Below are 110,989 nucleotides of genomic sequence, written 5' to 3' on the forward strand. Positions count from 1 at the left end.
GTTTGCGCGAACCTGTCGGCACACAAGCGGCAGGCGCGGATTTCCTGACGTAACGCGTTCATCTGATCCTGAAGGCCCCTGCCCATCCGGTCTGTTGTTGGCTGCCAAAACAGATAATAACGACCTGACGCGGCACCAAGTGACCGATAACCTTTGCTGCACCCAATCAGACATTCATGCGCGCAACCGGACCGCATTGATCATTTGTTTCATAATTCGACATAATGTAGCCAACATGGGACGGTAAAAAATACCCTTTCTGGCCGCCCGCAAGTGCGACAACACGAACGAAACGAGCAGCAGACCCCGAATGCTAGAATTCGACAACGTCAGCAAATCCTTCTGGACCGGAACGCGCCGCAAGGTGATTCTGGATCGGGTCTCGTTTCGGGTCGAACTGGGTACCTCACTGGGCGTTCTGGCCCCGAACGGAACCGGAAAAACCACGTTGATCAACATGATGGCCGGCCTGGAGAAACCCGACGAAGGCGTGGTCCGTCGCGAATGCCGGGTTTCTTTCCCCATGGGGTTCACCGGTGGCGTGTCGGGAAAACTGTCAGCGCTTGAGAACGCGCGCTACATCGCCAAGATCTACGGTATGGACCCCGACTATATCGAGGCCTACTGCAAATGGCTCTGCGGTCTGGGCGAATATTTCGACCAGCCCCTTGCCACTTACTCCTCTGGGATGAGGGCGCGTTTCACCTTTTCTTTGATGCTGGCGCTGGACTTTGACATGTATCTCATCGACGAAGGGATGCCGGCGACGACAGATGTCGAATTCAACGAAAAGGCAGGGGCGATCCTGAAGGAAAGGTTGCGCACGACGACTTTGGTGATCGTATCGCACAGCCCGTCCGTGTTGGAGAAATTCGCCCAGAAAGCGGCCGTACTTCTGGACGGGCAATTGTATATGTTTGACTCCTTGGAAGAGGCAAAGCAGCTTTATGACTACGAAACCCAAGGTTAGAAAATACAACTGGCGCCGCAGACGCCAGTCGGAAAGTTCGGCCGAGGCGCGATCGGACGCCATCTCGCGTATTCGCAACGCGACGCAGGGCCCCGAGGCCGCCGGCGAAGCGCAGCCCGGCACGCAGCTGGATGACATCAAGCGCGAAGGCCTGACGGGCCGTCAATTGCGTATCGCACGACGTCTGGCGCAGAAACACGGTCTGGCCGCGACGTCGGACTATGACGCGGTGCGATTGCTGCGCAAAAAGGGCATCGACCCCTTCCAGCGCACCAATCTTCTGGACCTTGCCGCCGCAAGGCCATCGGACGAGGGTGACAAACCCAAGGACAGGATCAACGTTCAACTGCCGCAGGCCATGGGTGCCGAGAAAACAAACCTGCCCGGGCCCGAGCTCAGCCCGGCTGAGCGGCGCAATTTTGAAATTGGCCAAATCCAAAAAGACATCGCCCGTCGTCGCAAGCGTAAATTGTTTGGACTGTTTGCGCGTCTGGCGGCCTTTGTGTTCCTGCCGACCTTCATTGTCGGCCTCTATTTCTACCGCATCGCCACGCCGATGTATGCCAGCGATTCCGAATTCCTGATCCTGCAAGCGGATGGCGGACCGGGCAATATCGGCGGTCTTCTTGCCGGTACGCAATTCGCCACCACGCAGGATTCGATCTCGGTTCAGTCCTTTCTGGAATCGAAAGAAGCTTTGCTGTTGCTGGACCGCGATGCCGGGTTTTCTGATGTCTTCAAGCAGGAATGGATCGACCCTATTCAAAGACTGGCACCGGACGCCTCGCTTGAAGACGCCTATAAGCTGTTCAAACGCATGATCACCATCGGCTATGACCCGACCGAAGGGGTCATTCGGATGGAGGTTGCCGCCCCCGACGCGCAGACATCGACCGAATTTTCCGAGCGCCTGATCTCTTATGCCGAAGACAGGGTGAATGCCTTGTCCGGAAAAAAACGTGAAGACCAGATGCGCGACGCGCTGCAAAGTTTCGAAGCGGCGCAGGAAGCGCGCAGGCAGGCTCAGGAAGAGTTGATCGAGCTTCAGCTTCAGGGTGCGGTTCTTGACCCCGAAAACGTCATTGCCAGCCTGCGTGCCCGCATCAACGAAATCGAAATACTGGTTCAGGACAAAGAGCTTGAGCTCGCCGCGCTTCAGGACAACCTGCGCCCGAACAAGGCAAAGGTTGATGGCGTCAAGGCAGATATCGCCCGCCTGGAAAAAGTTCTGAGAGAACTGAATGCCGAGATGCAGGATGCCTCGGACGGCGAAAACTCGCTGGCGCGGCTGAGCGTGCGTATCCAGATCGCGCAGGCGGACCTGGCGGCGCGTGACATGATGCTGCAAACGGCAATGCAGCAAATGGAAGCGACCCGGTCCGAAGCCAACCGGCAGGTGCGCTATCTGACCGTCTCGGTCAACCCCGTTCCCAGTCAGGAACCCAGTTATCCGCGCAAGTTCGAAAATACGATTTTGGCATTCCTGTTGTTTGCTGGTATCTACCTGATGATCTCGCTTACCGCGTCGGTCCTTCGTGAACAGGTATCCTCATAAAACTCATGAAACATGTTAAAATCTCCGACCTGACAGTCGGCAACGACCTTCCGCTGACCATCATAGCTGGGCCATGTCAGCTTGAAACGGCAGACCATGCGCAGATGATCGCGGGCAAAATGAAAGAAGCCTGCGACGCAGCCGGGGCGCAATACGTCTTCAAGGCGTCTTATGACAAGGCGAACCGAACATCCCTGTCGGGCAAGCGTGGCATGGGCATCGATGCGGGGCTGAACGTACTGGATGACATCCGCAAAACGATGGGTATCCCGGTTCTGACCGATGTTCATACCGAAGCGCAATGCGCCATCGCCGCCGAGGCGGTGGACGTTCTGCAAATTCCGGCATTCCTGTGCCGTCAGACCGACATGCTGCTGGCGGCCGGGAACACCGGCAAAGCGGTCAATGTGAAAAAGGGGCAATTCCTTGCACCTTGGGAAATGACCAACATCGTCGACAAAATCGAAAGCACCGGAAATCAGAATATCCTGCTGACCGAACGTGGCACCTCATTTGGCTACAACACGCTGGTTGCCGATATGCGTGCGCTGCCCCAAATGGCGAAGACCGGGTATCCGGTGGTGATGGACGCCACCCATTCCGTGCAGCAACCCGGAGGCAAGGGCGGGTCTTCGGGCGGACAACGCGAATTTGCACCCGTGATGGCCCGCGCCGCGGTTTCTCTGGGTGTTGGGGCCGTGTTCATTGAAACCCATCAGGATCCGGACTCGGCCCCATCGGACGGGCCAAATATGATCCCGCTCGACCAGATGCCCCTACTTGTTGACACATTGATGCGATTTGATGCGCTTGCTAAAGCGAATCCGATACAGATTTAAAGATTGAGATTTCTTATGATCAAACCCCTCACCGAGGTAACACCCAACAGCTGGAACTTTCTGCGCGACGCGATGATCACGCCCACCGGGTTCCGTGAATACGATGCCCGTTGGAAATATCCTGAAGAGATCAACCTGCCCGGCATGACCGCGCTTGGGCTGGGGCTTGGCACGCAGATGCACAGACGCGGGATCGAGCCTGTGATCGCAGTCGGCAACGACTATCGAGATTATTCATTGGCGATCAAGAATGCCCTGATGCTGGGCCTGATGCAGGCTGGTATCCGTGTCAAAGACATCGGCCCTGCGCTCAGCCCAATGGCCTATTTTGCGCAGTTCCATCTGGATGTGCCCGCAGTGGCCATGGTTACCGCCAGCCACAACCCGAACGGCTGGACCGGGGTCAAAATGGGTTTTGACCGCCCGCTGACCCATGGTCCGGATGAGATGTCGGAACTGCGTGACATCGTTCTGAACGGCGAGGGGGTCGCGCGCGAAGGCGGCTCGTACGAGTTCGTCGATGGCGTCAAAGAGGCCTATATCGACGACTTGGTCGGGGATTTCAAAATGTCCCGCCCGCTGAAAGTGGTCTGCGCAACAGGCAACGGCACGGCTTCGGCCTTTGCGCCCGAGATTTTCGAGCGGATCGGGGTTGAGGTCGTGCCCAGCCATAACCAGCTGGACTTTACCTTCCCCAACTACAACCCGAACCCGGAAGCTATGGAGATGCTGCACGACATGGCCGCCACGGTGAAATCCAGCGGTGCCGACCTGGCGCTGGGGTTTGACGGTGACGGAGACCGCTGCGGCGTCGTCGATGATGAGGGCGAGGAGATCTTTGCCGACAAGGTTGGCGTGATCATGGCGCGTGATCTGGCCAAGCTTCACCCCGGATCGACCTTTGTTGCGGATGTGAAATCCACCGGTCTGTTTGCCAGCGACCCCGAGTTGCAGGCCCTGGGCGTCAAAGCCGATTACTGGAAGACCGGCCACAGCCACATGAAGCGCCGCGTCAAGGAAATCGGGGCACTGGCAGGGTTCGAAAAATCAGGCCACTACTTTTTGGCCGAACCGATCGGGCGTGGATACGACTGTGGAATGCGTGTCGCAGTCGAAATCTGCAAACTGATGGACCGCAACCCGGGCAAGAGCATGTCGGACCTGCGCAAGGCCCTGCCCAAGACCTGGTCTACCCCCACGATGTCACCACACGCCGCCGATACCGAGAAATATGATATTCTTCAGCGGCTGGTCGACAAGCTGGTCGCCAAGGGAGATGCGGGCGAAACACTCGCTGGCCGCGCAATCAAAGAAGTGGTCACGGTGAACGGCGCACGCGTGATTCTGGACAACGGAAGCTGGGGCCTGGTGCGGGCTTCGTCCAATACCCCCAATCTGGTCGTCGTCTGTGAAAGCAGCGAAAGCGAGGCTGAGATGCGCGCCATCTTCGCGGACATTGACGCCGTCATCCGAACCGAGCCCGGTGTCGGCGATTACGACCAAACCATCTGAACACAACTGCTTGGGGCATATCCCGATGCCCCAAGCACGATGGTTGCTCAGTCGCCGCCGAATAATTTGAGCAGACCTTTTTTTGCCTCTTCTTCAAGTTTATTCTTGATGGCGTCTTCGATCTGATCACTGTCGGTGATCGTCGTATCCAATTCGTTGCCGACCTTTTCAAGAACCTTCTGTTTTGCGTCGTCTTCCAGTTCCTTGACCTTCACATCCGCGGCCGCCTCGATCACCTTGGTCAGGTCCGGCTTGATCGTCGGATCGCTCCAGGGGCCTTTGATGCGAACGGGAACCGATATCCCCTGCCCGGAATTGGCGCGCAGCGCCACAGGCGTGAACAGATAGTCGATGTTGCGGGCCCCCAGATCCACGGTGCCAGTGCCATCTGCGCGGAAATTCTTCAGTGACATGAGCAGATCGTTGTTCGTCAACACGCCCTGGTCGATGGCGAAACTGGCCGTCAGGCTGTTGAACACGGTGGTTCCGCCTGATCCGGTGCCCTGCCCCATCAATCGGTCCAGATCGAGCCCGGAAATCACTCCGGGACCGACATCCAGGTTTCCTTTGCCGCTAAGGGACCGCATGATCTGATCCTCGGACTGGCCGACGCCCAGAAACTCAAACGCTCCCGCAGCGGTTCCCGACAGGCGTTTGACCCCGGCCATCGTGGTCAGTGCCTGTTTCAGATCGATCCCGGTGGCGGTCACGTTGCCGCCGACCGACAGGCCGTTGCGGTTGTTGGCCACCACCTGACCGTGCAACTGACCCGCAAACAGCGTGGCCGGGTGCATTTCCAGAACGGCCCGCGACCGATCCAGCGACAGGGTCAGATCGCTTTTGCCGAACGTCATCCCGGGCACGGCGATCGAGTTCGCCGTCAGCCGGATCTTACTGTTCGCCAATGCCAGAGCAGACGCGTCGATAGGGTCCTTCGACCACCCCTCAGGTGCAGGAGCGTTTGCCTGAGACGTGCCGCCTGAGGCAGAAGCGGTTTCGGAAATCCGCGACAGATCCAAATCACCGGCTTCCAGACGGGCCACGATACGCGGCGGGTCCGAAATGGTGATATCCGCCTCGCCCACGAACCGGTTGTCATCCAATTGCGCAACCATGTTCCGCATGGAAATCCGCCCGTCCTGCGTATACGTCATATGCGCTGAAATGTCCGCAGTCTTGCCCAATCCGGGCGGTACGGATGTGCCAGCCTGACCGAAGGCGGCAAGCATCCTTTCGGTGTTCCGCGTTACGACCTTGGTGGTTCCATCCATTTCACCCGCAAGATTGACGCGCCCGTCAAATCCGATCTCTCCGCCCGGGGCCGTCAAAGCCAGTTCCAGATCAGTCACTGACCCGGCGGCAAATGCCGGTAAGTCCGGGATTTTCAGGTCAACCTGAACCGCCCCTCCAGGCACTGGCATGGCGGCCTCCATCACCAACGGGGCCGCCACCTCGGGCCAGCTTGCAGATAGCGTCACGCCCGAGAAATCCATCTGCGTCGAACCATTTTCCACGTAAATCAGCCGTGCATTTGTCAGCTCCAGCTGATCCAGCGTGACCTGCCCCGAGGGCTCAGCGGGTGTGGGCCCCCCGGTCGCGACCGCAGTTGTCGCGGTTGTCGGGGCGCTCAACTCCCAATTGCCGCGCCCATCTGATCGTTCCAACCGCAGCACGGGATTGTCTGCAAAAACTCGTTTGATCCGCAGATCCCCATTCAACAGCCCGGCAGCGTCCACTCCGACGGCCAGGCTATCCGCGCTGAGCATCGGCTCCGGTCCGGCCCAGCTTGCGTTGCCGAAATGCACCGGTCCGGTTTCCATCCCGACCACCGGCCAGAAGGAAATGCGCACATCACCGGTCAGCGTCAGATCACGCCCGGTCTGGGCCTTGACCTGCTCGGCCAGAATCGCGGCAAGCTTTTCCCCCGGCATCAGCAACAGTGCGCCAATGATCAACGCGATCACGGCGACAACGATAAACAGGATGCGCATCAGCCATTTCATTTTCTGCTCTCCGCCTTTTGGCTTGTCATTGCCGTGATCATTCAAATCACGCATCACATTTGCAAGGGCAAGCTTTCCCGATTATATGCCGCGCATGACGACAAACCCGCCGAACCTCCGCCCCGACCTGGCACCTTCTGCCCGGATCACCGAGACACCCCAATCGAACCAGCCGACCATCGGCATGGTGTCGTTGGGCTGCCCGAAGGCGTTGGTCGACAGTGAACGCATTCTGACCCGGCTACGTGCCGAAGGATACGGCATTTCGCCAGATTATGCCGGGGCCGATGCTGTCATCGTGAACACCTGCGGGTTCCTCGACAGCGCCAAAGCGGAATCGCTGGACGCGATCGGAGAGGCGCTGGTGGAAAACGGCAAAGTCATCGTGACCGGCTGTCTGGGGGCCGAGCCGGATTACATTCGCGAACATCACCCCCGCATCATGGCTGTCACCGGCCCACACCAATACGAGCAGGTGCTGGATGCGGTGCATGCCGCCGTGCCCCCCGATCCTGATCCTTTCGTGGACCTGTTGCCCGCCAGCAGCGTGCAGTTGACGCCGCGCCATTACAGCTATCTGAAAATTTCCGAAGGCTGCAACCACAAGTGCAAGTTCTGCATCATCCCCGACATGCGCGGAAAACTGGCCAGCCGCCCGGCGCATGCGGTTCTGCGCGAGGCGGAAAAGCTGGTGCAAAACGGCGTGCGTGAGCTGCTGGTGATTTCGCAGGACACCTCGGCCTATGGCTTGGACCGGAAATACGACATCAACCCGTGGAAAGATGTTGAAGTGCGCAGCCATATCACCGATCTGGCGCGCGAGTTGGGGCAGCTCGATGCCTGGGTTCGCCTGCATTACGTTTATCCCTACCCGCATGTGCGGGACCTGATTCCGCTGATGGCGGATGCCGGGTGCAACGTGCTGCCTTATCTGGATATCCCGTTTCAACACGCCCACCCGGATGTGCTGAAACGCATGGCCCGCCCGGCCGCGTCGGCCAGAACGCTGGATGAAATCAAGGCCTGGCGCGCGATCTGCCCGGATATCACCCTGCGGTCGACCTTTATCGTCGGCTATCCGGGTGAGACGGAGTCGGAATTCCAGACCCTTCTGGACTGGATGGACGAGGCTCAACTGGATCGGGTCGGGTGTTTTCAGTATGAAAACGTCGATGGCGCGCGGTCAAATGACCTGCCCGATCACGTTCCGGCCGAAATCAAGCAGGAACGATGGGATCGCTTCATGGAAAAGGCACAGGCGATCTCGGAGGCCAAGTTGCGGGCAAAGGTCGGACAGACGCTTGAGGTGATTGTGGACGAGGTCGATGACGAGGCCGCCACCTGCCGCACCAAAGCAGACGCGCCTGAGATCGACGGCAACCTGTTCATCGATGAGGGGTTTGAAAACCTCAGGCCCGGTGACATCGTCACGGTCGAAGTGGACGAGGCCGGAGAATACGACTTGTGGGGCAAGCCTGTCTAAGGTCTGACACCGCGTCGAGCACACGGCATATGGGCAAAGCGTGAACCGAGTTTATTGGCCGAACACGCGGTCAGACCCGATCTTGGACTGAAAGCCAATCATGGAGGTTTTCATGTCTCGTATCTTCAAGCCTGGCCTGAACTACGTGGTTTTCCTGATGGTCGCGCATTTCGTGGCCACCCCCGGTTACGCCCAGCCTACACAGGTCGGCTCTGCCGGATTCATTACGGTTGGCGGCAAACATCTAAGCTTTCACAAAAACGGCCGTCACAAGATAAACCGGTATTACGTGGCCCCGAAGGCCAATTCATATGCCAAGCGGCCCAAGGCGCATATCAAAAAGCCGGCCCCGGTTTATCGATACACCGCTCCCAAACGGCGTGTCCTCGGGCATATCCCCTATGGCTCGGTCAAGCGACAGAAATTCAAGTCATTCAAGTTCAAGCATACCTACGGCCTCAAAAGGCACTAAACAGGGTTCGCGCAACGCGAAGAACGCAACCTGTCCGATAGCTGTGAAAACGCAGGCAAGAAAAAACCGCCACAACTGGTGACGGTTTTTCCCGAAAGCGTACAGGCGGTCCGGGTCCGGGCCGCCTGCGAATGGCTTACTGAGTGATTGGGTCACAGACCGTCTGGCCAGCCTCGGTTGTGGCCAATTGATAACCACCCGGACAGCTGGGTGTGCCGGCTTTGTCATAGCTGGGCTGAACGTAAACAGGTGTCGGTTCTTCCTGCTGCGCACAGGCAGTCAGGATCAGTGCAAATGCGCCAACGGCAGCGAGTTTCAGTTTCATGTCCGTCAATCCTTTATTACTTTTCTGATATTGCCCAGCTTTTCGGGGCCAGGTTAAGAATACGGGCTGAACGACAATCTGGCAACTGAATCGATCACGTCTTCGTGAGTCACAGCGAATCCATGCCAATCCAATGACGCAATGATGTTCTTTGAGGCGTGAAACCTATCCTTCTGACTCCGGCGCCCTAAATTGTTGCAGCGAATTCAGCCAAAGACGGAGAAGCCACATGTCAAACGCACCCATCATTGCCCGAAAATCGCCCTTTCCGGTCGAGGTCGTCGAAGGGAAAACCTATTTCTGGTGCGCCTGCGGCAAATCCAGCCGCCAGCCGTTTTGCGACGGATCGCACAAAGGCACCGGGTCAGAGCCCGTGAAATATACGGCGGAAAGCAGCAAAAAGGTCTTCTTTTGCGGGTGCAAACACAGCACGAAGCCGCCTTTGTGCGACGGAACGCACAACGGGCTTTGATCAGGTTTTCAACCCATTCAATATCTCGGCATTGGAGCAAAAATCCGGGGCAGTGGTCGCTGTGCTCTGTTGCCGGGCAAGCCAAAACTCGCATTGCACATCACATCCGGCAGCGCGGCACCGTGTGACAAGTTCAGCGTATTTTTCGGGTGAAAGACGTCCTTCGGCCATCGCTTCGGTCATTGAAATGCCCATGCAGCGCGACACCGAGCGTGTAAGCCAAAAGTGCTTTTCGATTTCCCCTAACGCGACCTGAGACATCAAGCGTTCTCCACCTGCTTGGTTTTGAGGGCGGCAAAGTATTTGCGATTCGGGCATGTCGACGGCGCCTGTTCAACCTGCTCGCGCCGTTCCAACCATTCCGGGCAGTCCTTGGCCCAGGAACAGCCGCGACACTGCTGCACGATTTCAGCCCATTCTTCCTGTTTCAGATGACCTTTCCGATAGGCCGCGGCCAAGTCGGTTCCGGTTGCTTGCCCCATACGCAACACCAAGCGCAGATGGGTCATGATTTCGCCCAGATGTGTCATGGCAGACCTTTGTGTCAAGGCAGGAGATTGTGAAGCAATTCCTGATTTCGGCAGTATTCGGGTGTCCGCCGAGCAGATCCGGGATCGTTCAGCAAACTCTTGCAGTGATCCGGGTTCGGGCAGTCGGTACAGCGCAAAACAGCATCAGAGATCTGGTCCACGGAAACGGAACCATCAATGGCGGCTTCCTCAAGATCAATGTCCAGCATTCTGGCCATATCGTCCACCAATCCGGCATGCAGCCGCAGGGTCTCGTGGGTGGGCATGCTGTTTCCTTTCGCTTTCACGCTGTGTCCAAAGGGTAGCGCATCCGCGAAGGCAAACATTGACTCAGGTCAAGATTGGACGCCGATGTGATCCAGATAGGCCCGCGTGGCATCCTGAACACGGCGAAAGCGATCCCCGCCCAGTTTCTTGCCGCCATACCAGCGCGTCACGATAATTACGTGATTTTTCAGCCCGGCGCGTTCGATCATCCGAAGGATCACCATGCCCGCGCCGCTTTCCCCATCATCAGCTTTTAACGCGCCGGTCGGCAAGGCCGCGGCCCAGGTGTTGTGGGTGGCCTTGGCATAGCTCTTGTCGGATTTCAAATCGTTCAAAACGGCGTCGATTTCAGCCCGCGTCGTGACCTGCGCCCCAGACACCGCGTATTTCGAGCCGCGATCCGTCAGGACGACACCCAGGCATGTGAGCCGGCTCATTGGGACAAACCCAATTGCTCTGCTGTTTCCCGCACGATCTGCACACGTTGTGCATTTGGTGGGTGGGTTCCCAAAAACCTGTCACCGGGATCCGGGATGCGATCAAAGAACCTTGCTCCGACCAACGGATTGTATCCCGCATTATACGTGATGATGGTTCCCAACTGGTCTGCCTCCAGCTCAAAGTCTTTCACATAAGCCTGAACGCCGACCTGCGCGCCCAGCTTTTGCGCCTCTTCAATGGCGGCGGCGTCCCCGCCGCGCAACTCTGCCACCCGCCCGAACTCAGCCGCGCTGGCGCTGGCGATTTCACTCTGCCTGGCGATGTGCCCCAACACGTGGTGGGCTGCTTCATGCCCCATGACAAACGCCAGTTCATCCGCGTTCTGGGTGGATTCGATCATCGAGCGGGTGAAAATGATCACCGGCTGCTTGTTCTCATCCAGCGTCTGGAATGCATTGACCGAAGCCTGAGGGTTCAAGTCGACAAGAATCCGAAAGTCGCAATTCTGCCCGGTCGTCTGTTTCAGACACTGTCTGCGGGCTTCCGCCCCAACGGCCCGACTGACCTCTCGGAAGGTTTGCACCATCGGTTCGGCCTCTGGCTCATCCCCCCGCCATTCCTCGGCGGGTTGGACGCGCAAGGCCCCCTCTCCACATGCAGCAAGCAGCAGGGACAGCAAAAAAACAAACCATCTGTGCATGTCATATCCTTTGAGACCGAATGGCCGTGATTTCAACATAGTACGCCCGTGCCGGCGAAACCACACCGCCGGTTCAACGAACGGCTTGCATTGCGCCCCGGCGGCTTGCACTCTGGCCTCATGTTTACGATTGAGCATGAATTCGACTCGACGGTCATTACGCTTGTGGACGAAGGTGAACAACCTTTGCAGGAAGATGTGGTGATCAACAATTTCGCGGAATGCGTCACGCTGGAACAACTTGATCCCCGCACCGATCAAATACAGAAGATCACGTTGTCGCCCGAGCAGGTGCGGGATCTGGCGGCCGCGCTGGATCTGCCCGAAGGTGTTTATCAAATTCGCGAAACCGGGCCTCAGGGGTCATAGGAAAACAGCTTGATCCGTGCGGCTTGCCCCTGCTTCAGCATCAGGGTCGAGGGCGCGACGCCAAGACATTCTGCAAGCAGCAACTGCACGGCCCTGTTGGCCTTGCCGTTTTCCGGCGGGGCCGTAACTGATACCTTGATCTGACCGTCTTCGACGCTCACCCGATCGCGGGCCGCCTTGGGCGTCACCTTCAGTTTGAAAACGGCCCCGGCCTGCGCCATCGCGCTGAGATCCGGCAGATCGCGCAGTTTGGGTTTCGCCATTGTCTCCTCTTTTTTTCTCAAAGTCTTGCACGAAGCACGTCGTAATGAAATTGATCCACGCAATCCATTGGCGTGCCCTTGAAACGGGCAGAATACCGACCAAGATACAGAGTCGTGATGTAAAGGAAGTTAACATATGTCCCTGAAAAACCCCGCCGCTCTGGAGTTTTTGCAGTCGCGCCGGTCCCGGCCGGCCAAGACACTGGTTGCTCCGGCCCCAACCCGGGAGGAGTTGCTGCCATTGCTGACGGCCGCCGCCCGCAGCCCCGATCACGGCAAACTGGAGCCCTGGCGATTCATCGTTCTGGAAAAGGGCGCGATGCCACGTCTGGCGACCCTGACCGAGGCCTGCGGGAAAAGGCTGAACAAAAGCCCGGAAGACATCGCCAAGGCGCGCAGCCAGTTCGATATGGGGCATCTGGCCGTCGCGGTCATCGAGGTTCGCAAGCAATCCGAAAAGATCCCGGCCATCGAACAATCCTACTCTGCTGGCGCGGTCTGTCTGGCGCTGCTGAATGCCGCGCTGGCTGCGGGCTGGGGCGCCAATTGGCTGTCGGGCTGGCAAACACATGATCGCGCGTTCTGTGTCGATGCTTTCGGGCTTGCCGAAAACGAACGCGTGGCCGGGTTGATTCATATCGCCACCGAGGGCGCGACCCCGCCGGAACGCCCCCGGCCCGATGTGGCCGCGTTGACAGAGTGGGTTTCGGAATGATCATCCTGAACGCCTTTTTCAGCGCACTTGGCCAGACCGGAGATCCCAAGTTCCGTGCCGTTTTGCTGCGCGGCGTGGGGTTGACCATTCTGCTGCTGGTTCTCGCCTGTGCAGGTGCGATCTGGTTGATCAACTGGTTGTCGGGCAGCGAAATCTCATTGCCGTTCGTGGGGGCTGTCCCGTGGCTGAACGACGTTCTGAACTATTCCGGTATCGTGCTCGTTCTGATCCTGCCCGTTTTTCTGATGGTGCCGGTCGCGTCGGCCATCACCTCGATCTTTCTGGACGAGGTGGCACAGGCGGTTGAGGACAAGCATTTTCCGGCGTTGCCGCCCGCACGGCGCATCCCGGCCTCAGAGGCGCTTATGGACGGTCTCAGCTTCCTTGGCGTTCTGATTGTGGCAAACCTGCTGGCGCTGATCCTCTATGCGATTTTCACCCCGCTTGCGCCTTTCATCTTCTGGGCGATGAACGGATTTTTGCTGGGGCGTGAATACTTTACCCTTGCCGCGATGCGAAGGATCGGGCGCGATGGCGCGCGCAAGCTGCGGGCCAAACATTCAACGACGATCTGGGTGGCGGGCACATTGATGGCCATTCCGCTTTCAGTGCCGCTGGTGAACCTAGTGATCCCGATCCTCGGGGCCGCCACGTTCACCCATATCTATCACGCCTTGTCAGGCCAAAAGGCCTGACGGGGATTACCTTGGCTCCAACTGGTTCAGCCAGTCGAAATCCCGCACCGAGATCACGCCCGACAGGATGATTCCGGCGATGATCGCCCACAGAACCACAGAGATACCGGTGGTGATCCACATCTTTCTTTTCATGTGATGCACTTCCGGCGCGCCCGCATGCGTGCCGGGAACGATGTCACCCAGATCGCCCTGGGTTTTGATGCGAATGGGCAGCACCACCAACAACGTCATGAACCAGATGACGGCGAACAACACCAGCGCGGCAGTAATGGTCATTTCAGGCCCTCCGGGGCTGGGGGTTATACCTGCTCCAGCTCGACCAGGCAGCCGTTGAAATCCTTGGGGTGCAGAAACAGAACCGGTTTACCATGCGCACCGATCTTGGGCTCACCTGATCCCAGAACACGGGCTCCGGTCGCTTTCAGATGATCACGGGCCGCGATGATATCCTCGACCTCGTAACATACATGGTGGATGCCGCCGGCCGGGTTCTTTTCCAAAAACCCGTTGATCGGGCTGTCGTCACCCAGCGGATACAGAAGTTCGATCTTGGTGTTGGGCAGTTCGATGAACACGACCGTGACACCATGATCCGGCTCGTCCTGCGGCGCGCCGACTTTGGCGCCCAACGCGTTGCGGTATTGCTCGGACGCCGCCTCAAGATCCGGTACGGCAATGGCGACGTGGTTCAGACGTCCAATCATGTCTCACTCCTGCTGTCCTGCGTTGCATGGGTTATGGGGGCTGATCCGCCAAAGGACAAGTGCGCCAAATCGCGCGTTAACGTCGTGTTAGCCAGAAGTTCCTAGCGTGAAGCATCTGCTGCATAGGAGAGCTGCCATGGACGATTCGGGCCTACTTGCCACCACCACCGCCGCGCCCACCGCGACTCGACCCTTGCTGGGTCAGACCATATTGGTTGTCGAAGACAGCCGGTACGCTTGCGATGCCATCCGCCTGATGTGCCTACACAGCGGCGCGCGCATTCGCCGTGCGGATTGCCTGAAATCGGCCCGAAGGCACCTACAGATCTATCGGCCTTCGGTCATCCTGGTCGATATGGGCCTGCCGGACGGTTCCGGCGCCGAACTGATCGCCGAATTGGCCGAGGCCACGCCCCGTATCAGTGTCATCATGGGCCTTTCGGGCGATGACGGCAGCGAAGACATGGCTCTGGCGGCCGGCGCGGATGGGTTTTTGTCCAAGCCGCTAAAATCAATGTCACATTTTCAAAAATCCATTCTGGAACGCCTGCCAGAGGACCGGCGGCCCAGCGGGCTTCATGCCGTACGCGATGAAATCATTCGCCCGGACCCTTTGGCTTATCAGGACGACATGGCCCATATCGCCGATGTGCTCGCAGGTCCCAACGATCACAGTACATTGGACTACGCCGCACAGTTCCTGCACGGCGTCGCGCGCGAGGCAAATGACAGGCCCTTGGCGGAAGCAGCGCGAAAGCTGGCATTTTCACGCGCGAACGGGACGCCGATCATGGCGCAGGCGGCGCAGGTTGCCGGGATGGTGCAGAACCGACTGGAACAGCGAGAGGCAATTTGAAATGGTGACAGCGTATTTCATCACTGCAACCCTTTTGTGCATCTGGCTGTACCGCCAAACACGGCAGGCCGCGCGTTCCATCCGCGTCAACCGAACCGATCTGAAAGACCCGCTGGACTGACACACGCTGCCTGCGTGAAAAATCCGCCCGCGATACGCGGGCGGTTTTTTTACTGGTCCTGAGGGATAATGCGAAGACCCAGCTCCATCAACTGATCCGAGGTCGGGTCCGAAGGTGCGTCCATCATCAGATCTTCGGCGCGCTGGTTCATCGGGAACATCATGACTTCGCGGATATTGGCCTCATCTGCCAGCAGCATCACGATCCGGTCGATACCAGCCGCGCATCCACCGTGTGGCGGGGCGCCGTAGTGAAAGGCATTGAACAGGGCACCAAAGCGGGATTTTACTTCATCCTCGCCATAGCCTGCCAGTTCAAAGGCCTTCAGCATGATTTCCGGCTTGTGGTTCCGGATCGCGCCTGAAACCAGCTCGTACCCGTTGCACGCCAGATCATACTGGTAGCCGCGCACATCCAGCGGGTTGCCCTGCAACGCGTCCATACCGCCCTGCGGCATCGAGAACGGGTTGTGTTCGAAGTCGATCGCGCCGGTTTCTTCGTCTTGCTCATAGATCGGGAAATCCACGATCCAGGCAAAGGCAAAACGGTCTTTTTCGGTCAGGTTCAATTCCTCACCGATCACGTCACGCGCCTTACCGGCAACCTTTTCAAAGGCTTTTGGCTTGCCGCCCAGGAAGAAGGCTGCATCGCCGACACCCAGACCCAGTTGCTGACGGATTGCCTCGGTGCGCTCGGGGCCGATGTTCTTGGCCAGCGGTCCCGCAGCCTCCATCCCCTCACCCTGATCGCGCCAGAAGATATAGCCCATGCCCGGCAGGCCCTCTTTCTGGGCAAAGGCGTTCATGCGGTCGCAGAACTTGCGGCTGCCGCCGCCCGGCGCGGGGATCGCGCGGATCTCGGTGCCTTCCTGTTCGAGCAGCTTGGCGAAGATCGCGAAACCGGAACCGCGGAAATGCTCGGACACCACCTGCATCTTGATGGGGTTCCGCAGGTCCGGCTTGTCGGTGCCATACCACAGCGCCGCGTCCTTGTAGGAAATTTGCGGCCAGTCCTGATCAACCTTGCGACCGCCGCCGAATTCTTCGAACACGCCGGTCAGAACAGGTTGAATGACGTCGAACACGTCCTGCTGCTCGACAAAGGACATCTCGAGATCCAGCTGGTAGAAGTCGGTGGGCGACCTGTCAGCCCGTGGATCTTCATCTCGGAAACAGGGCGCAATCTGGAAATACTTGTCGAAGCCCGACACCATGATCAGCTGCTTGAACTGCTGCGGGGCTTGCGGCAACGCATAGAATTTGCCCGGATGCAGGCGCGAAGGCACCAGGAAGTCGCGCGCGCCTTCGGGCGACGAGGCGGTGATGATCGGCGTCTGATACTCGCGAAAGCCCTGATCCCACATCCGTTTGCGCATGGACGCAACCACGTCCGAGCGCAGGGTCATGTTCCGTTGCATCGCCTCGCGGCGCAGGTCCAGATAGCGATAGCGCAGGCGGGTTTCCTCGGGGTATTCCTGATCGCCGAAGACCATCAGCGGCAATTCGTCGGCGGCCCCCAGAACTTCCAGTTCGCGTACGTAAACCTCGATCTCGCCGGTAGGCAGTTTCGGGTTCACCAGGTCCGGGTCACGGGCTTTGACGGTGCCGTCGATACGGATGCACCATTCGGACCGCACCTTTTCCAGCTCGGCAAAGGCGGCGCTGTCGCCGTCGCACAGGATCTGGGTTACGCCGAAATGGTCGCGAAGATCGATGAACAGCACGCCCCCATGATCTCGAACCCGATGCACCCAACCGGACAGGCGAACGGTTTCTCCAACATTGGCGGCGGTCAAGGCGGCGCAGGTGTGGCTGCGATAGGCGTGCATGGAATATCCCTTCGGGCGCAGAATTCGTCGCGCCGATACACCCTGTCAGCCCCGGAAAGTCAAGGCGGGTTGCCCCTTCAAAACGGCCTTTGCACATTGCCCGAGTAGAAATATACGCCTAGCCCCACCGCAAAAATGATATTGCCCGCAATTGCGTGCAGCAACACCGCATAGAAGAATGACCCACGCTGCCGGTAGGCCCATGTGAACAGCAGGCCGCCGGCGAATGTCATCAGCGCGACGATCCAGCTCCAGTACATCAGGTGCGCGAACGAGAATATGGCCGCGTTCAGCAGATTGGCCGCACGCCCATCCGGCAGGATCGCGTGATAGCGGCGAAAGAACAGAGGGCGGAACAGCAGCTCTTGCGGCAGCGCTGACAAAAGTGGGTAGCCGACCCAGATGAAGGCCAGCATTTCGGGGCGGTGCACAAGCAGGAAGAACGCGGCATCCGGGCGCGTGATCTGAATCAGACCAACACAAAAGGCAGTCACGATGGCAGAGAACAAAGCCACCTCGCGCAGGGTCCAGTTGGCCCAGTCATAACGAAGTTCGGCCCATTGAAACCCGGGCGTCCGGTGCAATAGCACGATACCAAGCCCGGTCAGCGCAAACAGCGCCGGAAACATCCAGTTCGGAGGGAAAAGAACAGCGATCAGCAGCGGCAAGCCAATATAGAACAGGCCAAATTCCAGCCGCAGCCGTCGCAATGCAACCGGCGGTCCGATCATCATGCTGTTTTTTGTCACCCGTCTATCAGCTCCACCTCGATCAGTCCGCGCAGTGAATTTCCGATCCGCACAGTTTGCGCATTTTTCAGGTCGGTCAAGGTCAGCACGGCTTCGGTGACTGCTTTGTTTTCCAGCAGTTCTTCGCGCAGTATCCCCGGCAAGAGCCCACAGGACAAAGCGGGCGTCAGAACCCGGCCATCAGGCATTTCCATAAACAGGTTCGTGATGGTGCCTTCACAAAGCTCATCCAGTTCATTCAGAAACAACAGTTCGTCCACCCCTTCGGGCAGCGCTGCGCGCGCGGAATCATAGAGCGCACGGCGCGTGGTCTTGTGACGCAACCACAGGTCATTCGAAGCCAGACGTTGATCTGACAGAGCGACGCGCCAGGTTCTGGGATTGTCCACCAGTTCGCCGGTCGACAGATCGAACGAGCCCGACACATCCAGCGTAAGGCGGCAACGCAGCGGGGTGTCACAAGCAGCGCCATTCAGTCGGGCGGTCGCTTCATCGGGGTTGAAAGGAATCTCGAACACCCGCGCAGTACGGGCCATTCGTGCAAGATGGCGGTCCAGCCTGACAAAGCCCTGATCCGGGCGGAAGGCCAGTGTTTCAATCAGGCTGAAATCAGGTTCAGCTGGCGGGCGAAGCGGGCTTTCCATAACGCCTCCTCATACTCTGACGGGGCGGTGCTGTCCCAAACGACACCGCCGCCTACGTTCAGAGTGGCCTGATCATCCTCAAGCATCAAGGTGCGGATGGCCACGTTGAACTCGGACCGACCATCCGGCGCGGCCCAACCAATCGTTCCGCAATAGATGTCGCGCGCCCATGGCTCCAGTTCCGCCAGAATTTCCATCGCGCGGATCTTGGGGGCTCCGGTGATCGACCCGCAGGGAAACAGTGCTGTCAGTATTTCACCCAACCCCACGCATTTGTGCAGCTGCGCCCGCACCAGCGAGACCATCTGATGTACGGTGGCATAGGTTTCCACCCGGAACAGGTCAGGCACATGAACGGATCCGGGCAGCGCGACGCGGCTGATATCGTTGCGCAGCAAATCAACAATCATCAGGTTCTCGGCCCGATTCTTTTCGTCCGCGCTCAGAAAAGCCCGGTGGCGCGCATCCTCATCCGGGTCTTCACTGCGCGGTTGCGTGCCCTTCATCGGCCGGGTTTCGATCCGCCCACCCTCATCGGTGCGGAAAAACAACTCCGGCGAGCGGCTGAGCAGATCGGGCAGCCCATCCTGTTGCACCAGTGCTCCGTGGCCCACCGGCTGCCCCGCCGCCAGCGCGGCATAGAGCGTTTCGCTGTTGCCCGAGACGGTCAGATCAATCGGAAAGGTCAGGTTGGCCTGATAGATGTCGCCGGCACCAATGGCGTCATGCACGGCGCTGAAGGCCTTGCCATATCGCGCTTCATCCCATCGCGGCCGGAATGCGCCCACTTCGCCCGCAGGCGACGGAAGGGCGACCCGATCCGGTGCATCATAGACCCCAAAGCACAACAAAGGCAGGCGTCGTTCTTCCGGCAAAAGACCATTGAGCCGGGGTTCAAGCGCATAGCCCAGCTCGTAACTGGCATACCCTGCCAGCCAGGCACCAGCTGCGCGCGCCTCGTCCAATGCCGCCAGAGCCTGGGGCACGTCCTCCGCCACATCCGCGCGGATCACCTGAGACGGACGCTGAAACCGGGTTCCTCGCCCGGCCGGTCCCTGATCGAAACGAATACGCACTTGCATCCTCATTTGCCGTGAGGGGCCATATAGAGAATACTCTGCCAAGTGAAAGAGGGGAAAGCGGCAATTTCGCCCCTGTTTCCGATACCTCTTGCACCTTTTTGCGCGGTCCCTATAACGCAGGACAATTTGGGCGCTGGGGCGGTGCCCTGACTCGCGGACAATCGAAGGAACAAGGCCATGCCGAGAAGAACCGACATCCAGTCGATCATGATCATTGGGGCGGGCCCCATTGTTATCGGTCAGGCCTGTGAATTCGACTATTCCGGTGCTCAGGCCTGCAAGGCCCTGCGAGAGGAAGGATACCGGGTCATTCTGGTGAACTCGAACCCGGCGACGATCATGACCGACCCCGGTCTAGCCGACGCCACCTATATCGAGCCGATCACACCCGAAGTGGTCGCCAAGATCATCGAGAAAGAACGCCCTGACGCCCTGTTGCCCACCATGGGCGGACAGACCGGCCTGAACACCTCGCTGGCACTGGAAGAAATGGGTGTGCTGGAAAAATTCGGCGTCGAGATGATCGGCGCCAAGCGCGATGCCATCGAAATGGCCGAAGACCGCGCCCTGTTCCGCGAGGCGATGGACCGGCTGGGCATCGAAAACCCCAAGGCCGAGATCGTTACCGCCCCCAAGGACGAGAGCGGCAAGAAAGACCTGGACGCCGGTGTGGCGCTGGCCCTTGAAACCCTTGAAACCGTGGGGCTTCCTGCAATCATCCGCCCGGCCTTTACACTGGGCGGCACCGGTGGCGGCGTGGCGTATAACCGTGAGGATTACATCCATATTTGCCGCTCGGGTATGGATGCCTCGCCCGTGGGTCAGATCCTGATCGACGAAAGCCTTCTGGGCTGGAAAGAATACGAAATGGAGGTGGTGCGCGACACTGCCGACAACGCCATCATCGTATGTTCCATCGAAAACGTCGATCCGATGGGCGTGCATACGGGTGACTCGATCACCGTGGCCCCTGCCCTTACGCTAACCGACAAAGAATACCAGATCATGCGCAATCACTCGATTGCCGTGCTGCGTGAAATCGGTGTCGAAACCGGCGGCTCAAACGTGCAATGGGCGATCAACCCGGTCGATGGCCGCATGGTCGTGATCGAGATGAACCCGCGCGTGTCGCGCTCGTCGGCGCTGGCATCCAAGGCCACCGGTTTCCCGATCGCGAAGATCGCTGCGAAACTGGCCGTGGGTTACACGCTGGATGAGCTGGACAACGACATCACCAAAGTCACCCCGGCCTCGTTCGAGCCGACCATCGACTATGTCGTGACAAAAATTCCGAAATTCGCCTTCGAGAAATTCCCCGGTTCCGAACCCTATCTGACCACCGCGATGAAGTCGGTGGGCGAGGCGATGTCGATTGGCCGTACGATCCACGAATCGATGCAAAAGGCACTGGCCTCGATGGAATCGGGCCTGACCGGCTTTGATGAGGTCGAAATCCCCGGCCTGAACGTGGGCCTCTGGGACGAGGCCGACGACAAGGCCGCCGTGATCAAGGCGATCAGCCAGCAGACACCTGACCGCCTGCGCACCATTGCGCAAGCGATGCGCCATGGCCTGAGCGATGACGAGATTTTCGGCGTCACCAAGTTCGACCCTTGGTTCCTGGCCCGTATCCGCGAGATCGTCGAGGCCGAACGTCAGCTCCGCAAGGACGGCCTGCCCGTCACCGAGGACGGCATCCGCAAGCTGAAAATGCTGGGATTCACCGATGCGCGTCTGGGCAAGCTGACGGGCCGTGATGAAGACAACGTCCGCCGAGCGCGCCGCAATCTGGGCGTTTCAGCGGTGTTCAAACGCATCGACACCTGCGCCGCCGAGTTCGAGGCGCAGACGCCTTACATGTATTCAACCTACGAAGCTCCGATGATGGGCGAGGTCGAATGCGAAGCGCGCCCGAGCGACAGGAAGAAGGTCGTCATTCTTGGCGGCGGCCCAAACCGCATCGGTCAGGGCATCGAGTTCGACTATTGCTGCTGCCACGCCTGCTTCGCGCTGACCGAAGCGGGTTATGAAACCATCATGATCAACTGCAACCCCGAGACGGTTTCGACCGATTATGACACTTCCGATCGCTTGTATTTCGAGCCGCTGACCTTTGAACACGTCATGGAAATCCTGACGAAGGAACAGGAAAACGGCACGCTGCACGGCGTCATTGTTCAGTTCGGTGGACAGACACCGCTGAAACTGGCCAACGCGCTTGAGGCCGAGGGCATCCCGATCCTGGGTACCACGCCCGACGCGATTGACCTGGCCGAAGACCGCGAGCGTTTTCAGGCGCTGGTCAATGAACTAGGGCTGAAACAGCCCAAGAACGGCATCGCCTCGACCGACACGCAGGCGTTGGAAATCGCTGAGGAAATCGGCTTCCCGCTGGTGATCCGCCCGTCCTACGTTCTGGGTGGCCGCGCGATGGAGATCGTGCGCGACATGGACCAGCTGAAACGCTACATCAACGAGGCCGTGGTGGTCTCGGGCGACAGCCCCGTTCTGCTGGACAGCTATCTGGCTGGCGCGGTCGAGCTGGACGTGGACGCGCTGTGCGACGGCACCGATGTGCATGTGGCAGGCATCATGCAGCATATCGAAGAGGCCGGCGTGCACTCGGGCGATAGCGCCTGTTCGCTGCCGCCCTATTCGCTGTCGAAAGAGATCATCGCGCAGATCAAGGATCAGGCGTTCAAGCTGGCCAAGGCGCTGAACGTTGTCGGCCTGATGAATGTTCAGTTCGCGATCAAGGATGACGAGATCTACCTGATCGAGGTCAACCCGCGCGCTTCGCGCACCGTGCCGTTCGTGGCAAAGGCCACCGACAGTGCGATTGCGTCCATCGCCGCGCGTGTCATGGCAGGCGAAAAGCTGGCGAGCTTCCCGCAGCGTCCGCCCTACAAGACCGTGGACGACACCAAGATCGCAGATCAGATGACGCTGGCCGACCCGGACATGCCATGGTTCTCGGTGAAAGAGGCGGTCCTGCCCTTCGCCCGTTTTCCGGGCGTCGATACCATCCTGGGCCCGGAAATGCGCTCGACCGGCGAGGTCATGGGCTGGGACCGCGATTTCCCGCGCGCCTTCCTCAAGGCGCAGATGGGCGCGGGCATGGTGCTGCCGACTTCGGGCCAGGCCTTCATTTCGATCAAGGATGCCGACAAGGGCGCGGCGATGCTCGAGGCCGCACAAGTTCTGGTCGAACAAGGCTTCACGCTGGTCGCCACCCGCGGCACCCAAAGCTGGCTGGCGGAACAGGGTGTGCCATGCGACGTGGTCAACAAGGTCTATGAAGGCCGCCCAGACGTGGTCGACATGCTGAAAGACGGTCAGGTTCAACTGCTGATGAACACCACCGAAGGCGCGCAGGCGGTCGAGGACAGCAAGGCCATCCGGTCCATCGCGCTTTATGACAAGATCCCGTATTACACCACTGCCGCCGCAAGCCATGCTGCCGCTCTGGCGATCAAGGCGCAGGCCGAAGGGGATGTCGAGGTGAAATCCCTTCAGGGATAACCCGCCTGAGCCACAATTGGCTCATCAATGAACGAAAAGATGCGCGCCCGTTGACCTGAACTCAACGGGCGCGCATTTCGTTCAGGCATAAGGAGAATGAAACAATGCGCACATTTCTGGTTCTCGTAATCTTCACTGCACTGGCCGCCTGTGACGTGCCGTTTGTTCCTTTGATCTAACCTGATTGGACCCAGCTTTTCAGCTGGACCCACAAGAGGCCAGTGTTCAGGCTGCCAGCGCCTCGCGTTTTTCATCGCGCGCAAAGAAGAGCAGGTAGAACACCGGCGCGGCGACCATTGTCAGGACGGTCGCAAAAGCCAGCCCGCCCATGATCGTCACCGCCATCGAGACGAAGAACGCATCGGTCAGCAGCGGCGCCATGCCCAGAATGGTCGTGATCGCAGCCAGCATCACAGGGCGCAAACGCGAGACGGAGGCTTCGACGATGGATTCGCGCAGGGGTTTGCCCGTGGCGCGAACCAGGTCGATCTCTTCCACCAGCACGATGCCGTTCTTGATCAGCATGCCCGACAGGCTGAGCAGGCCCAGAAGGGCTGTAAAGGTGAAGGGCAGCCCAGTTCCCAACAGGCCGATGACGACGCCGTTGACCGACATCGGAACCAGCAGCCAGATGATGATCGGCTGACGGATCGCGTTGAACAGCAGGACCGAGATCAGCACCATGATCAGCAGGCTCAGCGGCAATTGTTTACCCAGGCTTTCCTGCGCGTCGCGCGAGTTTTCGAACTCACCGCCCCACTCCATCTTGTAGCCCGGTGGCAGTTCGATGGCCTCGATGGCGTCCCGAACTTCGGCGTGTACCTGAGCCGCCGTCAGGTCGGGCGGGATGTCCGCGCCGACAGTGATGGTCAGAACACGATCGCGGCGATGAACCAGCGTATTGAGGGATTTGTACTCGAATCCATCGACCATCTGTTCGATTGGTACAAATTTCCCGGATTGGTCCGAATACACCACCTGATCGACGATGGAATAATCTCCGTCCGCCGGACGACGCAGGATGATGGGGATCAGGCGGTCACGTTCCCGCAGCACACCGCCCGTGATGCCATCGGTCGAAAATTGCAGCGTGGCCGCAATATCTTCGCGCGTGACGCCCGCGGTCTGGGCCCGTTCCGTGGCATAGATCGGCTGCACCGCCAGTTCCTGTTCGCGCCAGTCATGATGAACGAGCAGGGCGTTGGGCGACGCCGCCGCCATGCGCTGCACGGCCTCGTCCGCAAGTTGTCGCAGTACCACCGGATCGCTGCCCGAGAACCGGGCCTGAATCGGATCACCGCCACCGGGGCCAAACACCAGGCGCTTGGTTCCGAACTCGCCTTCGGGGAACTGGACCGACCCGAACGCTTCCAGATCCGCTTGCAAGGCCGGGATGTCATCCAGACTTTCCGTACGGATGATCATGTGACCATAGCTCGGGTTCGGTTTCTCTGCCGAATAGGTCAGCATGAACCGGGTTGCCCCCTGACCGACGAATGTCGTGACCGAAACCACGTCATCGCGTTGGGTCAGCCAATCTTCGAAAACCGCCATGTCCTGTGCCGTGCGGGCAATCGGCGTGCCCTGAGGCAGCTTGTAATGCACAAAGAACAAAGGCGTGTTCGAGTTGGGGAAGAACTGTTGTTTCATCAACCCGAACCCGGCATAGCACGCAACGGTTACGCCGATGAGACCCGCAACAACCAGCCACCGGAAACGGAGCGCAAACCGCAGGATCGCGCCATATGTGCGGAACAGGATGCCCCCGTAGGCGTCGATCTCACCCTCCTTGCCCTGCTTGAAGAAATAGTGCCCCAGCAAAGGCGTGACCGTGATGGCAAGTATCCAGCTGAGCAGCAGCGAAATGCCGATCACCGCAAACAGGGAAAACAGAAACTCGCCCGTCGCATCCGGGCTGAGCCCGATCCCGGCAAAGGCCATGATGCCGATCACGGTGGCTCCAAGCAGGGGAATCTGGGTTTTTGACGCCACATCTTCAGCCGCATCGCGCGATGGTTTTCCTCGCAACATCGCGATCTGCATCCCTTCGGCCACCACGATGGCATTGTCCACAAGCATACCCATGGCAATGATCAGCGCACCCAGGGAAATCCGTTCCATCTCGATCGAGAACAGTGACATGAACAGAAGCGTGCCGACCACGGTCAGCAACAGGGTCGAACCGACGACGATGGCCGCGCGCCAGCCCATGAAGATGCCCAGCACGGCGACCACGATGGCCACTGACATGGCCAGATTCACCAGAAAGTCGTTCGAGGCCTGCTCGACCACCACATGTTGCTGATAGATCGGCAGAATATCGACACCGAAGGGGATATTCGCATCCAGCTCGGCGAATTTGGCGTCAGCCCGCTTGCCGACCTCGACGATGTTTTCCGTCGCCAGACCGGCGATGCCGAGGGTAAAGGCTTCGGTCCCGTTGTAGCGGATCATGATGTCCGGATCGTTCTGACGGGCGCGATAGACATCGGACATGTCGAACAGGTTGATCACCTGCCCTTGCGAGCCGACAGACAGGCCCGCAATGGCCGAGACACTGTCCGAACCCTCGGCCGTCAGAATGGTGGTACGGGCATCTTCAGACCGCAAAGACCCCGAGGAATTCACCGAATCCGCGTTGGCTATGGCTTCGTTGATCGCTTGCAGCGGGACGTTCTGATTCACCGAGATCGCCAGATCGGGCTCTACAAAAATCGCCTCGTCCGGCAGGCCCTGAACCTCGACATCGGCGACGCCGTCCACGGTCAGCAGTTCGCGACGCAGAAACGTTGCCAGTTCATGCTTTTCGGCGTCCGAAAACCCTTCGGCGGTCACCGCATAGAACAGGCCGAACACATCACCGAACCCGTCATTCACATAGGGTTGGCTGACACCCGACGGAAGCCCGCGGGCGGCATCGCGCACCTTGGCCCGCAGGCGGGTCCAGATATCGGGCAGTTCGGTCCCGTCGTAGGTCGACTTGATTTCTACTTCGATCAGCGATTGTCCGGGTTGGTTGACCGAGGTGATGACGTCCACCTCGCCCATCTGCTGGATCGCGGATTCAAGGGGTTCGGACACTTCAAGCGCCACCTGTTCCGCCGTGGCACCGGGATATTGCGTGGCGATGACCGCGTTCTTGATGGTGAAAGCCGGGTCTTCCAAACGACCAAGCGACGTGAATCCCCAGATGCCACCGAAGAGGGCAATGAGGATGATCAGCCATGTGTAAAGCGGTCGATCAATCGAGGCGCGCGCGATGTTCATCTGTCTGCCCCTCAGTTCGCGAAGCCGGTGAACCGGCGCACGGGCTGACCGTCTGTCAGCACAGCACCGCCAGCCACAACAACTTCGTCACCGTCAGACAAGCCCTTCAACACCCGAACATCGCCCGACTGCGTGGGTTCGATTGTCACCGGAACGCGGCGGACCGTGCCTTCATCCGCGCCAGCGGGAGAGAACACCATGACGCTCAGCTCACCTGTTGCATCCGCGATGACGGCCGTCGCCGGCACGATGATACCTGTGCGCTCGTCCTGGACCTTTACGTTGACGGTGACGGACGAGCCGGGAAGAATTTGCAGCCCCTCGGGCGGCGTCAGGCCGAACTGAATGCGGAAGGTCTGCCCGACGCTGGAAGTTTCAGCGTCGAATTCCCGGATTTCCAGCGGGAAAACTTCGTCACTTACGGGGAATTTGGCGGTGATGGTGATGTCGTCGTTCTGGCCCGAGCGTTGAAACAGGATCTCGGGCACATCCACCTCGATGCGCAATTCGGACATGTCGTGGATGCGGACGATCGGCGTGCCGGCCGATACGGTGGTGAAAGCCTCGACCGCGCGGCTGGAGACCAGCGCGTCAAATGGTGCGGTCAAAGTCGCGTGTTCCAGTTCGTATTCGGCATCGCGCAGTGCGATCGCGGCCAGTTGCGCTTCGGTCTCTGCGTCATCGACCGCCACCTGGCTGGCCGTGGTGCCCCGCAAACGCGACAGGCGTGCGACGGTTCGGTCAGCCTGTTCCTTTTGCAGCTGCGCCCGTTCGAGCCGCAGTTCGAACGGCTCCTGATCCAGTCGCGCAATCAGGCCGCCTTTGGGGATGACAAACCCTTCGTTGACCGGCATTTCGACGATCTGACCGGCGACCTGAAAGGCAAGATCGACCGTCTGCCGCGCTGCAACACGACCGAAGAACTGGCGGGTGAAGCCGGGCGTTGTTTCGTGCACCTGCATCAGCTTGACCGGTTTCGGAGTATCTTGAGCGGCAATCGGAGTTGCCAGAACGGCCAGTGCAAGGCCCAGAGAGGTCAGGAGTTTCATTTCTTCAGTCCCTCGGGAATTCCCGTTTTCAAAACGTTGTCACGGATTTTGCGCGCCAGTCGCGCGAATTCGGCTGTTTCTTCGTCGTTCAGGCCCGAGGCCCTGTGAAACAGGTCTCCGGCCTCGGCCACCAGCATGTTGCGGGCTTCTTCACCACGCTCGGTCAGCACCAGCAACCAGGCGCGGCGGTCTTCCGGGTCACGCTCGCGCGTGAGATAGCCGGCTTTTTCCAGCGAATCCGCGGTGGCGGTGATTGTGGACGGCACACTCAGCATATCCGCAGCCAGAACCCCCATGCGTTTCGGCTGATCCAGCTTGATCAGCATATGGCATTCGGGGTGGCTCAGGTCGGTTTCGATGCTGTCGAATGTCTCTTCCAGTTTCCAGTACAGGGCATATACCCCCATGATCGCCTGAATCTCGGGGCTGAGGCGGCCAAGCCTGGTGCTGATATCGTCGGGCATCGGGGATCTCCGCGCGTTTGGAGGGGTCATATACTTCAGTTTCTGAACTATTCAAGATATGAAGCTACGGCTTTGCGCACATTCCCTTAGGTCAACATACCTTGATCAAATCACACCATGATTGCATTTTGGGCAAATCCGAAACATTCAGGGCTCGCCATGTATACCCCCGCCATCACCGGTACCGGTGTCTTTACGCCTCAGAACGTCATCACCAATGCCGAGCTTGTCGAAGCATTCAACGCTTATGCCGACAAACAGAACGCCAAGAATGCCGAAGCCATCGCCGCCGGACAGATGGAGCCGATGCAGCATTCATCGGAAGAGTTCATCGTCAAGGCATCGGGGATCGAAAACCGCTACGTGATGGACAAGAGCGGCGTGCTGGACCCGGACGTGATGCATCCACTGCTGCGGCAGCGCAGCGATGATGAACCCGGCATCATGACCGAAATGGCGGTGGATGCCTGCAACAAGGCGCTGGCACAGGCGGGGCGCACGGCGGCGGATGTTGATCTGGTAATCTGCGCGGCTTCGAACCACGAGCGCGCCTATCCGGCGATTGCGATCGAAATCCAGCAGGAACTGGGGATCAACGGGTTCGGCTTTGACATGAACGTCGCCTGTTCGTCAGCCACGTTCGGCATTCAGGCCGCGGCGGACATGGTGCGGTCGGGATCGGTGCGGGCGGCGTTGGTGGTGAACCCCGAAATCTGCTCGGGCCATCTGGAGTGGCGCGACCGCGATTGCCATTTCATCTTTGGCGATGTGGCGACGGCAACTCTGATCGAACGGATCGAAGATGCACAAGGGCCGCATTTCGAAATCCTATCGACACGCTGCGCCACTGCGTTTTCCAACAATATCCGCAACAACAACGGCTTTCTGCGCCGCTCGCGCCCAGACGGGCTGACTGACCGGCGCGACATGCAGTTCATGCAGAACGGTCGGAAAGTATTCAAGGAAGTACTGCCGATGGTCAGCAAGCATATCAGCGACCACATGGATGCCGAAGGGGTCGGAAACTCTGATCTGAAACGCCTGTGGCTGCATCAGGCCAACAAGACGATGAACGACTTCATCGGCAAGAAAGTTCTGGGCCGCGAACCCGAGCCGGGCGAGCAACCCAACATCCTTCAGGATTATGCCAACACGTCATCTGCGGGGTCGATCATCGCGTTTTCGAAGTATTCCGACGACTTGCAGGAGGGTGATCTGGGCCTGATCTGTTCTTTCGGCGCCGGGTATTCGGTCGGGTCGGTGATCGTGAAGCGCCACGCCTGACGGTTGATCTTGTCTGGCCTAGCCTGCCCCAGTCACTTGGAAGATCTGAAAGGCTGCACCTTCCGCAGTTTGTATCCGTCTGAGATAGGCCGGGATTTCACCCGCAATCAATCGCGGTTGCAAACCACGACCCTGTGACGCCCAGGACCAGAATTCGGCACGCGGCGCGGACATACAGAGCATGACGTAATCCACGTCCAGCTCGGTCAGACGTGATCCGACCTGGTCGGCGTCCGATCGGAACAGTTCGATCTGCGCCAGAATTCCAGCCTGATTCCGGTGATAATTGCCCGCCAGAACGGAATGGTCGGTATGGCGCAGCACGTTTGCGGCAAAGTCGAAATCAACAAGGACCCTGCCGGCTGGAAGATCACGCAGGGCCGCATAGGCTTCGGGCGTTTTGCAGGATGCCCCCGAACTCTGCTGTGACTGTCGGGCCGGCATCGCGGATGCGGCAAGGGACGGCCCGGCAAAACGCCCCAGCTGCTCATCGATGCTGGCGCCGGTTTTCGGCGAGATGCAGAGGATGAAAGCAACCATCGCAAACCCTGACAACGCGCGGCGACTGCTTGCATAAGAGCTGTACAGGACACGCAGGATCTGCGCCTGGACAGCCACCAGCGAAACACCCAGGAATGTCATCATTCTGGACTGATAGAGGAACACCACCAGGCCGGTCACGATCAGGGCCAGAAACAGAGCGTATTCCAGTCTGAAAGGCGATCTGACTGCAAAGATCAGGGCGGCTGCCATGCACAGGATCGACATCGCGATCAGGGCCAGCGCTTCGCCCCGGTGCAGTTGCAGAATGACGTTGATCTTCTGAGCTTCCGCCACCTGGCTCAGCCAATAGTCGCGCATGTCCTGAGGCAGGGCTTCGATCGGGTTGCTGAGACAATGCGGGGCGAAGCCGTAAGCGCAGGCCAATGTCACCACTCCAATTGCAACACATGCGCCGATGCGGCCCCAAAGTGACCAGCCAGACCCGATCCATGCCGCAATGCAAAGCCCTGCCGCGGCAACGCTCGCCGGCAATGCCACGCTGAGAGTCAGGGCGTCACAACTTGGGAACAGAAAGGCCTCGTGTCCCGTTGTTGCCAGGCTGGTCAGCACAAGCGTCAGGACCAGCCCGATACCAAACGCCATGGTCCGGCGACGGGTCGGTTCGCCGTTTACGATCCAGTCAATGGCAAAAAACACGGCGACAAGTGCGATCTGCAATATCGATTCGGTGCCTATCGACACCGAAAGCGCCAGGCAGACACCCAGCAGCCATCCGGCATATGGTTTGTCCCTGCGCAAAGCAAACAGCATCAGGGCCGTGACGAACAGAAGAATCTGAGCATTGTGGTGATCAAACGAAAAATAGTCGAACTTCCGCGAGTGTTCGAGCGCCAACACACCCACAACCAGCGCCGAAACAGCGCCTTCCCGCGCGCCCAAAACGCTGCCCGTCACCGCAAAGGCCCACAGGGTCAGACCCGCCAAAAGTGAGGGCCAGACGAATGCCGTCACCTGAAGGGCCATATCGGGCGGCAAAACCAACCCGAATGTTCCGTAGAGCAAAGCAATCGGCGCGTCGATCAATCGGGACCAATGCATCAGCGTACCGCCCTCGGGGCCCAACCGATACTGATGGCTGTCGAACCAGCCCTGGCCCTGCAACAGATCCTGCACGACCACCCAGCGCATCACGTCGTCAGAGCCTTCCTGATGACCACTTAGGGCCAGTAACACCAGAAGTGCCGCATAGGCGCATACAAAAAAACGCAGAACCACCCGGTCTGCGAAAATACTGTATGTTCCCTGCGATTTCTGCATGGTCCACTGCCCTTGACGTTCTTGCCCGCGACGGACCTTACAGGACAGACGTGACTGAATTGAGGCAACAGGCACAGTCAGCGTTTGTGTCTTTTCGAGCATGAAAAGAGGTAGGCCGCACAGGCGAAAACTGGCCAGTCACGGGTGCAACGGTTCCCGACCCCGGCTAGCTGACGCTTTCTTCTTCCAGATGCAGCTTCATCTCGATCAGAACCTGTTGCAGCAAACTGGTTTCTTTCAGCAGCCGTTTGGCTTCGTTGACGGTGATGATTCCGTCTTCGATTGCGGCCTGATACTCGGTCATCAACATCGCAAACCGCTGGCTGAGCGCAATGACATCCGAATTGACACCACCGGTGCGGGGGGTGGAGGTGTTGCGGTCGCTATAGGACAAGGTGATGTTCTTCAGGTCCGCCAAAGCCGACGTCACATGCGGATACGTCGCCGCGTTCTCAAGGCGGGCCACCGCGTCCACAGGCATGAACCGGTCCTCGTGTTCAGCATTGTCGGAATAGTATCGCCCCAAAGTGGCCTTGGATTTCCCTGTAATTTCACACGCGGCTTCGATTCCAACATCCTTGACCAGCGCTTCTGTGTGTTTTTTCAGATAGGCCCCGATATCTGCCATTGTTTTACCTTTGTTACCTGCAAACGCCTGCCCGATGTCCAAACGGGGGAAAGCGTGGGTAAATTTCCCATAACCAAGTCATAATTGAAATGTCATACATTGGCTATCCCTCAGATATGCGGGGGATTTTGTGAGTGAGTGGCGGCAGTTCAAGCCGGTAATGAGTGATTGCAGGGTGATATTGTTAAACCTTGCTGCGTTTTGGCCACATGTTGGCCGACGGCGTCGCTGTTGCAGATGTGGGGGTTCCATCCCCTAGAGCGTAGCTCGGCCTCTGCGAACGCAACGGCGACGTCGCTCCATCAAAACGATTGATATCTTGTTCCTTTTCCCCAAGCGTTTTAGACCCGCGTCATGGCAAAGCTGTATTTCAACTATTCAACCATGAACGCAGGGAAATCGACTGTGTTGCTGCAAGCCTCGCACAACTACCGCGAGCGTGGGATGAAGACATACCTGATGACCGCGGCCATTGACGGAAGGGCGGGTGCCGGACGGATCGCATCACGCATCGGTATCTCGGAGGAGGCCGATACCTTTACGCCCGGCGACGATGTCTTTGCGATGATCCGAAATCGTTTGAACGAAGGTCCCGTAACCTGCGTGTTCATCGACGAGGCCCAGTTCCTGTCCGAAGCGCAGGTCTGGCAATTGGCGCGCGCCGTCGACGATCTGGACGTACCGGTACTGGCCTACGGGCTGCGGGTGGATTTTCAGGGCAAGCTGTTTCCCGGATCAGCCGCGCTGCTGGCCCTGGCCGATGAGATGCGTGAAGTCCGCACCATATGCAAATGCGGACGCAAGGCCACGATGGTGATACGTCAGGACGAAAACGGCAACGCCATCACCGAAGGCGCCCAGGTGCAAATCGGTGGCAACGAGACCTATGTTTCGCTTTGCCGCAAACACTGGCGCGAGGCGGTGGGCGACTAGACCGGGTTGGGCAACGCCTCGCCCGCCACAAAGGCCGCCACGTTATCCAGTGCCATGTGCCCCATGCTGCTGCGTACCTCTTCGGTGGCCGTGCCCAGATGGGGCAGCAGGGTGACGTTTTCCATTTCACAAAGGGCCCGGGGCACTTTGGGTTCAAACTCGTAGACATCCAGCCCGGCCCCGGCAATCTGACCCGATTGCAGCGCCGCGATAAGGGCCGCTTCGTCCACGACCTCGCCTCGCGCGATATTGACCAGAATGGCCGAAGGATTCATCGCCTGAAGAACCTGCGCGTCGATCAGGTGTCGTGTTTCGGCACCGCCGGGAACGGCGAGCACAAGGAAATCGACCGACGCGGCGAGTGATTCAAGGTCAGGTATGAACTCGGCCGGAAAGTCCAGTTGCTTGGCGCTGCGGGATTGATAGGCAACCTGCATTTCGAAACCGAAATGGCACCGGCGCGCGATGGCCTGCCCGATACGGCCCATCCCGACGATACCGACGCGTTTGCCCGTTACATGATGACCCAGCATCTGCGTGGGATGCCAGCCTTGCCATTGGCCCGCGCGGACCAGCCGTTCGCCTTCGCCCGCGCGTCGGGCCGTGCTCAACAACAGGGTCATGGCGATATCCGCCGTGGCGTCAGTGACTGCGCCGGGCGTGTTGGTCACCTCGACCGAGGCTGCGCGCGCGGCCTCGACATCGATGTGATTGTAGCCGACGCCGAAATTGGCCAGAAGCTTGCACCGAGGCGCGCCTGCATCCGCAAATACCCGAGCCGAAAACTGATCACCCAGCGTGGGCACGACCACGTCGAAATCCGTCAGCGCCGACAGCATTTCCTGCCGCGACATGGGCGCCGTATTGTCTCGAATCTTCACGTCAAACGCGTCGCGGGCGCGGGCCTCGACTGCCGGCGTCATCGGGCGTGTGATCAACAGTTTCATCAATGCATCCGCCCGCCTGTCGGAACTCGGCCGTCGGGACCGATCAGAACAATCTCGCCGTTTTCATCGGGCAGACCCAGAACCAGAACTTCGGACATGAATCTGCCGATCTGGCGAGGGGGGAAATTGACCACGGCCATGACCTGTTTGCCCACCAAGGTCGACGGATCATAGTGCGCGGTGATCTGGGCCGACGTCTTGCGCTCGCCAATCTCATCACCAAAGTCGATCCACATCTTGATCGCGGGTTTGCGGGCTTCGGGATAGGGTTCAGCGCGGATCACCTCGCCCACGCGGATATCAACCTTGAGAAAATCGTCGAAAGAAATCTCACTCACGTGACAGCTCCTTGGATCGGTCGGTTGCGGCCTTGACGGCACGGTGCAGCAAGTCAGGGAAGCCGCGTTCTTCATGCATCAGCACCTCAAGCGCGGCTTGGGTCGTGCCGTTCGGCGATGTTACATTGATCCGCAGTTGAGACGGATCCTCGTCAGCGGACATCGCCAGTGCGCCGGCCCCGGCCACCGTCGATTTGGCCAGTTTCATCGCAAGGTCATGCGGCAGGCCCTGCGCCTCGCCTGCTTTGGCAAGTGTTTCAATCAGATGGAACACATAGGCAGGACCGGATCCGCTGAGGCCGGTGACCGCATCCATCTGCGTCTCGTCTTCAAGACGAACCGTCTCACCCACCGCCGACAGCAGGTTTTCGGCCAGAGTCAGATCCTCGGCCGAGGCGTGGCTGTTGCCGATCAACGCGGTGATGCCCTGACGGATGGCGGCGGGGGTGTTGGGCATGGCGCGAATGATCGGCGTATCGCTGCCCAGAACGGATTCGAACGTGGCAATCGAGGTGCCCGCCGCGACCGAAACAAACAGCGTGCTGCCACCGCCCAGCGCCTGAATGGCAGGCAAGGCCTCGCCCATCATCTGCGGCTTGACCGCGACCAACACCACGGCAGGGGCTTCGGGCAAGGGTGTGTTGATGTTGACGCCCTGCGCCTTCAGCCAGTCGGACGGGTGCGGATCGATCACCCAAACGGACGCTGGCGGGAGGCCGTGTTCCAGCCATCCCGCCAGCATTGCGGACCCCATCTTTCCGCACCCCAGAAGCACAAGCCCCTGTTCGGCCACACGCGTCATGTCCATTTGCCCCTCCCGCGTTACATGTCGGTTCGGGGCAAAGCTTTACGCCCGGCCGTAGGCCTCTGCAATGGCCACTTGCATGGCTTCTTCTGGCTCTCGATTGCCCCAGGTGACCAGTTGAATCGCCGGATAGTACCGTTCCGCGCTCATGACGGCAGCGGTGATCATCGTATCGATCTGTTCGGCGCTGGCTGTCTGCCCCCCGGCAAGGACCAACCCGTACCGGTACACCATCAGCTTCTGGTTCGCCCAATAGGTAAAGGCACCTGCCCAGCACTGATCATTCATCTTGTTGAGCAGCTCATAGAGCTGCATTTCCCGCTCGGCCGGTGGTTCCATTTCGAACGAACACACCATCCGCAGCGTTTCGTCATAGTTGGACCAGGCCAGAGTGATTGAATAGGTCCGCCACTGGCCTTCGACAGCCATGGCGATCTGATCGTCCCCAATGCGGTCAAAATCCCAGTCGTGATGTTCGGCCAGATGTTCAACAATGTCGATCGGATGAATGTCTTCTTCGAGATACTGCTCGGAAAGGGCCATAATGCCACCTCACTAATCTCTAGCATTTTGGGGCTGGCAGCGCCCCAGCGCTAGTTGCCTGCTCTACAAACCGGGCTTCCCCCATAGGCCTGTACTAAATATGGTGCGATGTGGCGTAGGTTCTGGCAACCCTATTTGTTGGGGATAACAGCAATAAGTTGTGGACAGAAGGCAACGGGGATCAAAATATTGGCTGCCAGGTCAGCTTTGTCTTGATTAAATCCCGCAATGCGTCAGAATGCACGGCACCGCACAATCCCGATCGGATTGCGCGGCGTCCGACTTTGTCCAAAACTGTGAATTCAGGGAACGCCCGGGGCGTTACTTGTCCAGTTTCGCCTCGAGCGCGGCAATGCGGGCTTCGAGTGCGGCGTTTTCTTCGCGCGCTTTCTGTGCCATGGCGCGGACGGCGTCGAATTCTTCGCGGGTGACGAAATCGCGGTCGGCCAGCCAGCGGTCGATCATCGACTTCATCGCGTTCTCGGCCTCTTCCCGCGCGCCCTGCGCGACACCCATGGCGTTGGTCATCAGCTGGGACATGTCGTCCAGTATCTTGTTGCGGGTTTGCATATCACTACTCCGGTATCGCGGTTGATCTCTATATGGGGAAAGAATGCCGCAGGCTCAAGGTTGACTTGCCCTGCAAACCCCGGGCAATGAGACGCACATGCAGGCTGTTCTGAATTTTCCCGATCTGTCGCCCGAATTGTTCTCGATCTCGCTGTTCGGGATGGAGTTCGCGTTGAGGTGGTATGCGCTGGCATATATCGCGGGCATCCTGATTGCGTGGCGGCTGGCAGTCATGGCGTTGCGCCGCCCTGCCCTGTGGCCTACGGACGGCCCGCCGATGAAACCGAACCAACTGGAGGATCTGGTCACCTGGATCATTCTGGGCGTGATCCTGGGCGGGCGGCTTGGCTTTGTGCTGTTTTACCAACCCGCCTATTACCTGTCGCATCCGCTTGAGATCGTAAAGGTCTGGCAAGGCGGTATGGCGTTTCATGGGGGACTGCTGGGCGTGATCCTGGCCTCGTACCTGTTTGCCCGCCGCCATCAGATCCCCGCCCTGTCGCTGGGCGACCTGGTTGCCTACACCGTGCCACCCGGCCTGCTGTTGGGGCGGCTTGCCAATTTCGTCAATGCCGAGCTGTGGGGCCGCCCGAGCGAGCTGCCCTGGGCCGTCATCTTTCCCGGTTTTGCCGCGCAGGACTGCCCCGGCGTGGTTGCGGGAATGTGCGCCCGGCACCCCTCGCAGCTGTACGAAGCGGCGCTGGAAGGCGTGTTGCTGGGTGCGTTGTTGCTGTGGCTGGTCTATCGCCGGGGGGCCTTTCAGAAACCCGGCCTGATCATGGGCACGTTTCTGGCCGGTTACGGCGCATCGCGCTTTATTGTTGAATTCTTCCGCCAGCCGGATGCGCAGTTCGTGTCGCCCGGCAATCCGCTGGGGCTTGCATGGCATGTGGGCGGATATGGCCTGACCATGGGCCAGATCCTGTCATTGCCCATGATCGCGCTTGGCCTGTGGTTTGTCTTTCGCGCAGGGCGGGCAAAATGAGCCTGACCGATCACCTGATCGCCCGCATCCGACAGGATGGACCGATGAGCGTGGCCGACTACATGGCCGAATGCCTTCTGCATCCCACGCTGGGCTATTATACAACGCGCAATCCGCTGGGGGCTGCCGGGGATTTCACCACGGCACCGGAAATCAGCCAGATGTTTGGCGAACTGATCGGGCTGTGCCTTGCGCAATGCTGGATGGATCAGGGCCGTCCCGCGCCATTCACCCTGTGCGAATTGGGGCCCGGGCGCGGCACTCTGATGAGTGATATATTGCGTGCCACCCGAACCGTGCAGGGATTTCACGATGCTGCCCGGATTGTGCTGGTCGAGGCCTCGCCTGCCCTGAGGCAGGTGCAGGCGGACACCCTGAAGGATTACACACCGAACTGGGCCGACAGTGTCGCAGAGTTGCCGGACCAGCCACTGCTGCTGGTGGCGAACGAGTTCTTCGACGCGCTGCCTGTCCGGCAGTTCCTGCGCGACGGTGACGGCTGGAGTGAACGCCTGGTCGGCGAGCGCGACGGCGAATTGCTGTTTGGGCGAGGGCCCAACGGGCCGCAGGTGGCGCTGGCGGACAGGCTTTCGGACACCAAGGATGGTGATCTGGTCGAGCTATGCGCCGCGGCGATCCCCATTCTGACCGTGATTGCCGGTCGGATCGCCAGCCACGGAGGTGCCGCGCTGATCGTCGATTATGGCGACTGGCATTCGTTGGGTGATACGCTGCAAGCCCTGCAAAACCACGAGCCCGCCGATCCGCTGGCGTCACCCGGTCAGGCCGACCTGACGGCACATGTGGATTTTGAGCCTCTGGCCATTGCGACCCGCGCCTGCGGAGCCAGGCACACACGCCTGACACCGCAGGGCGTGTTTCTGGAACGGCTTGGCATAACCGCCCGGGCGCAGGCTTTGTCCCGGTCGCTGAGCGGTTCCGAGCTGGATGCCCTGGCTGCCGCGCATCGCCGGTTGACGCATCCGGCCGAAATGGGAAATCTGTTCAAGGTGATAGGCCTCTATCCGGTCTATGCTGCACCACCGCCGGGATTAGAGCCATGACACTGGAAATTCTGACTTCGGACTTGCTTTCCCCATTTCGGCACGGGTTCTTCACCCGTCGCGGCGGGGCGTCCTCTGGTATCTTCGACGGGTTGAATTGCGGTTATGGATCGTCAGATCAAACCGAAATTGTCGCGCTGAACCGCCGGCGGGTTGCCGATGCGATGGGCGTCGCGCCCGAGGCGATGATCGGCGTGCATCAAGTTCATTCCCCAACAGTTCTGACGGTTGAACAGCCCCTGGAAGGTGAAAAACCGCGCGCGGACGCGGTCGTGACGGCGACACCCGGTCTGGCGCTGACGATTCTGACGGCAGATTGTCAGCCAGTTCTGTTTGCCGATCCCGCGGCCAATGTGATCGGAGCAGCCCATGCGGGCTGGCGCGGCGCGCTTGACGGTGTGCTGGAGGCGACGCTGGACGCCATGGAAGCGCTTGGCGCAACACGCCGGAATGTCAACGCCGTCATCGGCCCCAGCATTTCGCAACGCGCCTACGAGGTGGGCCCCGAGTTTCTGGACGCATTTATCGCCGATTCTCCAGACAACACCCGGTTCTTTGCAAACGGACAGGATGACCGGCTGCAATTCGACCTGCCCGCCTTTGGCTTGCACCGATTGCGGCAGGCCGGTGTCGGGCAGGCGGAATGGACCCGGCACTGCACATATTCCGACCCGGACCGGTTCTATTCCTACCGCCGCACAACACATGCAAACGAGGCCGATTACGGGCGGTTGATCTCGGTCATAAGATTGTGATTTTGGCCCAGATTTAGGCGTCGCGCCACTTTTCCGCCACATTTGTTGTGTTTACCGGACTCAGAATCGTAACGAGTTTTGCCAGCTATCAGATGGTCTTCTGACGTCCTTGTTTCGGACGCTGGCGTGTTGAGTGGAAGGATGGACCGACTATAAATTTCTTGTCTGCAAAACATCCCGGATAAGCCTTATCCATGCCGCAAACGTGCGTCATAAAAGGTTCATAACGGATGCGGGAAACAAACCCGTTCAGAGCAGGACCAGAAAATGAAAACCAAATCTCGCTTTCTCAAAGCCATGGTTGCCGCCACGCGGAGCCAGAAGCTGGAAATGCCGTGGAAGCGGGTATCAAGCCATTCTGTCAGGGTCGCCAGCCGCATCGCGGCACGACGCTGAGACAGAAACACCCTGAGGCCAAGCTGCCGGTCTCGATTGGGTGAACGCGCTTCGGGCTTGCTCCTGCCCGATGTGTGGTGCGTCGCGATCTGAGGGGGTCGAGACGGATTCAGGAGTTGTGTGTGTGCGGGCAATTTTCGCCCGTGAAGTACGAGTTTGTCTGGGGGGTCAATGTGTTGACCATTGGAAAGCGAGATTTTGTCGCAATGCGGGGTCCGACCGACCGCCGCCCAAGGGTCAACCATTTGTTTCAAGACAAAGAACCAGTTCGCCAGGTTGGCCTGTACGGGGATACGCCGCGCCTGACCGGACAATTTGAGGGGAAGGAATATTTATGACTATTCCTAGTTCACTGGCCCGTGCGGCCAGAAATGCGATCGAAACGACAGCCATGCTGCGGGAAGCACCGCGGCCGGTTGCGAAACCAAAGGCTCAGCTGCGCCGATATGAAGTCAGCAGCCTGTTGAAAAACGGAAACGTGGTTCAAACCAGACACATCGCGCCCGCTCTGCCAATGTTCGAAGACGCTTTTTGTGCCTTCACGCGCGGATCGCTGGTTGAAACGGAACATGGGCCCATGGCCATCGAAGACCTGATGCCGGGGGATACTGTCCTGACGCAGGATGGCGCGTCGGAAACCGTGCTTTGGAAGGGATCTGTCACTCTGATCCCGGGACGTCCGGATTCGCGGGGCCGCACGCGGCCGCTTACGCGCGTCACGGCAGATACATTCGGGATGCAAAAACCGATGTCGGGTGTAATCGCCGGGCCTGCGGCACGGATCGTGGGCACACCGACACATTTACGGCATTTGTACGGAAATGACCCGATTCTGACACCTGTATCCGAATTTCAGGATGGAACGGGCGTGATTGAAACAATGCCGCCGACGCCAGTTGAACTGTTTCACATTTGTCTGAAACGGCATTCCGTTATTCGGGTAGATGGTTTACAGTTCGAAACGTATCACCCAGGTGTGAACGCGGTCCGGATGATCAGCCACTCGTTGCGGTCGGTTTATCTGAACCTGTTTGCGCATATCGAGTCGCTCAACGATTTTGGTCCGCTGCTGATGCCGCGTGCCGGGGACGGAGAAATCGACGCGATGACAGCCTGAGTACGATAGCGATTACTGCATTATGGGGGGCATCATGCAGCTGTTACTAAGTTGGATTCTATCCTTGGCGGTGGCTGCCATGCTGCCACCGAACACCGCACCTGCAAAACGTCTGGGGGTTACGCCGTCCGGTTCATTCGTTCTTCCAGAACGTCGAACGGCACGCCTGGTTCGTCTTTTGCGCCGCGGATAACAAGCGAAGTCTTGACGCTGGCCACGTTTGGCGTGGTCAGCAGTTCACCGGTCAGAAACTGCTGAAAACTGCTGAGATCGGGTGCGACGCATTTCAGGATGAAGTCCACCTCGCCGTTCAGCATGTGGCATTCACGGACAAGCGGCCATTCGCGGCAGCGTTCTTCGAACGCGCGCAGCTCGGTCTCGGCCTGACTGTCAAGACCGACCATGGCGAACACCTGCACCTCGAATCCCAGCTCACGAGAATTCACCTCGGCGTGGTAACCGGTGATATAGCCGGATTCTTCCAGTGTGCGCACCCGGCGCAGACAGGGCGGCGCCGAAATTCCGACCCGTTTGGCAAGTTCCACATTGGTCATCCGACCGTCTGCCTGTAGTTCCGCCAGAATTTTGCGGTCGATATCATCCAGCCGAGTCGTGACCATCAAATGCTCCTGATTATTGCGGTTCTTATATCAGCCCCCCACGCGCGCGCAATAATGTTTCGTACATGCGCAATTTTCTTTGTTTTCAAATCTCTCATTTCGCCCTGACCCTGCGCAAGGTGGCTTGAACGGCCTTGAACAGTAAGGGGCTTTAAGCCGGGTCTGTCGGTCGCTATATCGGGGCGACGGGCTGAAAGCCCAATTCAGGCAATTCGAGCGGAGTTACCATGGCCGACACACGACACACCAAGGTTCTGATCATCGGATCGGGGCCAGCAGGATACACTGCGGGCGTTTACGCAAGCCGCGCCATGCTGGAACCCATCCTGGTGCAGGGTATCGAGCCCGGCGGCCAGCTGACGACAACGACCGAGGTCGAGAACTGGCCCGGCGACACCGAGGTACAGGGCCCAGACCTGATGGTCCGGATGCAGGATCATGCCAAGGCCATGGGTTGCGAAGTGATCGGCGACATCATCAACGATCTGGACCTCAGCCAGCGCCCCTTCACCGCCCAGGGCGACAGCGGCACTACCTACACGGCGGACGCCGTCATTCTGGCGACCGGCGCGCGCGCCAAATGGCTGGGCCTGCCGTCGGAAGAAAAGTTCAAGGGCTTTGGCGTTTCAGCCTGCGCCACCTGCGACGGGTTCTTCTATCGCGGACAGGAAATCGTGGTGATCGGCGGCGGCAATACGGCCGTGGAAGAGGCCCTGTTCCTGACCAATTTCGCCAGCAAGGTGACTCTGATCCATCGCCGCGATGAGCTGCGCGCGGAAAAGATTCTGCAAGATCGGCTGATGAAGAACGACAAAATCGAGCCACTGTGGTTCCACGAGTTGGAAGAAGTGATCGGCACCGACGCGCCGCTGGGCGTCGAGGGCGTTCGCGTCAAACATGTCAAAACCGGAGAGATCACTGAAATCCCCTGTAAAGGCGTGTTTGTTGCCATCGGCCACGCGCCCGCGAACGAGCTGGTCAAGGACACGCTTGAAACGCATATGGGTGGCTATGTCGTCACCAAACCGGGCAGCACGGAAACCTCGGTTCCGGGCGTGTTCGCAGCGGGCGATCTGACCGATCACGTCTATCGTCAGGCGGTCACAAGCGCCGGTATGGGCTGCATGGCGGCACTGGATGCCGAACGGTTCCTGGCGGAAAACGAATAACGCGCGTTCTGAATGTTGCGGGGCTGCCCCGGTGAGTTCAGATCCGAAGGCCGTCAGCCCTTTCAGTACAGTGCCCCCGGGGTTTAAGGGGGCACTGCACAGCATACGCTGCTCTGCAATCACTGATCGGCAGCCGATGCCACCTGCCAATCCCTTGACCCCCAGCCGGCGGCGTATCAGGATTGCCGAGGGAAAAGCGAAAAACAGGTGAACATTTGAACAACGCTCTTTGGCGCGGCGGGTGGTCAACCCGACTCAGGATCGTCAGTGGTCTTGTGTTGTTTGTGTTCGCGTTCTTCCATTTCATAAATATTGGCTTGGGCCTGTTTCACACGGATTACCTGCACGGGATGCAGGATGGTCGAAAGGCCGTCACACGCCACGATGTCATGAGCGTGCTTTTTTATGCTGCCCTGTTCACGCATGCAGGTCTGGCCCTGACATCGATCGCGCAACGCAGAACCCTGCGCATGCCCTTCAGCACGGCGTTGCAGGTCGTTCTGGGCTTGCTGATTCCGCTGCAACTGATCTCGCACATCGTGCAGACGCGGGTCGCGCACGAAGTCTATGACGTCAATGACGAGATGGGATATATCATCATTTTGATGTGGCCCAGTATCGCCGTATGGATGCAAAGCGCCTTGTTGCTGATCGTTTGGATACACGGCTGCATCGGTTTGCATATGTGGTTGCGGCTGACCCGGTGGTGGTCGCGGGTCGTGCCCTATCTGATCGGCGTTGCGGTTTTCGTGCCATTATTCGCGTTGGCCGGATTGCTGACCGAAGGTCGACGCATATGGGCCGACTTTGCTGATGAATTCCTGCGCGAGCAATATATCGAGCACTACAATTGGCCATCGCCCGAAGCCTTCCAGACCCTGTTCAGTGTAAAAGACTATGGCCTTTTGATCTTCTGGCTGGCTCTGGGGGCGACGGGTCTGGTTTACATCGGGCGCAAACTGTGGCGGCGCAGGCATTCGGTGCGCGTGAATTACGCCAAAGGGCCCGAGGTGGTCGCGGAAAAAGGCATGACGTTGCTTGAGATTTCGCAGGTGAATGGCGTGCCGCACGCCGCCCTGTGCGGTGGAAAGGGGCGTTGCACCACATGCCGGGTCATCGTAGAGGATGGCAGCGACGCCCTGCCGCCGCCCGGCGACGTCGAAGCACGCAGCCTTGCCGCTGTGGGCGCCTCGCCGCAGACGCGACTGGCCTGCCAGATACGCCCAACGGAACCCACCACCGTTTTTCGGGTTTTCAGACCAGATGGCGGGCGCATACGCGGACATGCCAGCCAGGGTCAGGAACGTCAGTTGGCTGTTTTGTTTCTGGACATGCGCAGCTTTACCGCGCGCACGACCGGCCAATTGCCTTATGACATCGTGTTCCTGCTGAACCGGTTTTTCGATGCGGTCGTGCCAGCCATCACCAAGGAAGGCGGTGTCGTGGACAAATATATGGGAGACGGGCTGCTGGCCGTTTTTGAAAAGCCGAATGCGGCAGCGTCCGCCCGTGCCGGATTGCAAGCCGCCATCGACATCAGTCACGCCCTTGATGAATTCAACGCACAGCTCGAGGCCGAAGGCAGCCCCGGCATTCGAATCGGGATGGGTCTGCATCTTGGGGATCTGGTGGTGGGTGAGATCGGCGCCGCGGGCCATGCGTCGAAAACCATAATCGGCGACGCCGTCAACGTCGCCAGTCGTCTGGAAAGCGAAACCAAGGCGCTGAAGGTCGAACTGCTGGTCTCGCACGAGTTGCTGAAGGCCGCAGGTGTCGTCGTGCCCCAGAACGATATCAGATTGTTCCAACTGCGCGGCGTGTCTGAACCGATTCCCGCCCTGCCCGTCACCCGTGCGTCCACACTTGAGCAGAACGCCACAGAACAGGAACAGAAATTCTCTGCATGAAGCAATAACCTCTGATCGCAAGGATCAGATCATCGATTTGACCCGTGAATTAGAAATTCCTTCCAATTCAAAAATATTCGGCGCATATCCTCCTTTGTTACATTCACGCCTGTGGACTTCGCCTGTCAGTCGGTGCAAACGCCTCGAAACCGCCTGATATCCACTGGCAAATCAACACTGCGACAAGAGAATTCCAATGACGATGTTAAGCAATCTGGCCCCGATCCCCGAACTGTATGTGTCATACGATTCGGCGCAGAAGCTGAAGGTGGAAGCGGCCGACCTGACCAGCTGGGATCTGAGCCCGCGTCAGATCTGCGACCTGGAACTTCTGATGAATGGCGGGTTCAACCCGCTCAAGGGATTTCTGAGCGAAGCGGATTACGACAATGTGGTCGAGAATATGCGCCTGGCCGATGGAACGCTTTGGCCAATGCCCATCACATTGGATGTCAGCGAAGACTTCGCGGATCAGATCGAACTTGGGCAGGATATCGCTCTGCGTGATCAGGAAGGCGTGATCTTGGGCACCATGACCGTGACCGACCGCTGGACTCCGGACAAGTCACGCGAGGCAGAGAAGGTCTTTGGTGCCGATGACGATGCCCACCCGGCAGTGAACTATCTGCACAACGTGGCCGGCAAGGTCTATCTGGGCGGACCGGTGGTCGGAATCCAACAACCCGTACATTACGATTTTCGTGGGCGCCGCGACACGCCGAATGAATTGCGCGCCTATTTCCGCAAGCTGGGCTGGCGCCGCATCGTGGCCTTCCAGACCCGCAACCCGCTGCACCGCGCGCATCAGGAGCTGACCTTCCGCGCCGCCAAAGAGGCACAGGCCAACCTGCTGATCCACCCGGTCGTGGGCATGACCAAACCGGGCGACGTCGATCATTTTACCCGCGTGCGCTGTTACGAGGCGGTGCTGGACAAGTACCCCGCCTCGACCACCTCTATGAGCTTGTTGAACCTGGCCATGCGCATGGCTGGCCCGCGCGAGGCCGTCTGGCACGGCCTGATCCGCGCCAACCACGGCTGCACCCACTTCATCGTCGGCCGCGACCACGCGGGCCCCGGCAAGAACAGCAAAGGTGAGGATTTCTACGGCCCCTACGATGCGCAGGATCTGTTCCGACAGTTCCAGGACGAAATCGGCGTTGAAATGGTGGACTTCAAGCACATGGTCTATGTGCAGGAACGCGCCCAGTACGAACCGAATGACGAGATTCTCGACAAGGACAACGTCACGATCCTGAACATCTCGGGCACCGAACTGCGCCGCCGCCTGCGTGAAGGGCTGGAAATCCCCGAGTGGTTCTCGTTCCCCGAAGTGGTCGAGGAACTGCGCCGCCGCTTCCCGCCGCGCTCCAAGCAGGGTTTCACCGTCTTCTTCACCGGCTTTTCGGGCTCGGGCAAGTCGACCATCGCAAACGCGCTGATGGTCAAGCTGATGGAGATGGGTGACCGCCCGGTGACGCTGCTGGATGGCGACATCGTGCGCAAGAATCTCAGCTCGGAACTGGGCTTCTCGAAGGAACACCGCGACCTGAACATCCGTCGCATCGGATATGTGGCGTCCGAGATCACCAAGAACGGCGGCATCGCCATCTGCGCCCCGATTGCGCCTTATGCCACCACACGCCGTGCCGTGCGGGAAGAGATCGAACAGTTCGGAGCCTTCTGCGAGGTGCATGTGGCCACCAGCATCGAGGAATGCGAACGCCGCGATCGCAAGGGTCTGTACAAGCTTGCGCGCGAGGGCAAGATCAAGGAGTTCACCGGCATCTCGGACCCTTACGATGTTCCGGAAAACCCCGAGCTGCGCGTCGAAACCGAAAATGTCGAGGTCGACAACTGCGCCCATCAGGTGCTGCTGAAACTGGAAAGCATGGGCCTGATCGCAGCAAACGGATAACGGTCTCATCAGACTTTGTTTGGCGGCCTCCGGTCATTCCGGGGGCCGTTCCTTTTTTTGGTCTTCGATTGACAATTGCCGCTGGTCCTGATGGTTTTCAGGACCTCAAGGCGGGTGTGAAACTGAGATGACGAACAGGTCTCCGACCATTGCCAGTTTCTGGTTTGGATCCGATCTGAGTTGGTTGGAGCAACTCTGCCTTCAGTCCTTTCTGGATCATGGCCACCGCTTGGTCCTGTATGTCGCGCACGAGGTAAAAGGCATTCCGGCAGGCGTCGAAACCCGCCCTGCCAGCGACGTTTTCTGGCCCCCGCCTTTTGTGGTCAAGGCCGAAGACAGACAGGGCGTTGCCGTCTTCTCGGATATTTTCCGGCTGCACCTGATGCGGCAAGGCGAGATGATCTGGGTCGATCTGGATGCCTATTGCGTACGGGCGTTTGAATTTTCGACGGATTTCGTGTTCGGTCGCTCCAGGCGGGGTGACTTCCCAACTGGTGTGCTGCGCCTGCCCACAAGATCGGCGACCCTGGAACAGATGCTGGAATTTGTCATGTCGTCTAACCCGTCCCAACCCTGGCGTGGACGCAGATTGCAGCGCCACAATCGGGAACGAACCGCCAGAGGGGAACGCTGGGGCATCGAAGCCCTGCCCTGGGCCAGTTCGGGGCCCAAAGCCTTTGGCCATTTCCTGCGCCGGACGGCAGAGGACCGCCATGCCATGGCTGCTGCAACCTTTTATCCGCTGGCCCAGGAGGAATTGTGGAAGCTCCACGATCCGCGCATCGCGACGAACGAAATCGAAACCGAAGCCGTGCATTCGGTACACATCTACGGCCATCAGAAGAAACTGATGGCCAACCGGATGGCCGGGCTGCCGGTTTCAGGGTCATATCTGGACAGGTTGTGTAAACGACACGGGATCGAACCAAGTACGGCCCCGATTCTGCGGTTGGCCTGGATGTAGCCCGTCGCATCCGGCCAGGGTTTCGCGGTCAGCCCTAGGTCAACGCCCGCCTAGTTTATCGGCGTTTCCGGAAGGTCGACCTGCCCGCGCATCAGGATATGCCCTTGACCAGAAACCTTGATGCCCGTCATCGCATCAGACGGGCCGACACGCGTGACGATGGCCTTCCCGGGGCGGCCCATATCGTGACCCTGCTGGGCGATGAAGCTTTCCTTTTGCATCAAGCCATGTTTCCACAAATAGGCGGCCATCGCACCGGTGGCAGACCCGGTAAACGGATCTTCGGGCGGGCTGGGCGGTGCCATGAGAAGGCGCGAAAACGTATCCCCCTCATCGGTTGCCCCTTGCAGCGTGACAAGAAACGGCTCGGCCATGTCCGAGCCGGAATACCCCGCAGTTTCAGCCACTTTGCGCAACGGGCCTTCAACCAGTTGAGCGGCCCGCAAGGCCGCATGATCCCGCAGAACGGTGATGCAGAACGGCAAGCCGGTTGAAACCATTTGAGGCGGAGAAATGATGGCTCCCGTTGGCAGACTGACCGCTGCCGCCACCAGTTCCGCTGGGACGCGCGTACCGAATTGCGGTGCGACCTGAGTCATTTCGATCTGATCCCCCTGCAAACGGATCGACACCAGGCCGGCACCGGTTTCCAGCGTCAGACGATCGCCCGAGATCATGCCGCGGGATCGCATCGCCGCGACGGTGGCGATAGTCGGATGCCCCGCAAAGGGAATTTCGCGGCTGGCCAGAAAGTAGCGGACGCGGATGTCGGCCACGTCGGACGGCCCGGTAAAGGTGCATTCGACCAGAGAGGTTTCGCGCACATAGGCCGTGCAGACCTCTTGCGTCAGGCGCGCACCTTCATGGACGACGGCACATCCGTTGCCGCCGAAGGCGCGATCACTGAAGGCGTCCACCCAGTCAAAGTCAAACCAACCCATGATGCCACTCCTGCTTTAGCATTTGTGGCACGATCACTGCATAGGCAGAAAATGTCACGTCTTTTCAGCAGAGTTTCAGGCCGCCTAGTGAACGGCCACCGGAGACAGGTCATGTTCGCGCGCCAGCACGAAGGCCAGCTTGCGGTCGGCGACCAGCGCCAGTTGCTGCCCGTCGGAATCGTGAACGGCGTAAAGCTGATCCAGATCGCCGGCCTGTTCACGAACTTCCCGAGGCAATTCAGATACTTCAACCGTTTTGACATAGACAATACGGTTGCCCTGGGCGTTGATTTCAATCGGTGTATTCATTGCTCTTACCCCTTCCGTATGTTGATCGTCTGAACCACGGTTTCCGGCACGGCGCGGGTCAGATCCACATGCAGCAGACCATTTTCCATGATCGCCTCGCCCACTTCGACACCATCGGCCAGCACGAACATGCGCTGGAACTGACGCGCCGCAATGCCGCGATGCAGGAAGATGCGCCCCTCGCTGTCGTCGCGCTGACGGCCCCGGATTACCAACTGGCGATCCTCGATCGTGATTGACAGATCCTCTTCGGCAAACCCGGCCACTGCAAGAGTGATCCGATATGAAAAATCCGAGGTCTGTTCGATGTTATAGGGCGGGTATCCCTCATTTCCGGCCTTTGCAGACCGTTCCAGAAGGCGTTCCAACTGCTCGAACCCCAAAAGATGCGGGTATGAGCCAAGAGTAAGTTTCGACACGTATTTTCGTCCTTCTTTGTAAAAGCGACGTGGTGTGCGGCCCCGTTCTGGCAACCGCCTGCAATAGAATATGGGAAGAAACCAGGATGTCCACAAGGTCTGGCGCGATAACGTCTGACACACTATCTTGTTGGCCAAGCACCACAACCAACTCGAGTCGCCAATGAACGCGCCTACCGATCTTTCGATGAAAACAGATGAAGTATTGCGTGTTGAGCTTGAGGTCTTCCGCCGACAGCACCGCGATCTGGATGAGGCGATTCAGGCATTGCATGACAAGGGAACGGCCGATCAACTGACCTTGCGGCGCCTGAAAAAAGAGAAACTGCGCCTGAAAGACATCATCCGCCTGATCGAAGACCGCCTGACGCCCGATATCATCGCCTGAACGCCCTGTACCGCATTGCCAGCCAACCGGATTTGGCTATAGTGCGCGCTCTTTCTGAGCGCGGGGACGTATGCGGATGAGCGATGTGAAAGTGGGGATCATCATGGGCAGCCAGTCGGACTGGCCCACGATGAAGGAAGCCGCGGATATTCTGGACGAACTGGGCGTCGCCTACGAAGCGCGCGTCGTATCGGCCCACCGCACGCCGGACCGGTTGTGGGACTACGGCAAAACCGCAGTTTCGCGCGGGTTGCAGGTGATCATTGCAGGTGCGGGCGGGGCGGCGCATCTTCCGGGCATGATGGCGTCGAAAACGCGGGTGCCTGTGATTGGCGTCCCGGTGCAGACCCGAGCCTTGTCGGGCGTGGATTCGCTGTATTCCATCGTGCAGATGCCCAAGGGATTCCCGGTGGCAACCATGGCGATCGGGTCCGCCGGCGGGGCCAATGCCGGCCTGATGGCGGCGGGCATTCTTGCATTGCAGGATGATGCTTTGGCCGAAAGGCTGGACAACTGGCGTGACGCGTTGTCAGCATCGATCCCCCAGGAACCGCAGGGATGAGCCGGATCGGATTTATCGGCACCGGCCATATCGCCGCGCCGATTGCGCGGCTGATGGCCGCCAAGGGGCACCAGATCAGCGTGACCGAGCGCAACGCCAAGGTTTCAGCCGCATTGAAGGCGGAACTGGGCGTAACCGTCGCTGCGCCTCAGGCCGTGATTGACACCTCGGACATCGTGTTCCTGTGCCTGCGCCCGCATATCGCGGCCGACGTTCTGGACCCGCTGACATTCCGCGCCGATCAGCAGATCGTGTCGGTCATGGCGGCGGTTTCGGCCGAGCATCTGGCCGCGCTTTGCGCCCCGGCGTCGGATTTCGTGCAGACCATCCCGCTGGGCTTTCTGGAAACCGGCGGCTGCCCGATGGCGGCTTTTGGCAATGATCGCCTGCTGGCGGATCTGTTTGAACCGGAAAACCCCGTGGTCAAGGTTGCGGATGAAGCCGCGCTGAACGCGCATTTCGCCATTTGTGCCATGGTTCCCGGCATTCTGGACCTGATGGCCACCGGTGCCGAATGGCTGGGTGACGCAACCGGTGATGCGGACGGGGCCGAGTTCTATACAACGCAGTTGATGGCGGGTTTTCTGGCCTCGATGGAAAAAGGCGCCGCCGGACGATTGGCGCAGGAGCGTGACGCCCTGGCGACCGAGGGCACGCTGAGCCTGCAAATGACGGACGCCCTGAAAGACGGGGGCGCGCACGAGGCGTTGCGGTCCGCGCTTGGGGCAATTGGCAAACGTTTGGAGAGTTGAAGATGGCGGAAATGCTCGCCCAAGGTGCAGTGATCGGGATTCTGGGGGGCGGTCAGCTGGGCCGGATGCTGTCCGTGGCAGCCGCCAGGCTGGGTTTTGTCAGCCATATCTATGAGCCGGGTGCGAACCCACCGGCGGGGCAGGTTGCGGATCGCGTCACCACTGCGGCTTATGACGATGCAGATGCGCTGAAAGCCTTTGCTGACGCGGTGGATGTCATCACCTATGAGTTCGAAAACATCCCGACCGAAGCGCTGGACATTCTGGAAGCGCACCGCCCGATCCGCCCCGGGCGCGACGCCTTGCGGGTCAGCCAGGACAGGTTGACCGAGAAGACGTTTCTGCAAGAGCTGGGCCTGAAGACGGCCCCGTTTGCGGATATCGCCGACCTGAACAGCCTGAATACGGCGATCGAACAGATCGGGACACCCGCCATCCTGAAAACCCGTCGCTTCGGCTATGACGGCAAAGGGCAGGCCCGGCTGCGCAAGCCTGAGGATGCCGAGGCCGCTCTGGCCGATATGGCCGGGGCACCAGCCATTCTGGAAGGGTTTGTGGAATTCTCGCACGAGGTGTCGATCATCGCGGCCCGTGGTCTGGACGGTCAGGTCGCCTGTTTCGATCCGGGTGAGAATGTGCACCGCGATGGCATCCTGCGCACCACCACCATCCCTGCCCGCCTGTCCCCGGCCCAGCGCACAGACGCAATCCTGCTGGCGGCGAACATCCTGAACGCTCTCGAATATGTTGGTGTGATGGGCGTTGAGCTGTTCGTGATGCCCGGTGGCCTGATCGTGAATGAAATCGCTCCGCGGGTTCACAATTCGGGGCACTGGACGCAGAACGGCTGTGCTGTCGATCAGTTCGAACAGCATATCCGCGCCGTGGCGGGGTGGCCTTTGGGGGACGGGCAGCGCCATTCCGACGTCGTGATGGAGAACCTGATCGGCGACGACATGGACCGTGTACCCGAGCTGGCCCGCGAGCGGGATGTGGCGCTGCATCTCTATGGCAAGGCCGAGGTAAAGGCCGGGCGCAAGATGGGGCATTTCAACCGCATCAAACGTTGAGGCTGTCGCGCCTGCGCGCGACGCCTTCGGCGAGAGAATTTGGGAAAAGATAAAGGTTTTTCGGGGCCTAACCCAGAAACCGGGCGGCGATGTCGCCTGACATGTAACTGACGCGCCCACCGGCCAAGGTGGCTGCAACGCGATGGGTGCCCGCGTCCAGGATGACCAGATCCGCGCGTTTTCCCGGCACGAGCGTGCCCCTGTCCTGCATATCCAGCACCCGCGCGGGGCCGGACGAGACCAGCGCCCAGGCACCGGCCAGATCCAGCAGACCGGTTTTGGCCAGCATCAACGCCGCGCGGCGCGGGCTGGGATAGTGATAATCCGAGGCCAACGCATCACAGAGCCCCATGGCGATCAGTTCGACGGCGCTTGCGTTCCCTTTGTGTGATCCGCCCCGCACGACGTTGGGAGAGCCGAGGATAACGTAATCCCCGGCAGAACGCGCGGCTTCGGCGGCTTCAAGCGTTTCGGGGAATTCGGCAATGCGCACGCCCCGGTCGCGCCACCATGCCCTTGTCTCGGCGGTCGCGTCATCATGGCTGCCCAAACGCACCCCCATTGAGACAAGTTCGGCGCTGAGTACTTCGACGGCAGCGGGAACCTCGTTCCTGCGGGCATGCATATTGAGCAGCATCTCAAAATGCGCATCCGGATTGCGTCCGGCCTTCAACGCCTGCCCGGTCAGGCGCGGTGGCTTTTTGCCCTGCGCCAAACGATCATGCGGCAGGTGATCATTGAACACCACATAGGGCACCTGCCATTCGGCGATGCGATGGGCCAGACCCTCGTAATCCCCTAGCATGTTGGTCTCGAACCGCAATTGCGGGATCAGATCCGTGACGGCGCTGTCCTTGACCGCAGCGATGGCCCGAAACACCTGCGCGGCAAACTCGGGGCCGCGCACGCCACCTTCCCAGCTGTAGAACTGCGCCAGAACGGCGGTGGTGATGCCATTGGCGGCCAGTTCGGCTTCGGCTGCCAGTATGCCTTCACTCATTTGCTTCATTGCGCCCCGGCGCGGGGCGATGTGGCGTTCGAACCCGTCCCCGTGCAGATCGACGATACCGGGCAGGACAAGATAACCGGTCAGGTCAACCTTGCGCCCGGTCCGATCTTGCTGAATGACGCCCTCCGCTATCGAGAGATCGCAGCGCGACAGACCATCCTCCGGCAACAGAACCTCTGCGCCGGTCAAAGTCAGATCCAGAGAGGTCATCGTGTGGGCTCCGAGTCAGGTTCCGAGCAATCCTGCCCGATGCAGATCTCATCGATTATCTCCATCACGCCGTCCAGCCAGGTGATCTGCCGATCGAAGCGGCCGAATTCGATGAAATGCAGCGCCTGTGCCATAACGCGCGGGTTGTTCATCATGAAGGTGTGGGTCACCGGCAGAACAAGATGATCCTTCATCCCTTCGACCTTGGTGGTTTCAACCGAAACCTTACCGTCATCCGGCCCGTCGATCAGCGATGAAAACAGCGGGTTGAGCGAATTCTCACCCGCGATCACCCCCAGCTCAAAATCCACCGGCGGCAGGCGGCGCGGAATGCCTTCGGGACCTGTGCCCAATTGCAGGCCCGCCGGGCCGTTCAGATACCCGAACACTTCCCATGCGCTCAGCTCATCGACCAACTGGCTGCCCTGATTGGGCGGGCCGAGCATGACGACACGACCCAGGTTTTCGGGCCGATGGTCCTTGAGCCAATAGCGCAACAGGATACCGCCCATGGAATGCGCAACGACATTGGCTTTGTCATCACCACACGCCGCAAGCGCGTCCGGTATGGTTTGCCTTGCCAGTTCCGGAATACCGATTTCGGTCGATGGATACCCGTGGCGCACAACGGTATAGTCATGCGCCTTGAACAGCTGCTCCATCACGGTGAACGAGGCCTCGGTACGCGCGAGACCGTGCAGAAGGATCACGCATTTCGCACTGGCTGCGGCAGGAGCGAGGCAGAAGAGCAAGGCAATCAAAAGTTTCATAACCGCCAGATAAAGCCTATCAGCCTTTGATAAAAGCCCTAGCCCCGGTGACGTCGCAGCACGGCCAGCGCGATACCGCCCAAAACAAGCGTGGCGCCGATGATCAGCCGCACTCCGGCAATCTCGCCCAGAAAGGCGACACCGCCGAGAATTGCGATCACTGGCACGCTGAGTTGAACGACAGCCGCCACGGACGGGGCCAGTTGAGGCAAAACACGGTACCACAAAGCATAACCAAGCCCGGATGTTACCGCGCCGGACAGGACGGCCAGCAGATACCCCGCCCCGCTCATCTGCCAGGCGCTGCCGCCGGCAAGCATCGCCAAGGCAGTCAACGGCAAAGCGACGATGAAATTGGCGGCCGTTCCCTCCAGCGGGTTTGTTTCTGATCGACCCGCTATCGAGTAAAGGGCCCAACCAATACCGGCGGCGGCCATCAAAGCCGCGCCAGCCAAGTCGACTTGAACGGCGCCAGTCGGCCACAGCACATAGGCAAGACCAGCAAGCGCAACCCCCGCCCCCGCCACCTGCCGGGCGGTCGGAGTCGCGCCCGTCAATGCGCCCACAGAAAACATCGTAATTTGCACCACGCCGAACAGAATCAATGCACCCAAGCCTGCATCCAGCGTCAGGTAGGCGATTGAAAATCCGATCATGTAGAGCGTCAACGACCCCGCGCCAATGATCCGCCTTCGATTGCGCAGCGGAAGGCGCCCTCCGCGTGCCAGCACAAGAGCGGCCAGGACCACGGCCCCCGCCAAAACCCGAACGATGGCAAATCCGGTTGGATCGCTGGCTCCGCTGTCTATGGCCAGCCGGTTCAGAATGGAGTTCGCCGCAAAGGCACACATGGTCAGGGCGGTGAGCAAAAACAATCTCATGCCATCCGCATAACCGTTCGGGCGGGATTTGCACACTCACTTTCGCGAAGGTTGTGGGAACAGACATCCGGCGCCGGACAAAGCAGCGTCTAAACACGCCTTGAAAACAGAACTGTCAACACAAAACGGGGCCGCCCGAAGGCGGCCCCGTTCTCAAGCTCCAATGCTCCCCTCTCGGCAGCTTGGCGATACCGCCAAGCGCCTGTCGGGTCGCCAGAATTCGCCAGAGGCGAATACGGCGTGCTTACATCATGCCGCCCATGCCGCCCATGTCGGGCATGCCGCCGGCAGGTGCCGCGCCTTCCTTGGCCGGCTTGTCGGCAACCATTGCTTCGGTGGTGACCAGCAGGCCAGCAACCGATGCAGCGTCTTCCAGAGCAGTCCGAACCACTTTGGCCGGGTCAATCACACCGAACGAGAACATGTCGCCATATTCTTCGGTCTGCGCGTTGAAGCCGAACGCTGCGTCCGACGATTCACGGACCTTACCGGCTACAACCGCGCCGTCGACACCCGCGTTCTCGGCGATCTGGCGCAGCGGCGCTTCGATTGCCTTGCGAACGATGTTGATACCTGCGTCCTGATCGGCGTTTGCACCTTTCAGAGCTTCCAGTGCTTTACCGGCCTGGACCAGAGCAACACCACCGCCCACAACAACGCCTTCCTGAACGGCAGCGCGTGTTGCGTTCAGAGCATCGTCCACACGGTCCTTACGCTCTTTCACTTCGACTTCGGTCATGCCGCCGACGCGGATAACGGCAACACCGCCTGCCAGTTTGGCAACGCGCTCTTGCAGCTTCTCGCGGTCGTAGTCGCTGGTGGTTTCTTCGATCTGGGTGCGGATCTGAGCAACACGTGCTTCGATCTCGGCTTTCTCGCCAGCACCGTCGACGATGGTGGTTTCGTCTTTGGTGATTTCGATTTTCTTGGCGGTGCCCAGCATGTCCATGGTGACGGACTCGAGCTTCATGCCCAGATCTTCGCTGATAACCTGACCGCCGGTCAGGATTGCGATGTCCTGCAACATGGCCTTACGGCGATCGCCGAAGCCAGGTGCTTTGACAGCAGCAATTTTCAGGCCGCCGCGCAGTTTGTTGACAACCAGAGTTGCCAGCGCTTCACCTTCAACGTCTTCCGCGATGATCAGCAGCGGCTTCTGCGACTGGATCACTTGTTCCAGCAGCGGAACCATCGGCTGCAGCGACGAGAGTTTCTTCTCGTGCAGCAGGATCATGCAGTCGTCGAGCTCTGCAATCATCTTGTCTGCGTTGGTGACGAAGTAAGGCGACAGGTAGCCGCGGTCGAACTGCATACCTTCGACAACGTCGGTCTCGGTTTCCAGACCTTTGTTTTCTTCGACGGTGATGACACCTTCGTTGCCAACCTTCTGCATCGCGTCTGCGATCTGCTGACCGATTTCGGCTTCGCCGTTGGCCGAGATGGTGCCAACCTGAGCAACTTCTGCCGAGTCTTTGACTTCGCGCGAGGCTTCTTTGATGCCTTCAACAACCTTGGCGGTTGCCAGGTCGATGCCGCGCTTCAGGTCCATTGGGTTCAGGCCAGCTGCAACCTGCTTCAGGCCTTCTTTTACGATCGCCTGTGCCAGAACGGTTGCGGTGGTGGTGCCGTCGCCGGCTTCGTCATTGGTGCGGCTGGCGACTTCTTTCACCATCTGCGCGCCCATGTTTTCGAACTTGTCTTCCAGTTCGATTTCCTTGGCAACCGAAACACCGTCCTTGGTGATGCGCGGTGCGCCGAAAGATTTGTCCAGAACCACGTTGCGGCCTTTGGGGCCCAGGGTCACTTTAACCGCGTCGGCCAGGATGTTCACACCCTTCAGCATACGGTTGCGGGCATCGGTGTCGAATTTGACGTCCTTTGCAGCCATGTCGTTTCTCCTTGAGAAATAAGTTTGAAATGAAGATCAGAGAAAGCGCGCGCTTACTCGATGATCCCCATGATGTCGCTTTCTTTCATCATCAGCAGCTCTTCGCCGTTGACGTTGACCTCGGTGCCCGACCATTTGCCGAACAAGATCTTGTCCCCAGCTTTGACAGCCATTGCGATCAGTTCGCCGCTGTCCTTGCGCGCACCTTCGCCGGTTGCGACGACTTCGCCTTCGCTCGGCTTTTCTTTTGCGCTGTCAGGGATGATCAGGCCGCCTGCGGTTTTCTCTTCGCTCTCTACGCGGCGAACCAGCACACGGTCATGAAGCGGTTTCAATGCCATCTTTGTAGCTCCTTGGGCTCAAAGTTTATCTATCCTCCCCCCGCCTTCCGACGAGGCGTTAGCACTCGGGGTGTGTGAGTGATAACGACGCATAGCTAGGGAGTCTAAAAGTCCGAGTCAACAATTTGTGAGAGATTTTTTTGCAAAATGGATCAGTCAGCCTGTTCCCAGCTATAGGCCCAATGCTTCAACCCTTCTGCGCCCTCAGACGTAAGCCCATAGATGCCTTTTTCAACCTTCTCGAACCACCCGTAGTGGTTTTCCCGCATAAGCCGGGTGGCGACCGGGACCGCGACCGATCTGGCGACGTCCGCCCCCTTGGACGGGCCATTCTCGGCCAGATAGGCCGCACATTTCAGCGCATCCTGCCGATACGCCGTCACGATACCATGGCGCGTCGCGCCCCCGGCGTTCGGGTCGCCTTGCAGCCGGTCGAATTCGCGCAGCAACCGTGCGGCCCTGACTTTGTTCTTACGGGGCGCGTAGGGGCCGGGATCGCACTGAACCTCGACCGTGCCATCAGCCCGCACGGTGATCAGGCCCAGGCCGAGCCTACGACACAGTGCCAGATTATCCTTGAGCGCCCGCCGGGCCGTTCGGCCCGTGGGTTTGCAGACGGCAACATAGACCAGATCGGTGAGTTTCAGCCGGGTGATCGCCTGATGAAACAGGGACAGCGTGAACCGCAGTTTCAGTTCGACAATCACCGGCGCATCCCCATCGCGCACCGCAACGATGTCGGCTGCGCCGACTTCACCCTTGACGGTGTATCCCTGACGCTCCAGCAGCGCCTTGACCGGGGGATAGAGATCCTGCTCGCGGTTCATATGCTCATGCTACGCAGATTGCCGGAGAATACCAGTCGGGCGGCTTGAACATCGGCAGGTGGCGTGGCTAAGTCTGGGTTCAACTTCTTGACACCATTCAGGCTGGCCCCATGCGTTTGCTCACTTTTCTTGCGTTCCTTCTGTTTCCGATCTCGGCTCAGGCCGCATGCGAGGGGGTGGATCTGCGCCCGCAACTGCCCGAGGAAACCCGGACCAAATTGCAAAGTGCAGTGGCCCAGATCGCTTATCCCGAAGGCAATCACTGGATTGCACGCAAGGGCGACACGGTTTTGCACATCATCGGCACGTTGCACAGTTACGATCCGCGCATGGAAGACGTGATTGACCGCCTGTCGCCCGAACTCAGCAAAGCGGACGCCTTTTATTTCGAAGTCACTCAGCACGACATGGACGCCTTCGAAAAAACCATGGCCAACGACCTGAGTGCGGTGATGATTACCTCGGGCCCTACGTTGATCGATCTGATGGCAGAAGACGACTGGGATGCGCTGTCCGCAGCCCTGGCCCAGCGCGGCATCCCCGGCTGGATGGCTGCGAAGATGCGTCCGTGGTTCCTGACCATGATGCTGAGCATTCCGCCCTGCATGATCGAGGACCCGAATTCAACTTACGGAATGGACGCCCGCCTGAACGATCTGGCCGTTGAAAAAGGTATCCCGCAGCACTCGCTGGAACGAATCGAAGACCTGATGGCCATGTTCGACAGTTATCCGCTCGAGAAACAGGTCGAGTCGCTTGTGCGCCTGTCCGGGGCGATGCAGGGCAATGCGGACCAATTGGCCACCATGGCCAACGCGTATCTGGAAGAAAAGCACGCCGAGATCATACAGCTTGCCCGCCTACAGGGGCTTGAGCAGTCGGGCTTGAGCCCCGAAGCCTTTGATGCGGAATGGCAAAATTTCGAGCAGCAGTTGCTGGTGCAGCGAAATGCCAACTGGATGGCGCAGATTCTGGACATCAGGGGTCAGACAGTTGTGATTGCGGTCGGCGCGGGGCACCTGAGCGATGATTACGGCCTGCTGAACCAACTGGAAGAAGCCGGATACGTTCTGACACGCGCCGAATTCTGAACGGACCCAGCGGTTTTCAGACCAAGCGTCGCAGACAGTGCTCAGCGGCGTGACAACGGCTTTTAGCCGCCCTATAAGGCGCGCAAATTTCCATTCCGCAGGACACTGACATGACGACTCTAGTATTTGGCCACAAATCCCCCGACACAGATTCCACAGGTTCGCCGATCCTGTGGTCGTGGTACCTGAACGAGGTCAAGGGTGAGCAGACCGAACCCGTACTGCTGGGTGAACCCAACACCGAAGCAACATTCATGCTGGAAAACTGGGACCTGCCCAAGCCGCGGATCCTTGAGGACCTGCCCGCGGAAACCCCGGTGGTCATCGTCGACACCAACAACCCCGCCGAACTGCCGGCCAACATCAACGACGCGGACATCCGCGCCATCATCGACCATCACAAGCTGGTCGGTGGCCTGGAAACCAAAGGCCCGATCGACATCACCGTGCGCCCCCTGGCCTGCACCGCCACCATCATGGTTGATCTGATGGGCGAAGATGCGGCCAAGATGCCCGACGCAATCAAGGGCGCCGCGCTTACCTGCATTCTGTCGGATACTCTGGAATTCCGCTCTCCGACCACCACGGCGCATGACCGCGAGGTTGCAGAACGTCTGGCGGCCGAGCTCGAGCTGGACATTTCGGCATATGCGGCAGACATGTTCGCGGCGAAATCGGATGTCTCGTCCTTTTCGGACGCCGAGTTGATCCGCATGGACAGTAAAGAATACGAGGTCGACGGCACCAAATTCCGGGTCTCGGTTCTGGAAACCACCGCCCCCAGCGTCGTTCTGGACCGCAAAGCCAGCCTGGCGGACTCGATGGTGGAAGTTGCCAAGGAAGACGGCGTCGATCAGGTGCTGCTGTTCGTGGTTGATATCCTGAACGAAGAGGCCACGCTGCTGGTCCCCAATGATCTGGTCAAAACCGTGGCCGAGAAGAGCTTTGGCGCAACCGTGGACGGGGACGCCGTCGTTCTGCCCGGTATCATGAGCCGCAAAAAGCAGATCATTCCGAACCTGAAGGTCTGATCCTCAAGCGACCCAAATCTGAAGGCGTCCAATTCGGGCGCCTTTTTTCTTTGCTGACAGCCATTTGCGGACGCGTTGTCGGTTGTTAGTCTGACCGGGGGTCCAGAGCCTATCCCAGGTCAGGTAAATGCAATGGTCGTACGAAAACTAAGCACCACCCGCAGCATCCTTCTTTTTGAAGGTGCCGACAAGGCGGCGTATTGGCGACGCTTTGCAATGCTGCTGACGCTTTCGGTCGTGATTGCCACCATGGGTTTGCTGCGCAACTCCGGCGCTGTCGTGATCGCGGCCATGCTTGTGGCGCCGCTGATGACCCCGATCCTCGGGGTGGCCGCCGCGATGGTCATGGGATGGCTGAAACGCGCGGTGACGCTGGCACTTACGGTCTGTCTGGCTGCCATTGTCTGCGTGATGATGGCATGGTTTCTGGTCTATGTCGCCGATGTTCCCCGTGGCATTTTGATCCCCGACCAGGTCCTGGCGCGCACCGATCCCGGCACCGAAGACCTGATCGTCGCGCTCGCTGCCGGTGTGGCCGGGGCCTATGTTCAGATCAACAAATCCGAATTGAGCCTTCTACCCGGCGCGGCCATCGGTGTTTCGCTTGTTCCCCCGCTGTCGGCCTCGGGCATTCTTTTATATTTTGACGAACCCGCCGAGGCCTATGAGGCAGGGCTGCTTTTCGCAACGAATCTTGGCGCGATCATTCTGTCAGCCTGCGCGGTTTATCTTGTCTATGCTGCGCGGTCCGTGGTTTTCAGCAAGGGAAAGCGCAAGCTGAACTTTACCGCCAGCGTCTTCGTCGCGATCGCGTTTCTGGTCGTCGTCGTCCTGCAACTTGGGAAGTCCACCTACAACCGTTATCTGGAGACGCGCACCGAGGCGCAACTGGCCGATGCCATTCGCGCATGGGCCGATCCGGTTTCCGTGGAAATCATCCGCATCGACGTCAACGCTCAGCGCAAGCGGGCCGAGGTTTGGCTGGTCGTCGATCTGCCGGCCGAGGCGCAGTTCAAAGTTTCTTCCATTGCCGGTTTGCTGCCACCCAAGCTGCGTGAGACCCCTCTGGTCGGGGTGCTGGAGGAGGAGCTTGGACCCGGATACCTGGCCATTATCCGGTATCAGCCGCGTATCGGGGCCCAGATCATCCTGGGAACGGAAAACGTTCAGCAGGCCCCGGACGTCACTGAAATTACCGAAGACGAGTAGAAGTTTCACCCATTCCTTCGCGCAAACGGGAATGCGGGATGGTGTTCGGTCCCAAGCTTTGCCATAGCTGTCGCCAGCGCGATATCAGACCCAGAGGCCCCCATGACCCAGATCGTTTCCTCGCTTTCCGAGATCTCGGACCGTTACAAAGCATTGTTCGTTGACCTTTGGGGCTGTGTTCACAATGGCATCACGGCCTACCCCGAGGCCGTCGAAGCGCTGAAGGCCTATCGCGCCAAGGGTGGACTGGTGGTCTTGGTCACGAACTCTCCCAAACCCCGCGCCGGGGTGGCAGAGCAACTCGTGCAATTCAACGTCCCCGCCGACGCGTATGACACCATCGCCACCAGCGGGGATTCCGCGCGATCTGCGATGTTCCGGGGTGCTGTGGGGCACAAGGTTTATTTCATGGGCGAGTGGCAGCGCGATGCGGGCTTTTTCGAACCGCTGAAACTGCTGGATCACCCCATCCATATCGAGCGTGTGCCGCTGAAGGAAGCCGAGGGTATTGTCTGCTGCGGCCCGTTCGACCCGATGGCCGACCCGGATGTGAACCGGCCGGATTTCCTGTACGCCAAGCAGATGGGCATGAAACTGCTTTGTGCGAACCCTGACATTGTCGTGGACCGCGGCGAGGTGCGCGAATGGTGTGCCGGTGCTTTGGCCAGGCTGTACACCGAAATGGGCGGCGAGAGCCTGTATTTCGGCAAACCGCATCCCCCGATCTATGATCTGGCCCGTCGCAGGTTGCAGGAACTGGGGCACGATATCCCCGACAGTGACATTCTGGTGATCGGCGATGGCCCCCACACGGACATTCTGGGCGGCATGGGAGAGGGCATTGATTCTCTGTTCATCTCGGGCGGATTGGCCGCGGCAGAAACAAAAACGTCGCATCATCCGCACCACGAATCCCTAACCGCCTATATTGAAAGGGAAAAGATCAATCCAACCTACACAATCGGGCGCTTGAGGTAGCAAGAAAAGACTTGATTTTCTGCAACTGCGAAGTAATAAAGTTGCCAACCTTGGCTAAATGATGGTTTTTTCTTTCACGGCCGACTTCGAGTGAGGGCAACATGTTGGACAATCTTCCGCGCGGAACGATCTGTATCGAAGACATCGAAATGGGGATGTCCCGCCACCTGCGCAAAGTGGTGACGGATGAAGATATCGAAATGTTCGCGCAGGTCTCGACCGACCGGAATCCGGTGCATCTGGACGACGACTATGCCCGCGATACGATCTTCGAAGGCCGTATTGCCCACGGAATGCTGACGGCGGGTCTGATCTCGGCCGTGATTGGTGAACAACTGCCGGGTCATGGCACCGTTTACATGGGTCAGTCACTGAAGTTCCTGGCGCCTGTGCGTCCGGGTGACATGGTCTATGCCGAGGTGAAAGTGGTCGACATCGATTTTGCCAAGCGCCGCGTCAAGCTGGACTGCCATTGTTCGGTCGAGGGCAAGAAGGTCCTGATCGGCGAAGCCATGGTGCTTGCCCCGTCGCGCAAGTTCGACTGACTGGCAAACACAGACTTGCAAAAGGCGCCGGACCGGCGCCTTTTTTTGTTTGGGCACTCAACTTCACACAAGGTCGTCAGGAAGAACGGGTTCGTTTTCGCCCTTTCAGCGCACCTGATTCCAGAATGATTTCCGACACCACGTGTTCACGCCTGTAGGCCATCACATGAACCCCGGAAACACCGGCGATGTCCCGGATCTGCTGGATCAGTTCGATACAGATCTTCTTGCCCTCTTCCGCGGGCTTTTCGGCCTTTTCCATCCGCTCGATGACATGATCCGGGATGTGAATTCCGGGCACATTGCTGCGCATCCAGCGTGCCGCGCGTGCCGAAGCGATGGGCCCCACACCGGCGATGATGAATACTTTTTCGTCCAGACCGGCATCCCAAACACGATCCATGAACCTTTCAAAGAGCGGAATGTCGTAGATATAGTTGGTCTGAATAAACTCGGCGCCCGCCTCGACCTTCTTTGCAAGACGTTCCGGGCGCCAGTCATAGGGCGGTATACAGGGGTTTTCCGCCGCACCCAAAAACAGTTGAGGGGGGCGCGTGATCTTGCGGCCGGAAAGAAACTTTCCCTGATCGCGCATCGTTCGGATCGTCCGCAGCAAGGTCAGGGAATCGAAGTCGAACACCGGTTTTGCCCCCGGTTGGTCCCCAACTCCGACACCGTCGCCCGTCAGGCACAGCACGTTGCTGACGCCCAGCGCCGCAGCCCCCAGAACATCCCCCTGAATGGCGATCCGGTTCCGGTCTCGGCAGGAAATCTGATAGACCGGAGAATACCCCGCGCGGGTCAACAACGCACAGATCCCTATCGAAGACATGTGGCAGTTGGCACCAGACGCATCGGTTGCATTGATCGCATCCGCCACTTCACCCAGCGGCTGCGCCGCCTGAAAAACATCCTCGGGGTCAGCGCTGTCTGGCGGGTTCAGTTCAGCGGTCACCGCAAAGCGGCCCGAACGCAGAACTCTTTCCAATCGACTGTGCGAGACATAGCCTTCGGGAACAGGCACATAGCCGATCGGTTCGACCTCGCTGCGATGGGCATCATTCATTTCTTCAGCTCCCGGTTCACCGCGTTGGGGGGTTCAGCAGCCAGAGGTGCCGCAGAGGGTTCGTTTTCGCGCGCCTCCGGGAACGCCTGCGCAAGCGTTTCGCGGGCAGCGTCTCGGGCCTCGCGTTCCTGCGCGGCGATCTCGCGGCTGACCCGCAGCCAGGATGATGATCCCTTCAACGTGTGTTCCACAGGCGGAAGGACCTCTTTTATCTTGTCGCCCCCATGTTGCATGCGGCTGGCCCCGTCCCAGGCCAAAGCCCAGACGCATTTCATATCGGGCTTCACCTCGCAGAACTCACCGGGGCGTACGCCGCCGCATGGGCCGTTGCGCAGTTGCTTGGGGCAGTTCATCGGGCAAGACATACCCGTCGAAGACAAAACGCATTGTCCGCACATCTTGCAATCAAACAAAAGACTTTTGACGCCTTTTTCGACCAGCGCGATGGGGCGTTCAACGCGGTTGTAGCCGATCCTTGCAAAGACCGGATCCATCGCGACCATGCCCCGTTCGACACATTTGTAAATCCACTCGAACGCACGGGCGTTGCGAATCGCGAACAGTCGCAATCGATACATGGTCTGCCTCCTGTGCTGGGTTCATTTGAACCTGGCCGGGCCATCGTCCGCCCCCCAGCGTGGTCCGAGGGCCGGAAACCCAGTCTACACCCAGTATTTTTTTTGGATCAAGCAGTTGGCCGAATGTCGCACAGCATTCCGGGGATGCCCCGTGTGCAATCAGGTCTGACAAATGGTTTTGGTGTGTTTCGCCAGGACGCGTGCTTTGAATTCAAACTGCCGCTTGAACAAATCGCAACGCAACGCTACGCAATCGCCTATGCACATCATCCGGGATTTCCAGTTTGTCGAGCCAGAAGATCGCGGCGCCAGCGTTGCGATCGGGAATTTTGATGGCGTCCATTTGGGGCACCAGTCGGTCATCGAACTGGCCCGCGACGCGGCCCCGGATGCGCCACTGGGCGTCATGACCTTCGAGCCGCATCCACGTGAATACTTTGCGCCGGACTCTCCTCCGTTCCGCCTGATGCGCGGCAATGCGCGGGCGCATCGGCTTGAGAAGCTGGGTGTGGAGAAACTGTACGAGCTGCCGTTCAACGCGGCGCTGGCCGGGCTTTCCCCTGATGAATTCGCGCGCAACGTGATTTGTGACGGTCTGGGTCTGTCCCATGTCGTGGTCGGGGCCGATTTCTGTTTTGGCAAGGGCCGCAGTGGGACGGCTGACGATCTGGTTCGCTTCGGGCAAGAGATGGGATTTGGCGTGACGATTGCCCCTTTGATGCAGCGGTCGGAAAACGTGGTCTCGTCAACCGCCATCCGCACCGCATTGAGCGAGGGTCGCCCAAGGGATGCAGCCGCGATGCTGGGCCATTGGCACAGGATCGAAGGCGAGGTGATCGGCGGCGAGCAACGCGGGCGGGAACTGGGTTTCCCAACTGCGAACATGTCCATCGAAGGGCTCCACCCGCCGAAATTCGGTGTCTACGCGGTATTGGTCGACGTGCTGGATGGCCCGCATCAGGGCAGTTATCACGGCGCGGCCTCGGTTGGGGTGCGCCCGATGTTCCATGGCGAAGTGCCAAATATCGAAACCTTCCTGTTCGACTTTTCCGGCGACCTGTACGGGGCGACCTTGTCGGTGGGGCTGATCGAATTCCTGCGCCCTGAAATGACATTTAAGGGGCTGGATGGTCTGATCGCGCAGATGAATGCCGATTGTGAACAGGCCCGGGACATTCTGGCCGCCCTATGAGCGCTGATCCGATTCAACGCACCGGCCTGCCCGCCCGGTTCTGGGAACGCAAACCCCTGCGCAAGATGAACCAGCGCGAATGGGAAGCTTTGTGCGACGGTTGCGGCAAATGTTGCCTGAACAAGTTGGAGGATGAGGACAGCGGCGAGGTTGCCCTGACCTGCGTCGCCTGCCGCCTGCTGGACGATGAAAGCTGCCGCTGCACGCAATACGACATCCGGCATCAATTCGTCCCGGAATGCATCGTCATGACACCCGACAATATTGACGAACACGCCTATTGGTTGCCGCAAACCTGCGCCTATCGGCTGCTGTGGGAGGGCAAACCGCTTTACGACTGGCACCCATTGTTGTCTGGTACGCCGGAAACCGTGCACGCCGCAGGCGTGTCGGTCCGAGGGCGCACGGTGTCCGAGTTCGAAACCCCCATGGAAGAGTGGGAAGACTACATTATCGAGGAGCCTAGCTGATGTATTTCGCATCTGACAATTCCGGGCCGGTTCACCCGCAGGTCATGGCCAAACTGGCCGAGGCCAATCAGGGCTACCAGATGGCCTATGGCGCGGACACGATGATGAACGAGGTGCGTGACCGCATTCGCAGCATCTTTGAAGCTCCGGGGGCGGCCGTCTATCTGGTGGCGACGGGGACAGCGGCAAATTCGCTGGCCCTTGCCACATTGTCCAACCCTTGGGAAACGATCTTCTGCTCTCCGGTTGCCCATATCCACGAAGACGAGTGCAACGCGCCCGAGTTCTACACCGGGGCCAAGCTGACCCTTGTTCCCGGCGGCGACAAGATGGCGCCGGACGCGCTGCGCGGGTCCATCCTGGGCGAAGAAACCCGCGGGGTTCACGGGCCGCAGCGCGGGCCGGTTTCGATCACCCAGGTCACCGAGCGCGGATCGGTCTATTCGCTGGAGGAGTTGCAGGCGCTGTGCGGGGTCGCAAAGGAATATGGCTTGCCGGTCCATCTGGATGGGGCCCGGTTCAGCAATGCCCTGGTGGCCCTGAATTGCTCTCCGGCTGACATGACATGGAAAGCTGGGGTGGACGCGGTCAGCTTCGGCGGCACCAAAAACGGCCTGATGGGCGTTGAAGCGGTGGTGTTCTTTGACGAGAGCAAGGCCTGGGAATTCGAGCTGCGGCGCAAACGCGGGGCGCATCTGTTTTCCAAGCATCGCTACCTGTCCGCTCAGATGGCGGCCTATCTTGAGGATGATCTGTGGCTGAAGCTGGCGCGTCAGGCCAATGCAAACTGTGCCCGGCTGGCCGATGGCTTGCGTGCAAAAGGTGCCGAGTTCCTGCACGAACCACAGGCCAATATGATCTTTGCCGCTTTTTCACGCGCAAAGCACAAACAGCTGCATGAGGCCGGGGCAATTTACCACCTCTGGGGGGCAGAGCTGGAAGGTGATGATGACGATGAAAGCCTTGCATGCAGACTGGTCTGCGACTGGTCGATCGGAACAGCCGAGATCGATCAGTTTCTCAGCCTGTTGTAACACCCGTCTCTTGGCCAGCTTTCCAGAGATCCTGAAGCAGCACGCTGGTTTCACGGGGGTGCGAAATGGGCAGCATGTGCCCCGCACCTTGAACGACCTCATGGCGTGCGTTCGGCAGACGGCGCTGCAATCCTTTACAGATTGCGGGGATCGTCGGGTGGGTCTTTGATCCGCTCAGCAACAGGGTTGGCATCGATACGCGCTTGCATCCGTCGGGGTCAAGCAACCCGGCGCGGTCATCGTACAGAACGGGATAAGACGCAGGAACAACATGAATTCCACGCACCATGCTGGCGCGCGTCCGCTCTGGCAGGTCAGGCCATTTGGGGCTGATATCAGTGCTCCACATCCGGTTGAACAACCGCGCGGCCAGCGCTTCGTCGCCTGCTTGGAACGCTGCTTCAATCGGCTGGGACTCTCGCAGGTGCTGATCGAACAAATCGGGCGCGTCCTGTTTTGCCACGGCAAAGAACACAGGCTCGATCAGGGTCAAACTTCGTATACGGTCCGGGTGCTCGATGGCCAGTCTGAGCGCAACGATCGCCCCAAAGGAATGGCCGACCAGATCCGTGGGCTCGGTCAATTCGACCGCCGCCAGCCCTGTCACAGCGTCAAAGAAATCGCTTTGACCGTCCCAATCCGGACTGCGCCCATGAGACAGCATGTCCGGTGCAACAAGACACACGCTGCCATCCAATGCCTTGGCCAGGCCGGACCACGCGCCGGAATGTGCAATGGTGCAATGAAGGGCAAGCAAATTGCGCCCTCCGTCGCCCAATCGTCTCACGAAGCCGGATTGAATCGCCGTCGGGGCTGTCATCCATTCATCTCGGACAGATGCCGATCCAGATCGTCCAGGCGATCCTGCCCCCAGAAGCGTTGACCATCCGGCGTGATGTAGAATGGCGCGCCGAACACGCCGCGATCCACGGCTTCTTCCAGATTGGCGGCATAGGTTTCGGCCCCGACCAGCAGACCGCTGTTGGCCAGTTCCGGGTCAAACCCGGCATTTGCCAGGCAGTCCCTGATCACATCATCCTGAGCGACGTCCTTTTCTTCGGCCCAGCAGGCGCGCAGGATCAACTGGCACAACTTGCCCACGTCGCCCGAACCATCCTTGATCGCGGCGATGATCGCATAGGAAGACGGCGCCATGTTGGTCGGCCAGTGCGCCGGTTGCAGGTTGAACTCCATCCCCAGATTCTTCGATTGGCGCAGCAGCTCCTGAGCACGGTATTCGATGCGCGATACATGGCGGTCTTTCGGCGGCGTGCCCCCGGTGCGTGCGAACAGGGCCATGATGTCCAGCGGCTTGTAGTTGATCGTTGCGTCGTGTTTCGCCGCAATCTCTTCCAGCCGGTTCCCCGCAAGATAGCTGTAGGGCGAAATTGTCGCAAAAAAGTAGTCAATCTGGGTCATGTTCACTTTCTCCGCTGCGTTACCTTTGCGGGACGGTAAGGCCATGCTAAGCGGTGTCAACATCACGAATCTGTCACATTGCCATTGCTGCCCGGGGACCTCAGTCGATGCCGACACTTCACGAACCCAAGCTTATCGCTGGGAACGCCAACCTTCCACTTGCCGAAACCATCGCACGCCGCATGAGCCTTTATCGCGGTGTCGACCAGGGATTGGTCGATGCACGCGTCGAACGGTTCAACGACGGCGAGATCTTCGTCGAAGTGTTCGAGAACGTACGCGGCGAGGATATGTTCATCATCCAGCCGACCTCGAACCCGGCCAACGACAACCTGATGGAGCTGCTGATCATCGCCGACGCACTGCGCCGTTCGTCTGCACAGCGGATCACGGCCGTGATCCCGTATTTCGGCTATGCCCGCCAGGATCGCCGCACCAAGGCCCGCACGCCCATCAGCGCCAAGCTGGTGGCCAATATGCTGACCGGCGCAGGGATCGAGCGGATTCTGACGATGGATCTTCATGCCGCGCAGATTCAGGGATTTTTCGATATGCCCGTCGACAATCTGTACGCCTCGCCGATCTTTGCGTTGGATGTCAAAAACCAGTTCAAGGACAATCTGGATGAGATCATGGTGGTTTCACCCGACGTGGGCGGCGTGGCGCGCGCGCGTGAATTGGCCAAGCGCATCAATGCCCCCTTGTCGATCGTTGACAAGCGGCGCGAGAAAGCAGGCGAAGTCGCGGAAATGACCGTTATCGGGGATGTGAAGGACAAGATCTGCCTGATCGTCGACGACATGTGTGACACCGCCGGAACGCTTTGCAAGGCCGCGCAGGTCCTGTTGGACAATGGCGCCAAGGAAGTTCATTCGTACATCACGCATGGCGTCATGAGCGGCCCTGCGGTCGAGCGGGTGACGAACTCGGTCATGAAGTCGCTGGTGCTGACCGACACGATCCAGCCGACCAAAGAGATTTTGAAGGCAAAGAATATCCGCATCGTTCCGACTGCGCCGATCTTCACCCAGGCGATCCTGAACATCTGGAACGGAACCAGTGTGTCTTCGCTGTTCGAAGACAAGACACTGACCCCGATCTACGAATCCATGTACCAGATGGATTGAGCTACAGGGGCGGCCGAACATGTCGCCCCCTGATATCTGAAATACCGATTGCGCGGATATCTGACCATGGGGCGCGATCGGCGATACAAGTGGAATCACCTCCATGACTGCCAACAAACGTATTGTTCTTTCCAGCGATCACGCGGCGATCGAGCTGCGCCAGTCCGTGGCCAACCACATCGCACAGCAAGGTTGGGACGTGGTTGATATCGGCCCGACAAGCCCGGAAAGCACCCATTACCCCAAGCACGGCAAGGCCGCGGCGCAGGCCGTTGCCTCGGGCGATTGCAGCTTGGGTATCATCCTCTGCGGCACTGGGCAGGGTATCATGATGGCTGCAAACAAAGTGCCCGGCATTCGCTGTGGCGTTTGTTCCGACGCATTCTCGGCCCGCATGATCCGCCAGCACAACAACGCCAACATGTTGTCGATTGGCGCGCGGGTTGTCGGTGAGGGTCTGGCGCTGGACATCGTTGACGCGTTTCTGGGTGCCGAATTCGAAGGCGGCCGCCACGCCACGCGCGTGGACATGATCGAAGCACAGGACGACTGAGCCCAATCAATCGTTCAAACGCCTGAAAACATGGCGAACCCGGATCAGGAAATATTCCAATCGTCCGGGTGTGCCACCTCTCCTATCGCGGTCCAGCTTGCCCGGATGCGGGCAATCCGAGTGTCGGACCAGGTCCGGAATACTGCGTCAAAACCCTCGGCGGTGATATGTTCGGCCTGAACCTCTGCGCGCAGCGCCGAGGACGTGTCGACATCCCACAGCGAGATCCCGATCTGCACCGTAGGCGGAGTTCGAAATGCTTCTTTGAACCGAATGTGTGTGCGACGTTCACGCGGCCCCTGACCGGTCCACATATCGCCGCCGTCGGCAAACTCCGAGAACAGGACATTTTCACCCTGCTCAATTCCAATGGGATGGGTTAGAAACTTTTTCATCTTATCATCATTATTCTTGAATTCCCGCAACTTACCCCGGCATTTCGGCAAAAGCACGACAAAAAAACGGCCCCGCAATTGCGAGGCCGCTCAAATTTTTCACTGATGGGCCCGTTACAGGCTCATATGTGTTCCAAGCGCTTCCATGTCGGCCAGCAGCTTGGCTGCATCGTCGACAATGGTCTGTTCGCCGTTTTCCTTCGCCACCTCGTGCGAGGCGCGCGCCTCGGCGATCAGCTCATCCAGATGCGCGCGGGTTACTTCCGCCACCGGGATGGCCTTTTCGGCCAGAACCGACAGGCTGTCGCCGTTGATCTGGGCAAACCCGCCGGTGACCAGGTATTCGCTGGACCCTTCGGGTGCCTCGACCTTGAGCAGACCGGGGCGCAGCGTGGTGATGGTGGGGGCATGATCGGGCATTGCCGTCATGTCCCCGTCCGCGCCGGGAATCTGGACCGCGCTCGCCTGCAGCGAAGCAAGGCTCCGCTCAGGGCTGACGAGGTCGAATTGCATCGTGTTTGCCATCAGGGATACTCCTTAGGCGGCTTCTGCGGCCATCTTCTCCGCTTTGGCGATCACTTCGTCGATGCCGCCAACCATCAGGAAGGCCGCTTCGGGCAGGTGATCGTATTCGCCGGCCACAACGGCCTTGAACGACGCGATGGTCACATCCAGAGGAACCTGAACGCCGGGCGAACCGGTGAATACCTCGGCCACGTCGAACGGCTGCGACAGGAAACGTTCGATCTTACGGGCACGGGCCACGGTCAGTTTGTCCTCTTCCGACAGTTCGTCCATGCCGAGGATGGCGATGATGTCCTGCAACGACTTGTAGCGCTGAAGGATCTGCTGAACGTCGGTCGCAACCTTGTAGTGCTCTTCTCCAACGATGGCCGGATCAAGCAGACGCGAGGTCGAGTCGAGCGGGTCAACGGCCGGATAGATACCCTTTTCCGAGATCGCACGGTTGAGGACGGTGGTCGCGTCCAGGTGCGCGAACGAGGTTGCCGGCGCAGGGTCGGTCAGGTCGTCCGCAGGCACGTAGATCGCCTGAACCGAGGTGATCGATCCCGACTTGGTCGAGGTGATGCGTTCCTGCAAGGCGCCCATGTCGGTGGCCAGCGTCGGCTGGTAGCCCACCGCCGAAGGAATACGACCCAGCAGAGCCGACACCTCGGAACCCGCCTGCGTGAAGCGGAAGATGTTGTCGACGAAGAACAGAACGTCGGTACCGGACTGGTCGCGGAACTGTTCCGCCAGGGTCAGACCGGTCAGAGCAACACGTGCACGCGCACCCGGAGGCTCGTTCATCTGACCATAAACCAGCGCCACTTGGCTTTCCGACAGGTTATCGGGCTTGATCACGTTCGATTCGATCATCTCGTGGTACAGGTCGTTCCCTTCACGGGTCCGTTCACCAACACCTGCGAACACCGAGAAGCCCGAGTGCACTTTTGCGATGTTGTTGATCAGTTCCATGATCAGAACGGTCTTTCCAACGCCGGCACCGCCGAACAGGCCGATCTTACCGCCTTTGGCGTAGGGGGCCAGCAGGTCAACAACCTTGATGCCGGTCACCAGAATTTCCGACTCGGTCGACTGTTCGTCGAACTCGGGCGCGGGCTGGTGGATGGCGCGGGTTTCGGTGGCTTCGACCGGGCCCTTTTCGTCGATCGGTTCGCCGACCACGTTCAGGATGCGGCCCAGGGTGGCATTGCCGACCGGAACCGAGATCGGTGCGCCGGTGTCGGTCACGGCCTCGCCGCGGACCAGACCTTCGGTCGCGTCCATCGCGATGGTGCGGACAGTGTTTTCACCCAGGTGCTGAGCAACTTCCAACACCAGGCGCTTGCCGTTGTTGGTGGTTTCCAGCGCGTTCAGAATTTCAGGCAGCTGATCTTCGAAGTGCACGTCGACGACGGCCCCGATGATCTGTGTGACTTTGCCTTTTGCATTCGCCATGTTTCGTCTCCGGTTTTCTTACAGCGCTTCGGCGCCGGAAATAATTTCAATCAGCTCGTTGGTGATCACGGCCTGACGCGAGCGGTTGAACTGGATCGTCAGCTTGTCGATCATCTCACCCGCGTTGCGTGTCGCGTTGTCCATCGCGGACATCCGTGCACCCTGTTCAGACGCCCCGTTTTCGAGCAGAGCCGAGAAGATCGCTGTCGCAACCCCTTTGGGCAGCAGGTCGGCCAGAATGGCTTCTTCGCTGGGCTCGTAGTCGAAGATGGCACCGCTGTCGTCACCCGCCGCTTCGTCCTCGAACGAGGCAGGGATGATTTGCTGTGCCGTCGGGATCTGGGTCACGACGTTGACGAACTTCGAGTAGAAGATCGTGGCAACGTCGAACTCTCCCCCGTCGAAACGAGACAGGATGTCCTTCGCGATGTCCTGCGCGTTGGCATAGCCAAGACGCTTGACCTCGCTCAGGTCGATATGTCCAACGAACAGATCGCCAAAATCACGCTTGAGCGCGTCGCGGCCCTTCTTGCCGACAGTCAGAACCTTGACCGTCTTGCCTTTCAGGCGCAGCTCTTCCGCCTTTTGGCGGGCCAGCTTGGCGATGTTCGAGTTGAAGCCGCCGCAGAGGCCGCGTTCAGCTGTCATGACAACCAGCAGATGGACATCATCGCTGCCCGTACCACGGAGCAGCTTGGGGGCACTGTCGCTGCCCCCGACCGAAGCCGCCAGCCCTGCCATCACGGCATTGAACCGTTCGGCATACGGACGCGAGGCTTCGGCAGATTCCTGGGCGCGGCGCAGTTTTGCAGCCGCGACCATCTGCATGGCCTTGGTGATCTTGCGGGTCGATTTGACCGACTCGATCCTGTTTTTAAGGTCCTTAAGATTTGGCATATGCCCGCCTCTCCCTTAAGCGAAGGTTGCGGCGTATTCGTCCAGCGCAGCCTTGATCTTGTCGGAAGCGTCACCCTTGATCTTGGGGTCTTCGTCCGTGATCCACTGAAGCAGATCCGCGTGCTTGCCACGCAGGTGTGCCAGCAGGCCAGCTTCGTAACGGCCAACGTCGGACACATCGATCTTGTCGAGGTAACCGTTGGTACCTGCGAAGATGACGCAGACGATTTCAGCGTTGGTCAGCGGCGAGTACTGCGGCTGTTTCATCAGCTCGGTCAGACGCGCACCACGGTTCAGCAGCTGCTGGGTTGCGGCGTCGAGGTCTGAACCGAACTGCGCAAAAGCAGCCATTTCGCGGTACTGAGCCAGTTCCAGTTTAACCGGACCGGCAACCGACTTCATCGAGTTGGTCTGAGCCGAAGAGCCCACACGCGAAACCGACAGACCGGTGTTCACGGCAGGACGGATGCCCTGGTAGAACAGTTCGGTTTCCAAGAAGATCTGGCCATCGGTGATCGAGATCACGTTGGTCGGAATAAACGCCGAAACGTCACCACCCTGAGTTTCGATAACCGGCAGAGCGGTCAGCGAACCCGCGCCGAAGTCTTCGTTCAGCTTCGCCGAACGTTCCAGCAGACGGGAGTGGAGGTAGAAAACGTCGCCAGGATAGGCTTCACGTCCGGGCGGACGACGCAGCAGCAGCGACATCTGACGATAAGACACAGCCTGTTTCGACAGGTCATCATAGATGATCAGCGCATGGCGGCCGTTGTCGCGGAAGTATTCAGCCATCGCAGTTGCGGCGTAGGGTGCCAGGAACTGCATCGGTGCCGGGTCCGAAGCGGTTGCGGCCACAACGATCGAATATTCAATCGCACCGGATTCTTCCAGTTTCTTCACCAGCTGTGCAACGGTCGAACGCTTTTGACCGATCGCTACGTAAACGCAGTACAGTTTCTTCGACTCGTCGTCGCCTGCTGCGTCGTTGTAGGTTTTCTGGTTCAGGATTGCGTCCAGAGCAACGGCGGTTTTGCCGGTCTGACGGTCACCAATGATCAGCTCACGCTGGCCACGGCCGATCGGGATCATCGCGTCAACCGATTTCAGGCCGGTTGCCATCGGCTCGTGAACCGATTTACGCGGGATGATGCCGGGGGCTTTTACGTCTGCAACGCCACGCTTGGTTGCGTTGATCGGGCCTTTGCCGTCCAGCGGGTTGCCCAGACCGTCCACAACGCGGCCCAGCAGCTCGTCGCCGATCGGAACGTCCACGATCGAGTTGGTGCGCTTGACGGTGTCACCTTCTTTGATGTCACGGTCGGAACCGAAGATAACGACACCGACGTTGTCGCTTTCCAGGTTCAGCGCCATGCCCATGATGCCGCCGGGAAATTCGACCATCTCACCGGCTTGCACATTGTCCAGACCGTATACACGGGCAATCCCGTCACCGACGCTCAGCACGCGACCGATCTCGGCCACTTCGGCTTCCTGACCAAAATTCTTGATCTGGTCCTTCAGGATTGCAGAAATCTCTGCAGCTTGGATTCCCATTTATCCGACCTCTTTCATTGCATTCTGTAGGGAGTTCAGCTTCGAACGGATCGAACTGTCGATCATTTTCGAGCCCACTTTAACGACAAGACCGCCGATGAGGCTTTCATCCACGGTCGCATTGATTGTCACCGTCTTGCCCACGCGCTCGGACAGTGTCTTGGACAGTTTTTCCATCTGGGTCTTGGTCAGCGCCTTGGCCGAGGCGACCTCGGCGGTAACTTCGCCGCGCTCTTCGGCCAGCATGTCGCGCAGAACCTTCAGCAGTTGCGGCAAGACGAACAGGCGGCGCTTCTGCGCCATCAGACCCAGTGTGTTGCGCAGGATGGGGTTCAGACCCATCTTGTCTGCGATCGCAGTGATCGCGCCTTCCTGTTCAGCGCGGGACACCAGCGGCGAGGCGATCAGGTCGCGCAGCTCTGCACTGTCGTCCAGCGCTGCTGCCAGATCATTGATGCCGGATTCCAGACCTGCAAGGTCGTTGTTCTCTTTTGCGATCTCGAAGATCGCGGTGGCATAGCGCTCGGCGATGCCAGTGGAAATCGAAGCTGGTTCGGACACGTCCACCCTTCCGATATTTTGGGCCCCGAATTCGCGTGCGGCAGCTACCCCGGGGGCGTGAAGAAACCCCGTCCTTGAAGGGCGGGGATCAAAATCACCGGGGATGTAGCAGAGCCGAACCAACCAAGCAATACGCTATAGCGGTAACAGAATTATCCACAAATTGTTATTTTTCATTAACTTACGGCAAGTGCGACGGTTTGAACACATTGGCCCAGTTGAAAAATGTTACGAATATGCAGGTTTTTGCGATTCCTGTGACTTTTTTTCCTCTGTTTTTCACATGGAATTGCCCGGGTTTGTCAGGCGGGCTTCAGCAAGCCGTCAAGCGCCTTGATCGGCTTTTTGACCGCATCCTTGGTCACGCTGCCGCTTGGCGGGCGGATATGTTTGCTGACTTCGACCATCAGCACCCCACCCGCCATCACCGTCGGAATCCGCTGGCCGGTCTTTTCGATCAGATTGCCGGATTTCAACCAGAAACGCCGGAATGACGGAGGCATGTACAAGGCCGAGCAATGCACCTCGGGCAGGAAGTGATGCGCCTTGAGCTGGTTTTCCAGCTGAGTCGCAGAGTACGGACGTCCGAACCCGAACGGGGTCTTGTCCGACCGTGACCACAGGCCCGCCCGGTTGGGTACGATGAAGACGGCCCGGCCACCGGGGCCCAGCACGCGCCAGCATTCGTCAAGCAACTGGTTTGGCCGTTCCGACGTTTCCAGCCCATGCATCACCACAAGCTTGTCCACGTGGCCGGTCTCGATCGGCCAGAGGGTTTCTTCGGTCAGGACCGAAACGTTGGGCATGCCTGCCGGCCATGGCATCACGCCCTGTGGTCCCGGCATCAACCCGATGACCCGGCGCGCATCCGACAGGTAAGGGCGCAGCAAAGGCACCGCAAAACCGAATCCCGCCACTGTCTGGCCTTTTGCTTCGGGCCAAAGTTCGATCAGACGCCCGCGAATAGCCGCCTGCGCCGCACGCCCCAATGTGCTGCGGTAATAGAAGTTCCTCAGATCCTGTACATCAAGATGCATTGCGGACATCCGGTCAATCGGCTTAGCTGGGCGTAGTCTAGCAATGAAAGGGCAAAAGGCCATGCCTCTTGAAATCGTTACAATCCCGTGCCTCAGCGACAATTACGCCTTTCTGGCGCATGACGCCGTCACTGGCCAGACCGCCCTGATCGACGCGCCTGAGGCCGCACCGGTCCTGAAGGCGCTGGATGACCGAGGGTGGACACTGTCGCATGTGCTGTTGACCCATCATCACTGGGATCACGTGGACGGGCTGTCGGGGATTTTGGCCAAACAGCCGGCAAAAGTCATCGGGGCCGCCGCTGACGCAAATCGCCTGCCGCCGCTGGATCAGCAAGTTACCGAGGGGGACAGTTTCGAGATCGGCGGCGAACCGGTTCAGGTTCTGGACGTTTCCGGGCACACGGATGGCCATATCGCTTTCTACATGCCGCAGAGTTCCGCCGTGTTCACCGCCGACAGCCTGATGGCGCTGGGTTGTGGGCGCCTGTTCGAGGGCACACCCGCGCAAATGTGGGTCTCTTTGAACAAGCTGGCCGCCCTGCCGGACGACACTTTGGTCTGTTCAGGGCACGAATATACACAATCCAACGCCAAATTCGCGATTACAGTCGATCCCGAAAACCAAGCCTTGAAAGATCGCATTGCGGATATCGACCGCGCGCGTGCGGCCGGAAAAGCCACTGTTCCTTCGACTCTGGCCCTTGAAAAGGCCACAAATCCGTTCCTGAGGGCCGCCGATCCGGCGATTCAGACGAAATTGGGTATGGTGGGCGCTGACCCCGAGGCCGTTTTTGCCGAAATTCGGGCTAGAAAAGACCGGTTCTGATGCCTATTTGCTCCTCTTCAGGGCCACGGTCACAACAAATGTGACTGTCAAGTGAAAGAAAACCCTTGAAGCCGGGCCACGATCAACCAAACTCTAGTATTATGAGGACATGGTTGGGATGGGGTTCCGGCCAAGAAACCGCCCCCTTCTGACCCAAGACAGAGGAGCACCCGCGTGCCTTCATTCTCGAGCACATTGGAACAAGCCATCCACGCGGCCCTGGCAGCTGCGAATGAACGGCGCCATGAATTCGCAACGCTGGAGCATTTGCTGCTGGCCCTTCTGGAAGAACCCGATGCCGTGCGCGTCATGAAAGCGTGCAGTGTCGATTTGGACGAGTTGCGCAGCACTTTGGTGGAGTTCATCGACGAGGATCTTTCGAATCTGGTCACGGATATCGACGGATCCGAAGCCGTACCCACCGCAGCGTTCCAGCGCGTCATTCAGCGCGCGGCGATCCACGTTCAAAGCTCGGGCCGGACCGAAGTGACCGGCGCCAACGTTCTGGTCGCCATTTTCGCCGAACGCGAAAGCAACGCCGCCTATTTCCTGCAAGAACAGGACATGACCCGTTACGATGCGGTCAATTTCATCGCGCATGGCGTCGCCAAGGATCCTGCCTATGGCGAAAGCCGCTCGGTATCCGGTGCGGATCAGGTGGAAGAAGACGCCCAGACCACATCCGGCGAAGCCGAACAGAAAGAAAGCGCGCTGGGAAAATACTGCGTGGATCTGAACGCCAAGGCTCGAGCTGGCGATGTCGATCCGCTGATCGGACGCTCGGATGAGGTGGAACGCTGCATCCAGGTGCTGTGCCGCCGCCGCAAGAACAACCCGCTGCTGGTGGGGGATCCGGGTGTGGGCAAGACCGCCATCGCAGAAGGCCTTGCGCACAAGATCGTCGGTGGCGAGGCCCCCGATGTGCTGGCCAATACCACGATCTATTCGTTGGACATGGGCGCGCTGTTGGCCGGAACCCGCTATCGCGGTGATTTCGAAGAACGTCTGAAAGCGGTTGTGACCGAACTGGAGGATCACCCGGACGCGGTGTTGTTCATCGACGAAATCCATACCGTGATCGGTGCCGGAGCGACCTCAGGCGGTGCGATGGATGCCTCGAACCTGCTGAAGCCTGCGCTTCAGGGCGGCAAACTGCGCACCATGGGCTCGACCACCTACAAAGAGTTCCGTCAGCACTTCGAAAAGGACCGAGCGCTGAGCCGCCGGTTCCAAAAGATCGACGTGAACGAGCCTTCGGTAGAAGACAGCGTAAAGATTTTGCGCGGGCTGAAGCCCTATTTCGAAGAGCATCATGACATCAAATACACCGCCGATGCGATCAAGACGGCGGTCGAGCTGTCGGCGCGTTACATCAACGACCGCAAGCTGCCCGACAAGGCCATCGATGTGATCGATGAGGCCGGCGCGGCGCAGCATCTGGTCGCGGAAAGCAAGCGGCGCAAAACCATTGGCGTCAAAGAGATCGAGGCGGTTGTCGCCAAGATCGCGCGTATTCCGCCCAAGAACGTCACCAAGGATGATGCGTTGGTGCTGAAAGACCTCGAAGCATCGCTGAAACGGGTGGTGTTTGGTCAGGATCTGGCAATCGAGGCGCTGTCCAGTGCGATCAAACTGGCCCGCGCCGGTCTGCGCGAACCTGAAAAACCCATCGGCAACTATCTGTTTGCCGGTCCGACGGGGGTTGGCAAGACCGAGGTGGCGAAACAGCTGGCAGATACCCTGGGCGTGGAACTGCTGCGTTTCGACATGTCGGAATACATGGAGAAACATGCGGTTTCCCGCCTGATCGGTGCCCCTCCGGGCTATGTCGGGTTTGATCAGGGTGGTTTGCTGACCGACGGTGTCGACCAGCATCCGCATTGCGTATTGCTGCTGGACGAAATCGAAAAGGCCCACCCGGACGTGTTCAACATCCTGTTGCAGGTGATGGACCACGGCGAGTTGACCGATCACAACGGGCGCACGGTGAATTTCCGCAACGTGGTGCTGATCATGACCTCGAACGCGGGCGCGCAGGAACAGGCCAAAGCCGCCATCGGCTTCGGTCGCGATCGGCGCGAAGGCGAAGACACGGCCGCGATCGAGCGCATGTTCACACCGGAATTCCGCAACCGTCTGGATGCCGTGATCTCCTTCGCACCACTGCCGAAAGAGGTCATTTTGCAAGTGGTCGAGAAATTCGTCCTACAGCTTGAGGCACAACTGCTGGATCGTGGCGTGACCATCGACCTGACCCCAAAAGCTGCCGAGTGGCTGGCCGACAAGGGATATGACGACAAGATGGGTGCACGCCCGCTGGGTCGCGTGATTCAGGAGCACATTAAGAAACCCCTGGCCGAAGAGCTGTTGTTCGGCAAGCTGGCCAAGGGCGGCGTGGTTCGTGTCTCGGTCAAGAAAGGCGAACTGGATCTTGAAATTCTTGGCCCGGACCAACGGCGCATTTCAGGAGACAAACCACCTCTGTTGACGGCAGACTGACCAAAATACAGACAACTCCTTCAAAGCCCGGCGATCCCCATCGCCGGGCTTTTTCTCTGCTGGCAGCATAAAGTGCGACGGAAAAAGACTTCTGCTGCGTGTCATCTTCAATGATGAACGCAAGACAGGGATCGACACGTGAGCAAAATTTCAATCCTCTGGGGCGCCGTCTTTGCCCTATCCGCCGTTGCCGCTGTGGCAACTGCACAGCACAGGTTTCGCTATCACGACGAAACGACCGCAGAACCGCTGAGGTTGGTGCCCGCAACCGAAAACCCCGGGAAAAGCAGCACCTCGGTGAAAGAAAAAGGCGGAAAAATAAAAATGACGGGCAATGGTATTCCTGATCATCTGGTTGGCCGGTTTCCAAACCAAGGCAACCCGCACCAGATCGAACAGCAGAAGGTGAGGTTGAAATTGCCTGCAAATCCAACGGCCAAAGGTGCAATCACACCGCTGCAAATGGGGTGGAACTTTGGCGTGTCACTCAACGGGGTTGTGTTCGACCCGCTGGCGGCCGAGTTCTGGCATGGCGACCCCGGATCCGGGTGGTCCTACAATGCCTTGGGTGGCGCTGTTTCCTTGGGATTGGACGCCAATTTTGCCCATGTACAGCCGAATGGAAAATATCACTATCACGGTGTACCGACAGGGTTGGTCAAGCTGCTGGGATGGTCACCGTCCGAGCATTCACCCTTGATCGGCTATGCCGCAGATGGTTTCCCGATATATGCCGTCACTGGCGTGGTAGGGGGCAAAGTGACCGAAATGACGTCGTCCTATCGTCTGAAACCCGGCAACCGGCCGGGTGGCGCTGCGCCGGGCGGGCGGCATGACGGCACCTTCAACGAGGACTACGTTTTTGTTCAGGGTCACGGCAATTTGGACCAATGCAACGGCGCCTTCACCGTTTCAGCAGAATACCCTTCAGGAACCTATGCGTACTTTCTGACCGAGGATTACCCCGTGGTACCCCGGTGTTTCATGGGCACTCCGGATCAAAGCTTTCGCTTTGGCAGACGGTAATCGGTTTGACCCCATCACGCAGATTACCCAGGCAAGAGGCATGGGTTTTGCTATCTTTCCGTGAGTTTCAGCTCGATCCGGCGGTTCTGTGCCCGCGCCTCGGGCGTGTCAGCCGGATTGACCGGCTGGAATTCACCAAACCCGTTTGCTGCCAGACGATTGGGCGGGATGCCCAGCGCGTCGACCATATAGCGCACGACAGACAACGCGCGACCCTGGCTGAGTTCCCAGTTGTCCCGGTATCGGCCTGAACCGGCCAGCGGAACGTTGTCGGTGTGGCCGTCGACCCGGATCACCCAGTTCAGACCGGGTGGAATTTCGGCGGCGACACTGCGCAGGATGTTGGCAACTTTCGCAACCTCCTGCTGCCCTTCCGCGGACAGCACGGCTGATCCTGTCGGAAACAAAACCTCGGACGAAAAGACAAAACGGTCGCCTTCAATCCGCACGCCTTCCTGATCGCCAAGGACATCCCGAAGACGTCCGAAAAATTCCGAACGATAACGTTGCAGATCTTCCGCCTGCGCTGCCAGTTCCTCATTCTGACCGGCCAGTGCTTCGGCCTCGGCCTCGAGACGCAGGCGTTCGGCTTCTTCCAGCAGGCGGCGGCGGCGTTCTTCCGAAGCGGCACGGGCCAGCGCGGCATTCAGGTCCTGACCCAAAGTCTGGATTTGGATTTCGGCGGCCTCGTTGCGCTCTTCGAAATCATCCAACAGGGCCTGCAATGACCCCAACTGCCCGCGCAGGGCGGCAATCTGCTGGTTGAGAAGTGCCGCCTCACGCTGGGCCTCGGCTGAGATTTCTTTCTCTTCTGACAATGTCGATTCGGCCAGAGCCAGCAAGGCCTGCCTTTGTTCGGCCAAGGTGCGTTGTTCATCAGCATCCGCCTGCGCTTGCGTTTGCGCCTCCAGGGCGGCTTCAAGCTGGGCGCGCAATTCATCAGGATTCACGTCGCCGAATTGTCGCTCAAGCTCAGCCCGCGCGGCTTGCGCGGCGGCCAGAAGAGTCAGCGTGTCTTCGGCCTCTTTGCGTTGTGCCTCCAACGCGAGCGTCATGGCCGTCAGTTCGGCATCCGCATCCTGAAGACGGTTTCGCAATGCCTCGGCAGCAGCGGCTTCGACCAGGCGGGCGGCTTCTTCATCGCTCAGTTGCTGTTCAAGGGTGGCAATTTCCGCCGCGCGTTCCTTGCCGCTTTGCTCCAGATCCGCAACCATTGCTTCCAGCGCCTCGCGGCGGGCGGCTGCCAATCGGGCCGCTTCAGTCTGCGCATCGATTTCCTCGCGACTTTGTGCAAGGGCAAGGTTCAGCGCCTCTTGTTCCGTCAGCAATTGCTCGCGCTCAGTCTCAAGCGCTGCGATGTCGCCCAAAGCCTGCTCCTGCTCGGCAAGCAGCGCCGCAACCTGTGCTTCGAAATTCGTGATACGGGTCTGCGCCTGATCCAGCGCGGCGGCCTGACGGTCGCGTTCGGTGGTCAGTGAGGCGATCAGCGACTGCGCTTGCGCCAGATCGTCTTCGGCCTGCGACAGCGTCGTGTTCAACGCACCCAGCCTTGCCTGCAAGCGGCTGTTTTCACGCTCTTCCAAACCCAGCGCGCCCGCAAGCGCAGCAACTTCGTCTGCCAGCGTCGTCAGTTCGTCTTCCTGCCCCGAAATGGTTTCGCGCAGAACAAACTGAATCACCATGAAAATGGTCAGAACGAATGTCAGCACCATCAACAGCCCGGTCATCGCGTCCACGAATCCGGGCCAGACCGAGCCCTGGAAGCGTTGACCGGTGCGGCGAGACAGCGCCATGGGTTACTCTCCTTCCGGCGTGGTGCGCACCGCGCCTCGCGGCAGGGTCAGGGCCTTGACCAGCAGTTCGATATCCTTGCGGAATTCGTTCATGCTTTCCTGACGACCCGCCGAAATCTCTTCAAGAATGCGTAGCAACTGCACGTCCATCGAGCGCAGGCGCATCCGGCTTTCGGCGTCGATTCCATCGCCTGCACCGTGTTCGCGCATGTGGTCAAGCAACGCATCCTGCCCCAGCGCGACACGCTCCAGAGCCGAAGTGACGCTTTCGGTGTTGGCCTGACGATTGTTCATCTCGGCAATCACATCGACCAGTTGCCCCAGCTTGGCCGAAACCTCAGCCCGCTCACTTTCCTGAGCGGCAAACAGATCCTGCAACGCATCCATCTGTTCGGACATGGCATCCAGCACAGGTGTCAGTACGGCGATCTCTGCCCCGCCTTCTTCACCACCGGCAAATCCGACGCGGGTGATCGAGGACAACCATTCTTCGAGCTCGCGATAAAAGCGGTTCTGCCCGTGCCCGGCAAACACTTCGAGCAGACCAACAATCAGCGATCCCGCCAAACCCAGCAGAGAGGACCCGAACGCAACACCCATCCCTTGCAACTGCGCCTCGAGCCCCGTCATCAGGCGATTGAAGACGGCCAGCCCCTCTTCGCCTTCCTGCGGGTTCAGGCTGCGGATGGTGTCGACAATGGCTGGAACGGTTGTCGCCAGGCCAAAGAACGTACCCAGCAGACCCAAATAGATCAGAACATTGGTTATATAACGCGTGATTTCCCGTTCTTCTTCGACACGCTCGGCCACGGAATCCAGAATAGACCGGGTAGAGGTGGAACTGATCTGTGAGCGCGCGCCTCGCTCGCGCAGCAGCGATGCCAAAGGCGCCAGCAACTGTGGTGTGCGCGCATCTTCGCGAACAACACCACCGACAAAGGCCTCGATCCAGCGCACGGACCCGATCAGCTGCGTAACCTGATAAAAACAGGCGAAGACGCCGATAAAGAACACAATCAGGATGAAGCCATTCAGATACGGATTGGCATAAAAAACCGGCAAAACGTATGGAAGCGCCAGAAACACCCCCAGCCCGGACAGGCCGATCGCCATCAACATCAACAGAATTTGTCGAATTGGATGCGAGAAATGGGGTCTCGCGCCCTGATGTGCCTGCGCCATGCGCGTGGTTCCCGGTATTTGCCTGCTTTGCGTCGAATCTAGCGGGATTCCGCGCGTGACGCCAAGAGTTTATGCGGTGATGTCGCGCACCCGTTGCGCCAACCACTCAAGATCATGGTCACGCAGCCCGATCTCGGCCAGATGTTCTACGGTGTTGTAAAGATATTCGTCATTCGGACCGCGCCCGCCAACCGCATGGGCGATGATCCGGGCCTGTTCCTCCAACGGCATCCCGCCGCAATACTGGACGTGGTCGGCATCGATCACATAGGTAACGGCATTGACGATTTCGCCGTTTTCCAGGTGCACATCCAGCATACGTTCAACATAGGCCGAGGAAATCAGCTCGCGCTCGCGCAGCTCGTGCAGCGTACGGTCTTCGTGACCCGCCTCGACCGCAAGGGCCAAACCGGTGCAACTTGCGTTCTCCTGTTCGTCCAGTGCCAGCACCAGGCCGGGTTTTTCTTCGGTCCCGCGATGGTGGATCGAGCTCATGCAGAAGGACCGGGAATAACCATGAAGTGTCGCGCGTTCACTGCGTGCCACCGGAAAGCCCGGATTCCACAGCAGTGATCCATATCCGAATACCCACATCGTCATTGCACTGGTCCTTGCCTGTTTCGGCCTATAAACATCAATTCCAAGGCGGGAAAAAGGGCCTTTCGAATGCGTCTGATACGAGTGTTGATTTTTGTTTCCCTGGCATGGAGCGCCTATTGGTTCGTGGCCGGATATGGCCTGCGCTCTGCGATCACTGGCTGGTTCGAACAGCAGGAGGCGCGCGGCTGGCAAGCGGATTTCTCGAATGTCGCGACAGCGGGCTATCCGACCCACCACATGACCCGTCTGAACAATCCGGCGCTGGCGGATCCGGTGAACGGCACGGCATGGAGCGCGGATTGGATCGAATTCAAAAGCCCCGCCATCTGGCCCGGTCGTCAGATATTGCGGTTCGCGGACACACCGCAACGCCTGTCATATTTCGACCAGACATCAACAATTGTGGCCGACGAATTGCTTGCCGAGCTGCAATTGCAGCCCGGCGTCTCGCTCGTGCTGGAGAAAATGGCTTTGACGGCCGGAGCCTGGTCGGTGACGGAAAACTCCACCAAGCTGGCCTCGGGCGACACGCTGAGCCTGATCATGGAACAAACGCCAATTTCAGAAGCCTATTCCATCACGGCCCGCACGGATGGGTTTACACCGGGGGAAAAACTGCGGGCCCTGATGCATTCCGCAAGTTCATTACCGCAGAGCTTTGAGACGCTGGAACTGGATATGGTCACCACTTTCGACAAGGTTTGGAGCCGGTCCGCCCTCGAAGACAGCCGTCCGCAGCCCGTGGCCATCGATCTGCGTCTGGCCGAGATCAAATGGGGTGAGCTGCGCCTGTTCGCGACAGGCGATCTGGATGTGGACGCCCAAGGTATCCCGACTGGAGAGATTGCCGTCAAAGCCGAAAACTGGCGGGATATGATCGCAATGGCAAACGCGGCAGGAGCCCTTCCTGATCAGGCCGTAGATCCCGTCACCCGAGGGCTGAACTTTCTGGCAGGGCTGGGCGGAAACCCCAACGCGCTGGATCTGCAACTGAATTTCCGCGATGGTTTCGTGGCGCTCGGGCCGCTGCCTTTGGGCCCTGCCCCGCGCCTGATCCTGCGTTAACGGCAGTAGGGTCCGCTGCGATAGCGGGCCGTATCAAGGTGGAAATGATCCTTGTGATAGCGATCGGAATTCGGCCCCAGCACGGTGCCAAACGGGCCGCACGCCCCGCGCCAGATCTTCTTGAGCTGTTTCTGAGAAGGGTTCTTGCGCCACCCGTTCAGGACGGTCACCACCTCACCGTCAGCCATTTTGAAACCTGAGATATCGATCGCACGACCCTTGCCATGTTCGGATATCCGCGCGCCTTTACGGTTGTTGCGGGTTCGGCAGGCATAATGGGCGGCGATTTGCAACTCGACCACGGGTCCGCGGCGTTTGAAGGTGGGTTTGACGGTCTTGTCGACCCACTTGTTCAACGCAATGGCGGTGCCGCAATCCATCGTCGAGGGGCGGCTGAGCATCACACCCGAAACCGAGGTGATCTGTACCGCATCCTTGACACCACAGGCTGAATTCTTGCTGCCCACCCGGCCAACAGGCTTGCCCTGAATGGCAATATCCCCGCAAACAGACCCTTTGCGCAGCTTGCGCCTTTTGAACAACACCTGCTGTTCGACGGACTCGGGTCGCAAATAAGGCATCAAGGACGTGTCCGGCCCCAGAAGTGGCAGTTCCGACGGGCGCGCCGCCGCAGCGGTGACTTGCGGGGAAACCGGACGCGAAACCGGACGCAGGTTGGCAGTGTCAGAAGGGGCAGGCGCGCTGACAGCCTGCTGAACAGTCAAAGGGCGCATGAGGGGCACCAAAGACTGGTCAAGGGGCGCGGCCTGAACCGGCGCGGCGCTCAAAGCCACGACCCCGATCAGAATATGCCCCCAGCGCAGTTTCATGAACTTGCCTTTCCCCGCCCAAAGTCCGGCGCATCCGTATCCTGCCCGGCATCGATGATGCCGCGACGAATAGCACGGGTGCGGGTGAAGTAGTCAAACAAATGATCGCCGTCGCCGGTGCGTATGGCGCGTTGCAGGGCAAAAAGCTCTTCGGTGAACCGGCCCAGGATTTCCAGCGTCGCATCCTTGTTGGACAGGAACACATCCCGCCACATGGTCGGGTCGGACGCGGCAATCCGGGTGAAGTCGCGGAAGCCGGCGGCCGAATATTTGATGACTTCGCTGTCGGTTACCCGTCGCAGATCGTCGGCCACGCCAACCATCGTGTAGGCAATCAGGTGCGGCGCATGGGACGTTACGGCGAGGACCAGATCGTGATGATCCGCATCCATCTCATTGACATTCGACCCCATACCCTCCCAAAGCGCGCGCAGGCGGGCAATGGCATCCGGGTCCGAACCCTCGACCGGGACCAACAGGCACCAGCGATTGTCAAAGAGTTCGGCAAACCCGGATTCAGGGCCGGAATGCTCGGTCCCTGCCAAAGGATGCGCGGGGACGAAATGCACACCGTCGGGGATATGCGGTTGCACCGCCCGAATGACGCCCCGCTTGACCGAACCCACATCCGAAACGGTGGCACCGGGTTTCAGCACGGATGCAATTTCTTCTGCAACTGCGCCCATAGCCCCCACAGGCACGCAGAGCACGACAAGATCGGCGCCTTCGGCCGCCTCGCGTGCCGTGTCGCAAACACGGTCACACAATCCGATCCTGCGCGCGGTTTCACGGGACTTTTCAGACCGGGCATAACCCGTCACTTCCCCGGCCAGCCCTGCACGTTTCATCGCCCAGAACATGGACGAAGCAATCAGGCCCAGCCCGATCAGCGCAACGCGGTCGTAAATCTGGCTCATGCTGCGCCCTCTTTGAATGCAGTGATCGCCGCAACCACACGGCGGCAGGTTTCTTCGTCGCCCACAGTGATCCGCAAGGCGTTCGGCAGGTTGTAGCCTGCAACCCGGCGGACAATCAAACCCTGCGTTTTCAGGTAGTCATCGCAAGCCTCGGCCTCGGCCTGATCGGCGAAACGCGCTAGGATGAAGTTGGTGCAGGACGGGTCCGACGGCACGCCTGTCTTGGCCAATTGATCGGCCAGCCACACACGAAGTCGCGCGTTTTCGGCCTGACAGAAGGTCAGGAATTCCACATCGTTTACCGCAGCTTCAGCCGCCGCCAATGCGGTCATTGACAGGTTGAAGGGCTGGCGCACCCGGTTCAGCACGTCGATGATCGGGCGGTGCGCATAGCCCCATCCGACACGCATTCCGCCCAGCCCGTACACCTTTGAGAAGGTGCGCGTCATGATTACATTCTCATGGGCGTCAACCAGCGACGCCCCGCCATCGAACCCATCGACAAACTCCGCATAAGCGCCATCAAGAACCATCAGGCAGGCGTCGGGCAGACCCAACGCCAGACGTTCCAGTTCGTCGTTCGGGATCATGGTCGAAGTTGGATTCCCGGGGTTGGTGACAAACACGATCCGCGTCTGCCCCGTCACCGCGGCGAGAATGGCATCCACATCCACCTTGCGGTCACGTTCGGCCACCATGACCGGCGTCGCGCCGGCCATGCGGGCGATGATCGGGTACATGGAAAACCCGTGCTCGGTATAGATCACCTCGTCCCCCGGCCCCGCGTAGGCCTGGGCGACGAATTGCAATACCTCGTCGCTGCCGACACCGCAGATGATCCGCGCAGGGTCCAGCCCATGGCGTGCGCCGATGGCCGCGCGCAGGCTCGCGTGGTCGGTGCTGGGATAACGATGCAGAGTGGCCGCGCTGTCGCGCACCGCCTCTATGGCCTTGGGACTGGGTCCAAACGGGTTCTCGTTCGAGCTCAGCTTGATCACATGCTCCACTCCCGCCACATGCGACTGGCCGCCCTGATACAGCGCGATGTCCATAATGCCGGGTTGTGGGGTGATCTTGGTCATGAGAGGCTCCGTTGAATGGGCCTCTCATACCTGTCTCAAAGGTTTGAGAAAAGCGGCAATTCCCTCATGCGGCCTTGAAGCGCGCTGTTGCCGGGTCAGCGTTGTAGTAAGGCGTGAATTCTTCGGTCCGGTGCGACAGGTCATTGACGCTGTCGATGATGAACTGAACCGTCTCTTCGCTCATCAGATATGAGAAATTCAGACGCACCCAGCCGGGTTTTTTCATTTCTTCCCCGGCGGACAAGGCAGCGTGCAGCGCCTCTGACGTTGCCTGATCGATCCCCAGCAAGCGGTGGGCGTAGGGTCCGGCACAGGCACAGCCGCCCCGCGCCTGAATGCCGTAGATATCGCTGAGCATCCGCGTGAACAGCTGCTGATGCACGGGCTGGCCCGCAGTGTCGCGCACCAGGAAGGAAAAGATCGGCAGACGGTGTGCTTTCTCGACCCCAAGCAGGGTCAGGTTCGGGTTGTTCTTCCAGCCGTGCAGAGCCATTTGATTGTACTGCGCCTCACGCCGGGCGATTTCGTCCGTTCCGACGACATCCTTGACGATGAAGGCCAGCGCCGCACGAATGTCTCCGATCACGTTGGGCGTCCCGGCCTCTTCCCGGGTTGACAGATCGGTGCTGTAGTCGTGCCGCCACGGTGACACGAAACTGACGGTTCCACCGCCGGGCCAGCTGGGGCACGTCCGTTTCACGGCCGATTGGCTCACAACCAAAACGCCTGACGCGCCCGGGCCACCGGGAAACTTGTGCGGCGAAACCACAATCGCATCCTTTCGGGCCCCTTCCGGCCCCATGTCCATCGGCAGGTAGGGCCCACCACCGGCATAGTCCCAAACGGCCAAGGCACCATACGCCTTGAGCATCCGTGTGACCGGATCAGGATCGGTGACAATGCCCGTTACGTTGGACGCGGCAGAAAAGGATCCGACCACCAAATCGGCATCCACATGGGCCTCCAGCGCGGCTTTAAGCGCATGCAGGTCCACACCACCGCCCTCGGCCTCGGGGATTTCGATGACACGTGCCTTGCTTTCGCGCCACGGCAGAATGTTTGAGTGATGCTCGTACGGGCCGATCAAGACAACCGGCTGGTCAGCCTCTGCCACCCCTAGCAGGCTGACCAACCGATTGAGCCCCGCAGTGGCGCCGGACCCGGTAAAGATCACCGCGTCCTCTTCCCGCGCGCCAACAATGCGGGCTATTTCCGCCCGCGCTTCGCGGCGCAGACGTGTCATGTAGGACCCACAGTAGGAGGCCTCGGTGTGACTGTTTGCGTAAAACGGCAATACGTCCTGCGCCACAAAATCCTCGACCTGCCGCAACGCGCGGCCCGAAGCGACGTAATCCGCATAGACAAGCGGCACGTCTCCAAGCAGACCCGGGATCAGAACGTTCTCGCCGATCAGCCCATCGCGCAGATTTGAATTGTGAGCGGTGGAACAGAGTTCCGCACGAAATTTGGACAGGGTCATGACATTGGCTCCTTACTGCCATACCAATGTGATATTTCTGGCCCGAGGAAACTTCACATATCTTTGCGTGGATTTTAAAAAATTTGTGTCATATGATCAGTTATGACATCAAAATTAGATCAAATTGATACACGCATTCTGAAAGAGCTGCAAAAGGACGCCACCCTGTCACAGCGGGAATTGGCGGATCGGGTTGGCCTGTCCCAGAATGCCTGCTGGCGGCGCTTGAAGGCCCTGAACGAAAACGGTGTGCTGATCGGATCCACGGCCCGCATCGCACGAGAAGAACTGGGGTTGAGCCTTGTGGTCTTCGTCATGCTCCGCACCCGACACCACTCCGCCCAGTGGCTTCAGGCGTTTCGGAGCCATGTTCTGACAATCCCGGAAGTGGTGGATTTTCATCGGATCGGAGGGGACTACGACTATCAGCTGAAAGTCGTAACGCAGGACATGTCGTCATATGACAAGGTCTATCAACGATTGATCGAAAAGGTCGAGCTGGACAGCGTGACCTCGTATTTCGCGATGGAAGCGATCGCCGAAGGCAGGCCCCTGCCGATCTGACACGCACTTCATTTGCCCAAAAACATTTGCCCAAAAACACCCTAAGGAGTCGCGGGCAATGTCGCGATGACGGCTTCGCTATGGGCAAACCATAAAAAAAGACCGCGCCAAAAGCGCGGCCTTTCAGAATTCGATTGCGGCGAAGATCAGTTCTTCGCGTAGAATTCGACGACCAGGTTCGGTTCCATGACGACCGGGTACGGCACATCGCTGAGGCCCGGCGCGCGCACGAACGTCGCGGTCATTTTCGAGTGGTCAGCGTCGATGTAGTCAGGAACGTCACGCTCGGCCAGCGCAACGGCTTCCAAGACAACTGCCAGTTGTTTGGATTTGTCACGCACCTCGATCACGTCACCTTCTTTGACTCGGTAGGATGGGATGTTGACACGCTTGCCGTTCACTTTGACGTGGCCGTGGTTCACGAACTGGCGTGCGGCAAAAACAGTTGCGACAAACTTGGCGCGATAGACCACAGCGTCCAGGCGGCGCTCCAGCAGGCCGATCAGGTTTTCACCGGTGTCGCCCTTCACACGCTCGGCTTCGGCGTAGATGCGGCGGAACTGCTTCTCGGTCAGGTCGCCATAGTAGCCTTTCAGCTTCTGCTTGGCCCGCAGCTGCAGACCGAAGTCAGACAGTTTGCCCTTGCGGCGCTGGCCATGCTGGCCGGGGCCGTATTCGCGACGGTTGACCGGGGATTTCGGACGACCCCAGATGTTTTCGCCCATCCGGCGGTCGATTTTGTACTTGGCAGACGTGCGTTTGGTCACGGCTGATCTCCTTCGTTAGGTCGAAGCCCTGACGGGCCACTATGAAGGGCGTTGTCCTCTTGAGGTCTCCCCCATGACAGGCATCCCCTTGCGGGGGCCACCAACACCAATGAAGCCGCGCTTATATCCGCAATGCTGGCGGAGTCAACACAGCATTCCGCAAAGTTCAGAAAAACGATCAGGGCAGACAGCCAGCGAACCCGGCAGCGCGCCGAAACCGTCTGGCGGCACCTTGAAAACTTAGTTTGAGGTCGGGAAAGAAACTACCGTCGCGCTGCTTTTCGCGGCGGGGTTTGGGATCATCGCAAGCTCGGTCACTTCGACAATCCAGAACTCTTCGTCCCGTGGCGGGCAAGCGCCTTCGAACACGAGAGCCCGCGACGTATCGTTGCCATCGGCAACAAGCTTGGCAGAGAACTTCTGCGCACCATTGGTAAGGGTAAGGGTTCCGACCACATTGCCTGGAATGTCACGGACAATTGGAAAGTGGCTGTTCACCTGGCTGGCAACGCCCCCGACATTTCCTATTTTTCCGATGCTTTGTTCGGCAGCCTCGCTCATGACGATTGCTTGACCACGCCATGACCATGCCGATCCGATCGCCAAACAAGAAAGAGGAGCGTCTTCAAGCCCGTCAATTTCCGTCTGACACCAGGAAATAGCTATTTGACCGTTTGTTCCGGCTCTCATCTGCCCACTCGCACTTACAACACCCCAACACTTAATTTTATCCTTATCAGCACAAATTCCGGCGGAAAAGAGACAGAACTGCAGCAATCACAAGATTGTTGTTAATGTGACTCAATATTTGGCGCCATCCGTCAGGGGTGACGGCCCGTCGATGACGGTTGTGGTCAGCGATGGCCGAAACCGATGCCAGATTTCAATTCCAATTCATCGGAGAACGTGTGGAACGCGGTTCCGACAACTGCGGGTACAACGCTCAGAGCAATGGGGGCAGTGTTCCGGATTTCCGTCAGCCGCGCGCCCAAGAACGGTTTCCTGAGATAAGGCTCTCATCAAATCAGGCCGCAAAAACACACGGGTCCTGAGCGTCAACGGGCTGAAGGGCCTTTGTTTGAGCCAATTTTCAAATGGCGCAGGAAATTCATCCATGTCACCCTCGGGTTGCCGGGATCACCGGTACGCTATTGCCAACGGAAGCCTGACTCCGACAATTGTCTTTGAACCCGCCCGGGATAGTCGGATACGATTGCGTCTACGCCCAGATCGATCATCCTGCCGATATCTTCATGTTCGTTGACTGTCCACACGACGACGCACAGGCCCAGCTCTTTTGCGCGCGTGACGTTTTCGGGCGTTACATCCGCAAAGTACGGGCACCAAAGCGAACCGCCAGCCTGCTTTACCAAGTTTGGAATTTCGTCGCGACGGCCACGAAAGTCTGGGCAAACGGACTTTGAGGAATCCTCGCCAACATCGTCGGCATTGTCCGGAAGTTGCGTCAGGTAGGATGAAGGCATATCCGGAGCTTGCCTCTGACACTCCGCCAACAGGTTCCAATCAAAACTGTGAAGCACCGCGCGCGAAGATAACCCTTTGCCGCGAACATCCCCAAGTACTCTGCGGACAAAGTTCTCTCGGTACAGCGCATCATGGGCCAGGTCGGGGTCCGACTTCAGCTCGAGCATCAGATGGGCATCACCGTATTTCGGGTCATCGACCAGATCGAGCAGATCCAACAGCCTTGGAACACGAACATCGTCTATTTGCGCCTGATCCGGGAAGCGTTGACCATAGGCGGAATGGCCGTCCAGACGCCCGATATCAAATTGTCGGATCTGTTCGTAAGTCAGCGAGGATACTTTCGGCTCTTCCCCGGTCAGAAACAGGCCATTGCCATCGCGGAAACTGGCCGAATGCAGGCGATGATTGTGCGTAATGACCGGCACATCATCGGCTGTCAGGACAACGTCAAATTCAAGAAGCGGGACGCCAATGGAAAGTGAAAAGTCGAAGCCGATCAAGCTGTTTTCAGGTAACACGCCCCGTGCCCCACGATGCCCCACGACCCGGATCAGGTTCTCCCCGCCGCGAAAGGCCTCAACCCGTTGAAACGCCATCAGCCTTCCAGCCTTTTGCCTGTTGCGTGGTCAAACAAATGCATGTTCTCCGGTGCCACCGAGAACCGCATAATCGGATGGCGTCCTTCGATCGGGTGAACACCGGGAAGGCTTGCCGTGATCGCGCTTTCAGAGCCCGACAGGTGACCGTGCAGCAACGTGTTGGCCCCAAGCGGTTCAGCCATCTGAATCGCGGCTTCAAGCGGGCCATTGTCATCCGACAACAGATGCTCTGGTCTTATGCCAAGCTTCACGGCGCAGTCCGGACCCCCAGAGGGGCCGACTTCGATTTCTCCGATCTTGACCGCCCCGTTTTCGCGCCGTGCTTCGAATATGTTCATTGCCGGGCTGCCGATGAATTGCGCGGCAAACAGCGTTTGTGGAGTTTCATAGACCTCGAGCGGCGTGCCGATCTGTTCGGCGATGCCGCCGTTCATCACGATCATCCTGTCCGCCATCGTCATTGCTTCGACCTGGTCATGCGTGACGTAAAGTGACGTGATCCCAAGTTTTTCCTGAAGTTCGCGTATTTCCAGACGCATCTGAACACGAAGCTTGGCATCGAGGTTCGAGAGCGGCTCGTCAAACAGGAAAACGGCGGGCTCGCGGACAATGGCCCGGCCCATCGCGACCCTCTGGCGCTGACCGCCGGACAACTGCCTGGGCTTGCGATCCAGCAAAGGTTCAAGCTGCAACAGCTTAGCCGCCTGGGTCACCTTTTGATCGATCTGAGCCTTGGGCAGCCTCGCGATCTTCAGGCCATACCCCATGTTCTGACGCACTGACATATGTGGGTAGAGCGCGTAGTTCTGGAACACCATGGCGATGTCGCGATCCATGGGCTCTTTGTCATTGGCGCGTTCACCGCCGATCCGGATCTCCCCGGACGTGACCGTTTCCAGCCCCGCCACCATCCGCAACAATGTGGACTTGCCGCAGCCTGACGGGCCGACGATCACGATGAACTCTCCATCGGCGATATCGACGTCAACGCCGTGGATCACATCCGTCGGGCCAAAGCTCTTTTTGACATTCTCTAGAGTAACTGTTGCCATTTCTTACTTCTCGCTATCGACAAGGCCACGGACAAAGAGCTTTTGCATCGACACCACCACGATGACCGGCGGGATCATGGCCAGAATGGACGTCGCCATGATCGTCGGCCAATGCGCAAAGTCGTCACCGGACGGGAACATCTGCTTGATACCCATCACGATGGTATTCATTTCGGGATCGGTCGTGATCAGCAGCGGCCAAAGATATTGGTTCCACCCATAGATGAACAGGATCACGAACAGTGCGGCGATGTTGGTCCGGCTCATGGGGACGACGATATCGATGAAAAACCGCATCGGTCGCGCGCCGTCGACCCGGGCTGCCTCGGCAAGCTCATCGGGTATGGTCAGAAAGAACTGACGGAACAGGAAGGTTGCCGTTGCCGAGGCGATCAGGGGAAAGATCAGCCCGTAATAGCTGTTGAGCATACCGAACCCGGCGACAACTTCGAACGTCGGAACGATGCGGACTTCGACCGGCAGCATCAGGGTCAGGAAGATCAGCCAGAAGAACGTCGTTCGTCCGGGAAAGCGGAAATAGACGATCGCGAAAGCCGACAGCAGAGAGATGATGATTTTGCCGACTGCAATTCCGATTGCCATCACCAGACTGTTGAACAGCATCGTGGCCACGGGCACATTTACCCCCGAGAAAAGCGCCGCCTTGTAGTTCACCCAGAACTGATCGCCGGGCACGACTGGCATCGGCGGTGAGACGATCTCGGCCTGGGTCACGGTCGAAGCCACGAAGGCAAGCCATATCGGGAAGAATATGATCAGGACACCGAGGATCATCAAAGCATGGGACAACCAGATGCCCGCGCCGCGTTTTTCGACCATTCCGTGTTGTTGGGCTGCCATCAGTAATGCACCCTCTTTTCCACGTATTTGAACTGGATGACCGTCAACAGGCCCACGACGATCAGCAAGATGACCGATTGCGCCGAAGACGAGCCGAGGTCCTGCCCCACAAACCCATCCGAGAAAACCTTGTAGACAAGGATTGTGGTCGACTGTTGCGGCCCGCCACCGGTGATTGTGTGGATCACACCAAAGGTTTCGAAAAAGGCATAAACAACGTTCACCACCAGCAAGAAGAACGCCGTCGGCGACAGCAACGGCAGCACGATCGTGAAGAACCGGCGCCAGAAATGCGCGCCGTCAATCGCCGCCGCCTCGATCACGGATCTTGGAACGGATTGCAGGGCAGCGAAAAAGAACAGGAAGTTATAGCTTATGCGCCCCCAGGCAGAGGCAACGACCACCAGCCCCATGGCTTCGGTGCCGTTCAGAACGTGGTTCCAGTCATACCCAAGCTGGCCGAGGTACCACGACACGACGCCGACGCGCGTGTTGAACATGAACAGCCACAGAACGCCCGCAACCGCCGGGGCAACAGCGTAGGGCCAGATCAGCAAAGTCCGATAGACCCCGGACCCTTTGATCAATCGATCCGCAATGACCGCAAGAAACAAGGCAGGGATCATCGAGCACAACGTGACCAGCGTGGAAAACACCGCCGTTGTCACGAAAGAGGCGCGATAAAACTTGTCACTCAGCAGGAATTCAAAGTTGCCGAGCCCCACGAACTGGGACGACAGCCCGAACGGGTCAGGTATGAACAGCGACTGCCATATGGCCTGACCGGCGGGGTAGAAAAAGAAAACAGCGGAAATGATGACCTGAGGTGCGATCAACGCCAATGGCAGCAGCCAGCCGCGAAAGGTGACGCGTTTTTCCATCCTGAAAACCCACCGAAGAAAGAAAATGCGGGCCCTGAAAAGGCCCGCATGACGTTACGACTTATTGATTGGCGGATTCGAACCGGCGCAGCAACGCATCACCGCGTTCCTTCGCGCTGTCCATCGCTTCCTGAGCCGTTTTCTCACCGGACCAGATCGCCTCGAGCTCTTCGTCGATGATGCCGCGAATCTGGTCGAACGATCCCAGGCGCAAGCCTTTCGAATTTGCGGTCGGCTCTTTCGCGGTCATCTGGATCACTGCGACGTCGGTGCCCGGGTTTTCGTCATAGAAACCAGCGGCACGCGTAACCTCACCCGCCTCTGTGGTGATTGGAAGATAACCGGTATTCTGGTGCCAGGCCGCTTGTACGTCAGGTGATGACAGGAAGCTCAGGAACTCGCCGACGCCCCGGTATTCTTCGGGCTCATGACCCGCCATTACCCAAAGAGACGCGCCACCGATGATGGTGTTTTGCGGTTCACTGGTGACGGATTCCCAATAGGGCAGCGGACGCACGTCAAAGTCGAACTCGGCCTCGGCCTTGATGCCGGCGTATCCGGCCGAACTTTCGGTGAACAATGCGCACTCGCCTGACCGGAAGTTCGCACCGCCTTCGTTTCTGCGACCGGTATAGATGAACTTGCCGTCCTTGGCCCAGTCACCCATTGCGGTCAGATGTGCAACCTGCACCGGACCGTTCAGCATCAGCTCGGTATCCAGACCGGCAAATCCGTTGTCACGTGAGGCAAAGGGAACGTCGTGATAGGCTGACAGGTTTTCAAGGTGAATCCAGCTTTGCCATGCCGTCACCAGCGGGCAATCCTCGCCACCCGCCTTCAGCTGTTCAAGGACTTCGCCGACTTTTTCCCAAGTGGACAGATCCGTGTCCGGATCAACGCCCGCCGCTTGCATGGCATCGCGGTTGACCCACAGGACCGGCGTCGAGGAATTGAAGGGAAGCGACAGCATCTCTCCGTCAGTGGTTGTGTAGTAGCCTTTGACGGCGCCAATATACGCGTCGGGATCAAAAGACGCGCCGCTTTCGGCCATCACTTCATAGACCGGCTTGATCGCCCCTTTGGCTGACATCATTGTCGCCGTGCCGACTTCGAACACCATCAGGATATGCGGCTGCTCACCGGCCCGGAATGCAGCAATCCCGGCATTCAGGGTTTCCGAGTAGTTGCCCTTGTGGCTTTCGACCACGACGAACTCATCCTGACTGGCGTTGAATTCTTCAACCTGTCCTTTGACAAGTTCCCCAAGGCGACCGGTGAAGGCATGCCAGAACTGGACTTCGGTTTGCGCCATTGCCGCCAAGGGGGACAAGGCCGTGGTGATGGCAAGAGCGCCAAGCAGATTCTTTTTCATGATTCCTCCCATGCATCAGGGTTGATGCTTCGTTGAATACCGACCGCAACGCGTAAACGGCACACATGACGATTTCACGACGTTAACGTCACAAAAATATAATTCAAGGCCTATCTACTTGGTGAAAAAATAACATAGTGTTATGAAATGGCGCAGCAGATCGGGATCAGCAATGAGTCAAATTCTGAGAGTTCGGCAGTTGGAGGCCCTGATGGCCGTGACCACCAATGGGTCTGTCACGGCCGCTGCGTCTGATCTGGGCGTGACCCAACCGGCTGTCAGCAGATTGCTGTCCGATCTTGAAAAGTCGCTCGGGTTTCAGCTTTTTGACCGTCGGGAAGGCCGATTAGTACCAACGCAGGAGGTTCGCTATCTCTTGCCCAGCGTCGAGCGCGTTCTCGAATTGATGAGACAAATTTCGGATGTCAGTCAGGATATCACACAACGCAAAGCAGGGCACATCCGTGTCGCTTGCCTGCCGGGATTTGCCACCAGCCATTTGCCCAAAGTCGTCGCCGGTTTCCTGAAGGATCGGCCCGGTGTCACCCTGACGATCGAACCAGACAGACCTGAACGCATTCTGGAATGGATGATCGGCGAGCAGTATGATTTCGGAATCACTGACAGCTTTCACGGTCATCCGGCGGTAGAAAGCAGGGACATCGACGTTCGCACGGTGTGCGTGTTCCCCACCGGGCACGAGTTGGAAGGCCTTTCCGAAATTACTCCGGCGGATCTCGCGCACAGCAAAATCATCCACACCCGACGCGACAGCGATTTTTTCGGGCGGCTTTCGAAAGTGTTTCAACATGCCAATGTCGAATTGAACTCGCATATCGAGGTCAGGCAGTTCACGGCAGCATGTGAATTGGCGCTGGAAGGTGTCGGTGTCTCGGTCGTTAGCGAGCTGGATGCTGTCCAATACACGTCGAGGGGATTGAGTTATCGGCCGTTCAAGCCGTCTTTGACGCATACCCTTTCGTTGGTGCGTCCAATTCTGAAGCAACCGTCATTGGTAACGCTGGAATTCATCGAACAGTTTCAGGAAAGCCTGAGCCCTTTCAAGGTCGGGTAGCCCCGCATTCGACCATGTTCTTGTGACACCGCAGGAACTGATCCGACAACAAGACCGGTGTCCCGGTGGAAAGTCGCATGTGATCTGCTCGTGCTCAGCGGGGTCTACAGCGAAACTCCCTGCACTGCCACCGGGACCCGGCTGATGTTGGCACGGCGCCGCAGCAGCCTGCTGCAACGCCGTCCAACATGGTGGTTCTTCAGATCGCGGCCTTTCGGCTTTCATCCAGGTAAATTTCACGAAGGCGTTTGGCAATCGGACCGGGTGTACCATCACCCAACGTGACTCCGTCAATTTCCACTACCGGCATCACGAAAGCACTGGCCGAGGTCGTGAACGCCTCATCAGCCTCTTTGGCTTCGTCGATGGTAAACAGCCGCTCTTCAACTTCCATCTGTGCTTCGGCTGCCATGCGCAGCACGGCCTTGCGAGTGATCCCGTGCAGGATGTCGTTGGACAGCGGGCGGGTCACGATCTTGCCGTTCTTGACGAAATAGGCGTTGTTGCTGGTGCCCTCGGTCACAAAGCCGTCCTCGACCAGCCATGCATCGTCGCAGCCCGCTTTCTTGGCCATCATCTTGCCCATCGAAGGGTAAAGCAGTTGCACGGTTTTGATGTCGCGGCGGCCCCAACGGATGTCCTCGATCGAGATGATCTTGGCACCTTTCCGTGCCGCCGGGCTGTCAGCCAACCCGGGCTTGTTCTGGGTGAACAGAACGAGGCTTGGCTTGGTATCGGCCGAAGGGAAGACAAAATCCCGGTCACCGTCGCTGCCGCGCGAAACCTGAAGGTAGACCAGGCCCTCTTCTAAGCCGTTCAGATCAACCAGCTTGCGGTGGATTTCCAGCAGCTCTTCCTTGGTGCAGGGCTCGGCCATCTCCAGCTCGTCCAGAGACCGCTTCAGGCGCACCGCGTGGCCCTCGAAATCGATCAGCTTGCCATCCAGTACACTGGTCACTTCGTAAACCGCGTCTGCAAACAGGAAGCCACGGTCAAAGATGGATACCTTGGCCTCGGTCTCGGGCAGGTATTCGCCATTCACATAAACGGTTCGGGTCATGTTTGTCTCCTCAGCCCCAGAGCGCCGCTTCGGGCGGGTGAACTCCGGCGTCGTCAAAAATCAGCGGGGTGTCGCGGTCTTCGGCCAACAGAAGCGGTCCGTCAAGGTCCGTCACCATCGCACCCTGCGCCAACAGTGTCGCGGGCGCCATGGCAAGCGAACTGCCGACCATGCAGCCGACCATGATGCCATACCCTTCCGCGATTGCGGCTTTGCGCAGTTCAAGCGCCTCGGTCAGGCCACCGGTCTTGTCGAGTTTGATGTTGATGACATCGTATTTCCCCTTCAGCCCGGGCAGGCTGGCGCGATCATGGCAGGACTCGTCGGCGCAAACGGGCACCGGGCGATCCATTCCGATCAAAGCGTCGTCGTCACCGGCCGGCAATGGCTGCTCGACCAGTGCTACACCCAAACGCACCAGATGCGGGGCGAGGTCGGCGTAAACCTCGGCCGACCAGCCTTCGTTCGCATCCACGATGATCCTGGCTTTCGGCGCACCGGCGCGCACGGCCTCAAGCCGGGGCATGTCATCTGGCGTGCCCAGCTTGATCTTCAGAAGCGGGCGATGCGCGTTCTCGGCCGCCTGAGCCTGCATTGCCTCCGGAGTATCCAGCGACAGAGTATAGGCCGTGATCTCGGGTCCGGGCACCGGCAGGCCCGCCAAATCCCAGGCGCGCTTTCCGGCGCGTTTGCTTTCCAGATCCCACAAAGCACAATCCACGGCGTTTCGGGCGGCACCGGCAGGCAGCAGATCCATCAGCGACCGGCGGCTGAACTCAGCAGGCAGACCGGCGATCTCGGCCTCGACCGACTCGAGCGTTTCGTCATAACGCGCATAAGGAACGCATTCGCCCCAGCCCTGATGCTTTCCGTCCGACACTCGCACCGTCAGCACCTTTGCTTCGGTCCGTGACCCGCGCGAAATGGTAAACACCTGCGCCAACTGAAACACATCGCGAGAGACCTCTATCTGCACGCACCTGCTCCTTCATCTTTTCCCAAATACTCCCGCCAGAGGCGGAACCGGCCCGCCACCGGCGGGCCGGTTGGATCACATCGCGGCCAGCGCGTCCACCAACTTGCCCGAGCCGAACCGGAACGGATCGGTCGCCGGCAGCCCCATATCTGCTTCGATCTTGGCCAGATATGTCGTCGCGTCCTCTTCGGACATGTGCTGCGTGTTGACCGAAACGCCGACGACCTGACAATCGGGGTTCGCCACTTTGGCCAGGGCCAGCGCGGTGTCGCGCAGGGTTTCGAGCGTCGGCAGCTGATAGGTCGGCAGACCGCGCATGTGCGCGCGGGTCGGTTCATGGCTCAGGATCAGCGCGTCGGGCTGGCCGCCGTGAATCAGCGCCATAGTCACGCCGGAATAGGACACATGGAACAGCGATCCCTGACCTTCGATCAGATCCCAGTGGTCGTCATCGTTGTCCGGTGTCAGCCATTCGATCGAGCCAGCCATGAAATCCGCAACAACGGCGTCCAGCGGCACGCCATCGCCGGTGATCAGAATGCCCGTCTGGCCGGTCGCGCGGAAGGTCGACTTCATACCACGCTTGCGCATTTCGGCATCCATCGCCATTGCAGTGTACATCTTGCCCACAGAGCAGTCGGTGCCGACGGCCAGACAACGTTTGCCCCTGCGCTTGATCCCGTTGGCGATCGGGTAATCGACCTCGGGTACACGCACGTCATGCAGCTTTCGCCCCGTTGCTTCGGCCACCGCCACCAGATCGGGCTCGTCGCGCAACAGGTTGTGCAGCCCAGAGGCCAGGTCAAACCCTTCCTCAAGCGCCATGACCAGAACCTTTTTCCATTCCTGACTGATGACGCCGCCACGGTTGGCGACACCGATAACCAGCGTTTTGGCGCCGGCCGCTTTGGCCTCGGTCAGAGTCATATCCTTCAGACCCAGATCAGCCTTGCAGCCGTCCATACGATATTGGCCGACGGCGTTTTCCGGGCGCCAATCCTTGATGCCCACAGCCACTTTGGCCGCCAATTGGTCGGGCGCATCGCCCAAAAACAGCAGGTACGGTGTCTCGATCATTGCGGTCACTCCTTTGATTCCGGCCCAAGCTAGAGAAGCGTTTAAACGAGCGTTTCGCGTTTTGATCCGCCCAACACGGCGGGCACGCGAGTTTCTTGCACCATTGACACAAAAGGCGCAAAATTCTTCGAAGTTTCCAAAGTGATTAAACTTTAATCACCACTTCCCAGCTGCTGGCACGCAGCATTCTGCAACCGCATTGCCGCAGATGCACAATCTCCCTTGCGCCAGGTTGCGCAATTTAATACCTCATTGGGCGAGAAAATCGCAATTTCATTACCCACACGAGGTCCAGATGAGCTTTCGCATCCAACCCGCCGCGCCTGCACGACCCAATCGCTGCCAACTGTTTGGTCCGGGATCGAATACCAAACTGTTCCCGAAAATGGCAGCTTCTGCTGCGGATGTGATCAACCTTGACCTCGAGGATTCGGTTGCGCCTTCGGACAAGGACATCGCCCGCGCCAATGTCATCGAAGCCCTGAACACTGTTGATTGGGGCAGCAAATACATGTCCGTTCGCATAAACGGATTGGATACCCCCTATTGGTATCGTGACGTTGTCGACGTGTTGGAGCAGGCAGGCGACCGTCTGGACCAGATCATGATTCCCAAAGTCGGCTGCGCATCGGATGTCTATGCCGTGGATGCCCTTGTCACCGCCATTGAACGCGCCAAGGGCCGGACAAAACCTATCAGCTTCGAGGTCATTATCGAATCCGCTGCCGGTATCGCGCATGTGGAAGAGATCGCAGCCTCCTCTCCCCGTTTGCAGGCCATGAGCCTTGGGGCTGCAGATTTTGCGGCCTCGATGGGGATGCAGACTACAGGCATCGGCGGCACACAGGAAAACTACTATATGCTGCGTGACGGCGAAAAACACTGGTCCGACCCGTGGCACTGGGCCCAAGCCGCCATCGTTGCAGCGTGCCGCACCCATGGGGTGCTGCCAGTGGATGGGCCATTCGGGGATTTCAGCGATGATGAAGGGTACATCGCTCAGGCGAAACGCTCGGCCACGCTGGGTATGGTCGGCAAATGGGCGATCCACCCCAAGCAGATCGCACTGGCCAATCAGGTCTTTACCCCGTCGGATGAGGCCGTTTCCGAGGCCCGCGAAATCCTGGCCGCAATGGAACAGGCCAAAGCCAACGGTGAGGGCGCAACCGTCTATAAAGGCCGCCTTGTCGACATCGCCTCAATCAAGCAGGCCGAAGTCATCGTGGCGCAGGCCGAACTGATTGCGGCGGGCAGCTAAGCCCCCAAAAAAAGGGCGCTCGATCGAGCGCCCTTTCATGAATTCTTCAACGGCCAAAAACGTCATTGGGCGTCCATGTGAAGCGTTCCCCCTTCTTTCCTGACTTCATCATCAGGCAAGAGGTTCCCAGTTTCTGGAAATAGACGATCTTCAATGGATACCAGCCCGCCTTGGGCACTTCCACTTCGGTGCGTTGATTGGCTTCACAGCCCTGAATGCCATTTACCCGGCCAATCTGCTGACCGCCAACCCAAGCCTCTATCCCGTCATTCGACCACGTTTCCAGCTCGTAAACGCCCGGCGAGTCAAACCGCATATACCCTGTGACCTCGGCGGCAACGTTGTAGGCCTGGTCGAAGGTCAAGACATCCTCACCCTTGCTGGTGTCCCGGTAATCCAACCCGCGCAACGGCTTTCCGGGCTTCGCCTTAGACAGCATGCTTTTTGCCTGGCTCAGATCCCGGATCTTCTTGTGTTGATTGCCTGTACCTAAGTATTTGACATTCAAACCCGCCTTCGGAGACGGCTGTGGATTGGCAGGTTGCAGTTTCAGCGGGGCAGACAAAGCGGCCCCGGCAATGACCGACATGGCAACTGCGGTCGCCACTGTTCGAACGAGTTTCATCGTAATCTCCCTGTTTGCGTGCCGTTTTAGCTGGGCGTATCCGCTGGCAGCGTCATTACAAAGACACTAGGGCCTGAAAATTTGCGCTGCAAGAGAGTGTGGCTTCACATTTCCAGTGGCTACGCACGCAGATCCTTGGGTGACCCCATGACCACATAGGATGTGATCGACGTGACATGAGGCAGCGTTCCCAGCACCTCGGTATGGAAGGTCTTGTAGGACGGCAGATCAGCGCATTCGACGCGCAGCAGGTATTCGATCGTACCGGTGATGTTGTGGCATTCGACCACTTCGGGGGCTTGTTGCAGGGCACGCTCAAACCCCTCCTGCGCCGCTTTCGTGTGTTCACCAAGACCGACCCCGATATAGGCGACAAAGCCGACACCCATCGCGGCCGAGTTCAGAACCGCACGATAACCGGTGATCACGCCGGCCTTTTCCAACTCTTGAACGCGACGCAGGCAGGCGGACGGAGACAGCCCGACCCGTTCGGCCAATTCCAGATTGCTGATGCGCCCATCGCGGGTCAGTTCCTGCAATATCTGGCGATTTATCTGATCATTCTTCATCATAAGTTGCAGAAATAGCGGAAACGCGCACGAAAAAGCAATTTCATTTGCTGCCGGTCAGACGATACTTCGCAGCATGACTTACGACATCCTTCTGGCCCTCATCGCCTTTGCCTTCGTGACATCCATTACGCCCGGGCCGAACAATCTGATGCTGATGGCATCGGGTGCGAATTTCGGCTTTCGGCGTTCGATCCCGCATATGCTGGGCATTGGCCTTGGCTTCACGCTCATGGTGCTGCTGGTCGGTGCAGGGCTGGTTCAGGTCTTTGACCGGTACCCGGTCAGCTATTCAGTGCTGAAGGTCGTGTCGGTGATCTATCTGCTCTATCTGGCATGGAAGATCGCGCATGCCGCGCCAGCCACAGGCGATTTGGCAGCGGGGACACCCATGACGTTTCTGCAAGCCGCTGCCTTTCAGTGGGTGAATCCCAAAGCCTGGGCCATGGCCCTGACCGCCACAACCGCTTACACGCCCAGTCAGACCCTGCATGCGATTGCGCTTGTGGCGTTGGTTTTCGGGGCGGTCAATCTGCCATCGGTGAGCACATGGACCTTTCTCGGGCAGCAGATGTCGCGGGTGCTAACGAACCCGCGCAGGCTGGGTGCGTTCAACTGGACAATGGCGGTGCTGCTTGTGGCCTCGCTCTATCCCGTTCTCTGGCCCAGTTGACCCAGACAGGTTTCGGCCAACACATTCTCGGGCGCGGTTTCGGGTGGGTACAGGGTCAGACGCCGCGTTAGATTGTCGTGGGTGCAGGTCAGAACGCGCAGCGCGGGGTCTTTCTTGGCGGCGGCCATCAGTATCCGTTTTTCCATTCGCCCATCTGAAATCGAACATCTTCACCACTCGGATCTTGCCGAGTTGCATCCGGAGCACCGTCAGGCCATATAGCAGGGAACTTTCGCGTTGAGAGGCGTCATGACCCAGTATCTGGATTTCGAAAAACCGCTGGCTGAAATTGAAGGCAAGGCTGAAGAGCTGCGTGCGTTGGCCCGAACCAACGAAGAGATGGACGTAACCGAAGAAGCCGCCGCGTTGGACGCCAAAGCCGCCAAGCTTCTGGATGAGCTTTACGCCGACCTGACCCCATGGCGGAAATGCCAGGTCGCCCGCCACCCGGAACGCCCGCATTGCAGCGATTACGTCGATGCCCTGTTCACCGAATTCACCCCTTTGGCCGGAGATCGCAATTTTGCCGATGATCTGGCCGTGATCGGCGGGCTTGCACGTTTCAACGATCAACCCGTCATGGTGATCGGCCATGAAAAAGGCAGCGACACCAAATCGCGGATCGAACGCAATTTCGGCATGGCCCGCCCCGAAGGCTATCGCAAGGCAGTCCGCCTGATGGAGATGGCCGGTCGGTTTGGCCTACCGGTGATCACTCTGATCGATACCGCCGGCGCCTATCCCGGCAAAGGCGCCGAGGAACGCGGTCAATCCGAAGCGATTGCCCGCTCGACCCAAATGTGTCTGAAGATCGGCGTGCCCCTGGTGTCGGTCATCATCGGCGAAGGCGGCTCGGGCGGGGCCGTGGCCTTTGCCACCGCCAACCGCGTGGCAATGCTGGAACACTCGGTCTATTCGGTGATCTCGCCGGAAGGTTGCGCATCGATCCTTTGGAAAGATGCAGAAAAGATGCGTGAAGCGGCCGAGGCGCTGCGTCTGACCGCTCAGGATCTTCACAAGCTTGGCGTTTGCGACCGGATCATCCTTGAACCCAAGGGCGGCGCGCATCGCGATCGTCCGGCCGCTGTCGAGGCTGTTCGCGCGGCTCTTACCGATATGCTGGCGGAACTGGACGGCAAAGACGCGGCGACCCTGATACAGGACCGCCGTCAAAAATTCCTCGACATCGGCTCGAAAGGGTTGGCGGCGTAACCGTCAGCCGCCCAACCTGCGCAACAACGCAACCGAAGGTTCTCCGGTGACCGCCAGGCCATTGGCGCTTTGATACGCGCTGATGGCAGACGTCGTGTTTTTGCCGATCACCCCATCCGCGCCTTTCGTATCATACCCTTGGGATGTCAGCCGCCGTTGCAATTCCTTGCGGTCGTCCAATGTCAGACCGTTTGCATCTGGCCCGAACGAGGTCTGAAACGGCGCGCCACCGGCGATTCTGTCCGCCAGATGACCGACCCCGATCGCGTAACTGTCCGAATTGTTATAGCGCTTGATGACCTGAAAATTGCGGAAGACGGCAATGCGCGGCCCGGGTTTCTGTGGTTGCAGCACGGCGACCGGTGTACCGGAAACGGTTCCTACCTCGCCCCCCCAGGGCTGCCCCCGCACCCAGCCTGCGCGTGACAGGTAAGCAGCGGTCGAAGCCAGCGAATCCGTCGGATCGTCCGACCAGATATCGCGCCGCCCGTCGCCGGTGAAATCCACGGCATAGGCAAGGTAGGAGGTTGGAATGAATTGCGTGTGCCCCATCGCACCGGCCCAGCTGCCGGTCATCTTGTCAGGCGTGGTGTCACCATTCTGAAGAATCTTGAGCGCCGCGATCAACTGGCTTTCAAAGAACTGACCACGCCGCCCGTCATAGGCCAGCGTCGACAGAGCTGATACAACGGGCACATCGCCGCGACGCGCGCCATAGCGGCTTTCCAGCCCCCACACTGCAACGACGATTTCCTTGTCCACCCCGTACTGCGCCTCTATCTGCGACAGCGTCCCGTTGTATTGCCGCAGCATCTTCTGGCCGGTGCTGATCCGCTCGTCCGAGGCGGCAATGGCCAGGTAGTCTTCGAGCGAACGCTTGAACTCTACCTGATTGCGGTCGCGCTCGATCACATCGGGCAGATACCCTGCACCCTGAAAGGCGCGGTCAATCGTGGATTGTGAAATTCCCTGCGATGCCGCCCTGCCCTTGAACCCGGCAACCCAGGCGTCCCAACCCGCGTTGGGAACAGCTCGCATACGCGATGCAGGCGCGCTGGATGGTGCACCGCCACCCGAACAGGCGGCCAACAATGTTGATCCAAGGCAAATGGAAAAAGTCCGTCGAGTGATCATGGCTGTGGTCTGCTCTTGTTTGTGATTTGCCTCAAGAGTAACCCAGTCGGGCTGGACAGGCCAGAACGGTAAAACCTTGCGCAGTAGGCGCGGGAATGTCGGCGGGATGCCGCTCAGCTCACCAGCAAGCGCAATCCCTGCGTCACGTCCGAACGAACCGCCAGGCGCAAGCCCGGTTCGTCCCCGGCCTTGAGGGCAGCAATGATCAGCTTGTGATAATGCGGTGGCTCAGTGCGCCTCAGACGCCCGTAAAGCGCCCTCATCGTCGGCCCGAGTTGCAGCCAGACCGTTTCGGCAATGGCCAGCATCGCGGGCGCCTGAGCCCGCAGGTAAAGGGTGCGGTGAAATTCCAGATTTGAACGGATGTACCCAACCGCGTCCCGCTTGGTCACCATCTCGGCAACGGTCATGTTGATGGTCTGCAACCGGTCGATAAGCGCAATATGCGCCCGGGGCAAAGCCCGGCTGGCCAGCTCGACTTCCAGCAACGCGCGCAACGCCGCCAATTCTTCTATCCGGTCGTTGGTCAATTCAGGTGTCGAGACCCGGCCGGAATTGGACAGGAACAATGCCCCCTCGGCGGCCAGACGGCGCACGGCCTCTCGCGCCGGGGTCATCGAGACGCCGAATTCCTTGCCGATGCCACGCAAGGTCAGCGCCTGACCCGGCGCCATCTCACCATGCATGATTCGAGACCTCAGGGCCCGGTACACCCGGTCATGAGTGGCAGTTTGGGTGTCAGACGGGCGTGTGCTCAACATCCGCTTATGTGATCACAAAACAGCGCAAGGTCAACTCGGCTTTGCGTCAAACCTGTAACGATGCAACTCTGCACCATTGTCTCGCAACCAGCGGCGGGGTTGCTGACAGGGGCCGAAAATGCGTTCCACCTGCTCCCAGAACGCGGGCGAGTGGTTCATCTCGACAAGATGCGCCACTTCATGCGCGGCCACATAGTGCAGCACCTCGGACGGCGCGAGAATGAGCCGCCACGAGAACATCAATCCACCCTGCGAACTGCATGATCCCCAGCGTGACCGCGTGTCGCGCAGGCTGAGCGTGCTGTACGACCGCCCCAGCATTGCCGCGTAATCATCACACGCGCCAATCAATCGGTCCCGCGCCAATTCCTTCAGAAACCGGGCCAATCTGCGCGCCTCGGCCCCTTCGGGCACTGCGACCTCGTCCGCCATCAACTGAACACGCCGACCCTTGGCGGGCACGATTCGCCGGACAACGCCTTCAATCGGTATCTTCTGTCCGAACTGCACCACGGCCGTTTCCGGCCTGTCCTGCAAATGCTGGCGAATCCACTCTTCCTTGGTACGTGCGAAACTCAGCGCCTCGGATTCAGGCACACCGACCGGATAGGTCAGCGTAACCCGGCCGTCCAGCTGAGAAATTCGCAAACTTATGCGCCGCGCCCGGGCGGATTTGCGCAGCCTCAGCGGCACCGGCGGTGTCCCTGGCAATGCGTGCTCTCCCATATCGCGACCTCTCTTGCGCAAAGACTTTGACAGTGCCCTCTGCCTGTGGCAGGTGAGCTGAATCATTTAGACGACTCACCTGATATCAAGGGGATTTGACATGCCCAAGGAAGAATGGGGCGTAAAGCGCGTTTGCCCGACCACCGGTAAGCGATTCTACGACCTGAACAAGGACCCGATCATCAGCCCCTACACTGGCGAGATCGTGGAGCTTGAAACATCCAAAAGCCGCATGATCGCGGCGGATGCAGAAGATGCCGCCTCGGTCAAAGCGCGTGAAAACGCGTCGGATGGGGAGCTGGTACTGGATGACGACGACTCTGTCGACGTCGAACTGGATGATGATCTGCTGGATGACGATGATGACACCAGTGATGACGTTTCGCTGGATGATATCACCGACATGTCTTCGGAAGACGAAAACTGATCATGTCAAAGGCGACCACAGGGTCGCCTTTTTCGTTCCACGGACAGCTTAGTGCGGAAATTCGCGTTCGATTCCATTTTTGGACTTGCACTCGTCGTCACTGTCTCCTAAACGTCCGTCCACCGCATCAGCGGTACCTAGATGGGGCCTTAGCTCAGTTGGGAGAGCGCTTGCATGGCATGCAAGAGGTCAGGGGTTCGACTCCCCTAGGCTCCACCAAAACCTAACAATACAACTAGATAGCAAGCATTAGAGCGGTGTGACACACAGGTGTGACACAAAATGAAGCTGTATGCGTATCTCTCGCTGTCCAGACATGGGATCTATTACTTCCGTTGGCCCCTGCCCGACACAAAACCAAAACCCCACACTAGACCAAACACCACACGTAGGACCCTTCGGGTGTCTTTGCGTACAAGATGCCCTAAAGAGGCTCGTACTCTGGCACGGCGTATTGCAGCGTGCGGGGACGCAACAAAAAAGCACAAATAACAGTCGGGCATGAACTATGCACAATGATGCCCGGGGTCTCAAGAGTGCTTTGGCAAGGACAAAGGCGCGCGGAATAAACTCAGCCCTTTCAGTGAGTCTCAGAGGGAGCGCATGATTGATACCATCCGATACTGCGAATTGGGCCATGAAGACTATGGTGAGAATGCAGCGCACAAAACCGCATCGCAGTCACGGTTTGCTTTTTTTGCATCGCAGACCACAATTGAGCGACCCTGTTTCGGGGCGATGAATTGTGTGGCGTTGTATCGTGCGCTTGCGTGCAGTAACGTCCGGCACCATGGTCATCCGGCGATACTCTCTTGTTCTATTGGTTGGCGTTATGGTCATCCTGACCGGCCTTGGCGGTGTTGCGCACGCGCTGTCGAATGGTTGTGTGGGCCTTCAATGTGAGCACCATATGCAACCTTCCGAACACTCTGCATTGGCAACGAGCGGTGATGTCTCGGCTTCAGGTCATCATCATGACCCGGAGAGTTCCGAAACCGAAAAGTGCGATCCCTTTATCTGCCAAGCCGTTGCATTGCCGTTCCAAGTCAGTGAAGTTGCCAAGGGTCGGCGTGATACTGACCCGGAGTTCCATGTTGGAACCCAAGTCAAGCTGAGTGAACCAGACGTCCTTTACAGGCCCCCTGACCTTTGAAGCAGCACGAATCCCTGCGGATGTAAGCGACCAGCACGTGCGGCTGTTCGCGATGTGCCGCAGCGTTGCCAGCTTCCAAAATGTCAGGACCAATCCATGAAAAAAAGTCACTTGCTAATCGGCGCATGCGCTGTCGCTGCCGTCGCCGCCTTCGTAACTCTTCGCCCCGGCGCAATTGAAGAGACCACACCGCATGAAACACGCAAAGGCGACGCCATGGTCGCAATTCAGATGCCGGCCATCGAAGGCAATGCCGCAATCGGCCAGCGTGTTTTTGAGGTCTCGTGCGCGTCATGCCACGGCGCCAATGCGGTCGGCGTAGAGGGTGCGGGGCCGCCTCTGATCCACAAAATTTACGAACCCAGTCACCACGCTGATGAAGCCTTTCACAGGGCGGTTTCACAAGGTGTAAGAAGCCACCATTGGCAGTTTGGCGACATGCCCCCCGTGGAGGGCCTGACACGAGGTGACGTTGCCATGGTGATCGCCTACATTCGCGAAATCCAGCGCGCCAACGGAATAAACTGAGGGTAACCCAATGAAGAAGATCATGACATTCGCGCTTATGGTTGCGCTTGCCAACGGCGCACTGGCGCATTCCAAAATTGAAGAAACAACCCCTGCCAACGGCGCCACGATAACCACTGCGCCCGCTGAAATTGGTCTCAACTTCTCAAAAAACATCCGGCTGACACGGATAGAGATGGCCCATGAAGAACACTCGGCGGTAAGCTTGGATTTGGGCGACCAGACAAGTTTTGGTCAGGCATTCACGATCCCACTGCCGAGCAATGGAACGGGCACCTATGTCATCGAATGGCGGGGTTTGGGTGAAGACGGCCATGCGATGCAGGGCGAGTTTTCCTTTACCGTGGAATGAGCATGCCAGACATCTGGGCGATTGCTGCGATCCTCGCAAAGCTGGTGCTCTACATCGGCTTTGCGGGCTCTGCCGGGCTTGTGATTGTTGGATGCCTCTATTCCGGCCTTGTCGCGCCGGTGAACCTTGCGATGACGCGCCAGGCCAGGGCCTTGGCATGGCTTGCTCTTGTCGCGACAGCAGTTGGCTTCTTGCTTCGTGGAGCCGCCTTGACAGGCGGGGTTGACGGCATGGTCGATCCGAAGATGCTTGGCCTACTGTGGCAGACATCCGTGGGCGACACACTTGTTTACCGCCTTGCAGGCGTAGCGTTGATCCTTGTGGGGCTTTCCGTTCCTCGCTTTGGTCAGTGGATCGCGCTGTTGGGTGGCACGATCGCTTTATGGTCGTTTGCGCAGATCGGGCACGTGCCGGAACTGGAGAGCTTTGGTATCCAGCTCCTGCTCCTGCTGCACCTGTTGTGTGTAGCTTTCTGGGTGGGCATCTTCAGCCCGCTGCGGAATATGGCCCTTGCTCCTGAACACCTGAAGGATGCTGCTGAACTCGGTCATGTCTTTGGGCAAGCTGCCACTTGGCTTGTGCCGGCGTTGATCGTGGCGGGTCTTTGGATGGCCTGGTTGCTTGTCGGCAATCTCCAAGGGCTTCTGTTCACAAGCTACGGGCAGGCGTTGTTGCTCAAAGTGTTTTTTGTGGCGCTGCTGTTGTTTCTTGCCGCTGCAAACAAGCTCCGATTTGTTCCGGCCATGCAAGGTGGAGAGGTCAAGGC

Annotated in this window: 121 protein-coding genes and 1 tRNA gene (2 of these 122 running past the window's edge); 53 read left to right on the top strand and 69 right to left on the bottom strand. The window is 59.0% G+C overall.

Translation table 11 applies throughout. The features are described from left to right. Positions 1-86 carry the beginning of a uracil-DNA glycosylase family protein gene (locus GOW31_RS06750; RefSeq protein ID WP_253283471.1) on the bottom strand. Its footprint begins 526 nt before the window's first position, so 86 of the gene's 612 nt are visible here — the first part of the coding sequence; it begins with the start codon at positions 84-86; the stop codon falls past the left edge of the window. A gap of 224 nt (positions 87-310) precedes the next feature. On the opposite strand from GOW31_RS06750, the gene GOW31_RS06755 reads away from it, so the two are divergent. Genes GOW31_RS06755 through GOW31_RS06770 form a run of 4 tightly spaced genes read left to right on the top strand, consistent with a single transcriptional unit; the run spans position 311 to position 4,876 of the window. After that, entirely contained in the window at positions 311-970 is a 660-nt protein-coding gene (locus GOW31_RS06755) for an ABC transporter ATP-binding protein (RefSeq protein ID WP_152458943.1), read from the top strand. Continuing rightward, a complete protein-coding gene (locus GOW31_RS06760; protein WP_171168867.1) occupies positions 948-2,525 on the top strand; it encodes a capsule biosynthesis protein in 1,578 nt (525 codons plus the stop codon). Before GOW31_RS06755 ends, GOW31_RS06760 begins: the two co-directional genes overlap by 23 nt. 5 nt (positions 2,526-2,530) lie before the next feature. After that, entirely contained in the window at positions 2,531-3,364 is an 834-nt protein-coding gene (kdsA, locus tag GOW31_RS06765; protein WP_171118700.1) for a 3-deoxy-8-phosphooctulonate synthase, read from the top strand. 15 nt (positions 3,365-3,379) lie between these two features. Next, positions 3,380-4,876, top strand: a complete 1,497-nt coding sequence (locus GOW31_RS06770) for a phosphomannomutase/phosphoglucomutase (RefSeq protein WP_171118702.1) — start codon at positions 3,380-3,382, stop codon at positions 4,874-4,876. A gap of 47 nt (positions 4,877-4,923) precedes the next feature. Here GOW31_RS06770 and GOW31_RS06775 read toward each other — a convergent pair whose 3' ends face one another. After that, a complete protein-coding gene (locus GOW31_RS06775) occupies positions 4,924-6,933 on the bottom strand; it encodes an AsmA family protein (RefSeq protein ID WP_254441654.1) in 2,010 nt (669 codons plus the stop codon). A gap of 40 nt (positions 6,934-6,973) precedes the next feature. Between GOW31_RS06775 and rimO the strand changes: the two genes are divergently transcribed. Beyond that, positions 6,974-8,362: a 30S ribosomal protein S12 methylthiotransferase RimO gene (gene rimO / locus GOW31_RS06780; RefSeq protein WP_171118704.1), complete on the top strand. Its 1,389-nt coding sequence runs from the start codon at positions 6,974-6,976 to the stop codon at positions 8,360-8,362. Positions 8,363-8,474: 112 nt separating this feature from the next. Then, positions 8,475-8,834: a hypothetical protein gene (locus GOW31_RS06785; protein WP_171168869.1), complete on the top strand. Its 360-nt coding sequence runs from the start codon at positions 8,475-8,477 to the stop codon at positions 8,832-8,834. A 136-nt stretch (positions 8,835-8,970) separates the two neighbouring features. Here the strand turns inward: GOW31_RS06785 and GOW31_RS06790 are convergent, their stop codons facing one another. Next, the gene (locus GOW31_RS06790; RefSeq protein WP_050604769.1) at positions 8,971-9,159 is read right to left on the bottom strand and encodes a hypothetical protein; all 189 of its coding nucleotides are present in this window, start codon (positions 9,157-9,159) and stop codon (positions 8,971-8,973) included. Positions 9,160-9,388: 229 nt separating this feature from the next. Between GOW31_RS06790 and GOW31_RS06795 the strand changes: the two genes are divergently transcribed. Next, complete coding sequence (locus GOW31_RS06795) at positions 9,389-9,631, top strand: CDGSH iron-sulfur domain-containing protein (protein ID WP_171168872.1); 243 nt, start codon at positions 9,389-9,391, stop codon at positions 9,629-9,631. Here GOW31_RS06795 and GOW31_RS21975 read toward each other — a convergent pair whose 3' ends face one another. From GOW31_RS21975 to GOW31_RS06815, 5 genes are all read right to left on the bottom strand, one after another. Beyond that, positions 9,632-9,949 carry a DUF6455 family protein gene (locus tag GOW31_RS21975; RefSeq protein WP_371813723.1) on the bottom strand — a complete coding sequence of 106 codons (318 nt, stop codon included), beginning with the start codon at positions 9,947-9,949 and terminating at the stop codon, positions 9,632-9,634. It abuts the gene before it with no gap. Further along, on the bottom strand, positions 9,892-10,161 hold the full coding sequence (locus tag GOW31_RS06800) for a DUF6455 family protein (protein ID WP_152458951.1): 270 nt from the start codon (positions 10,159-10,161) through the stop codon (positions 9,892-9,894). Before GOW31_RS06800 ends, GOW31_RS21975 begins: the two co-directional genes overlap by 58 nt. A 14-nt stretch (positions 10,162-10,175) precedes the next feature. Continuing rightward, on the bottom strand, positions 10,176-10,427 hold the full coding sequence (locus GOW31_RS06805; protein ID WP_152458952.1) for a DUF6455 family protein: 252 nt from the start codon (positions 10,425-10,427) through the stop codon (positions 10,176-10,178). Between the two features lie 69 nt (positions 10,428-10,496). Continuing rightward, positions 10,497-10,865 carry a YigZ family protein gene (locus GOW31_RS06810; protein ID WP_171118710.1) on the bottom strand — a complete coding sequence of 123 codons (369 nt, stop codon included), beginning with the start codon at positions 10,863-10,865 and terminating at the stop codon, positions 10,497-10,499. Continuing rightward, entirely contained in the window at positions 10,862-11,569 is a 708-nt protein-coding gene (locus tag GOW31_RS06815; RefSeq protein WP_171118712.1) for a M48 family metallopeptidase, read from the bottom strand. The genes GOW31_RS06810 and GOW31_RS06815 overlap by 4 nt, the downstream gene beginning before the upstream one ends. Before the next feature lie 120 nt (positions 11,570-11,689). Between GOW31_RS06815 and GOW31_RS06820 the strand changes: the two genes are divergently transcribed. Then, on the top strand, positions 11,690-11,938 hold the full coding sequence (locus tag GOW31_RS06820; RefSeq protein WP_170346090.1) for a hypothetical protein: 249 nt from the start codon (positions 11,690-11,692) through the stop codon (positions 11,936-11,938). Here GOW31_RS06820 and GOW31_RS06825 read toward each other — a convergent pair. After that, positions 11,926-12,201 carry a DUF167 domain-containing protein gene (locus GOW31_RS06825; RefSeq protein WP_171168874.1) on the bottom strand — a complete coding sequence of 92 codons (276 nt, stop codon included), beginning with the start codon at positions 12,199-12,201 and terminating at the stop codon, positions 11,926-11,928. The two genes, GOW31_RS06820 and GOW31_RS06825, sit on opposite strands and share 13 nt — an antisense overlap. 136 nt (positions 12,202-12,337) lie before the next feature. Between GOW31_RS06825 and GOW31_RS06830 the strand changes: the two genes are divergently transcribed. Together GOW31_RS06830 and GOW31_RS06835 are read left to right on the top strand one after the other, a co-directional pair. After that, positions 12,338-12,916 (top strand): nitroreductase family protein, encoded by a 579-nt coding sequence (locus tag GOW31_RS06830; protein ID WP_170346088.1) that lies wholly within the window; start codon positions 12,338-12,340, stop codon positions 12,914-12,916. Then, positions 12,913-13,611 (top strand): EI24 domain-containing protein, encoded by a 699-nt coding sequence (locus GOW31_RS06835; protein WP_171168876.1) that lies wholly within the window; start codon positions 12,913-12,915, stop codon positions 13,609-13,611. The genes GOW31_RS06830 and GOW31_RS06835 overlap by 4 nt, the downstream gene beginning before the upstream one ends. A gap of 6 nt (positions 13,612-13,617) precedes the next feature. Here GOW31_RS06835 and GOW31_RS06840 read toward each other — a convergent pair whose 3' ends face one another. Then, complete coding sequence (locus tag GOW31_RS06840; RefSeq protein ID WP_117867937.1) at positions 13,618-13,890, bottom strand: DUF1467 family protein; 273 nt, start codon at positions 13,888-13,890, stop codon at positions 13,618-13,620. A gap of 23 nt (positions 13,891-13,913) precedes the next feature. After that, positions 13,914-14,318 (bottom strand): methylmalonyl-CoA epimerase, encoded by a 405-nt coding sequence (gene mce / locus GOW31_RS06845; RefSeq protein ID WP_170346086.1) that lies wholly within the window; start codon positions 14,316-14,318, stop codon positions 13,914-13,916. Positions 14,319-14,454: 136 nt separating this feature from the next. On the opposite strand from mce, the gene GOW31_RS06850 reads away from it, so the two are divergent. Next, a complete protein-coding gene (locus GOW31_RS06850; RefSeq protein WP_171168878.1) occupies positions 14,455-15,174 on the top strand; it encodes a response regulator in 720 nt (239 codons plus the stop codon). Positions 15,175-15,344: 170 nt separating this feature from the next. Here GOW31_RS06850 and aspS read toward each other — a convergent pair whose 3' ends face one another. The 4 genes from aspS to GOW31_RS06870 form a co-directional block, all read right to left on the bottom strand. Then, entirely contained in the window at positions 15,345-17,123 is a 1,779-nt protein-coding gene (aspS, locus tag GOW31_RS06855; protein ID WP_171168880.1) for an aspartate--tRNA ligase, read from the bottom strand. Between the two features lie 77 nt (positions 17,124-17,200). Further along, positions 17,201-17,872 carry a CPBP family intramembrane glutamic endopeptidase gene (locus tag GOW31_RS06860; protein WP_371807910.1) on the bottom strand — a complete coding sequence of 224 codons (672 nt, stop codon included), beginning with the start codon at positions 17,870-17,872 and terminating at the stop codon, positions 17,201-17,203. After that, positions 17,869-18,516 (bottom strand): aminotransferase class IV family protein, encoded by a 648-nt coding sequence (locus tag GOW31_RS06865; protein WP_171168882.1) that lies wholly within the window; start codon positions 18,514-18,516, stop codon positions 17,869-17,871. The genes GOW31_RS06860 and GOW31_RS06865 overlap by 4 nt, the downstream gene beginning before the upstream one ends. Further along, on the bottom strand, positions 18,471-19,598 hold the full coding sequence (locus GOW31_RS06870; RefSeq protein WP_171169296.1) for an aminodeoxychorismate synthase component I: 1,128 nt from the start codon (positions 19,596-19,598) through the stop codon (positions 18,471-18,473). Before GOW31_RS06870 ends, GOW31_RS06865 begins: the two co-directional genes overlap by 46 nt. A gap of 177 nt (positions 19,599-19,775) precedes the next feature. On the opposite strand from GOW31_RS06870, the gene carB reads away from it, so the two are divergent. Continuing rightward, positions 19,776-23,120, top strand: a complete 3,345-nt coding sequence (gene carB / locus GOW31_RS06875; protein ID WP_171168884.1) for a carbamoyl-phosphate synthase large subunit — start codon at positions 19,776-19,778, stop codon at positions 23,118-23,120. A 225-nt stretch (positions 23,121-23,345) separates the two neighbouring features. On the opposite strand, the gene GOW31_RS06880 is transcribed toward carB, so the two are convergent. The 3 genes from GOW31_RS06880 to GOW31_RS06890 are packed head-to-tail and all read right to left on the bottom strand — an operon-like array spanning position 23,346 to position 27,900. Continuing rightward, entirely contained in the window at positions 23,346-26,387 is a 3,042-nt protein-coding gene (locus GOW31_RS06880) for an efflux RND transporter permease subunit (protein WP_171168886.1), read from the bottom strand. A gap of 11 nt (positions 26,388-26,398) precedes the next feature. Further along, positions 26,399-27,436, bottom strand: a complete 1,038-nt coding sequence (locus tag GOW31_RS06885) for an efflux RND transporter periplasmic adaptor subunit (protein WP_171168889.1) — start codon at positions 27,434-27,436, stop codon at positions 26,399-26,401. Then, the gene (locus GOW31_RS06890) at positions 27,433-27,900 is read right to left on the bottom strand and encodes a MarR family winged helix-turn-helix transcriptional regulator (RefSeq protein WP_152458966.1); all 468 of its coding nucleotides are present in this window, start codon (positions 27,898-27,900) and stop codon (positions 27,433-27,435) included. The genes GOW31_RS06885 and GOW31_RS06890 overlap by 4 nt, the downstream gene beginning before the upstream one ends. Before the next feature lie 159 nt (positions 27,901-28,059). Here GOW31_RS06890 and GOW31_RS06895 point away from each other — a divergent pair, with 159 nt between their 5' ends. Then, a complete protein-coding gene (locus tag GOW31_RS06895; RefSeq protein ID WP_171168891.1) occupies positions 28,060-29,184 on the top strand; it encodes a beta-ketoacyl-ACP synthase III in 1,125 nt (374 codons plus the stop codon). An 18-nt stretch (positions 29,185-29,202) separates the two neighbouring features. Here the strand turns inward: GOW31_RS06895 and GOW31_RS06900 are convergent, their stop codons facing one another. Both GOW31_RS06900 and GOW31_RS06905 read right to left on the bottom strand, forming a co-directional pair. Continuing rightward, positions 29,203-31,005 (bottom strand): hypothetical protein, encoded by a 1,803-nt coding sequence (locus GOW31_RS06900; RefSeq protein WP_171168893.1) that lies wholly within the window; start codon positions 31,003-31,005, stop codon positions 29,203-29,205. Between the two features lie 166 nt (positions 31,006-31,171). Beyond that, a complete protein-coding gene (locus GOW31_RS06905; protein WP_152458969.1) occupies positions 31,172-31,633 on the bottom strand; it encodes a hypothetical protein in 462 nt (153 codons plus the stop codon). A gap of 354 nt (positions 31,634-31,987) precedes the next feature. On the opposite strand from GOW31_RS06905, the gene GOW31_RS06910 reads away from it, so the two are divergent. Next, entirely contained in the window at positions 31,988-32,566 is a 579-nt protein-coding gene (locus GOW31_RS06910; protein ID WP_171168894.1) for a thymidine kinase, read from the top strand. Here GOW31_RS06910 and GOW31_RS06915 read toward each other — a convergent pair. The 5 genes from GOW31_RS06915 to GOW31_RS06935 form a co-directional block, all read right to left on the bottom strand. After that, on the bottom strand, positions 32,563-33,513 hold the full coding sequence (locus tag GOW31_RS06915) for a D-glycerate dehydrogenase (protein WP_171168896.1): 951 nt from the start codon (positions 33,511-33,513) through the stop codon (positions 32,563-32,565). The two genes, GOW31_RS06910 and GOW31_RS06915, sit on opposite strands and share 4 nt — an antisense overlap. Further along, positions 33,513-33,851: a tRNA-binding protein gene (locus GOW31_RS06920; RefSeq protein WP_117867910.1), complete on the bottom strand. Its 339-nt coding sequence runs from the start codon at positions 33,849-33,851 to the stop codon at positions 33,513-33,515. Before GOW31_RS06920 ends, GOW31_RS06915 begins: the two co-directional genes overlap by 1 nt. After that, a complete protein-coding gene (gene proC / locus GOW31_RS06925; RefSeq protein ID WP_171168898.1) occupies positions 33,844-34,659 on the bottom strand; it encodes a pyrroline-5-carboxylate reductase in 816 nt (271 codons plus the stop codon). Before proC ends, GOW31_RS06920 begins: the two co-directional genes overlap by 8 nt. A gap of 39 nt (positions 34,660-34,698) precedes the next feature. After that, the gene (locus GOW31_RS06930; protein WP_152458973.1) at positions 34,699-35,199 is read right to left on the bottom strand and encodes a YbjN domain-containing protein; all 501 of its coding nucleotides are present in this window, start codon (positions 35,197-35,199) and stop codon (positions 34,699-34,701) included. Between the two features lie 321 nt (positions 35,200-35,520). Then, positions 35,521-35,769: an accessory factor UbiK family protein gene (locus tag GOW31_RS06935; RefSeq protein ID WP_152458974.1), complete on the bottom strand. Its 249-nt coding sequence runs from the start codon at positions 35,767-35,769 to the stop codon at positions 35,521-35,523. 97 nt (positions 35,770-35,866) lie between these two features. Here GOW31_RS06935 and lgt point away from each other — a divergent pair, with 97 nt between their 5' ends. The 5 genes from lgt (at position 35,867) to GOW31_RS06955 (ending at position 40,086) form a co-directional block, all read left to right on the top strand. Continuing rightward, positions 35,867-36,754: a prolipoprotein diacylglyceryl transferase gene (lgt, locus tag GOW31_RS06940; RefSeq protein ID WP_171168900.1), complete on the top strand. Its 888-nt coding sequence runs from the start codon at positions 35,867-35,869 to the stop codon at positions 36,752-36,754. Then, positions 36,751-37,818, top strand: a complete 1,068-nt coding sequence (locus GOW31_RS06945; RefSeq protein ID WP_171168902.1) for a class I SAM-dependent methyltransferase — start codon at positions 36,751-36,753, stop codon at positions 37,816-37,818. Before lgt ends, GOW31_RS06945 begins: the two co-directional genes overlap by 4 nt. Beyond that, complete coding sequence (gene pgeF / locus GOW31_RS06950; protein ID WP_171168904.1) at positions 37,815-38,573, top strand: peptidoglycan editing factor PgeF; 759 nt, start codon at positions 37,815-37,817, stop codon at positions 38,571-38,573. The genes GOW31_RS06945 and pgeF overlap by 4 nt, the downstream gene beginning before the upstream one ends. 267 nt (positions 38,574-38,840) lie before the next feature. Further along, positions 38,841-38,969 carry a hypothetical protein gene (locus GOW31_RS22180; protein WP_256367481.1) on the top strand — a complete coding sequence of 43 codons (129 nt, stop codon included), beginning with the start codon at positions 38,841-38,843 and terminating at the stop codon, positions 38,967-38,969. 334 nt (positions 38,970-39,303) lie between these two features. After that, complete coding sequence (locus GOW31_RS06955; protein WP_171168906.1) at positions 39,304-40,086, top strand: Hint domain-containing protein; 783 nt, start codon at positions 39,304-39,306, stop codon at positions 40,084-40,086. 119 nt (positions 40,087-40,205) lie between these two features. On the opposite strand, the gene GOW31_RS06960 is transcribed toward GOW31_RS06955, so the two are convergent. Next, positions 40,206-40,706, bottom strand: coding sequence for an Lrp/AsnC family transcriptional regulator (locus GOW31_RS06960; RefSeq protein ID WP_152458979.1), 501 nt, complete (start codon positions 40,704-40,706; stop codon positions 40,206-40,208). A 227-nt stretch (positions 40,707-40,933) separates the two neighbouring features. Here GOW31_RS06960 and trxB point away from each other — a divergent pair, with 227 nt between their 5' ends. The 4 genes from trxB (at position 40,934) to GOW31_RS06980 (ending at position 46,664) form a co-directional block, all read left to right on the top strand. Continuing rightward, positions 40,934-41,875 (top strand): thioredoxin-disulfide reductase, encoded by a 942-nt coding sequence (gene trxB, locus GOW31_RS06965; RefSeq protein WP_171168908.1) that lies wholly within the window; start codon positions 40,934-40,936, stop codon positions 41,873-41,875. Between the two features lie 215 nt (positions 41,876-42,090). Next, the gene (locus GOW31_RS06970) at positions 42,091-43,782 is read left to right on the top strand and encodes an adenylate/guanylate cyclase domain-containing protein (protein ID WP_171168910.1); all 1,692 of its coding nucleotides are present in this window, start codon (positions 42,091-42,093) and stop codon (positions 43,780-43,782) included. 196 nt (positions 43,783-43,978) lie between these two features. Further along, positions 43,979-45,700, top strand: coding sequence for a bifunctional sulfate adenylyltransferase/adenylylsulfate kinase (locus GOW31_RS06975; protein WP_152458982.1), 1,722 nt, complete (start codon positions 43,979-43,981; stop codon positions 45,698-45,700). A gap of 127 nt (positions 45,701-45,827) precedes the next feature. Then, a complete protein-coding gene (locus GOW31_RS06980; protein ID WP_171168912.1) occupies positions 45,828-46,664 on the top strand; it encodes a hypothetical protein in 837 nt (278 codons plus the stop codon). A gap of 50 nt (positions 46,665-46,714) precedes the next feature. Here the strand turns inward: GOW31_RS06980 and GOW31_RS06985 are convergent, their stop codons facing one another. The 3 genes from GOW31_RS06985 to GOW31_RS06995 form a co-directional block, all read right to left on the bottom strand. After that, complete coding sequence (locus GOW31_RS06985) at positions 46,715-47,605, bottom strand: PhzF family phenazine biosynthesis protein (protein ID WP_171168914.1); 891 nt, start codon at positions 47,603-47,605, stop codon at positions 46,715-46,717. Positions 47,606-47,689: 84 nt separating this feature from the next. Then, on the bottom strand, positions 47,690-47,914 hold the full coding sequence (locus GOW31_RS06990) for a DUF1150 family protein (protein ID WP_171168916.1): 225 nt from the start codon (positions 47,912-47,914) through the stop codon (positions 47,690-47,692). Positions 47,915-47,919: 5 nt separating this feature from the next. Next, the gene (locus GOW31_RS06995) at positions 47,920-48,333 is read right to left on the bottom strand and encodes an Hsp20 family protein (protein WP_058275530.1); all 414 of its coding nucleotides are present in this window, start codon (positions 48,331-48,333) and stop codon (positions 47,920-47,922) included. A 163-nt stretch (positions 48,334-48,496) separates the two neighbouring features. Here GOW31_RS06995 and GOW31_RS07000 point away from each other — a divergent pair, with 163 nt between their 5' ends. The 4 genes from GOW31_RS07000 to GOW31_RS07015 all read left to right on the top strand — a co-directional run bounded on the left by GOW31_RS07000 (position 48,497) and on the right by GOW31_RS07015 (position 51,105). Then, complete coding sequence (locus tag GOW31_RS07000) at positions 48,497-48,721, top strand: YdcH family protein (protein ID WP_152458986.1); 225 nt, start codon at positions 48,497-48,499, stop codon at positions 48,719-48,721. Between the two features lie 76 nt (positions 48,722-48,797). Next, positions 48,798-49,283: a 5-(carboxyamino)imidazole ribonucleotide mutase gene (gene purE, locus GOW31_RS07005; protein ID WP_171168918.1), complete on the top strand. Its 486-nt coding sequence runs from the start codon at positions 48,798-48,800 to the stop codon at positions 49,281-49,283. Next, entirely contained in the window at positions 49,280-50,035 is a 756-nt protein-coding gene (locus tag GOW31_RS07010) for an NAD(P)-binding domain-containing protein (RefSeq protein WP_171168920.1), read from the top strand. The genes purE and GOW31_RS07010 overlap by 4 nt, the downstream gene beginning before the upstream one ends. 2 nt (positions 50,036-50,037) lie before the next feature. Beyond that, positions 50,038-51,105 (top strand): 5-(carboxyamino)imidazole ribonucleotide synthase, encoded by a 1,068-nt coding sequence (locus GOW31_RS07015; protein ID WP_171168922.1) that lies wholly within the window; start codon positions 50,038-50,040, stop codon positions 51,103-51,105. A 67-nt stretch (positions 51,106-51,172) separates the two neighbouring features. On the opposite strand, the gene GOW31_RS07020 is transcribed toward GOW31_RS07015, so the two are convergent. From GOW31_RS07020 to GOW31_RS07045, 6 genes are all read right to left on the bottom strand, one after another. Then, a complete protein-coding gene (locus GOW31_RS07020; RefSeq protein ID WP_171168924.1) occupies positions 51,173-52,324 on the bottom strand; it encodes an alpha-D-ribose 1-methylphosphonate 5-triphosphate diphosphatase in 1,152 nt (383 codons plus the stop codon). Next, on the bottom strand, positions 52,321-53,094 hold the full coding sequence (locus GOW31_RS07025) for an alpha/beta fold hydrolase (protein ID WP_171168926.1): 774 nt from the start codon (positions 53,092-53,094) through the stop codon (positions 52,321-52,323). The genes GOW31_RS07020 and GOW31_RS07025 overlap by 4 nt, the downstream gene beginning before the upstream one ends. Positions 53,095-53,132: 38 nt before the next feature. Next, on the bottom strand, positions 53,133-53,975 hold the full coding sequence (locus tag GOW31_RS07030) for a DMT family transporter (RefSeq protein ID WP_171168928.1): 843 nt from the start codon (positions 53,973-53,975) through the stop codon (positions 53,133-53,135). Between the two features lie 244 nt (positions 53,976-54,219). Then, on the bottom strand, positions 54,220-55,863 hold the full coding sequence (gene groL, locus GOW31_RS07035) for a chaperonin GroEL (protein ID WP_152458993.1): 1,644 nt from the start codon (positions 55,861-55,863) through the stop codon (positions 54,220-54,222). Between the two features lie 53 nt (positions 55,864-55,916). Further along, the gene (gene groES, locus GOW31_RS07040) at positions 55,917-56,204 is read right to left on the bottom strand and encodes a co-chaperone GroES (RefSeq protein ID WP_152458994.1); all 288 of its coding nucleotides are present in this window, start codon (positions 56,202-56,204) and stop codon (positions 55,917-55,919) included. A 152-nt stretch (positions 56,205-56,356) separates the two neighbouring features. Then, positions 56,357-57,031 carry a DUF2161 domain-containing phosphodiesterase gene (locus tag GOW31_RS07045; RefSeq protein ID WP_171168930.1) on the bottom strand — a complete coding sequence of 225 codons (675 nt, stop codon included), beginning with the start codon at positions 57,029-57,031 and terminating at the stop codon, positions 56,357-56,359. A gap of 110 nt (positions 57,032-57,141) precedes the next feature. Here GOW31_RS07045 and GOW31_RS07050 point away from each other — a divergent pair, with 110 nt between their 5' ends. The 5 genes from GOW31_RS07050 to GOW31_RS07070 all read left to right on the top strand — a co-directional run bounded on the left by GOW31_RS07050 (position 57,142) and on the right by GOW31_RS07070 (position 61,885). Then, positions 57,142-58,122: a TraB/GumN family protein gene (locus tag GOW31_RS07050; RefSeq protein WP_171168933.1), complete on the top strand. Its 981-nt coding sequence runs from the start codon at positions 57,142-57,144 to the stop codon at positions 58,120-58,122. 110 nt (positions 58,123-58,232) lie between these two features. Beyond that, on the top strand, positions 58,233-59,153 hold the full coding sequence (locus GOW31_RS07055) for a manganese-dependent inorganic pyrophosphatase (RefSeq protein WP_171168935.1): 921 nt from the start codon (positions 58,233-58,235) through the stop codon (positions 59,151-59,153). Positions 59,154-59,285: 132 nt separating this feature from the next. Beyond that, positions 59,286-60,362, top strand: a complete 1,077-nt coding sequence (locus GOW31_RS07060) for a DUF389 domain-containing protein (protein ID WP_171168936.1) — start codon at positions 59,286-59,288, stop codon at positions 60,360-60,362. A gap of 102 nt (positions 60,363-60,464) precedes the next feature. Then, entirely contained in the window at positions 60,465-61,340 is an 876-nt protein-coding gene (locus tag GOW31_RS07065; RefSeq protein WP_171168937.1) for a TIGR01459 family HAD-type hydrolase, read from the top strand. Positions 61,341-61,441: 101 nt separating this feature from the next. Further along, positions 61,442-61,885 carry a MaoC family dehydratase gene (locus GOW31_RS07070; protein WP_171168938.1) on the top strand — a complete coding sequence of 148 codons (444 nt, stop codon included), beginning with the start codon at positions 61,442-61,444 and terminating at the stop codon, positions 61,883-61,885. A 76-nt stretch (positions 61,886-61,961) separates the two neighbouring features. On the opposite strand, the gene GOW31_RS07075 is transcribed toward GOW31_RS07070, so the two are convergent. Then, entirely contained in the window at positions 61,962-62,951 is a 990-nt protein-coding gene (locus tag GOW31_RS07075; RefSeq protein WP_171168939.1) for a methylenetetrahydrofolate reductase, read from the bottom strand. Continuing rightward, on the bottom strand, positions 62,948-63,529 hold the full coding sequence (locus tag GOW31_RS07080; protein ID WP_171118794.1) for a methylenetetrahydrofolate reductase C-terminal domain-containing protein: 582 nt from the start codon (positions 63,527-63,529) through the stop codon (positions 62,948-62,950). The genes GOW31_RS07075 and GOW31_RS07080 overlap by 4 nt, the downstream gene beginning before the upstream one ends. Before the next feature lie 259 nt (positions 63,530-63,788). Here GOW31_RS07080 and GOW31_RS07085 point away from each other — a divergent pair, with 259 nt between their 5' ends. The 3 genes from GOW31_RS07085 to GOW31_RS07095 are packed head-to-tail and all read left to right on the top strand — an operon-like array spanning position 63,789 to position 66,225. Next, positions 63,789-64,721 (top strand): bifunctional riboflavin kinase/FAD synthetase, encoded by a 933-nt coding sequence (locus GOW31_RS07085; protein ID WP_171168940.1) that lies wholly within the window; start codon positions 63,789-63,791, stop codon positions 64,719-64,721. Beyond that, positions 64,718-65,191 (top strand): YcgN family cysteine cluster protein, encoded by a 474-nt coding sequence (locus GOW31_RS07090; protein WP_152459003.1) that lies wholly within the window; start codon positions 64,718-64,720, stop codon positions 65,189-65,191. Before GOW31_RS07085 ends, GOW31_RS07090 begins: the two co-directional genes overlap by 4 nt. Next, positions 65,191-66,225, top strand: coding sequence for a low specificity L-threonine aldolase (locus GOW31_RS07095; RefSeq protein ID WP_171168941.1), 1,035 nt, complete (start codon positions 65,191-65,193; stop codon positions 66,223-66,225). The genes GOW31_RS07090 and GOW31_RS07095 overlap by 1 nt, the downstream gene beginning before the upstream one ends. Here the strand turns inward: GOW31_RS07095 and GOW31_RS07100 are convergent. Beyond that, entirely contained in the window at positions 66,212-67,045 is an 834-nt protein-coding gene (locus tag GOW31_RS07100) for an alpha/beta fold hydrolase (protein WP_171168943.1), read from the bottom strand. The genes GOW31_RS07095 and GOW31_RS07100 overlap by 14 nt on opposite strands. After that, positions 67,042-67,644, bottom strand: coding sequence for a 2-hydroxychromene-2-carboxylate isomerase (locus GOW31_RS07105; protein ID WP_171168945.1), 603 nt, complete (start codon positions 67,642-67,644; stop codon positions 67,042-67,044). Before GOW31_RS07105 ends, GOW31_RS07100 begins: the two co-directional genes overlap by 4 nt. A gap of 107 nt (positions 67,645-67,751) precedes the next feature. Between GOW31_RS07105 and GOW31_RS07110 the strand changes: the two genes are divergently transcribed. Both GOW31_RS07110 and rpiB read left to right on the top strand, forming a co-directional pair. Then, complete coding sequence (locus GOW31_RS07110) at positions 67,752-68,771, top strand: ribose-phosphate pyrophosphokinase (protein ID WP_152459007.1); 1,020 nt, start codon at positions 67,752-67,754, stop codon at positions 68,769-68,771. 103 nt (positions 68,772-68,874) lie between these two features. Next, the gene (rpiB, locus tag GOW31_RS07115; protein ID WP_171118806.1) at positions 68,875-69,324 is read left to right on the top strand and encodes a ribose 5-phosphate isomerase B; all 450 of its coding nucleotides are present in this window, start codon (positions 68,875-68,877) and stop codon (positions 69,322-69,324) included. A gap of 44 nt (positions 69,325-69,368) precedes the next feature. Here rpiB and GOW31_RS07120 read toward each other — a convergent pair whose 3' ends face one another. From GOW31_RS07120 to GOW31_RS07150, 7 genes are all read right to left on the bottom strand, one after another. Then, the gene (locus GOW31_RS07120) at positions 69,369-69,719 is read right to left on the bottom strand and encodes an H-type lectin domain-containing protein (protein WP_171168946.1); all 351 of its coding nucleotides are present in this window, start codon (positions 69,717-69,719) and stop codon (positions 69,369-69,371) included. A 114-nt stretch (positions 69,720-69,833) separates the two neighbouring features. Continuing rightward, positions 69,834-70,244, bottom strand: coding sequence for a F0F1 ATP synthase subunit epsilon (locus GOW31_RS07125; RefSeq protein WP_171168948.1), 411 nt, complete (start codon positions 70,242-70,244; stop codon positions 69,834-69,836). 12 nt (positions 70,245-70,256) lie between these two features. Then, the gene (gene atpD / locus GOW31_RS07130) at positions 70,257-71,681 is read right to left on the bottom strand and encodes a F0F1 ATP synthase subunit beta (protein ID WP_152459011.1); all 1,425 of its coding nucleotides are present in this window, start codon (positions 71,679-71,681) and stop codon (positions 70,257-70,259) included. Positions 71,682-71,699: 18 nt separating this feature from the next. Continuing rightward, positions 71,700-72,578, bottom strand: a complete 879-nt coding sequence (locus GOW31_RS07135) for a F0F1 ATP synthase subunit gamma (protein WP_171118815.1) — start codon at positions 72,576-72,578, stop codon at positions 71,700-71,702. A gap of 15 nt (positions 72,579-72,593) precedes the next feature. After that, complete coding sequence (atpA, locus tag GOW31_RS07140) at positions 72,594-74,132, bottom strand: F0F1 ATP synthase subunit alpha (RefSeq protein ID WP_152459013.1); 1,539 nt, start codon at positions 74,130-74,132, stop codon at positions 72,594-72,596. After that, positions 74,133-74,693, bottom strand: coding sequence for a F0F1 ATP synthase subunit delta (locus GOW31_RS07145; protein WP_170346038.1), 561 nt, complete (start codon positions 74,691-74,693; stop codon positions 74,133-74,135). A gap of 302 nt (positions 74,694-74,995) precedes the next feature. Next, positions 74,996-75,730, bottom strand: coding sequence for a class I SAM-dependent methyltransferase (locus tag GOW31_RS07150; protein WP_152459015.1), 735 nt, complete (start codon positions 75,728-75,730; stop codon positions 74,996-74,998). Positions 75,731-75,791: 61 nt separating this feature from the next. Between GOW31_RS07150 and gloB the strand changes: the two genes are divergently transcribed. From gloB to GOW31_RS21980, 3 genes are all read left to right on the top strand, one after another. Then, positions 75,792-76,559 carry a hydroxyacylglutathione hydrolase gene (gloB, locus tag GOW31_RS07155; protein WP_171168950.1) on the top strand — a complete coding sequence of 256 codons (768 nt, stop codon included), beginning with the start codon at positions 75,792-75,794 and terminating at the stop codon, positions 76,557-76,559. A gap of 174 nt (positions 76,560-76,733) precedes the next feature. Beyond that, positions 76,734-79,058: an ATP-dependent Clp protease ATP-binding subunit ClpA gene (gene clpA, locus GOW31_RS07160; RefSeq protein ID WP_171168952.1), complete on the top strand. Its 2,325-nt coding sequence runs from the start codon at positions 76,734-76,736 to the stop codon at positions 79,056-79,058. 138 nt (positions 79,059-79,196) lie between these two features. Then, positions 79,197-80,084 carry a YHYH protein gene (locus GOW31_RS21980; RefSeq protein WP_171168954.1) on the top strand — a complete coding sequence of 296 codons (888 nt, stop codon included), beginning with the start codon at positions 79,197-79,199 and terminating at the stop codon, positions 80,082-80,084. Between the two features lie 50 nt (positions 80,085-80,134). Here GOW31_RS21980 and GOW31_RS07170 read toward each other — a convergent pair whose 3' ends face one another. The 3 genes from GOW31_RS07170 to GOW31_RS07180 form a co-directional block, all read right to left on the bottom strand. Further along, complete coding sequence (locus GOW31_RS07170; RefSeq protein WP_171168957.1) at positions 80,135-81,877, bottom strand: peptidoglycan -binding protein; 1,743 nt, start codon at positions 81,875-81,877, stop codon at positions 80,135-80,137. A gap of 3 nt (positions 81,878-81,880) precedes the next feature. Next, entirely contained in the window at positions 81,881-83,059 is a 1,179-nt protein-coding gene (locus GOW31_RS07175) for a biopolymer transporter ExbB (RefSeq protein WP_171168959.1), read from the bottom strand. A 69-nt stretch (positions 83,060-83,128) separates the two neighbouring features. Further along, positions 83,129-83,659: a gamma-glutamylcyclotransferase gene (locus GOW31_RS07180; protein ID WP_152459021.1), complete on the bottom strand. Its 531-nt coding sequence runs from the start codon at positions 83,657-83,659 to the stop codon at positions 83,129-83,131. Positions 83,660-83,725: 66 nt separating this feature from the next. Here GOW31_RS07180 and GOW31_RS07185 point away from each other — a divergent pair, with 66 nt between their 5' ends. After that, a complete protein-coding gene (locus GOW31_RS07185) occupies positions 83,726-84,724 on the top strand; it encodes a DUF2125 domain-containing protein (RefSeq protein WP_171168961.1) in 999 nt (332 codons plus the stop codon). On the opposite strand, the gene GOW31_RS07190 is transcribed toward GOW31_RS07185, so the two are convergent. The 4 genes from GOW31_RS07190 to GOW31_RS07205 all read right to left on the bottom strand — a co-directional run bounded on the left by GOW31_RS07190 (position 84,721) and on the right by GOW31_RS07205 (position 89,033). Continuing rightward, positions 84,721-85,554, bottom strand: coding sequence for an extensin family protein (locus tag GOW31_RS07190; protein WP_171168963.1), 834 nt, complete (start codon positions 85,552-85,554; stop codon positions 84,721-84,723). The two genes, GOW31_RS07185 and GOW31_RS07190, sit on opposite strands and share 4 nt — an antisense overlap. Beyond that, the gene (locus tag GOW31_RS07195; protein WP_171168966.1) at positions 85,551-86,471 is read right to left on the bottom strand and encodes a prephenate/arogenate dehydrogenase family protein; all 921 of its coding nucleotides are present in this window, start codon (positions 86,469-86,471) and stop codon (positions 85,551-85,553) included. Before GOW31_RS07195 ends, GOW31_RS07190 begins: the two co-directional genes overlap by 4 nt. Then, the gene (hisC, locus tag GOW31_RS07200; RefSeq protein WP_171168968.1) at positions 86,468-87,553 is read right to left on the bottom strand and encodes a histidinol-phosphate transaminase; all 1,086 of its coding nucleotides are present in this window, start codon (positions 87,551-87,553) and stop codon (positions 86,468-86,470) included. The genes GOW31_RS07195 and hisC overlap by 4 nt, the downstream gene beginning before the upstream one ends. A 64-nt stretch (positions 87,554-87,617) precedes the next feature. Further along, the gene (locus tag GOW31_RS07205) at positions 87,618-89,033 is read right to left on the bottom strand and encodes an aminotransferase class V-fold PLP-dependent enzyme (protein WP_171168970.1); all 1,416 of its coding nucleotides are present in this window, start codon (positions 89,031-89,033) and stop codon (positions 87,618-87,620) included. Positions 89,034-89,135: 102 nt separating this feature from the next. On the opposite strand from GOW31_RS07205, the gene GOW31_RS07210 reads away from it, so the two are divergent. Continuing rightward, on the top strand, positions 89,136-89,597 hold the full coding sequence (locus GOW31_RS07210) for an Lrp/AsnC family transcriptional regulator (protein WP_171168971.1): 462 nt from the start codon (positions 89,136-89,138) through the stop codon (positions 89,595-89,597). Between the two features lie 146 nt (positions 89,598-89,743). Here the strand turns inward: GOW31_RS07210 and rpsD are convergent, their stop codons facing one another. From rpsD to ugpB, 7 genes are all read right to left on the bottom strand, one after another. Further along, the gene (gene rpsD, locus GOW31_RS07215) at positions 89,744-90,364 is read right to left on the bottom strand and encodes a 30S ribosomal protein S4 (protein ID WP_152459028.1); all 621 of its coding nucleotides are present in this window, start codon (positions 90,362-90,364) and stop codon (positions 89,744-89,746) included. Between the two features lie 240 nt (positions 90,365-90,604). Continuing rightward, on the bottom strand, positions 90,605-91,141 hold the full coding sequence (locus GOW31_RS07220; RefSeq protein ID WP_171168973.1) for a hypothetical protein: 537 nt from the start codon (positions 91,139-91,141) through the stop codon (positions 90,605-90,607). 371 nt (positions 91,142-91,512) lie between these two features. Continuing rightward, positions 91,513-92,448 carry a glycerophosphodiester phosphodiesterase family protein gene (locus GOW31_RS07225; RefSeq protein ID WP_254441655.1) on the bottom strand — a complete coding sequence of 312 codons (936 nt, stop codon included), beginning with the start codon at positions 92,446-92,448 and terminating at the stop codon, positions 91,513-91,515. Further along, complete coding sequence (locus tag GOW31_RS07230) at positions 92,448-93,503, bottom strand: sn-glycerol-3-phosphate import ATP-binding protein UgpC (protein ID WP_171168976.1); 1,056 nt, start codon at positions 93,501-93,503, stop codon at positions 92,448-92,450. Before GOW31_RS07230 ends, GOW31_RS07225 begins: the two co-directional genes overlap by 1 nt. A 3-nt stretch (positions 93,504-93,506) precedes the next feature. After that, entirely contained in the window at positions 93,507-94,343 is an 837-nt protein-coding gene (ugpE, locus tag GOW31_RS07235; RefSeq protein ID WP_152459916.1) for a sn-glycerol-3-phosphate ABC transporter permease UgpE, read from the bottom strand. Positions 94,344-94,363: 20 nt separating this feature from the next. After that, the gene (gene ugpA / locus GOW31_RS07240; protein ID WP_152459032.1) at positions 94,364-95,245 is read right to left on the bottom strand and encodes a sn-glycerol-3-phosphate ABC transporter permease UgpA; all 882 of its coding nucleotides are present in this window, start codon (positions 95,243-95,245) and stop codon (positions 94,364-94,366) included. 61 nt (positions 95,246-95,306) lie between these two features. Further along, on the bottom strand, positions 95,307-96,617 hold the full coding sequence (gene ugpB / locus GOW31_RS07245; RefSeq protein ID WP_171168977.1) for a sn-glycerol-3-phosphate ABC transporter substrate-binding protein UgpB: 1,311 nt from the start codon (positions 96,615-96,617) through the stop codon (positions 95,307-95,309). Positions 96,618-96,789: 172 nt separating this feature from the next. Between ugpB and GOW31_RS07250 the strand changes: the two genes are divergently transcribed. Beyond that, a complete protein-coding gene (locus GOW31_RS07250) occupies positions 96,790-97,692 on the top strand; it encodes a LysR substrate-binding domain-containing protein (protein ID WP_171168979.1) in 903 nt (300 codons plus the stop codon). 199 nt (positions 97,693-97,891) lie between these two features. Here the strand turns inward: GOW31_RS07250 and GOW31_RS07255 are convergent, their stop codons facing one another. The 3 genes from GOW31_RS07255 to dgcN form a co-directional block, all read right to left on the bottom strand. Beyond that, the gene (locus GOW31_RS07255; protein WP_171168981.1) at positions 97,892-98,752 is read right to left on the bottom strand and encodes a D-amino-acid transaminase; all 861 of its coding nucleotides are present in this window, start codon (positions 98,750-98,752) and stop codon (positions 97,892-97,894) included. A gap of 10 nt (positions 98,753-98,762) precedes the next feature. Beyond that, positions 98,763-99,728 (bottom strand): N-acetyl-D-Glu racemase DgcA, encoded by a 966-nt coding sequence (gene dgcA / locus GOW31_RS07260; RefSeq protein WP_171168982.1) that lies wholly within the window; start codon positions 99,726-99,728, stop codon positions 98,763-98,765. A 75-nt stretch (positions 99,729-99,803) separates the two neighbouring features. Then, positions 99,804-100,805 (bottom strand): N-acetyltransferase DgcN, encoded by a 1,002-nt coding sequence (dgcN, locus tag GOW31_RS07265; RefSeq protein ID WP_171168984.1) that lies wholly within the window; start codon positions 100,803-100,805, stop codon positions 99,804-99,806. Positions 100,806-101,100: 295 nt separating this feature from the next. Between dgcN and GOW31_RS07270 the strand changes: the two genes are divergently transcribed. Beyond that, the gene (locus tag GOW31_RS07270; RefSeq protein ID WP_152459038.1) at positions 101,101-102,063 is read left to right on the top strand and encodes an L-malyl-CoA/beta-methylmalyl-CoA lyase; all 963 of its coding nucleotides are present in this window, start codon (positions 101,101-101,103) and stop codon (positions 102,061-102,063) included. Between the two features lie 46 nt (positions 102,064-102,109). On the opposite strand, the gene GOW31_RS07275 is transcribed toward GOW31_RS07270, so the two are convergent. Then, positions 102,110-102,688, bottom strand: coding sequence for a PA14 domain-containing protein (locus GOW31_RS07275; protein WP_152459039.1), 579 nt, complete (start codon positions 102,686-102,688; stop codon positions 102,110-102,112). A 119-nt stretch (positions 102,689-102,807) separates the two neighbouring features. Then, complete coding sequence (locus GOW31_RS07280) at positions 102,808-103,260, bottom strand: Lrp/AsnC family transcriptional regulator (RefSeq protein ID WP_171168986.1); 453 nt, start codon at positions 103,258-103,260, stop codon at positions 102,808-102,810. A gap of 73 nt (positions 103,261-103,333) precedes the next feature. Between GOW31_RS07280 and GOW31_RS07285 the strand changes: the two genes are divergently transcribed. After that, on the top strand, positions 103,334-103,930 hold the full coding sequence (locus GOW31_RS07285) for a LysE family translocator (protein ID WP_171168988.1): 597 nt from the start codon (positions 103,334-103,336) through the stop codon (positions 103,928-103,930). Here the strand turns inward: GOW31_RS07285 and GOW31_RS07290 are convergent. Further along, positions 103,906-104,076: a hypothetical protein gene (locus tag GOW31_RS07290; RefSeq protein ID WP_171118860.1), complete on the bottom strand. Its 171-nt coding sequence runs from the start codon at positions 104,074-104,076 to the stop codon at positions 103,906-103,908. The genes GOW31_RS07285 and GOW31_RS07290 overlap by 25 nt on opposite strands. 103 nt (positions 104,077-104,179) lie before the next feature. On the opposite strand from GOW31_RS07290, the gene GOW31_RS07295 reads away from it, so the two are divergent. Then, positions 104,180-105,142: an acetyl-CoA carboxylase carboxyltransferase subunit alpha gene (locus GOW31_RS07295; protein WP_171168990.1), complete on the top strand. Its 963-nt coding sequence runs from the start codon at positions 104,180-104,182 to the stop codon at positions 105,140-105,142. Positions 105,143-105,145: 3 nt separating this feature from the next. Here GOW31_RS07295 and GOW31_RS07300 read toward each other — a convergent pair whose 3' ends face one another. From GOW31_RS07300 to GOW31_RS07310, 3 genes are all read right to left on the bottom strand, one after another. Then, the gene (locus GOW31_RS07300; RefSeq protein ID WP_171168992.1) at positions 105,146-106,276 is read right to left on the bottom strand and encodes a lytic murein transglycosylase; all 1,131 of its coding nucleotides are present in this window, start codon (positions 106,274-106,276) and stop codon (positions 105,146-105,148) included. A gap of 113 nt (positions 106,277-106,389) precedes the next feature. Then, positions 106,390-107,037, bottom strand: a complete 648-nt coding sequence (locus tag GOW31_RS07305) for a GntR family transcriptional regulator (protein ID WP_170346010.1) — start codon at positions 107,035-107,037, stop codon at positions 106,390-106,392. Positions 107,038-107,067: 30 nt separating this feature from the next. Then, positions 107,068-107,763: a M48 family metallopeptidase gene (locus GOW31_RS07310; RefSeq protein WP_253282570.1), complete on the bottom strand. Its 696-nt coding sequence runs from the start codon at positions 107,761-107,763 to the stop codon at positions 107,068-107,070. 100 nt (positions 107,764-107,863) lie between these two features. On the opposite strand from GOW31_RS07310, the gene GOW31_RS07315 reads away from it, so the two are divergent. The 7 genes from GOW31_RS07315 to GOW31_RS07340 form a co-directional block, all read left to right on the top strand. Continuing rightward, positions 107,864-108,190, top strand: a complete 327-nt coding sequence (locus tag GOW31_RS07315; protein WP_171118864.1) for a TIGR02300 family protein — start codon at positions 107,864-107,866, stop codon at positions 108,188-108,190. Between the two features lie 143 nt (positions 108,191-108,333). Beyond that, positions 108,334-108,409: transfer RNA gene (locus tag GOW31_RS07320), tRNA-Ala, on the top strand. A gap of 63 nt (positions 108,410-108,472) precedes the next feature. Beyond that, a complete protein-coding gene (locus tag GOW31_RS22235; RefSeq protein WP_371419717.1) occupies positions 108,473-108,682 on the top strand; it encodes a DUF6538 domain-containing protein in 210 nt (69 codons plus the stop codon). A 340-nt stretch (positions 108,683-109,022) separates the two neighbouring features. Further along, positions 109,023-109,343 (top strand): hypothetical protein, encoded by a 321-nt coding sequence (locus GOW31_RS07325; protein WP_171168994.1) that lies wholly within the window; start codon positions 109,023-109,025, stop codon positions 109,341-109,343. A 96-nt stretch (positions 109,344-109,439) separates the two neighbouring features. Then, positions 109,440-109,871 carry a cytochrome c gene (locus GOW31_RS07330; RefSeq protein ID WP_171168996.1) on the top strand — a complete coding sequence of 144 codons (432 nt, stop codon included), beginning with the start codon at positions 109,440-109,442 and terminating at the stop codon, positions 109,869-109,871. A gap of 10 nt (positions 109,872-109,881) precedes the next feature. After that, positions 109,882-110,223: a copper resistance CopC family protein gene (locus GOW31_RS07335; protein ID WP_171168997.1), complete on the top strand. Its 342-nt coding sequence runs from the start codon at positions 109,882-109,884 to the stop codon at positions 110,221-110,223. Continuing rightward, on the top strand, positions 110,220-110,989 hold the 5' portion of the coding sequence (locus GOW31_RS07340; protein WP_254441656.1) for a copper resistance D family protein. Its footprint extends 112 nt past the window's final position; 770 of the gene's 882 nt are visible here — the first part of the coding sequence; its start codon is at positions 110,220-110,222; the stop codon falls past the right edge of the window. The genes GOW31_RS07335 and GOW31_RS07340 overlap by 4 nt, the downstream gene beginning before the upstream one ends.

This window comes from Ruegeria sp. HKCCA0370, assembly GCF_013033705.1.
Lineage (GTDB): Bacteria > Pseudomonadota > Alphaproteobacteria > Rhodobacterales > Rhodobacteraceae > Ruegeria.

Bases quoted from the DNA above. Each gene is read 5' to 3' on its own strand.
- GOW31_RS07135 (WP_171118815.1), bottom strand. From the start codon at position 72,578: ATGCCAAATCTTAAGGACCTTAAAAACAGGATCGAGTCGGTCAAATCG.
- GOW31_RS06885 (WP_171168889.1), bottom strand. From the start codon at position 27,436: ATGAAACTCCTGACCTCTCTGGGCCTTGCACTGGCCGTTCTGGCAACT.
- GOW31_RS07300 (WP_171168992.1), bottom strand. From the start codon at position 106,276: ATGATCACTCGACGGACTTTTTCCATTTGCCTTGGATCAACATTGTTG.
- GOW31_RS07335 (WP_171168997.1), top strand. From the start codon at position 109,882: ATGAAGAAGATCATGACATTCGCGCTTATGGTTGCGCTTGCCAACGGC.
- trxB (WP_171168908.1), top strand. From the start codon at position 40,934: ATGGCCGACACACGACACACCAAGGTTCTGATCATCGGATCGGGGCCA.
- GOW31_RS07295 (WP_171168990.1), top strand. From the start codon at position 104,180: ATGACCCAGTATCTGGATTTCGAAAAACCGCTGGCTGAAATTGAAGGC.
- GOW31_RS07175 (WP_171168959.1), bottom strand. From the start codon at position 83,059: ATGGCGCAGGCACATCAGGGCGCGAGACCCCATTTCTCGCATCCAATT.
- GOW31_RS06975 (WP_152458982.1), top strand. From the start codon at position 43,979: ATGACGATGTTAAGCAATCTGGCCCCGATCCCCGAACTGTATGTGTCA.
- pgeF (WP_171168904.1), top strand. From the start codon at position 37,815: ATGACACTGGAAATTCTGACTTCGGACTTGCTTTCCCCATTTCGGCAC.
- GOW31_RS06930 (WP_152458973.1), bottom strand. From the start codon at position 35,199: ATGGCCCTTTCCGAGCAGTATCTCGAAGAAGACATTCATCCGATCGAC.
- GOW31_RS07270 (WP_152459038.1), top strand. From the start codon at position 101,101: ATGAGCTTTCGCATCCAACCCGCCGCGCCTGCACGACCCAATCGCTGC.
- GOW31_RS06960 (WP_152458979.1), bottom strand. From the start codon at position 40,706: ATGGTCACGACTCGGCTGGATGATATCGACCGCAAAATTCTGGCGGAA.
- GOW31_RS07255 (WP_171168981.1), bottom strand. From the start codon at position 98,752: ATGACCCGAACCGTTTATGTGAATGGCGAATACCTGCCCGAGACCGAG.
- GOW31_RS07180 (WP_152459021.1), bottom strand. From the start codon at position 83,659: ATGACGATGTGGGTATTCGGATATGGATCACTGCTGTGGAATCCGGGC.
- GOW31_RS07090 (WP_152459003.1), top strand. From the start codon at position 64,718: ATGAGCGCTGATCCGATTCAACGCACCGGCCTGCCCGCCCGGTTCTGG.
- rimO (WP_171118704.1), top strand. From the start codon at position 6,974: ATGACGACAAACCCGCCGAACCTCCGCCCCGACCTGGCACCTTCTGCC.
- aspS (WP_171168880.1), bottom strand. From the start codon at position 17,123: ATGCACGCCTATCGCAGCCACACCTGCGCCGCCTTGACCGCCGCCAAT.
- kdsA (WP_171118700.1), top strand. From the start codon at position 2,531: ATGAAACATGTTAAAATCTCCGACCTGACAGTCGGCAACGACCTTCCG.
- groES (WP_152458994.1), bottom strand. From the start codon at position 56,204: ATGGCATTGAAACCGCTTCATGACCGTGTGCTGGTTCGCCGCGTAGAG.
- ugpA (WP_152459032.1), bottom strand. From the start codon at position 95,245: ATGGAAAAACGCGTCACCTTTCGCGGCTGGCTGCTGCCATTGGCGTTG.
- GOW31_RS07205 (WP_171168970.1), bottom strand. From the start codon at position 89,033: ATGACCCTGTCCAAATTTCGTGCGGAACTCTGTTCCACCGCTCACAAT.
- GOW31_RS07185 (WP_171168961.1), top strand. From the start codon at position 83,726: ATGCGTCTGATACGAGTGTTGATTTTTGTTTCCCTGGCATGGAGCGCC.
- GOW31_RS07075 (WP_171168939.1), bottom strand. From the start codon at position 62,951: ATGAATGATGCCCATCGCAGCGAGGTCGAACCGATCGGCTATGTGCCT.
- GOW31_RS07025 (WP_171168926.1), bottom strand. From the start codon at position 53,094: ATGAAACTTTTGATTGCCTTGCTCTTCTGCCTCGCTCCTGCCGCAGCC.
- GOW31_RS22180 (WP_256367481.1), top strand. From the start codon at position 38,841: ATGAAAACCAAATCTCGCTTTCTCAAAGCCATGGTTGCCGCCACGCGG.
- GOW31_RS06840 (WP_117867937.1), bottom strand. From the start codon at position 13,890: ATGACCATTACTGCCGCGCTGGTGTTGTTCGCCGTCATCTGGTTCATG.
- GOW31_RS07150 (WP_152459015.1), bottom strand. From the start codon at position 75,730: ATGCATCTTGATGTACAGGATCTGAGGAACTTCTATTACCGCAGCACA.
- GOW31_RS07230 (WP_171168976.1), bottom strand. From the start codon at position 93,503: ATGGCAACAGTTACTCTAGAGAATGTCAAAAAGAGCTTTGGCCCGACG.
- GOW31_RS07190 (WP_171168963.1), bottom strand. From the start codon at position 85,554: ATGAAACTGCGCTGGGGGCATATTCTGATCGGGGTCGTGGCTTTGAGC.
- GOW31_RS06865 (WP_171168882.1), bottom strand. From the start codon at position 18,516: ATGGAAAGCCCGCTTCGCCCGCCAGCTGAACCTGATTTCAGCCTGATT.
- GOW31_RS07030 (WP_171168928.1), bottom strand. From the start codon at position 53,975: ATGAGATTGTTTTTGCTCACCGCCCTGACCATGTGTGCCTTTGCGGCG.
- lgt (WP_171168900.1), top strand. From the start codon at position 35,867: ATGCAGGCTGTTCTGAATTTTCCCGATCTGTCGCCCGAATTGTTCTCG.
- GOW31_RS06830 (WP_170346088.1), top strand. From the start codon at position 12,338: ATGTCCCTGAAAAACCCCGCCGCTCTGGAGTTTTTGCAGTCGCGCCGG.
- GOW31_RS07065 (WP_171168937.1), top strand. From the start codon at position 60,465: ATGACCCAGATCGTTTCCTCGCTTTCCGAGATCTCGGACCGTTACAAA.
- GOW31_RS07170 (WP_171168957.1), bottom strand. From the start codon at position 81,877: ATGGCGCTGTCTCGCCGCACCGGTCAACGCTTCCAGGGCTCGGTCTGG.
- mce (WP_170346086.1), bottom strand. From the start codon at position 14,318: ATGATTGGACGTCTGAACCACGTCGCCATTGCCGTACCGGATCTTGAG.
- GOW31_RS06775 (WP_254441654.1), bottom strand. From the start codon at position 6,933: ATGCGTGATTTGAATGATCACGGCAATGACAAGCCAAAAGGCGGAGAG.
- GOW31_RS07070 (WP_171168938.1), top strand. From the start codon at position 61,442: ATGTTGGACAATCTTCCGCGCGGAACGATCTGTATCGAAGACATCGAA.
- GOW31_RS06790 (WP_050604769.1), bottom strand. From the start codon at position 9,159: ATGAAACTGAAACTCGCTGCCGTTGGCGCATTTGCACTGATCCTGACT.
- GOW31_RS07310 (WP_253282570.1), bottom strand. From the start codon at position 107,763: ATGGGAGAGCACGCATTGCCAGGGACACCGCCGGTGCCGCTGAGGCTG.
- GOW31_RS07105 (WP_171168945.1), bottom strand. From the start codon at position 67,644: ATGACCCAGATTGACTACTTTTTTGCGACAATTTCGCCCTACAGCTAT.
- GOW31_RS06815 (WP_171118712.1), bottom strand. From the start codon at position 11,569: ATGCACAGATGGTTTGTTTTTTTGCTGTCCCTGCTGCTTGCTGCATGT.
- GOW31_RS07330 (WP_171168996.1), top strand. From the start codon at position 109,440: ATGAAAAAAAGTCACTTGCTAATCGGCGCATGCGCTGTCGCTGCCGTC.
- GOW31_RS07050 (WP_171168933.1), top strand. From the start codon at position 57,142: ATGCGTTTGCTCACTTTTCTTGCGTTCCTTCTGTTTCCGATCTCGGCT.
- GOW31_RS06905 (WP_152458969.1), bottom strand. From the start codon at position 31,633: ATGGCAGATATCGGGGCCTATCTGAAAAAACACACAGAAGCGCTGGTC.
- GOW31_RS06850 (WP_171168878.1), top strand. From the start codon at position 14,455: ATGGACGATTCGGGCCTACTTGCCACCACCACCGCCGCGCCCACCGCG.
- GOW31_RS07020 (WP_171168924.1), bottom strand. From the start codon at position 52,324: ATGACCTCTCTGGATCTGACTTTGACCGGCGCAGAGGTTCTGTTGCCG.
- hisC (WP_171168968.1), bottom strand. From the start codon at position 87,553: ATGACCAAGATCACCCCACAACCCGGCATTATGGACATCGCGCTGTAT.
- GOW31_RS06890 (WP_152458966.1), bottom strand. From the start codon at position 27,900: ATGCCCGACGATATCAGCACCAGGCTTGGCCGCCTCAGCCCCGAGATT.
- GOW31_RS06955 (WP_171168906.1), top strand. From the start codon at position 39,304: ATGACTATTCCTAGTTCACTGGCCCGTGCGGCCAGAAATGCGATCGAA.
- GOW31_RS06895 (WP_171168891.1), top strand. From the start codon at position 28,060: ATGTATACCCCCGCCATCACCGGTACCGGTGTCTTTACGCCTCAGAAC.
- ugpE (WP_152459916.1), bottom strand. From the start codon at position 94,343: ATGGTCGAAAAACGCGGCGCGGGCATCTGGTTGTCCCATGCTTTGATG.
- GOW31_RS07125 (WP_171168948.1), bottom strand. From the start codon at position 70,244: ATGGCAAACACGATGCAATTCGACCTCGTCAGCCCTGAGCGGAGCCTT.
- purE (WP_171168918.1), top strand. From the start codon at position 48,798: ATGAGCGATGTGAAAGTGGGGATCATCATGGGCAGCCAGTCGGACTGG.
- GOW31_RS06825 (WP_171168874.1), bottom strand. From the start codon at position 12,201: ATGGCGAAACCCAAACTGCGCGATCTGCCGGATCTCAGCGCGATGGCG.
- atpD (WP_152459011.1), bottom strand. From the start codon at position 71,681: ATGGCGAATGCAAAAGGCAAAGTCACACAGATCATCGGGGCCGTCGTC.
- GOW31_RS07285 (WP_171168988.1), top strand. From the start codon at position 103,334: ATGACTTACGACATCCTTCTGGCCCTCATCGCCTTTGCCTTCGTGACA.
- GOW31_RS07015 (WP_171168922.1), top strand. From the start codon at position 50,038: ATGGCGGAAATGCTCGCCCAAGGTGCAGTGATCGGGATTCTGGGGGGC.
- GOW31_RS07120 (WP_171168946.1), bottom strand. From the start codon at position 69,719: ATGAAAAAGTTTCTAACCCATCCCATTGGAATTGAGCAGGGTGAAAAT.
- carB (WP_171168884.1), top strand. From the start codon at position 19,776: ATGCCGAGAAGAACCGACATCCAGTCGATCATGATCATTGGGGCGGGC.
- GOW31_RS07225 (WP_254441655.1), bottom strand. From the start codon at position 92,448: ATGGCGTTTCAACGGGTTGAGGCCTTTCGCGGCGGGGAGAACCTGATC.
- GOW31_RS07315 (WP_171118864.1), top strand. From the start codon at position 107,864: ATGCCCAAGGAAGAATGGGGCGTAAAGCGCGTTTGCCCGACCACCGGT.
- gloB (WP_171168950.1), top strand. From the start codon at position 75,792: ATGCCTCTTGAAATCGTTACAATCCCGTGCCTCAGCGACAATTACGCC.
- GOW31_RS06805 (WP_152458952.1), bottom strand. From the start codon at position 10,427: ATGCCCACCCACGAGACCCTGCGGCTGCATGCCGGATTGGTGGACGAT.
- GOW31_RS06755 (WP_152458943.1), top strand. From the start codon at position 311: ATGCTAGAATTCGACAACGTCAGCAAATCCTTCTGGACCGGAACGCGC.
- GOW31_RS06910 (WP_171168894.1), top strand. From the start codon at position 31,988: ATGGCAAAGCTGTATTTCAACTATTCAACCATGAACGCAGGGAAATCG.
- GOW31_RS07325 (WP_171168994.1), top strand. From the start codon at position 109,023: ATGGTCATCCTGACCGGCCTTGGCGGTGTTGCGCACGCGCTGTCGAAT.
- GOW31_RS07060 (WP_171168936.1), top strand. From the start codon at position 59,286: ATGGTCGTACGAAAACTAAGCACCACCCGCAGCATCCTTCTTTTTGAA.
- GOW31_RS06795 (WP_171168872.1), top strand. From the start codon at position 9,389: ATGTCAAACGCACCCATCATTGCCCGAAAATCGCCCTTTCCGGTCGAG.
- GOW31_RS07250 (WP_171168979.1), top strand. From the start codon at position 96,790: ATGAGTCAAATTCTGAGAGTTCGGCAGTTGGAGGCCCTGATGGCCGTG.
- GOW31_RS06915 (WP_171168896.1), bottom strand. From the start codon at position 33,513: ATGAAACTGTTGATCACACGCCCGATGACGCCGGCAGTCGAGGCCCGC.
- GOW31_RS07275 (WP_152459039.1), bottom strand. From the start codon at position 102,688: ATGAAACTCGTTCGAACAGTGGCGACCGCAGTTGCCATGTCGGTCATT.
- GOW31_RS07110 (WP_152459007.1), top strand. From the start codon at position 67,752: ATGCCGACACTTCACGAACCCAAGCTTATCGCTGGGAACGCCAACCTT.
- GOW31_RS06810 (WP_171118710.1), bottom strand. From the start codon at position 10,865: ATGAGCCGGCTCACATGCCTGGGTGTCGTCCTGACGGATCGCGGCTCG.
- GOW31_RS07305 (WP_170346010.1), bottom strand. From the start codon at position 107,037: ATGTTGAGCACACGCCCGTCTGACACCCAAACTGCCACTCATGACCGG.
- GOW31_RS06990 (WP_171168916.1), bottom strand. From the start codon at position 47,914: ATGAATACACCGATTGAAATCAACGCCCAGGGCAACCGTATTGTCTAT.
- GOW31_RS06935 (WP_152458974.1), bottom strand. From the start codon at position 35,769: ATGCAAACCCGCAACAAGATACTGGACGACATGTCCCAGCTGATGACC.
- GOW31_RS07290 (WP_171118860.1), bottom strand. From the start codon at position 104,076: ATGGAAAAACGGATACTGATGGCCGCCGCCAAGAAAGACCCCGCGCTG.
- GOW31_RS06880 (WP_171168886.1), bottom strand. From the start codon at position 26,387: ATGAACATCGCGCGCGCCTCGATTGATCGACCGCTTTACACATGGCTG.
- GOW31_RS07210 (WP_171168971.1), top strand. From the start codon at position 89,136: ATGACATCAAAATTAGATCAAATTGATACACGCATTCTGAAAGAGCTG.
- GOW31_RS06980 (WP_171168912.1), top strand. From the start codon at position 45,828: ATGACGAACAGGTCTCCGACCATTGCCAGTTTCTGGTTTGGATCCGAT.
- atpA (WP_152459013.1), bottom strand. From the start codon at position 74,132: ATGGGAATCCAAGCTGCAGAGATTTCTGCAATCCTGAAGGACCAGATC.
- GOW31_RS22235 (WP_371419717.1), top strand. From the start codon at position 108,473: ATGAAGCTGTATGCGTATCTCTCGCTGTCCAGACATGGGATCTATTAC.
- rpiB (WP_171118806.1), top strand. From the start codon at position 68,875: ATGACTGCCAACAAACGTATTGTTCTTTCCAGCGATCACGCGGCGATC.
- GOW31_RS06870 (WP_171169296.1), bottom strand. From the start codon at position 19,598: ATGCAAGTGCGTATTCGTTTCGATCAGGGACCGGCCGGGCGAGGAACC.
- GOW31_RS07195 (WP_171168966.1), bottom strand. From the start codon at position 86,471: ATGAGCCAGATTTACGACCGCGTTGCGCTGATCGGGCTGGGCCTGATT.
- GOW31_RS07055 (WP_171168935.1), top strand. From the start codon at position 58,233: ATGACGACTCTAGTATTTGGCCACAAATCCCCCGACACAGATTCCACA.
- GOW31_RS06800 (WP_152458951.1), bottom strand. From the start codon at position 10,161: ATGACACATCTGGGCGAAATCATGACCCATCTGCGCTTGGTGTTGCGT.
- GOW31_RS06770 (WP_171118702.1), top strand. From the start codon at position 3,380: ATGATCAAACCCCTCACCGAGGTAACACCCAACAGCTGGAACTTTCTG.
- GOW31_RS06820 (WP_170346090.1), top strand. From the start codon at position 11,690: ATGTTTACGATTGAGCATGAATTCGACTCGACGGTCATTACGCTTGTG.
- GOW31_RS06900 (WP_171168893.1), bottom strand. From the start codon at position 31,005: ATGCAGAAATCGCAGGGAACATACAGTATTTTCGCAGACCGGGTGGTT.
- GOW31_RS06760 (WP_171168867.1), top strand. From the start codon at position 948: ATGACTACGAAACCCAAGGTTAGAAAATACAACTGGCGCCGCAGACGC.
- GOW31_RS06945 (WP_171168902.1), top strand. From the start codon at position 36,751: ATGAGCCTGACCGATCACCTGATCGCCCGCATCCGACAGGATGGACCG.
- proC (WP_171168898.1), bottom strand. From the start codon at position 34,659: ATGGACATGACGCGTGTGGCCGAACAGGGGCTTGTGCTTCTGGGGTGC.
- GOW31_RS07045 (WP_171168930.1), bottom strand. From the start codon at position 57,031: ATGAACCGCGAGCAGGATCTCTATCCCCCGGTCAAGGCGCTGCTGGAG.
- GOW31_RS07095 (WP_171168941.1), top strand. From the start codon at position 65,191: ATGTATTTCGCATCTGACAATTCCGGGCCGGTTCACCCGCAGGTCATG.
- GOW31_RS21975 (WP_371813723.1), bottom strand. From the start codon at position 9,949: ATGCCCGAATCGCAAATACTTTGCCGCCCTCAAAACCAAGCAGGTGGA.
- GOW31_RS07000 (WP_152458986.1), top strand. From the start codon at position 48,497: ATGAACGCGCCTACCGATCTTTCGATGAAAACAGATGAAGTATTGCGT.
- dgcN (WP_171168984.1), bottom strand. From the start codon at position 100,805: ATGATCGAGACACCGTACCTGCTGTTTTTGGGCGATGCGCCCGACCAA.
- groL (WP_152458993.1), bottom strand. From the start codon at position 55,863: ATGGCTGCAAAGGACGTCAAATTCGACACCGATGCCCGCAACCGTATG.
- GOW31_RS06985 (WP_171168914.1), bottom strand. From the start codon at position 47,605: ATGGGTTGGTTTGACTTTGACTGGGTGGACGCCTTCAGTGATCGCGCC.
- GOW31_RS06785 (WP_171168869.1), top strand. From the start codon at position 8,475: ATGTCTCGTATCTTCAAGCCTGGCCTGAACTACGTGGTTTTCCTGATG.
- GOW31_RS06835 (WP_171168876.1), top strand. From the start codon at position 12,913: ATGATCATCCTGAACGCCTTTTTCAGCGCACTTGGCCAGACCGGAGAT.
- GOW31_RS07010 (WP_171168920.1), top strand. From the start codon at position 49,280: ATGAGCCGGATCGGATTTATCGGCACCGGCCATATCGCCGCGCCGATT.
- GOW31_RS07100 (WP_171168943.1), bottom strand. From the start codon at position 67,045: ATGACAGCCCCGACGGCGATTCAATCCGGCTTCGTGAGACGATTGGGC.
- GOW31_RS07280 (WP_171168986.1), bottom strand. From the start codon at position 103,260: ATGATGAAGAATGATCAGATAAATCGCCAGATATTGCAGGAACTGACC.
- GOW31_RS07085 (WP_171168940.1), top strand. From the start codon at position 63,789: ATGCACATCATCCGGGATTTCCAGTTTGTCGAGCCAGAAGATCGCGGC.
- ugpB (WP_171168977.1), bottom strand. From the start codon at position 96,617: ATGAAAAAGAATCTGCTTGGCGCTCTTGCCATCACCACGGCCTTGTCC.
- GOW31_RS07080 (WP_171118794.1), bottom strand. From the start codon at position 63,529: ATGTATCGATTGCGACTGTTCGCGATTCGCAACGCCCGTGCGTTCGAG.